This is a genomic window from Sporofaciens sp. St.21A7 (genome assembly GCF_059728535.1).
In genome coordinates this window covers 3,391,907-3,505,749 of record NZ_BAAGFN010000001.1, presented here as the reverse complement: position 1 = coordinate 3,505,749, position 113,843 = coordinate 3,391,907, and the positions used below count along the sequence as shown (strand labels likewise).

Genomic DNA, 113,843 nt, shown 5'->3' with positions numbered 1-113,843 from the left:
TGCATTGAAGATGCCAAATTAAGAAAAAGCTCCATTGAGATGGAAGCCATCACGCTTGACAATGTTTACAAAATCATGCAGAACTTTGGAAAGTTATATGCTATAATGAGTGATGAGGAAAAGAAAAACCTTATCACATACCTCATTAAAGAAATTCAGATATATCCGAATGGAGAATCGAAAATGCCGTTGAAGTCGATAGAGTTTAACTTTCCGATTTATATTGACGGCAAGGAAGTAAGGAAAGTTTTGTGGGAAAGAGGTAATACCATTGAGGGTGTCGTGTTGATGTCAAGGGTTGAAAAGTAGATGTGTGGGATGCAGCGCCGGATGGGAAAATCGTAAAAACTGATGTGTCGATTGCAAAGAACTATCTGAATGATAAGGAAATGTCCTACATGGAGCGAATTGTATCGCTGTATCTTGATTACGCTGAATTGCAGGCAGAGCGCCAAATTCCAATGAGCATGGAGGATTGGGCAAAACATTTCAATGTTGAGAGTACAGGAGTTGAAACTATTTCAAAAATCTGTGAAGGCCTAAATATTTCTTTACCAGAATTCTTTACGTTGGATTGTTTTGAAAAGGAGGATAAAGTAAATGGAAACTAGAATTAAAGATTTCCCGGATGGTTCTTTTTTAGAATATGATAATGGTAAGTTTGATGAGTGGTGCGTGTATATGAATCAGCCTAATGGAACAAGACTCCCACCATTGGATAGAGACTATTTTACACAATTGCAGAGTTTTGGAAGAACATATGGTGTGGCTAGAATATATGAAGATTATGTAAGTGTGTATAATTTAGTAGGAAAAGAAGTAAATAATAACGATTTGAAACATATAACTAATATTGCATAAGCATATGGAAACGATGCTTTAGAACTCGATAAGATTTTTACAATTTTGTATATGGCTATGATAGCAGAAGAGAGAAAGAAATTTACAAAGCTTGGTAAAAGAATCAAATGATTAGGTGTTCATAAACTACTTATTGAAGGTGAAACAGTGAATCAAGCCGCAAACTTCATGAGAGGAATGGGCTGGAGAGAAATTGACGCATTATGTCGTGAAAGGGAATTTTAAAGTGACAAGAGTACCTAACAGATATGGCGGCGGAGCACAGACTAACGCCAGTGGTTTACTATTTGAACAGACTACATCACTAGATGTTGCTCTTGATTCGCCTTATATCCCTGCAAGCGAAACTACTAAATTTACGAATTATACAAAGGATGGTTTCACATATGAAGACCATGTGAGGCTGGCAGAATTATATAAGTGTTTAGTGGCAAAGGAGGTAAAGGTTATGCTTAGCAACAGATAATTTGTGCATTGCAATATTCACGCTTTGTTTGTCTGTAAGGTTTATAGAATATTTTCTGATTGAGACAGATAAAACGGCTATTGGAGAAAATGTACTTCATAAAGTAGTTGGAATTCTATTATTATAAGATACAGAAAGAGAATTTATAAAAGGTGAAACGCTGCATTGTAGTAGGAGGTAATAGATGATGGAACTTATAAAATTGACACATGAAAATATTGAAAAGGAGCACATTTGCTGCGCCATATCGAGCAATAAGGATATTCAGGTCATATCCAAAAAGAAGTGGCTGAAGGATCGTCTGGACGAAGGACTTGTATTCCTAAAAGGCAATGTCCGTGGAAAATGCTTCATAGAGTATATCCCTGCGGAATACGCATGGGCGCCTATCAAGGCAGATGGGTATATGTATATTGACTGCCTGTGGGTATCCGGGCAGTTCAAAGGGCATGGGTACTCGAATCTTCTGTTGGACGCGTGTATAGAGGACAGTAAAGCGAAAGGAAAAAATGGTCTTGTGATTCTGTCCTCCAAAAAGAAAATGGGCTTCCTGTCAGACCCGAAATATATGAGGTATAAGGGATTTCAGACGGTGGATACGGCAGAGCCTTATTTTGAGCTGCTGGCTTTGCCTTTTGAGGAGGGTGCTGTGCTTCCCCGTTTTCGGGATACGGTGGGCGGGCATGAAGGTATGCCGGAAGGATTTGTGTTGTATTACACAAACCAATGCCCCTTTACGGCAAAATACGTACCGATACTGGAGGAGATGGCAAAAGCCAGGAATGCGGTGTTTCAATCCATACATATCCAGACTAGAGAGGGTGCGAGGGAATGCCCATCGCCATTTACAACCTTTTCCCTTTTCTATGACGGTCAGCTTGTGACTCATGAAATCCTGTCGGAGAAGAAATTTGATAAAATTTTAGCGAGTAAGGGACTGTGAAAAAATGGTGAGTTTGATAACGGGAGAATCTAATGAAGGAAGAATGCGGTAGAGAAATTGAATCAGCAGAGGGTGTATCATAGGATGAAAAGGAGACAGTTGATTGAATTAACAAATATGTGTCTTATTTATAGTGATGACAGAATACTTGTACAAGAAAAGCTTGGTACAGGTTATGAGGGCGGATTGTTGTTCCCGGGAGGCCATGTTGAGCCAGGAGAAAGTTTAAGAGACTCCGTTATCAGAGAGATGAAGGAAGAAACCGGATTGGATATCAGCGAACCACAACCATGTGGTTTTAAGGATTGGATACAAGAGGATGGAACAAGATATATTGTACTTCTTTATAAAACAAACAAATTTTCTGGCGAATTAAAATCATCAGAAGAGGGAAAAGTATTTTGGCTTGATAGAAAGGATATAGATAAAGTAAATTTAATCTGGAATATGCGAGAATTATTAGAAATATTTGAAACGGATCATTATTCTGAATTTTTCTTTGAATATAAAGAAGGAACTTATGAACCTGGTAAATTGTTAGGATAAGCTCTGATTTGTTAATCAGAGCTTATCCCGCAATTCTTTCTCTAAAAATTGCATGATATACGGATTGTTTTCCTCACTCAATGTAGGCTGAAACGCCATGTAACGGCATTTTTGATAATGCTCGCCATCCAACGTAAAAGTATATCCCATTACACATTTCGGGTTACAGTCATCGGGATTGATAAGCCGTTTGCAGACGGATGCTTTCTTGATTTCCTTTTTTACCTTATCGGGCAGTGTATCAAGAAAGCTCTGGTATTCTTGGATATGTTCGGGATAAATGCGGAGCTTCATCCCTGTTTTTCGGGATACGAATGCTGCCAAAGTCCTTTTGCTGTTGTTTAACACATAGGACACAACATAGCCGCTTTTTTGCAGTTTTATTTCGCACTTACAGTCGTTTTTTGTCAGATAGTCGTTGATTTGGCTTACAAAACTACGGAAACGTTCATCAACGGTTTCCATAAACATATTAAATTTCTCGTCCATAAGTCCCTCCGTTATCCCTTTTTCTTTGCCACAGGTATCCAGACCTCATATTGTGCGTTCTGTGGGTCTGGATTTAAGTAAACCTCAATATCCGGGGCGTCGGCATATTCATATCCGGAGGTTGGCAGCCACTCTGTTATAATGCGCTGCTCCAATTCCTGTATTGACTGATTGGTACCCGTTCCGGAAAAGATTGCCCAAGTAGATGCGGGCACGGTATATTCTTCAAACTCGGCACTTGTTTTTGTGCTGGAAACGGCAATAAAATATTTCCATTGTTCTTCATCATTGCAGGCGCTTACGCCTAAAAGTCCCATTGGCGGCGTATCCATCATTCCTGCCAATTTTTGTATTGTCCCATTTACAGACGCCTCCTGCCACATCGTTGGCACAACCATAAAATTATTCTCGATTTCCTTATCAAGCGGTGCAGAAACGCCGATAATGCGGAATGCTTCTTTTGTCTCGATTCTATAATTCATTTCTGCCGCTCCCTTTACAGCAATGTTAAACACAATGGGGGAAAAAGATTTCACGGATACGCCCTCAGCCTTAACGGACGATGGGGCTATCCCGTGAAAGGACTGGAACGCCCTGTTAAATGCAGTCGGGGAACGGTAGCCGTACTTTTCTGCAATATCAATAATCCGTTCATCCCCGCCCTGCAAGTCTACCGCCGCCAAGGACATTTTTCTTCTTCGGATATACTCTGCCAGAGTGATACCCGCCATATAAGTAAACATCCTCTGATAGTGATAGGTGGAGCAGCAGGCAATCCGCCCAAGCTGTTCATAGTTAATTTCGCCTGTCAAATGTTCCTCAATATAATTCATGCTTTGGTTTAATCTTTCGATCCATTCCATGAGATACCTCCCTATCCGCACATATCGTGCCCTGTATAAAGTTGTCTTTATCATTATAAGGCTTCTGCTCTCATTCGTCCTCTCTATTCTTGCACAAAAAAGAGAGGCGGCTGTTTAATCATTCGTATCTGTTAAGAATGTGCCATCGATTTGTAGGAGTTTCCCCATGCTGCCATGGCGTCAAGAATCGGGCGCATCGTTTCCCCTAATTCTGAAAGGGAATATTCAACTCTTGGCGGAACCTCTGCATACACAGTGCGGGTGATAAGTCCGTCCGCTTCCATAGACCGCAGGCTGTCCGTCAGAACTTTCTGACTGATACCGTCCAGATTTTTCTGCAATTCATTAAAACGCCATGGCTGTATCTGCAGATTGCGGATGATTAATAACTTCCATTTATTTCCAATGAGCTGAACGGTTGTAGCTACCGGGCATTCAGGCAGCAATTCGGCTTTCGTCTTCATGTCACACCTCCATTATTTCACAAAAGGATAATTACAATTCAATTATATTGTAAGATCCTTTAAATTGCAATGGCAGAAGTTTCAAAGCTGTTAATGCCGGAAAATCTTGTAAATCCCCAAAAGTTACAAAAAAGTAACCTGGGTTATAAAAAACTGCGTACTTGTGAAGGCGGAAGAAATTCTTATAATAAGAATTACAGAGAGCAAAACAGCTCCCTGAATACTTAAATGGAGGTTACTACAATGGCACTTTCTAACTTAACTGGATGGAATGGAAACAATGGGGGTTCCGCATGCGGAGCGGCAGACAAGCCGGCAGAAACTCCGGCAGCATGCGGAGCGGGCGATAAGTAAAACGTTCTAAATTCTTTCCAAAATGTGTTCCTGATGGGAAATATCCCATCGGGAGCATATGAGATTTTTTCGGCGGCAGGCGTTTATTGCCTAAGCCGATTTCATATAAAAAAGGCAAAGCGAGGTATGCGAGATGAAACAATATTTTTCTTTTCAATGGCACATAACGGATGAGTGCGACCAGCGTTGCAAGCACTGCTACATTTTTTCGGGAGATGACTGTAAAAAAATAGATTCCATGGACTGGCGGCAGATGCAGGACACGTTTTATAACTGCCTTGATTTTTGCAAGGTTTACAACCGTTTACCGTATTTCTATATCACAGGAGGCGATCCGATCCTGCATCCGGATTTTTGGAGGCTGTTGAAGTTGCTTCATGCACACAGCGTACCGTTTACCATTCTCGGAAACCCCTTTCACCTAAGCGACCGGATATGCCGTGAACTTAGGGAATACGGTTGTGAGAAATATCAACTGTCTATTGACGGGCTTCGTGAAACTCACGACTGGTTCCGAAAACCCGGCTCCTATGACTGCACCTTGGAAAAGATTGGATGTATTAACCGTGCAGGAATCCGCAGCGTGGTTATGACTACGGTTTCCAAGGCAAACCGCATGGAGGTTCCCGGTATTATCGACACGGTTGTAAAAGCAGGCGTGAATGTATTTGCTTTTTCCCGTTTTGTTCCAAGCGGCGGCGACCTGGACGCAAGTATGACGCCGCAGGAATACCGGGAACTGCTTGAAATATGTGATAAAAAATTCAAAGAATATGAGGCGGAAGGCTGTGAGACTTATTTCAGTAAAAAAGATCACCTATGGACGCTGTATGAATATGAAACGGGAACTTTCAAAATTCCTGAAACGAGAGAGGAGGGAATGATTTACGGCGGCTGCAACTGCGGTAACTGCCATATCACGATTCTTCCTACCGGAGACGTCTTTGCCTGCCGGCGTGTAGCCGACAGCAAGGTGGGCAATGTGTTCAAAGACAGGCTTTCAGATATATGGGTATGTGAAATGGAAGCCTATCGGGACTACAAAAAATTTGAAAAATGTTCAAAGTGCGAGCTGCTGGCGTTCTGCCGCGGCTGTCCAGCCGTCGCAAAGGGAACAAACGGAAATTATTATGCCGCTGACCCGCAATGCTGGAAGGAGGTTGTTTGAAGATGAATGAAACCATGAAGACAATTTTACATCGGCGGGCAATCCGCAGATTTGACGAAAAACAGATAGAAGAGGATGCCTTGCAGGAGATTTTGCAGGCGGGATTGTATGCCCCCAGCGCAGGCGGACGCCAAGGCGTACTCTTTGCTGTCTGCCAGACAAAAGAAGTCAATGAGCGGCTCGGAAAAATTAAGCGGGCTAACACCAATCCCCATATGGCGACGGCGACAAACTATGTGTCCAAGGAACAGCCTAGTACATCATAAATTAAATAACTAGCCAAATATATATATGAGTGTTATAATCAAATTATTTAATATAGGAAGGAATGTTGATTATGGCACACGCAAATATATTAGATATTGAACAGGAAGATTATGAATATCTCCAATCTCTGTGTAGATGCAGAACAATACAGGCTCAGATTGTTGACCGAGCAAAAATATTGATATACAAAACACAAGGTGAGTCAAATGCCGCAATAGCACAGCGCATAGATGTTAACGTGAATACCGTTAAGTTATGCCTTAAAAAGTTTAAAGAAGGCGGTGTTGATCTTGCTTTATATGATAGACCACGTCCTGGTCATCCAATTGAAATTACAGATGATGCTGTGGCATGGATCGTGGATTTGGCCTGCCAACGTCCAGCTGATCTTGGCTATTCCCAGGAACTTTGGACTCTGAAAAACCTGCATCAGCATATTCAGAAAAATGCACAAGAGGTGGGCTTTCCCCGGCTTGCCACGATCACAAAACCTATGGTTCAAAAGATATTGCGCAAGTCGGAAATCAAACCTTTCAAAATCAAGTATTACTGTGAAAAACGTGACCCTGAATTTGAACAGAAAATGCATGATGTACTTTTGGTATATAAGCAAATATCCTTACAGTTTAATGAAGATGGTAGCATAATCGTCCCAGAAGATGGGATTGTTGTCCATACAGTTTCTTGTGATGAAAAACCCGGAATACAGGCGATTGCAACGACCGGGGATGACCTGCGTCCAACAGCGGATACAGGATGTGTTTACCGTGACGCGGAATATAAGCGTTTAGGGACTCTTTCCTTATTGGCAGGAATTGATCTGCTGACTGGGGAAGCAATTCCACTGGTCAGCGAGAGTCATAAAAGTTCAGATTTTATCAATCTGTTGAAGAAACTGGACAATAAATATCCAGAAGGGGATGTGATACGTATCATATGCGATAACCATTCTGCCCACAAGTCCAAGGAGACAAAAAACTATCTTGCAACGTGTCCGGAGGGACGATTTATCTTTGTATTTACGCCCACGCATGGATCATGGTTAAACATGATAGAAAGTTTCTTTAGCAAGATGACAAAGCAGATGTTAAAAGGAATTCGAGTCAAATCAAAGGAGGAACTCGCTGACCGCATATACCTGTATTTTGAAGAGGTCAACAGGGAGCCAGTTGTATACCATTGGACTTATAAAATGGATGAAATAAGTCAGGATGAAGCCGTTAAAGCTGGCATAAAATCAAATGCTAATTAGGCCAGTTATTAATTATTCAATGTACTAGCATCGCAGATGACCCGAATCTGCAGAACGCCTTTTACAATGCGCCCACGGTCATTACCCTGTTTGCTCCGAAAAACTTCCTCTTTTCTCCGGAGGACTGTGCCATTGCCGCCGAAAATATGATGCTGGCGGCTGATTCCCTCGGTATCGTCTCCTGCTATATCGGTCAGGGCTGGAACGCTTTCGCAGACCCTTATGGGCAGGAAATATTAAAGACATGGGAAATCCCTGTGGATTGCTATGCGGTGATGCAGCTTTTGCTAGTACATTGAATAATTAATAACTGGCCTAATTAGCATTTGATTTTATGCCAGCTTTAACGGCTTCATCCTGACTTATTTCATCCATTTTATAAGTCCAATGGTATACAACTGGCTCCCTGTTGACCTCTTCAAAATACAGGTATATGCGGTCAGCGAGTTCCTCCTTTGATTTGACTCGAATTCCTTTTAACATCTGCTTTGTCATCTTGCTAAAGAAACTTTCTATCATGTTTAACCATGATCCATGCGTGGGCGTAAATACAAAGATAAATCGTCCCTCCGGACACGTTGCAAGATAGTTTTTTGTCTCCTTGGACTTGTGGGCAGAATGGTTATCGCATATGATACGTATCACATCCCCTTCTGGATATTTATTGTCCAGTTTCTTCAACAGATTGATAAAATCTGAACTTTTATGACTCTCGCTGACCAGTGGAATTGCTTCCCCAGTCAGCAGATCAATTCCTGCCAATAAGGAAAGAGTCCCTAAACGCTTATATTCCGCGTCACGGTAAACACATCCTGTATCCGCTGTTGGACGCAGGTCATCCCCGGTCGTTGCAATCGCCTGTATTCCGGGTTTTTCATCACAAGAAACTGTATGGACAACAATCCCATCTTCTGGGACGATTATGCTACCATCTTCATTAAACTGTAAGGATATTTGCTTATATACCAAAAGTACATCATGCATTTTCTGTTCAAATTCAGGGTCACGTTTTTCACAGTAATACTTGATTTTGAAAGGTTTGATTTCCGACTTGCGCAATATCTTTTGAACCATAGGTTTTGTGATCGTGGCAAGCCGGGGAAAGCCCACCTCTTGTGCATTTTTCTGAATATGCTGATGCAGGTTTTTCAGAGTCCAAAGTTCCTGGGAATAGCCAAGATCAGCTGGACGTTGGCAGGCCAAATCCACGATCCATGCCACAGCATCATCTGTAATTTCAATTGGATGACCAGGACGTGGTCTATCATATAAAGCAAGATCAACACCGCCTTCTTTAAACTTTTTAAGGCATAACTTAACGGTATTCACGTTAACATCTATGCGCTGTGCTATTGCGGCATTTGACTCACCTTGTGTTTTGTATATCAATATTTTTGCTCGGTCAACAATCTGAGCCTGTATTGTTCTGCATCTACACAGAGATTGGAGATATTCATAATCTTCCTGTTCAATATCTAATATATTTGCGTGTGCCATAATCAACATTCCTTCCTATATTAAATAATTTGATTATAACACTCATATATATATTTGGCTAGTTATTTAATTTATGATGTACTAGGCTATCCCCGTGAGAGTGATCCGCATCCTGCGCCAAAACAAAGAAAAGAAGGGCGCATATTGCGATTTTAGGAGGTATTTTGTTATGGATGCAAAAACTTGTATGGAAAAATTAAAACTTGTAGGCGTTTTATCCTTTGCTACAGTTGACAGCGAGGGGAATCCACAGATTCGATGTATCAGCGCGATTCATTTCGAGAAAGAAAGCTTCTATTTTTTTACAGCCAGAGGAAAAAATTTTTGCCGGGAGCTTCTTGAAAACGGGAAGGTTCAAATACTTTGCTATACCCGTTTTAAGGAAATGATACGGCTGTCTGCAAAAGCTGTACCTGCCCCCGAATCGGAGCAGGAAGAAAAAATTAACAGGATTTTTTCGGAACAGCCCTATTTGGCAAATGTGTATCCAGGCGATACCCGACAAATCGGGATTATTTTTGAAGTGAAAAATGCCGAAATTGAATATTTTCATCTGGGTGTAAATCCCATTTTCCGGGAAAGCTATACGCTTGGGGCAGGGACAATTTCAGAAAAGGGGTATCTTATTACCGATAGCTGTATTGGCTGCGGAAAATGTCAGAAAAGCTGCCCCCAGAGGTGTATCGTACAGGGAAAGCCATATCATATCCAGCAGGAACATTGCCTGCACTGTGGAAGCTGTTATGAAAACTGTCCTGTAAAGGCGGTCAGGAAACGAGGCGGTAATTGAATGAGACAGAGACTGATTATTCTAATGCTTGGGAGCCATCTATTTAAAGCTTGAGAGCCATCTGGATCCAGTGTATTTTAAAGCTTGGGAGCCACCACTATATATTGTGGTCATCCAAATATATTGCTTAAGATAAGATCCCTCTTTTAAGATGTGTTTATGAAAAGTACCCGTACTTTTCAAATACATTTTAAAGGAGGTTTTCTATGTTTAAGAAAACAAAAGTAAGACAGATCCTTGAACTTCTTCACAAGGATCTAAGTGCCAGAGAGATCTCTAAAACTTTGAAGGTCTCTCGTAATTCTGTTGCATTTGTGAAAGAATCTTATGACAAATGTGACAAAGACTGGGATGAAATATGTCTGATGAACGATGACGAGATCTATCACCTTTTTTATCCCCATACCTTCAGGCCAAGAAACAGATTTGCTCCAGTGGACTATTCGTATGTCCACAGTGAATTGAAAAAGGTCGGGGTTACAGAAATGCTGCTATGGGAGGAATACTGTGAAAAGTGTAATGCACAAGGGATTTCCCATTGCTGTTCTGCTACATTCGCAAATGGCTATAAACGCTTTATAGCTGATAAAAATTATACCAGTCATATCGAACACAAACCGGGAGTAACTCTGGAGGTTGACTGGTCAGGTCCTACGATGAGCTACATGGATCCTGACAAACAGGAACAGCAAACGGCATATCTGTTTGTTGCGGCTTTTCCGTACAGCCAGTATACCTATGTAGAGGCTGCCGCTTCTATGAACCAATCAGACTGGCTGTCGTGCAATGTCCACATGCTGGAATTCTTTGGCGGGACACCTGTAAGGATTGTCTGTGACAACCTAAAAACAGGCGTGATCAAACACCCGAAACATGGAGAGGTCGTGCTGAATGATTCCTATTTATCTTTTGCAGAACACTACCAGGTTGCAATTATGCCGGCACAGGTAAAGAAACCCAAACAGAAAGCAAGTGTCGAAGGCGCGGTGGGAAAAATTGCAAGAAAGATCATCGGCATGCTCAGAAATGAAACTTTTCATTCTATAGAAGGGCTTAATTCGGCAATCAGAAAAGTGCTTGACAGGCTAAATGACAAACCCTTCCAAAAGAGAAACGGCAGTAGAAAAACAATTTATGAGCTGGAGGAAAAACCATATCTCAGAACCCTGCCAATGCTTCCCTTTGAGATCTGTGAGTGGTCATATAATCACAAAGTAGGCCCGAATTCCCATATATGGTTTCACAAGGGACAATACTCTGTTCCAAGCAGTTACATAAATAAATACGTTGATGTGCAGTATAACAGTTCTCTTGTTTGTATCTACGCCTCACATCAATTAGTAGCTGAGCATAAACGTATTCCCACAGGCATTCGGAATGCGAAAAGAACAGAGATGTCCCATCTTCCATATCCAATATACACTCCGGATACAATGGAATCAACGCTGAATAAAGCAGAAGCTATTGGCAACAGTACAAGAACCGTGATAGGCAGGTTGTATGACAATGCAAAAGTAAAAGAACAGGCTCTTGTAGATGCAAGAACCGTATTGGATATCGCTGGTGTATATGGTAAAGATATCCTTGAAACAGCTTGCAGCCTTGCACTTAAGGACTTTCATCTGATTACTTACAACACGCTTATGCCTTATGTGAAAAGAGCTGCAAAAAACAGAAAAAATGATCTTACAAAAAAGAACGTAAAAGATCATAAGCAGGGAATCGTAAGAGGTGCGGATTATTATAGAGAGGATGGTAAAAATTTATGAATACAGAGATCAAGAAACAATTATCAGTATTAGAACTCAGTGATTTAGTGGCTGTGATCGAGGCTCAGGAAAAAGAAGTATCTTTTGTTGACCTGACTTACAATGAGAGGCTTTAGCATCTGCTCTCAGCTCTAATAACAGAACGGCAGAACAGACTGATCACCAGGCTGACAAAGAATGCAGATTTAAAGTATCCCAATGCAAGCCTTGAAACTTTAGACTGTGATGCACGAGAGGTCAGTAGGGAGAAAATCGCAAATCTTGCAACCATGGGATTCGTAGGTGCTGCAACAAACCTGATCATTACAGGCCCGACGGGTGCCGGGAAAACCTATCTTGCATGTGTCCTGGGTGTAGAAGCATGTAAACAGACTCTCCGGACGTGTTATATCAGAATGCCGGATATGCTGGGACATTTTCAGGCCCACAAAGATAACCTCAGAGAGCAGGTACGATACCGGAAGAAACTGGGAAACTATAAAGTGCTGATCATAGATGAATGGCTGAACTATAAGATCAATGAGAAAGAGTCAAAATTCATATATGAGTTGGTAGAACAGCGTTGTGGAAATAATCCGACGATCTTTGTCGGGCAATACGAGGTCTGTGACTGGCATGAACGGTTAGGCGGCGGAACCCAGGCCGATTCTATTATGGACCGGATCATACATAACTCTTATTCCATACCGACTACCGAAAATAACCTCAGAAAGCTGTACGATTCTCAAAAAGCCAGAAAACTTATGGAGTCCTTAAACTCATAAAAACGCAGATTTATTTTTGTATGTGGCAGACGATAAATCAACCGTTAGCAGGAAACACTGATGACTCTTTAGATGCCACAACATTTATTCCTTTTATCAGGAGGTTTTTAATGAAAATAAAGTTAGACGAACCGACCATTCCTAATGATATTCGACAAAAAATACGAAATCTACGAGTATTGCTTGATCTGGCAGACAATTTAAGGGATGAAATCCTGGCATGGTATACAGCCGAACTAAAATCTTATGATTTCAGAGCTGATGCACAGCAAGAATTATTTAATCCTGGAACAGGAACCACTGTTGAAGGGATATCAGAACTTGCCATCATGGAGGCACTTTCCGAGCTTCAGATTTTTAATGAAGTAAGAAAGAAAAAATGAGGTGAAATTTATTTGCCATTAATTTGAAGCTGTTATTTTAAGCTTTGTTCAAGTTTTATGCAAAAGATTGTCTCGGTGATTTCGATTAGCAGACAAAGAGAGGGAAGAGCCGGTCATCAAAGGTTCTGTCTTCTTTCGTTCAAAAAGAGAATATGCTGGAAAAATAAGATTTCGAGGAATTTCGTATCAGCATAGCTGGCCAAAGGTCTGCTTTGTTATTTCTTAATTTTATTCAGGAACATTCCAAAATTACTCTGGACAATCCATGATATTTTCAGTACAACTATATCTTGTATCTTATAGATGGCCCCCAAGCATTAAAATCAGGACGGATTTTGGGTGGCTCTCAAGCTTTAAATTGGTGGCTCCCAAGCATTAGAATAATCAGAATACCGAGGCCGCTGTCAAAGAAGTGCTGGAACAGTTCGGGCCGGAGCGTATGCAGGTTATCCTTGCCAATACGGTGCTGAAAAAGGAGCATGACGGGCGTATCTCCCGCGATAACAAAGCCTGGGCGAAAACAATCCCCATGCCGGAGGATGGCGGCGATCCCCGCCACAGTTATGTCCTGGTGGTGGATAAGGTCAACCCCGGCCTGACCGACCTGTTTTTGAAGCAGGCGCGGAAAGTCCTTCAAGCCCCGGAGAAAGGCTCCGTCCTGGAAAAACTTAAACAGGAGCCGCCGGAACGCAAACCCGCCGCCCCTAAGAAACGGGAACCGGAACGATGAGCGCGGCAAAGCGGAAACGGGAGGTGCAGGTGAATTTCCGGGTTTCCCCGGAGGAGCTGGCCCTGATTGAGCAGAAAATGGCCCAGCTTGGAACCGTCAACCGGGAAGCCTATCTGCGGAAAATGGCGCTGGACGGGTATGTGGTAAAGCTGGATTTGCCGGAACTGAAGGAGCTGGTGTCCCTGATGCGCTATTCCAGCAACAACTTAAACCAGCTGACCCGTAAAGTGCATGAAACCGGGCGGGTTTATAACGCTGATTTGGAAGATATATCCCAGCGGCAGGAACAGCTTTGGGAGGGTGTGCAGAAGATACTGGCCCAGCTTTCCAAGCTCTCCTGACCGGATAGTTTGCTCCATCTGCGGAGGGAGGAACGGCGTTCTTCGCCGCGCCTTCCTCCGCTTTTTCTTTTTGACGGTAAACTTGCCGGATGTGCCGGAATCATGGATAATAGCGGCAGAACAGGGTTTTACGAAAGGAGTGGACTGCTATGATGTCATTTGAACAGGTGATAGACATTTTTGGGGACTATCTGGCATTGGATACAGAAATGGAAGTCTGCAAAAGCCGGTATGGGTATATCCGGGTGGAGTTTCATGGGACAGGGGAATTACCCGGCTATTGCAGCGGCATGGTCTGCCATACCCCAAAGGAGCTTTTTGACCTTCTGCTTTCCGATTATGAAAGCTATCTGGAAATCCAGCGGACAAAGGGATGCAGGAATGTGACGGAGGAAGATAAAAACGAAATTGCCGCACTGTGCCAATCCCGTTTGGAGAGGTGGGAAAAAGGAAACGCCAGATAGCTTTGGCGATTTACTTTCGGCATGAAATAGGATATACTGATAAAGGTCATAGCGCAGACAGTCCCGCAAACGGGCGGGTCTTTTCATAGAGGAGTGGATGTATGGAAAATGCCAGACACCGTCTGTTAAATTGGCGTGGTCACATTATTTCAAGTTTTTTACAATCTCTGATGAGAGAAAGCGCAGCTTTTATGAAAAAGACAGCAAGATTTTTGGGGCATTTGTTTTTTTGTGATTGCGTGGTATAATGTCCATAGGCAAGGAGGGAGCAAAATTGAATCACGATTTGCAAATCAATCAAAATGCGGAACAGACCTATCATTCTATCCGCAATTCGATTGTTTCCGCGCAACACCGTTTAAGCGCGGCGGTAAATTCCACAATGGTAATCACCTACTGGGAAATAGGAGAACAAATCTATAAAGCGTGTGGAGAAAATGACCGGGCCGAGTATGGAAAAAAACTTCTGGATTATTTATCTGAACAGCTGACTGTTGAGTTTGGAAAGGGTTTTACCGTCCGTAATCTTCGGGCAATGCGCCAGTTTTATTGCTTGTTTCCGATTCGGCACACACTGTGTGCCGAATTGAGCTGGTCCCATTATCGGCTTTTAATGCGTGTCCAGGATGAACAGGCAAGGACTTTTTATGCAGAAGAATGTGCAAAATCTGCGTGGAGTGTCCGGCAGCTGGAACGGCAGATTAACACCATGTACTACCAGCGCATTTTAGCAAGTCAGGATAAATCGCTTGTGGCAAAAGAAATCCAGACTACCGAGCCAAAACCGGAATATGAAAAAATAATCAAGGACCCTTATGTAATGGAATTTTTGCAGATCCAGCCGGACACTCATGTGTATGAGGGCGAACTGGAGCAAGCCCTGATCGACCATCTTCAGCACTTCCTTTTAGAGCTTGGACGCGGCTTTTCATTTGTGGCGCGCCAAAAACGGTTTACACTGGATGGGCAGGACTTTTTCATCGACCTGGTTTTTTATAATTATATTCTGAAATGCTTTGTCCTCATAGATTTGAAAATGGGCAAGCTGACCCATCAGGATTTGGGCCAGATGCAGATGTATGTGAATTATTACACTCGTGAGATGATGAATGACGGTGATACGCCACCGATTGGCATTGTCCTTTGCGCGGACAAAGGAGATTCCATTGTAAAATACACGCTGCCGGAAGATAACCGCCAGATATTCGCGTCGAAGTATTTTACTTATCTGCCATCCGAAGAAGAACTGAAACGGGAGCTGAACTTGGACAGCTTTTATAAGATGGAAGAATAAATATGGGAACCAGTAATAAAGTCTGCCCCGTCTGCGGCAGAAAAATGAAACAGCAGTTTATCGGCTTACAGCATTGTAAATGCGGGATGAGCTGGAAAAAGGACATCGGATTTTTTGAGCGCACCAGCGATATGATTTTTGCGTTAGAACGCCGGACCATTGGAAAAAAGGTCAGACAGATTCCGGTCATCCGATACAAAAATGGTGAATAAAAGAAACAAGCGGTCTGCATATGCAGGCCGTTTTGTTATGAAGGGAGGATTCCATCATGGCAACCACACGCATCATGCCGCTGCACATTGGCAAAGGCCGCACCGAAAGTCAGGCGGTCAGTGACATTATCGACTATGTATCCAACCCGCAAAAGACAGATAACGGCAGGCTCGTCACCGGCTTTGCGTGTGACAGCCGGGTAGCCGATGCCGAGTTTCTGCTGTCAAAACGGGAGTACATTTCCACCACTGGACGGGTACGCGGTGCGGACGATGTACTTGCCTACCATGTCCGGCAGTCCTTTGTCCCCGGCGAGATTACCCCGGAAGAAGCCAACCGGCTGGGCGTGGAGTTTGCAAAGCGGTTCACCAAGGGCAGTCACGCCTTTGTGGTCTGCACCCATATCGACAAATCCCATATCCATAACCACATCATCTGGAACGCGGTCAATGTGAACTGCGACCGGAAATTCCGAAACTTTTGGGGCAGCACCCGCGCGGTCCGGCGGCTGAATGATACCATCTGCGTTGAGAATGGCTATTCCATTGTAGAGGACCCAAAACCGCATGGAAAAAGCTACAACAAATGGCTGGGGGATCAGGCGAAGCCATCTCACCGGGAACAGCTCCGCGTGATGATTGACCAGGCATTAGAACAGAAACCGGCAGACTTTGACGGGCTGTTAAAGCTGCTTGCGGAAATGGGTTGTGAGGTGTCACGCCGGGGACAGGCAATCCGGCTCAAAGCCCCCGGCTGGAAGAATGTTGCCCGCATGGATGAAAAGCTGGGACAAGGGTACAGCGAAGATGAAATACGGGCGGTCCTTGCCGGAGAAAAGCAGCATACGCCCCGCAGAAAAGACGCGGTTTCAATTCCCACTCCCAAGGTCAATCTTCTGGTGGATATTCAGGCAAAATTGCAGGCCGGAAAAGGCGCTGGCTACGCGCGCTGGGCAAAGGTATTCAATCTGAAACAGATGGCGCAGACAATGAACTATCTCACCGAGCATGGCCTGCTGGAATACGCAGTCTTGGAAGAAAAAGCGGCTGCTGCTACCACCCGCCACAATGAGCTGTCGGCACAGATCAAGGCGGCGGAAACTCGCATGGCGGAGATAGCCGTACTGCGGACCCACATCATCAATTATGTGAAAACCCGCGAGGTCTATGCGGCCTACCGCAAGGCGGGATATTCCAAGAAATTTTTAGCGGAACATGAAGCGGATATTCTGCTCCACAAGGCGGCAAAACAGGCATTTGACGATTTGGGTATCAAGAAGCTGCCCACCGTCAAGAGTTTGCAGGCCGAGTACGCAACATTGTTGGAAGGAAAGAAAAAAGACTATGCCGAGTACCGGCGTTCCCGCGAGGAAATGCGGGAACTGCTGGCCGCGAAAGCCAACGTGGACCGGCTGATGGGATATGGGGAGGAACGCCAGAATGACCGGGAAAAGGAACAGGGGCAGGACCGCTGACGCGCCCGTTTTTTCGTATTTTCTCACCGCCGCAGGCAGGTGAAAAGCGTTCCGCAGGAACGCGCAGCCACAGAATGAAATTCTGTGTTCAAAAGGGGCTTGGGGAATCCCCAACAAGCAGCGCCAGGAGCCGGATGGCTATCCTGGGGCATTGCTTGCCTCTTTTTGCTCGCCTCTTTTTGCTCGGAAATGAAAGGAGCCAGTGAGGAAACAGTCAAATTTCACTCACCGGCTCAATTCGTTTCAAATTTCTCGGATAGTTCTGTTAGCTCTTTTGCGGTCTCCTGTGTGTGGTGCAAGAGGGTTTCACGCATTTCTGACGGGCAGCTGCAATACAGCATTTTCATCTGATTGCTTCCATCATCTTCGGGAGAAACATCTGGGTTGATTAGAGAGTCCAGAGAAATCGGTAGCACCTTTGCCAATGCTTTCAAAATCAAGTAAGATGGATTCATCTTTCCTTTTTCGATGTTGGCAATTTGTTTTACAGATACATGGCTCAGATCAGAAAGTTCCTGCTGTGTCAGGTCTTTTTTCCTTCGGGCTTCCCGCATTTTTTGCCCTAAAGCAGTCAAATCATCAATCGGCATAATCATTCACCTCAAATATATTGTATCGTGCTGATTCACACAAATGAATAACCTTATTATGCCGTTTAATAGGTCTGATTATGCTGATTTTTTGAGAGAGATATTTCTGCATACTAATCCTAAAGCCATCCTGCACCTCCTAACGGGAAAGGAAAAACCGTTGAGGGGTAGGTATTATCCCATGTTCTGATTTTACGGCGGTTTTGAACAAAAATTTTTTTGAAATTTACGAAGGATTTTGTTCTGTCATACGACTACCTTTTCAGAAGCTGATAGTCGGCTTCGGAAAGGAGATGTAAATTTGGACACACAAATTCTTGCCGTAGAACATTTGAATAAATGTTTCGGTCAAGCCGAGATATTGCATGATGTGGATTTTTCAGTTTCAAGAGGTGATGTGTACGGCCTTGTCGGACAGAATGGCGCTGGCAAAACTACACTGTTGCGCTTAATTGCGGGCCTGATGAAACCCACGAAGGGCAATATTCTCTGTTATATGGAAAAGGACTATATCGGCTACATGCCCCAAAGCTGCCGCTTTGATGGGGCACAAACGGTTGCCAGTACCATTCAATTTTTCTCGGCTTTGAGAAATGCTGATATGCAAAACGGTCTGCGGCTGTGCCAAAAGTTGGAGTTGGACACAGCTAAACGAGTTAAGAATCTTTCTCCCGGCCAGCAGAAAAAACTCCAAATGGTGATTACAATGACCGGCGATCCCGATTTTTATATCTTAGATGAACCAACTGCGGGATTAGACCCCAATGCAAGCCACGAAATGAATAAACTGATCCAAGAGCTGCATCAACAAGGGAAAAGCATTTTGATTTCGTCACACATTTTGCAAGATATGGATGATATTTGTACCAATGTTGCTATTATGGAAAGTGGACGACTGATATATGATCGTCAGCTTGAAAGCAGCTACATTATCGAAACCAGTATAGTGCCGGATAAACTGTTTACCCAGTTGGCACAAAAATTCTCTCTTAGCAGCAATCAGGAACGAACTTTGATTCATGCAAAAACAGATCGAGAGGGTGTTGCCGCTCTCATTGGGGCGCTTACTGCAAATTCGGTTTTGGTTTATGAAGCAGTACATTCTAATGTGAAGGATGTGGTTCAGGAACAGTTACACATGAACAATTAGGAGGAGTCGATATGAAGTCTGTTACAAAATTGATATGCCGTGACTTAAGGCGGGCTTTTGGTTTGCGAACATTGGGGATTTGGGTGGTTATGGCACTCTTTACCATCTATTTCTTTTTCTTCTCTAATGGCCGCCGGGAATTGGTAGAGAATAACCGGCTTGAATATATGTCCCTCTTTCTGCCTTTAATTATTTTTGGCGCATGGGCAGTTATGGCGGTATTCTTTGACCTTATATCCGCCGACCGTGAACGGAATGTGCTGGATTGCATTTTGTGTTCTGGAACGACTAAAAAGCATGTTTTCATAGCCAAGATTATTGCCACAGCCATTGTTTCTCTCGCCCTGTCTTTTATCTATCTTGCGCCAATTGCGATCATTGTTACCTGTTTAAGCAGCGCACAAAGGGCAGCAATGATTGGGAAATATCTCTTGCCGCTTTGGGGCTTTATCATGGTATTTGCAGCTTTAGGGCTGATGATTTCCGTGTTTGCCCGATCTTCCAAGGTGGCTATGATTTGGAGTTTGGCAAGCGGGCTTGTGCTTATGCCTCGTTTCTTTGTCCTTATCCCGGAGGGCATTGGAAAAGTGCTGAACCTTTCCACACAAACAGTAGAAAAAATCAGCATGATTTCGCCGGGAATTATGATGGAAGCACTTTCTTCCAAATAACACTTCAAGTTGGACAACAGCCGTAGTTGGATTTACAATAGGTATTGTTGTGTTGTTTGGAATTGCTTATATAGCTTTCAAAAATCAGGATGAATACAATTACGGCGAGTAGGAGGTAATACAATGAAAGTTTTTAAGAATTTTTCTGCTTTCTTATTGATCGCAGCATTGCTTATGATGCTTATGACTGGATGCGGACAACAAAATACAGTAGAGAGTTTCGTTGTGTCGAACTCTCCCTTTGAGGAAAAAGCCGACATTGAGGACGCAACGCAGCCGGAAAAGGTGTTTGAAAATGAACCGGTGTATGCCAGTGTATATTTCATTGAGTCCCCGAAAGGCATGGAATACACAGCAAACTGGTACTTGGATGGCACAGAAATAAAGACAGATGTACAGGAAACCACAACGGACATGGCCGGAGTGATTGTCTACTCTTTAGAGGTAGATCAAGTGGCCGTCGGAACCTTAAAATTTGAAATCACATACAACGATGATATTCTTTGTTCACTGGAACTTATCGTCGAATGAGGTATGAGTATGGCTGGAAACGGAGAGCAGAAGTTTATTTCCATCTACAAGGCTTATGTAGATGAAATATACCAATATATTTTTCTGCGAACTGGCTATGATGTTTCTCTTGCCGAGGATTTAACACAGGACATCTTTCTTGAGGTTTACAAGGGCATAAATGGATTCCGAGGACTTTGTTCGGAAAGAACATGGGTATTTAAGATAGCGAAAAATAGGTTGTTTGACTTTTACAGAAAGCAATATAGTCAGCCGTCCGATACCATCCCCATTGATGGCAATTTGATCGAGCAGATCAGTGATTACAACCAAGACTTAGAAGAATACCTGCAAACGACCTATGAAAGTCAACGTGTTAGAGAATGTCTACGTCAGTTACCGCAGCAATATAAAATTGTTTTGCTTCTCAAATACATCGAAGAAAAGCGTGTAAAAGAGATTGCTCAAATTCTTGATAAATCACCGAAATCCGTAGAAAGTATGTTGCAGCGGGCCAGAGGTGCATTTATCAACCTATATGGAAAGGAGGAAAAGTAATGCCCATCAACCATGATCCTTTGCAAAAGGCATTTGAAACTATTAGGGACGTCGAAGTTCCATCTGAACAGCAGAAAGAAAAAATGCTTCATATCGTGCTTGCCCAAGCCCACCAGAACGAAACTGCTTTGAGAGAAAAAATTGGCAGGTTTGTTTCGCTATATCCGTGGAGGGTTGCATTTGGTATTTCTTCTTTGCAGGCAGTAGCTTTTACTTTGATTTTCGGAACCCGTTACACCAATATATTTCTTAGTTTCTTTGGAGGTTAATAGAACTATGTCGCTTTTTTTTGAAGCCCTCAACAGGCCGGGTAATGCTTATCATAAGCGATATAAAGGCATTGCATGGCTGCTTGTGGCTATAACGATACTGATGGTTACTGTATTGGATTCGGTCTTGCGAAAGGCATCCGATACTAACTTCCAAATCGATGGCCCCCAACTCTTAAAAACTATTGTGTTGGGCGTTGCAAGCTATTTGCTCATTTGTACGGTAATGTGGCTGGTTTGCAAATGCTTTGGCAGTAAAACCAACCTTCAATCTTATATCCAAACATGGGGAATTTCTTTTTTCCCCAATATCATCTGTTCAATCACAGTTGCCATTACAGAAGTATATTTCTATTTGTTTTGGAACAGGCCCCTATGGGGAATGCTATTGAGCATCATTTTTGTGGGTGTTTTGATTTGGAAAATCATCCTCTATGTACTGTTTCTGCGGGAAGTTGCGGGGTTGGTAAAGGCAAGGTTCTTAGGTGCTTTTGTAATAATCACCATCGTGATTGCGGTTATGGCCGCTCTAAATGGTTATGTTGGATTGAAAACGCCTATTCTATAAGAGATAAACTCTATATATGGATTGATTTGTTGAATGGCGGCAAAAGAAAAAAACCATCGTACAGCAGCCCTTTTGACACGTCCATACGACCAGCGGTGACTTTGAACAATCTGCCTACACTAAATGAGGGAGTAGACCGGGGTGTCTTTGGCACATTCATTGAGGCGGCCAAGAGTGGCGTCATTCGGATTGTTGTAATCCCTGTTCCATCTATCCTTGAAGCAATCCTCTTGGCAGTAGGAAGTTTGTATAACATTTGTAGGTTATGCTTGTGGTAAATCAATATAAAACATCTGCCTCCACAGCGGGGAAAGAAAAAAACCGCTGACGGGCAGAGGATTTCGCGCGCTTTCCTGCACAGCTGATTTCTTCGGCGGTTTTGAGTAATCAAGGCCGCCATTTCTTTTTGCTAAAAAGCAGACCCCCAGATGACCCTCAGCAATCAGCAGGGGCGGTATATAGGAGGATACCGCCATGTCTGCAATATTCATTTGTAATAGCTATGATATATATCAATTAAAAAAAGCATAGGCCCTCCTCCGGGATATTATAGTTATCTATCAGTATTATCAATCCATATAAATCAGCATAATCATAGTCTTTTTTTGCGCCAGTTTCTTATTGCGAGAAGCTGGCGTTTCTTATTGTCGATTTTTAGGGAAACCTCCCGATGTGTACCGCTGCCGATCCCCGCCTCCATTCGATTCACCCGTCAACCACGCCTGAATCGAAATGGAGGAAAACTATGGGCTTTCACTATGGATATGAGAAAAGGAAGTTTGATGCAGAATGGACCCGGCTGGAACAGGAATACCGCGCAGCCGGTATGGACGATAGGCAGATCGCGGCGATGAAGGAATATGACTGGACCTGGTTTTGCAGCCAGCGAACCTATCAGAACCGCGTACAGGCCCTTCCCAGCGAACAGTGTGAGGACGAGAGCGAGCAGTCCTGCCTGTTCCGAAAATTTGAATCCCTGTCCTGCACCTGGGACACCGGCGATGTGGATTCCCGGCGGTTTGGCTGGCTGTCCTCCCTGGAGGATGAACTGCTGTACCGGCGGCTCTGCAAATTGCCGGAGGACGATCTGGAACTGCTGACCCTGCTCATTGTGGACGGATACCGGCAGGCCGATGTCGCAAGGCTGTGGAACTGTTCCCGGAGCGCAATCACACAGCGAATAAATAAAATCAAGATTTTTTTGAAAAAGGCTTAACAAATCGCCTTTCCCAATGCCTACACATTGAAGGGACAAGTCCTCTTGCCCCTCATTGCAGCTTGACAACTGAATATACGGCATAACAGGTACATAACCCGTATCGAAGCGGAAAAGGCGCGCCGCCAGGACGGTTGCTTGCAGGAGGTGATGACAGACAGGCAATCCGAGCGATCTACGTCCAGCCTTAAACCCGGAGATGGCGTTCCGGGCGCGATGATGGTACGGGGGCTTAAAGATACTTCCTCACGGCCCGCCAAAGACTTGGGGGGAACCCTGCGGTGCGCGAGAAAAACGGCGCTGCGGAGTTATGACAGCTCTGCCGGGAGCGGCCTGTTATGTCCCCATCGTCAGGGGGCGTGGCAAATATGACGAACCATCCAAACAGAATTTCAGCAGCCGTACCGGACGGTGTTCAGCGGCAACCGCCGCCCTTATCTTTCGATACGGCTGCTTTTTAACCATAGAGTAAAAACAATTTTTGAACGGAGGTGCGTCTTTATGACCAAACAGACAACCCCGACAAGCTCCTACAAAGAGGTGCGGATCGGGAAAACAATTTATCGCGTCACCAGCTTTTTTTCGGGAGAAAAGGACCTGGGAAAGACGCTGGAACAGCTGGCAGTCAGACGCGCCATGTCGGAAGCCATTCCAGCTGCCAGCGGTTCCAGATAACAGAAAGCCTCGCGGCCTGCCGTATCATTGCGCGGCGGTGGATTCTCCGGTAAGATATTCATGCAGGGTAAAACCTGCGGAGCCATTTTGCCGCACGAGGTATGGATTCTGAGATGGTCGGGAGGTAAAAGAAAGATGATGGATACAACATACAACGTGGGCATCTACTGCCGGTTAAGCAACGACGATGAACGTGATGGGGAATCGGTCAGCATTGAGAACCAGAAGCTGCTGCTTCAAAACTATGTCAGGCAGCGCGGCTGGAATGAGGTCGATGTCTATATCGACGACGGATACTCCGGCACGAACTTCAACCGCCCAGGCGTCAGGCGGTTAATCGAGGACGCAAAGGCAAAGCGGATCAATGTGATTCTGGTGAAGGACCTTTCCCGTTTTGGCCGCAACTATATCGAATTTGGGCAATATACAGATTACCTGTTCCCTTCCCTTGGCTGCCGTGGTGTTAGTATATAAGTGTGGACAGGAAAAGTTGAACAATCTATACTATCAAGTGAAAGAGCAAAGGAGATGTTCAACATGGCGAAGAACCAAAAATCTTACACTCCGGAATTTAAACAGCAGATTGTGGATCTGTATAATGCCGGAGGAACCTCGTATCCAAAACTGGAACGTGAATATGGCGTAAATCGGAGTACACTCAGCAACTGGGTAAAACAGCTTTCTCCTATCAATGTGTCCGAGGAGGAAACCGTTACCCTCAAAGAGTATAAGGCTCTCCAGAAAGAGATCCAGCGCCTTAGAATTGAAAATGAAATCTTAAAAAAAGCGACCGCCATATTCGCAAAAGAACAATAGCTGAGATTGTTTCTTTTATTCAGCAAAACTTAGCCCATTATACGGTATCCCAGCTTTGCAGCGCCTTGAAATTCCCAAGGAGTACCTATTACAAAGCTCTGGTTTGTGTACCCTCAAACCGGCAGAAGGAATATAAGGAATTCAGCCAGAAGGTAAAAGACGCTTATGAAGATTCAAAGCAGCGGTATGGGGCAGTTAAAATATGCCGTACGCTCAATGGCAGCGGGACTCCCTGCAGCATAAAACGGGTTCAGCGGCATATGGCAGAGCAAGGGCTTCGCTCTGTTGTAGTAAAGAAATACAACCATCATGCCAATCACGGAACCGTTCCCGATAATAAAGAGAATATTCTGAAGCGTGATTTCGAGACGGAAACCATCAACCAGAAATGGTGTACCGATATTACCTATATCCATGTACAAAAAGAAGGATGGACCTATCTGGCTTCAGTCATGGACTTGTGCAGTCGTAAGATTATCGGATATGCGTATGGAACATCCATGACAGCAGAACTGGCGATAGAAGCTGTTAAGAACGCCTGTCTGAATGTCAGGGAGACAAAGGGGATTATTCTCCACAGTGACTTAGGAAGCCAATATACGAGTCAATCGTTTGAGAGGATCCTGAAGAGCAGGGAGATACTGCATTCATTTAGCCGGAAGGGAAACCCTTATGATAATGCCTGTATCGAATCGTTCCATTCTGTACTGAAAAAAGAAGAAATCTACCTTCATAATTATCAGGATTCGAAAGAGGCCCGAAGGGCAATCTTTGAATACATAGAGGGCTGGTATAACCGTAAGCGGATACACAGTGCTATTGGTTATATGACACCTCAGCAAAAGGAGGATGAGGAATTAAAAAAAGCAGCATAAGCTTTCAACTTTTTTTGTCCAAAGTATTGACATAGGTCCAAGAGCATCAGAAAGACTACGAAAGATTTTTTACTGTCAAGGAGACTCCTAAGCGGGGCAGGAAGGTTGAATACAATCAGGAAGCGATAGATGTCTGCAGAAAGAACAGTGTTGGCTGGCTTGTGCTTGCGACAAATGATGTTAAAGATCCGGTGAAGGCACTTGAAATATATCGGATGAAGGATACAATAGAAAAGCACTTCGATGACTTGAAAAATGACCTTGATATGAAAAGGCTGCGTATCCATTCCTCAGCAGCAATGGACGGGCGGCTGTTTATCCAGTATATTGCCCTGATACTTACTTCTCAGATTAAAAACATCATGAATGAGGCCGGATGGTTCAAGAGCCATAATATGCAGGAAGTGATAGATGAGATGAAATCCTTGCGGGTAGTTTCTGTTGAAGGGAAACGTAAACAGATCTACACAACGACAACAGCTTTTCAGAAAGAAATTATTGAACTCTTTGGGCTTAACATCGGCTAACATATGTATAATTTATATGGGATTTTAGGCGGTATTTATTGGAAGATGGAGAAAGGGAGTTATATGAGAAGCTGCTGAATTTCCCAGTAAAGTCAATGGAGGAGCTTATATTTATCCTGTCGCTACTTCCGGATGAACGTGCAGTATGGGAAAGCGTAAAGGGGAAGTTAAACCTCCTTCTTGGGAAGGAGAGACAGATTTCCGTCTATACCCATACAGAAATCTATGTATGGCTGGTGATACGCTATCATATGAGAATAAAAGGATATCAGAAAAAAGATATTGATGCATTGAAATATCTGCTGCGTCTTCCATTTTCCTATGCGAAAGAGGGGAGCGTGGCGAGAAGGAAGCTTATAGAGGCAGGCTATACGGCGCAGGAAATCATGTTCCTTAGTATGTACCTTTTATATCAGAATTGTGCATTTGATATGCTGAAGAAGGATGGCCTGACAGCAGAACGGATGGCGGTCGAGACGTGTATGCTGTTTCTGGAAGGAAACGGGGAACATCTGGATGTGGTGGGAGCAGTATGGGAAGGATAAGATGGAACAGTACCTTTCGGCCTATCAGGATCTGACCGGAAAAAGCTTTTTCAAGCACTTTTGGAGTAAGGAAGATTATGACCTGTATGATATCTTTTCATGGTTGGCGGAATTGGAACTTTTATGCCCTCTTAGCCTGTTGGAAGAATATCTGTCAGAATGCAGTTCTGGCAGGGAGCAGGCTGATGAAAAGTGGGTGTTTATGGCAAAGTACCTAATCACCTATATGAAAGGTTTGCAGACACCGAAGGCAGTAGAGATGTTGTTTCGTATTGTAGAAGAAATCGGGATTTCTGATAAAGGGCTATTTGGGGTTGAAGATTTGCTGCTTGAGAGTGTCAGGATGGATGCGGGAAGCAGAAGGGGCTATTATGGTTATGATTCCTCTGATTTTTCAGGAGCTGACCTGATCCGTCCGTTTCTCAGTGTCGAAGAACACCGGCAGCTTTTCTGGATCTTAGAACGTCATACTTTTTTGAACTATCCAGACAAGTATACATCGTTTCTAATTGGTGTGCTTTCTAAAAAAGACCATCTGCTTTGGTTTCCGAAAGAAGAAGCGAGAAAGGTATTTCTGGCAATTGCAAAGACAGGCTGCAAAAAAGGGATGGAGAACCTGCGGAAAATATATCTGACAGAGGAAGAGTTGGAAGAACATCAATTAAAGAAGCAGGAAATGGAAAAACGGCATCTTCTGTCAGAGCAAAGGAAGAGAATAGAGGCTATACGGAAAGATTTCAATTGGCGGGTGGCGAAAAGCAGAAGCACAGATACGCAGTTTACCGAATTGTATGATTATGTAGAAAGATATTGCCGTGAAAGAGAAGAGAAAAAAGAAAAATGCTACATAACAAAGAGATACCTGTGCTGCCTGTTCGAGAGAACTCCCTGTATGCTTTTGGAACGGAAGGAAGTGGGAAGTTTGTGTAACCTGCTTAGTTTCCTGTTTCTGAAAAAAGAGCTTACGTTTGCGGAAATGAAAAGAATACTGGGCTGCGTGGAAGTAAAAGAAGAGAGAAAGGAGGCGGCGTAGGATGCAGTTTTGTGAGAATATTTTAAAACATTTAATGTTGCAGCAGGAGATGGGTAAGGCTCATGTACCGGATTCCTTGCTGAAAGATTATGAGGAGGAGGAACTGTTGGAGTTGAGCCAGAACATAAATGAGATGGATGCAGGGAGTCTGGTTGCGGAGCTTGAAGAGGAAGCGGTGGAATATCTGGTGCGGGACCAGGGATTCCTGCCGTGCCTGGTTTTGCTGTCCCAGGCGGAATCGTATGATGCGGGGAGAGCCAGCAGCTTACTAATCGGGGCGAAGGAGCGATTATCAGAGTCTTACGCTTATGATCAGATTGCATCCGTAGTGTCAGACAGTAGGATTGAAGCAGACAGAACCTATATATACTTAAAATATTTTATATCGGAACCACTGACCGAGGAAGAAAAGGATTACTTAATGGCAGGATTAGACGTCCTGGACGGATGCGGTAGGTTTTCTATTGATGATCTGACAGATAAAGAACGCAGGCTTTTGACTGAGCCTATGATATCCAGTGAATTTTTAAGAAAGATGGTTCGGGAACGTGGATTCTTTAAGCGGCTGCTTTGTCCGGGGTACTGTGCGCTTATCAAGAGATTGTCGGAGAATATAGAAAAGCATACATGTCTGGTACAGAAGCAGGAAGCGGAATTATGGGATTATAAGGAAATCATCAGCGCCGGGCTTAGCGAAGTACTGAAGCGGATTCCTTTGGAGGATGCGGGAAACTTTCTGAAGCACTGGCTTGACAATGGAGCATTGGTGTATGATTTGAACCGGTTAAAATATCTTCTTTCAGAGATGCCGCCGGATAAAGAACTGACCTTTATGAAAAACCGGATCTCATATTTAAGCTTCCTTTATGGAAATATTCTGGAGGGAGTGGATATGGTTCGGCTGTCAGGAGAACAGAACAGCCTGCTGGTTTATGGGATTACGCATAAGAAGAAGCATTTCCTGTCTGTGATAAAGGAAAACTTCTGTGATTTTGCTTGCTTTGGCTGGCGGAATCTTCTGATGGACCGGGATACGTATGAGAGGTTCCTGAATATCAACACGCTGAATTCTAAAAATATAAAAGAGTGTGCAAGGCTCTATGCCCTTTCCGATGAAAAAAAGCAGGTTTTAACCTGGGAGCAATATACCTTTGAAGAAATCCGGTTGTTTGCCACAGCAGATATCGGCTATGTAAAATTGTATCACTGTCTGGCAGGCTTGAAAATTGATGACCGTCTGCGGGCAATCCGGGAACTGACAGGGAGAAACTGCCTGCCGGAGAATCTGCCGGAAGAACAGATGGACAAGCTTGGAATGATGCTGAAAGAGAAACCGGTTTCTCGCTGGCTGGCAGCGGAACTGGGGCATGTGGAGCAGATTTCTTATGAACAGGCAGTCCGTCTCTTAAGTGTGTAGGATGAGGTTTGCCGCTTCATTCCGGAGATTCAGACGGGCCATCATGCGGATTTTCTCCTTTACAGCCTGAAAGAGCTGGTACTATGTCAAGAAAAAGTACAAGTTAAAAGTGAACTTTTCTTACAACCTTCCATTTTTTATCCAGCCAATCTTTCCATCTTATTCAATTTCTGTTCATACACATTCTCGTATTCATTTGGTGATAGATATCCACAATGACTGTGGATTCTTACCGTATTATAAAATGTCTCTATGTATTCAAATACCAATTTATAGGCATGTTCATAATTTTTTATTTTAAATCGATTCAGCCATTCTCTTTTGATCAATGCATGAAAGGATTCAATACAGGCATTATCCCATGGATACGCTTTTTTCGAATAACTTCTCTTCATTCCAATGGTTGCCTCTACATACTCCCTGCACACATACTGGATCCCCCGGTCTGTATGCAGAATTAAGGGTTTCTCCACATTCCTCCTTCTTTTTGCCTTTTCTACCGCTTTTACGACATGTTTTGCTTCTAATGTATTACTTAATACCCATGAGATGATCTTTCTCGAGTACAGATCCATAATACTCGTTAAGTATACAAAGCCCTCGTAAGTCCAGATATAAGTGATATCCGAACACCAGACTGCATCCGGTTCTTCCGGATTAAATTTTTCTTTCAGAATATTTCTCAGCCTACTGCTTAGATCCGGTTCGATTGTTGTAACGGTATAAGGTTTCACGTACTGTGCTTTGATCCCCAATTCCCTCATATAATTCCCCACTGTTTTGTCTGCTATTTTTTCTCCTTCCCTGCGCAGACATTCTGCTATTTTGGGGGCTCCATAATTCTGATGGGATTCCTGATAAATCTCAACGATCCTCTCTTTTATCTGCTCCTTTCTCTTCTCCCGGGTGGAAGGGAGGCGGTTTTTCCATGCAAGGTATCCGCTTCTTGAAACACCTAAGATCCTCAGCACACCAGAGACATTCGGCCGGCGTTTCCCCTCTTCCAGAAGCTGCTCTTCATACCGGGCAGTCTCCAGGAAGAGAGCCTCTGTCATTTTCCCAGTATGCCGATTGCTTTTTTTAAGATATCTAAAGCATCTTGTGTATCACGTAGCTCTTTACGCAGGCGTGCAAGTTCCTTTGCATCATCACTCTCAAAATTCCCCCTTCCTCTGGTTGGGACTGTCCCCTCATTTGCATCATATATCTTTCTCCAGTTAGAAAGAGCTGTCTTACTAATCCCCAGATTCTTTGCACACTTAGCAATCCCAAGCTCTGGATGTTCCTTCCAATACCTTACTGCATCATTCTTAAATTCTTCTGTATATTGTGTAGCCATGTTCATTCCTCCATCTGTTCTATTATACTTTCCTGTTGGGAATTTTCCATGTCTAACTTGTACTAATTATATTCTAACACCAAGCTGCATAATCTTCCCGATTTCCGGACGGCAATGGAGCGGATGCCGGAGATTGACGAAAGCTGGATGCGGCTGAATGAGGTTCTGAAGATTGACGAAAGCTTCCTGCATAAAAACCGGGAAGGGTTGATGCGTTTCCTATGTAACGGCGGTGCGGAGATCTTCCGGGCTTTTTTGTCCGGAGACTTAGAAGCGAAAAAAGAAAAAACCAGGCGACTCTGTGTTGCTGAGATTGCCGGGCGGTTCCGGGAAGTGAAATATTATAAAGATGATCTGGAACGGGAAATTGCGCTTCAGGTTCCGGAAGATGTACAGCAGCTTTGGATGAAGAATATGGAAATGAAGAAAAAGCAGATGAGGCTGTGGGAAGAAGACCGTTTGCTGCCGGTCATGCAGATCGGGGAAGTGATCGGGCATACCTGCCTCTCCTACCGGGATGGAGGGTATAAAAGATGCCTGCTGTCTTGTTTTGACGCCAACAAAAAAGTCCTGTATCTTTCTGCGGACGGCACGCTTACGTTCCGGGCAATCATCCGCCTGACAAAAGGGGCATTTTGCAGAATGCCGGGAAAACACCGGGGACTGCAGTTCGCGGACCTTACCAGAGAAGAAACGGAAGTGAAGACAGGGGACAGACGAAAAGAATATCTGACCTTGTTTCTGGAGCGCCCGTATTTTAAAGGGATTTCAGAGGATAAGGAGAAGGAAGCCATCTGTCTGGCCGTGGAGATGCTGAAAAAGAAGGCAAAACAGCTTAAGGCAGAACGGGTTTTGAGCGATTCCTATAAAAAATATGCGTTGGAAGGGAAAGAGTTTATCCGTGCAAAGTATTATATGTATATTTCCGCTTCCAAGAATGGGGAACAGTATCTGGACAGCCTGGGCGGTATGGCCGGTGCAAGTGAGGAAGGAAGCTATGAGGAAGGTTATTTTCTCCTTCCGGAATCCTTTGTAAACCCGGAAGCAGGGAAAGAGAAACAGGAGGATATCAATGGGTGAAGATATAATTTTATGCCAGAGGGAAATCCGGCGCCTGCGGTGTGTGGTAAGGACATATGAAGCACAGTTGCGGGAGATGGAAAGTTATCTGGGGGCAGATGGCAGAAAATCCGCTGTTTGGGGATGAAACAAGACAGGTTGCCAGGGAGATTTTCCGAACCTGGAAGCGGATACTGGAGGAATAAAGAAAGGAGCAGCTTATGCCGAAATTTATGGGGATTGATTTGCTGGACAGCTTAGAGAGAATCATGAAAAAGAATACGCTGAGCTATCAGGGGGATTTTTCGTATGACCGGAAGGAGCTTGAAGAAGTAGCAGCCAAAGCGGATGCGCTGCCTTTAAGGGAGCGGACGTATCTCTGGATGTCCCGCCGCTGCGGTACGTGGTGCCTGAAAGAGCGGCGGGTGTATTTGAAGGAAACTGCAGCGTATAACATCTGGACCTATTATGGTGATGGGAGAAGCGAGCGGATTTTAGCTTATGCCGTAGAAGTGACAGGTTTGGAAGATGGGAAGGTGATCGGAAACTTGTACCCTCTTGATTACCGGGAGCATGTGGAATACGTGAGAAAAGTTTCTGTGCCGGTAGAAAAGGTGAGGGTGGTTTATGAGAAAGGCGAGTATTACCAGGAGGTAGATGATCGGATTCGCAAGGAGGAGCATAAAATCTTTGGCAAATTTCTACACTCCGAGTATGTTCCAAGTGACAGCGCGGCATTGGAAACTGTCTTGTGGCAGGAAGAACAAAAAAGAAGAAATATGCGGTGTGGGAAGATTGAGAACCATATCCGGAATATCCGAAGAATGGCCGCATAGATAATGAGGTGGATTCTTTAAAGGATACAGCAGCCTGTAAAGGCTGTTGTGTCCGCTGTCAGAATGAATCCGGTTATTCTTGTGGATTCTTTTAAGAAGATGTGGTAAGATAAAAACAAGGAGAGATAGATGGATGAAAGTAGAAAATATACTTGCGAAAAATATTACTGCAGCCGGAGACCGGGCCAATTATGATGCGGCTTGTAAACGGCTGCTTGCAAATAAGATTATCCTTGCATGGATTATGAAAAGCTGCCTGGAGGAATTTCAGGATTTTACAGTAGATGAAATTGCTGACAAATATATAGAAGGCAGTCCGCAGATTGCCAGGATAGCAGTAAATCCGGATGAGGAGACCGATTCAAAAGGAGAACAGATTGAAGGCAGTAAAACGGAAGACAGCACGATGAAAGAAGGAACGGTTACCTATGATATCCGTTTTTATGCGTTGGTTCCACAGTCGAAAGAAACCATAAAATTGATTCTTAATGTAGAAGCACAAAACAATTTTTATCCGGGATACCCGATTATCAAGAGGGGGCTTTATTATTGCAGCCGTATGATTTCCTCCCAGTATGGGGTAGAATTTACGGATGGGCATTATGAGAAGATCCGTAAAGCCATAAGTATCTGGATTTGTGCAGACCCGCCGAAGTACCGTGAAAATACGATTACAAGATATACGGTCCGGGAAGAAAATATAGTGGGTAATATAGCGGAAAAAAGAGAGAATTATGATTTAATAACGGCTGTGATTGTATGCCTTGGAAATTCGGGAGACGATAAGTATACAGGGATTTTAAAACTTTTGGATGTTTTGCTTTCGGCAGAAAGGAAACCGGATGAGAAGAAGAGGATCCTGCAGGATGATTTCAATATTAAAATGACAAGGGAGTTAGAAAGTGAGGTGCTCTTAATGTGCAATTTGAGTAAAGGAATAGAAGAAAAAGGGATCAAAGAAGGGATTAAAGAAGGGATTAAAGAAGGAATCCTGTCGTCTATCAAAAACCTGATGGAAAGCATGGATTGGAGTGCAGAGCAGGCAATGACAGCGCTTAAAATCCCGGAATCTGAACAGGTTCAGTATGTCAATGGATTAAAGAAATAAACAGATATCGTTGAAGGAAAATTAGTCGCCAGGTGCGCATAATTGATAAAAAGTCCTATATTATGCACATCCCTAAAAAGGGATGCAGCCTGGAAAAGCAACACGAATGAAAAAAGCATGGCAGTCTGAAAGGGGTTCTTTCTGCACTTTGGGTAACTCATTATTCTCATTTTAATTTGTTAAACCAATTTGGCGGCTTATGGCAAATTTAGAGAATATTCGGTACCCAAAGCACAGAAAGAACCCTGAAAGGATTTCCATGCTTTTTCTGTGTTTAGGAACTGTTAATCAAGCCCTTTTCTCTCTGTCCTGCCTAACAGGTAATCCGTGGAGCAGCCATAATATTCAGCCAGTGCAATCAGGATATCAAGAGGAAGTTTTCTGGTTCCGTTTTCATAATGGGAATAGGCCCTCTGACTGACACCAAGGGCATCTGCCAGTTCTTTCTGTTTGATATCGGAATCTTCCCGTAACCCCTTAATACGCGTAATATCTACCGTAGCCATATTCTTCGTCCTCCTGTAAAGAATTATAGGCAGAACAGATTGGACTACATTGTTTTGGAACAATATAGACTAAAGAAGGAAGATTATTTTTAAAAACTACTGGAAGTTTTCTCCTTCTCTCCGTCATTCAGGCTTCGTACAGTTTCCCAGCAAATTTTTTTGCCAGAAAGAATAAGGGCCTTTTAGGTCATTGGCCGGGATTGGTGAAATAAAAAGCAATACGAAAAATCTGATTGGGGAAGGATGCAGGCATGGCAGCTGTAAAGGATTGCCATGCCTGTTTTATGCAGACGAAGGGGGTGCTTTGCTCTTTCCCTTTGTGCGTCCCAGCAGATAATCCGTGGAACATCCATAAAAATCTGCCAGTGCGACCAGGATATCAAGGGGAATTTTTCTGGTTCCATTTTCATAATGCGAGTATGACCGCTGGCTGAGATTCAGAATCTTCGCCAGCTCTTTTTGGCTCAAATCCTGGTCTTCTCTTAAATCTTTTATATGTCTTACATCAATTCCCAACATTTTATACCTCCATAAGTTTATTATATGCAGAACAAAATGGTCTATGATTTTCAATGTTCTCATGTGTAAGAAAATGATTGGAGGAATCAAGGCAATGAACAATAGGAAACGGCTCATGGAAGCAGCTCTGCTGATTTTAGCGGTGGCAGGTATGATATGCTATGGCACGAAAGGCTCCGAGGAATGGGAAGATAATCATAGGAATTCCGGATGCGGTAAGCAGTATGTCCAGTGATAACTGGCAGTATTTAAAAGTGGTGGCAAATAGTGACCGGATTGAGGATAAGGAAGCCTTTGCCCGCGAGGTAGTCCAGATGTGCCGGGAGAATTCGTTCCATACCATCCGGTTTTCTACAGATATCAATGGTTATCCAAGAGGGCTTACGATTACTGTATATTTAAACCGCAGGGGTGTGGAGAAAAATGAGCCGGTCTGTGAGATTGACTTCCGTACCGAAGAATACAGGGAAGACTGGGATATCAAAAATAATGTGGAGCATTTTCAGCTCTATCTGGATGGGAAGGAATTGATTTTTTATATTAATGAAGATTTAGGATTTTGATGTTCGGACGGAAAATGCTGTGATGTCGGAAATACGGGCAGAAAGTCAGACAGGAATGGAGTAATATAATGGGAAGCCAGTTGCATTTTGAAGAAGGGAATCCTATAATAGAAACTATAAATGGATAGGGAGAAGCACGCAGATGTTTTTTATCATGGGAATTACCCAGGGAAGAAAGGATTTTGACTATAATCAGATGATGGTCTGTGCGCATTGCGGTTCTTATGGAAGATACCAGGTGTACATGACTTACATGTGCTTGTCGCTGTTTTTCATTCCCTGTTTGAAATGGAGCAGACAGTACTATGTACAAAGTACATGCTGCAATACGGTTTATTCTCTTGCGCCGGAGATTGGGAAGCAGGTTGCAGGGGGAGAAAAGATAGAAATCCTGCCGGAACATCTGACACAGGTACAGGCAGGATACAAAAGCAGAGTCAAAAGATGCGTAAACTGTGGATATGAGACGCAGGAAGAGTTTGAATACTGCCCGAAATGTGGAAGGAGATTTTGATTATGGCTATATTAGTGATTTATTTTTCACAGACAGGAACAACCAAAGGGGCCGCTGAGAAGATTGCGGGGTTAAAGAAGGCGGACTTAGTGGAAATTAAGCCCCAAAGACCTTATGAGATGTCTTATGGGAAGACGGTATTGACCTCTATGAAAGAGATCTTTACAAAAGCGCGTCCAACGCTTGCAATGGAGATACCGGACGTACAAAAATATGACCGTATTCTGATTGGGTTCCCGGTCTGGTGCGGGGTCGCGCCAAATGTAGTTCTGACGCTGTTAGATGCCCTGGATTTAAACGGGAAACATGTGGCTGTATTTACCACAAGCGGCGCCACAAAACCGGTGAAACTTGCCGTAAAGCTAAAGAAGATGTATCCGGAGGCCAGATGGCATAAGCCGTTAAATGCAAATGGCATGACAGAGGAAGAAATCTGGAACTGGATGTAAGGCGCATAGGTTCCGGAAGATGCTTGAGCTAAAAAGCAAAGAGAGGGTAAGAAATCATGGTGAAACAGATTGTAAGAGATGTATTCTTTCTGGGGCAGAAATCAGAACCGGCAACAAAGGATGACCTACAGGTAGGAAGAGACCTGCAGGATACCTTACATGCCAACCGTGACCGCTGTGTCGGCATGGCGGCTAATATGATCGGCGTGAAGAAGAATATCATCATTGTAAATATGGGAGCCGTTGACATTGTAATGTTCAATCCGGTGCTGGTTCGGGGAGACGGGCTTTATGAAACAGAGGAAGGCTGCCTGTCCCTTGACGGGGTCCATAAAACAAGCCGTTACCAGGAGATAGAGGTAGAATATTTAGATTTCAACTGGAAAAAGCAGAAGATCAAGCTGAAAGACTGGCCGGCGCAGATTGCGCAGCACGAAATAGACCATCTTTCCGGGAGGGTGATATAGGTATCGTTCGATGATTAAGCCGTGGGGATTTGCGCCGGTTAAGGGGCAACCGGTTAAGTATGAAGATGAGGAAGAAGAAAAGACCTATGCAGAAGCTCCATATTACTCTTATGTTCCGAAAGATACGGAAATGCAGAATTATAAGCATACTTATATTCGTTTTGCAAATCTTCAGGACCATCATGTATTGACCGTAAATATGGGAAAGAAAAGAAATGGATTTAATATCTGCACTAAATGTGGCGGAGCAGAGATAGCTGAACCGCTTCAGACGGGTGATTTTCGCGTCTTCAAGCCTTATTATGACCGCTATCAATGTAGCCATGATAGAATTGAAACAAATATTTATCTTGGATACGAATTTTTGACTGATATGTTTATGCTAGATATTAGATATGATAATCAGAGGTTGGTATCAAATTATGACAATGAGGAAAAGAACATTCTCCGCTCTGCTGCAACGACCTTGCATGAGGCAATTAAAAAGGCAGTGTCTCTTTCATTGGATATTGATTATAATGAAATCAATGGCGGATGGAGAACACGTCTTGAGGAAAACGGTGAAGTACATATTGAGATGTTTTTTTACGACAATCTGACCAGCGGCGCCGGTTATTCTTCACTTATTGGGAAAGATGAAATACTGGATGATGTTCTTTCAAAAACAAGAGAAATCCTAACAGAATGCACCTGTTCAAGGTCATGCAGAAACTGTCTTGACAATTTCTATAATCAGAGAAATCACGATATCTTTGATAGGACGCTGGCGATACAGCTCCTTGAATATGCTCTGGATGGAAAATATCCGGAGGATTACTCAAAAGAAGAGTACAATATATTGATAAAATATCTTGACTAAAACCATATATTGTGTTAAATTATAATTGGATTAGATTTTTGTGCATGAGAGTTCATAAAATGCAGCAGTAAGCATGTATTTGTTCCAGAAAATGACTGGAAGTAAAATTTAAGGCTTTGCCTCATAAATGACAGAAAGACATCAAAGATTCAGGAATGGGTTTTTGGTGTCTTTTTTTGCGTTTTAGGATGATCTTGCAAATAAAAGGGAAGGAGGAGTGTGCTAATCCGAATATAGAACACCAGAAATAGAAAACGAATCGGCGGATAACAGAAAGCGTTACAGTCTGTACAGAAGAAGGGGGGAGCATCTCCTTCTTTTTCTATGTATTGGTATCCGTCGGGATATCAGTATCTGTATGTCCGTGAAAGGAAAGGAGTACATATGGTTGATTTATTTGCTGATGTTCCGGAGGAAATAACCCAGAATACCTTACAGACAATTCGGAGGAATCTTGACCAGGTGGGGTTGTATGGCGGCCATACGCTGCGGAAACATACGGATATCCAGATTCTGGCGTTAAAATCCAGGCTGACGAAGGAAGATATCCGCTATGCAACCTCCTATTGGGATGTGGAAGTGGCAAATGCAGTTGTAAGCGGGATCATGCGGAAGTGTTTTGATTCCAGTATTACCGCATGGCTGAAATACAGCGGCAGCGACTGGATTTCATTGGTTGGACAGTTTCAGGGAAGCATAGGCTATGGTTTCCGTAAAGGTGAGGAAAAGCTGGAAGAAAATTTAAGGAAAGCCTGTCTGGTGCTTATTAAGGATGCAGATGCAGACTGGGGGTTCCGGATTCTGACCAGTTATCCCATGTTTGAAAGACAGGAGAGACAGCGTGGTTAAGAAATTGAAACTGTTTGTTTTAATGGCGGGCAGGTATGACATTGCAAAGGGGGCCAAGATCCATTTCCGTCTGGATCAGGAAAAGAATCTGTATATTGCTTCCTGTGACCAGAAGGATTTTGGGATTGTAAAGTATTTAAAAGACGGAAACAAAAAAGAGCTGCAGATGTTAGGTACGGATTTTGACGGCGTGATACTGCGTACGGATTTCAACCAGTATCTGGCAGAAGTGACGGTAAAACGGGAAGGGAAAGCGGCATGACAAGGAAAAAGGTTTTTCTTTCACATGCGCTGCAGAAAGGTGAAGGATGTTTAAAAACAGGAGAGAAAGAAAAAGAAGCAGGAAGCTTTTGAAGTGGATTGACAGATACAGCGGATACTGGCAGTTAATTTGTACGCCGGGGAATGGACGTATGAACATGGTGGCAGCGAGGAATATCATTCATTGTCTGGCAAGGAACGGGCTGTACGAATATATCTTTGTATTTTTAACTGTCCACCGGGAGGAAGAATTTGTAAAGAACATGTTATCGTTCATCAGTCTGGATCTTTTGCTGGAGGAACTGAAATCGAAAAGCATGGATGAGATTGTCCGTATGCTTGACGAACATCTGCGGTAGGGAATCTCCGGAAACATTTTTAGATAAGGAGTTTTTCTATCGGCAGCCAGAAGACATGCCGGCACGGTCATCCGTAAAGGAGGTGTGCGATGTCGATTTGGAATGAGGACAGCGGCTATTACTGCTTACTGATCGCGATCCTCTGCGACGTGGATGTGACGGAGGCGAAGCTCATCTACAAGTATGGGCCGGGACATCCGGTCAGCAGGAGGATCTTTGGAAAAAAATTAAAGGTGGAAGGCGTGGAAGAGATGGAAAAGGAAGCAATGGGAAGTATGATGTACCGAATGCGGAAAGAGGGCTATACGCTGGAAGAGATTTCCAATGCGTTTGACTGCTATCCGTCTACGGTAAAAAGAAGGATTGAAAGGGCAAAGAGGAAGGAGGCATAGAAAAATGATGGTGCAGGCAAAGCCGCCTAAAGTATGGGAGCAGGAGTTTGCCAGACTGTCCTACGAATGGGAGAAGGTATATGCTTACGGAGATGCTGACAGTATGTGTACGGACGGAGCGATCCTGAATCGGATCCGGCAGGAGCTTATTGAGATGAAGGAAAAGCTGGATGCAATGGGAGGGGGCGGCGTCTCAGCCATCCCGCCGGAAGTACAGAAAGGCTTCATGGCATGTGCAGATGAAATCCGTATGCAGGCACAGTCTGCCGTACAGGAATACCTGGCGCTGGAGGATTACCGGTATATGCAGGCGGTTCTCCCAAAGCTGACACCAAAGCAAAAGCGGGATACCCACATACTGGAAGTTTCCGGGAAAGTGAGGGGCCTTGCGGATGCGCTTGCAGAAGATAATCTGGTAGTGCTGCGGGAATACAGAACTCCCGGCATGTTTTCGGAGATAATTGCGGAAACAGCAAAAAAGCTGCGGGGACTTTCTTTCAAGGCGCTACCAGATTCTGAAACAGAACAGGAAGAAATTCAGGGAAACTGGCAGGTGGAAGGGCAGATGAGTATTTATGACCTGGCAGTTGTATAGAAATCTGAAAGGAGAAAAAGAATGGTAGACCAGAGCATGATTGCGGCGATTTTTAATGATTTTATGTCCCTTTACTTAGGGAGAGAACAGATGGGGATTGAAGAGCTGTGCAAGAGATATGATTATCACCGGATGCTGATGGGGCTTCTCTCCAATATGGATGAAGCGGCAAAGATACCGGTTCCGGTGGTCATGAAAGAATGCTATGAGGTATATAAAAAATACCGGAATAGGGAGATGATGGAGCAGGACTACGAAGACCTGATGGAGGAAACCAGAAAGCTTTCCGATAAGTGGAAATCCAACAAATGGTGTAACCGCATCCTTGTAGAGCTGGTCGGACTTTTAGAAGAGGATGATAAGGAGCGCAGGCGGATTGCTGAGGAGGTAGAACGGGAAATGGAAGAGGAGATGCAGAGACAGGAAAATGCAGCATAACCGGTGGAGAGTCAAAAGGCTCTCCATTTTTGCAGCATGAAGTAGCAATGGGCAGATAGGAAATCTAAGAATGAAAAGGAGAAATAGCCGTGTATGAGAAATTGATAAACAATACGGAAGAATTAAATGCAATGGCAGTACACTTAAGGAATTCCCAAAATTTTTCGGAACTTAAGGTGTTAGCGGCCCAGTGGCTGGTCCCGAAGCAGGATGTGGAAGATTTTATCAAGGGGAAGAGATTTCAGCTTGCAGAGATTCCGCTGTCGGAAAAGGAGTATACTTCTGCGGTGGAAAAGCTTCGGGAAGAGATGTGGCATATGAAGGATCAGCTTTTTACGGATATTGTGGGACACCACCTGATGGAGAAGGCAGAGAAAGGCTTGTTGTTTGGAAGCCAGGTGTTGAAAAAGCAGAAGACTCTGCACAAATGCATGAACTATATCATGGAACAGGCTTATCAGATGGCAGAAAAGGAACATGATAACCGGTTTGGCGGGAAGAACAATCCCAACCGCCGGGCAGATCATGCGCATCAGTCTGTCGGCATGGGAATATCAGAAACGAAGGTTTATCAGTGGGCGGAGGAATATTATGCCCTGGATGACGAAGCGAAGGAGATAAAGGAGCAGAAAGCAGAACGGAAAAAGCGGCTGAATGCTCTTAAGAAAGAAGAACGAAAAAAGAATGCTGATTCATCTGGGAAGATGACTGTAAAAGGTGCATCAGAAGGGAAAGAAGAAAAGTCTGCGGAAAAAGGTGAAGAAAAGCAGAAGCAGGAAGAAGTGCCTGCAACAGAAAAACAGGAGAAAGGAGCGGAGAAACCAACAGAAAAGGCGGTCCAGATATCCTTATTTGATATGATGGCAGATCAGGACAAAGAGAAAAAGGGAGAGGAAGAGAATGAAAGCGTTTAAAGGGTTCCGTAAGGATCTGACCTGCCTTGGCTTTCAATTCAGGGAGAATGGCATAAACCGGACGGAAGAGGCAAACTGCGTACAGAATGGTTTCCATTGTGCGGAGAATCCGCTGGATTGCTTTCATTATTATCCTGACTGGCGCAACTCTGTTTATTATGAGGTGGATGCGGCCGGAGATTTGGATGAGGACGCGGTGGACAGCAAGATATCCTGTACGGAAATGCGGCTAGTCCGCCGTCTTTCACTGGAGCAGATGCTTTTTGAGGCGGCAGTTTACATGGTGGAACATCCGAAACGCCGGTGTAACGCTATGGTAAGCAGGGAAACAGGTACAGCCGGGAATGGCTTTGGGATCGTCCGTGGGAAAAATCCAAAGGCAGCCGGGGGAAAAGGCGAGTTCCTGCTGATCCTGAAGGAAGAACAGGACAGCCCGGAGATTGAAGAGATTGCGTTATTAAAGATTGATGGGAAACGCTATCACCCAGACAAGTATTATGATGCTTATGGGAAATGTTAAGGAGAAGAGGCAGGTATGAAGAAAAAAGAATTAATGACGATTGCTCCTCCAAAACTTACATCATATTTAATGAAGGCCGCAAAAAAAGACGAGCCGGTGAAAACGCAGCACTGGAAAGCGGATAAGAATTATAAATATGGCAGGTATTTACGGGTAAAAGAAGAGAAAGGATATTTGGTTATTTCTGTATTCTTGACCCAGTTTGTAAGGGCAGGAGCGAGGCATCCGTTTTATGTGGTGTACATTGACAAAAGCGCCAATGATTTTATTACGTTTGAGACAGATACCGGAAATTGGAGAAAGTCCATGCTGTATAATCTTGACTGGCCAAGATACACATACGGTTCGGGAACGTATATCAGCAGGAGAGATAAAAAACTGGTTTGCAGATATCTGGGAACGGAAACGGGAGAGTATGAAGAACTGGAACGCTATCAGACCAGGGTGCGGGAGCAGCAGCTGATTGCCCGCCACAGGAAGAAAACGGATGCATGGGATGAAGTCATGAAACAGGTACCGGGAATACCGAAAGACTGGAAACGGTGGCTCCGTAAAAACGTGGTTTCTGAGCATTATATCTTCTACAAATATAAGAAAGGCGGTGCAACGGAAGGGTATTGCACTCATTGCGGTAAGATGGTTCCTATTAAAGATCCAAAATATAATAAGAGCGGAATCTGCAGCAGATGCGGGCAGAAAATCCATTTTAAATCAGTAGATAAATCCAAATCCATCTGGACGAAAACAGAAGCTGCATATTTAATCCAGCGCTGCAGGAAAGGGATTATTTTAAGGCTGTTTGAAGTGGCAATGGTTCTTGGTAAAGGGGATTTCCAAAATCCGGAAATTTGGATTTATGAAACAAAGCGTATATTTTACGATGACCAATTTTGTGAGGAGCCCTATTATTATGGTGATTATAAAAACAGGGGTGCACGTTGGATTGCAGGTGAGAGCGATTGCAGGAGAGTTGGTTTTTACTATTATTATTCCTATTCACCGATATATGGAAAAGTATATCCAAGGACATTGCCTGCTCTGGAGAAGAAAGAGTTAAAGAGGACTGGACTTAGGCAGTGGATTCAAGGAAATACAATCTTAAACCCAAGGGAATATATCAATTCATGGAGAAAGCTCCCGGTATTGGAACAGATCATAAAGGCAGGGCTTCTAAAGCTTGCCGGTGAACTGGTGGAGCATCCGGAAGAATTCGTTTGGAAAGATTCAACCGGAGAACTGGCAAAACGGCTGCGGATTGACAATGCAAAACTGAAACGGCTGCGGAAAATGGATGGGGGGATTCACGTTTTATACTGGCTGCAGCAGGAGAAAAAAGAGGACATCTGCTTACCGGATGAATTGATCGGCTGGTTTATTAAAAAAGGCATATTGCCAAAAGACCTTGCGTTTATTCATGACAGGATGAGCTATGTGCAGATAAAAAACTATCTTGTGCGCCAGAAAGGGAAGCGTGGGGACAGTATCCGTCAGGTTCTGATTACCTGGAAGGATTACCTTTCTATGGCAAAGCGGATCAAAATGAATGTATATGATGCGATAGTGTACCGGGCAAACAAGCTGTATCAGAGGCATAGTGAACTGGTGGAGTATATCCAGAAAAATCAGTTATCGGTAACAGAGGGAGAACTGGAAGAAGAGTATCCGTATATCAACGGCATCCTTCCACGGCTGCAGGAAAAATATGAATACTCGAACAAGACCTATACGATCCTTGCGAGCGGATTAATAACCAGGAGAGCTTTATCCTGTTCTTAAGGAAGACGAAACAGCCGGATCAGCCTTACTATACGTTGGAGGTGGAGCCGGGAGGCGTGATACGCCAGAAACGTACAGAGTACGACCGGCAGAAAAAGGATATTGACAAAGCCTCAGCATTTTTACGGAAGTGGCAGAAAGTAGTCCAGAAAAGGCTCACCGGGGATGATTTTGCGTTGGCAGAAAAGAGCCGGGAGATTCGGATAGAATCCTATGCAGAAATGCGGAAAAAGAAAGTGAAGATCAACGGCGGCCTTTTTGCCGGCCAGTATCTTGCGGATGTTCTGGAAGCGGATCTGATGGAACTGCCGGATACGGGAAAAGAAGCGGCATAGAAGGGAAGACAGTGGAAGGCAGGATTCCTCATGTCGGGCTATCCTGGCATGGGGATAAAGGAAAGAAAGGTTAGGGAATAAATGATATGGTTGAGATGGCAGGGAAGGAGTATCTGCTGAAATTAAGAAAAGAGCGGACTCCTATGAGAGAAGAAATAGTAAGGCTGCTTGCAGAGAATGGGACGCTTTCTTTTCAGGAGATTTATCTTGAGATGGAGGGGCAGTATCACAAGTATTGCCCGTTTCCATATGAGAGAGACCGGATTCTGGAAGGCGTGGTAAAAAATGAGCTTGCAGTTCTGGTGGGTCGAAAAGAACTGGAAGAGATTACGACAGAGACAGGCGCGGGCTATTGCCTTGCCGGAAACGGCAGAAGGCAGAAAGAGACCCACGCCGCATAGAGAAAGAGGGAATTTCATATGAGTAAAAACAGGCTGTTTGAGATGAAGGAGACCTGCAATTTTCTTGACGTGTTCGAGCATTGTTCAGAAGCGCCGGACTCTTTAAGCTCAGGGGAATATCCGGATACCCAGATTGGGCATATCCGTGCATACTGGAATCAGGATGGGTGGAATGGGAGTTATTTTCCTTGCAGAGGTAATCTCTGGACGAAAGCATTTAACTGGGAATCACAGGATATTTTCCGCTGCCTGGTGACACAGTTTGATAATCTGGAACGCTTAAGAAAATTCTGTAAGGAACATCCAGAGTCTTATGTGAGTGAACATGAATACGATTTCTTTATGAATGGGTGTGCGGCGGATTATTGGATCAGGTTCATAACAAGGGAAAATGATTACAATCTGTATCTGAAAGGATTTGCAAAAGACCGGTAGGATATAGGAGGTTTTGAAAAGACAGTGAAGCGTGAAAAGGAGAGGCGGAAAGATAGGTTTCCCCTTTCTTTTTCTTAAAAATGGAAAACGAAGAAAAGAGGAAGACAATATGAAGAATAAAAAGGAATTTTTTGATTACGTAATGAAGAATGTGAAGATGTATCTGCCGCCGTCTTTTGAAGATGCACAGGTATTTATTGAGGTGAAAGAAAAGGAGAATGGGAGAAAGGTTCCGGTTCTTTTGGTTATGCGGCAGGAAGAGACCTCCCTTCCATGCTTCGTTACGACGGAGTTTCCCGTGAGGACGGCAGGAAGATTCTGACAGAGAAGAACGCGACTCCAATGGAGATGAACCTGTTTGAGTCCATGTATGGATTCATGCAGTTTTCTAAGAATCCTGATTTCGACGGCTTAAGAAAGATCATGAAGTACAGCCCGCATATGCATGGGAAATTCATCGATATCCTGGAGGACGGCACAGAGGCGACCATCCCGTACGATAAGATCCTGAAGGTATTGGATGAGGAGAATTATGACGGTTACATTGTATCTGAGTTTGAAGGACAGGTGAAACCAGGACACAGCTCCTTCGATTATGTAAGAAGGCATATCGCGCTTGAGAGGAAGATCCTCGCGGAACTGAATCAATAACAGGAGGGAAATTATGAAGTACAGTTTGATGTCCCTGATGGTGGACACAGAATTAAAATTAATGAAGCCTAATTTCATTCATATGTCCATCCTGAAGGATATGGGCTATGAGGGGAACGATCCTACCATAGATGAAGTATTCGAGTTCCTGAATGCTCACGGCGTGCCGATGAAGAACGGAACCATGACCTTTGAAGATCTGGTAAAGCTTGCCAAAGACTGCGGATACGACGGACTGGACCTGATGAGCTTCCATTTCGAGCTTCCGGGAGCAGAAGCGAAGGAGATTTTGGATAAATATGGAATCGTATTATCCGCCGTCAATCTGATCATACCTTTTGCCAACGCATCCACAGAGGAAAAATACCAGGTGATGCTGTCAAGGGCCAAGGCGACCATCGACCAGACCAGTGAAGCAGGCTGCCGCAATATGCTCCTGATGCCTACCGTTTATGCCCTGGATGAGGGGATTACCATGGAGCAGTCTTTCCATTACCTTACCAGAGGATTGAAGGAGTGCGTGGCATACGGCAAGTCCAGGGGAGTGGTGATCAATACGGAGACACTGGAGACAGCAGGAGTATCCTACTGTACCTGCGGAGAGATGAAGCGTATCTTTGATGAGGTAGAAGACTTGAAATTGACTGGAATGTGCAGTCGGTATTCAAGAGAATTGACCGGAATAAATATGCTTACCGTGTCGTCCTTTTTTTTGGGGACGGCACAAAGCGGGTCAGGCTATGCTCCGGGTTTTCTACGAAAAAAGAGGCAGAAGAAGCCAGGAAGATTACCATAGGCAAACTGGTGAATGGGACGTATATTGTAAATGACAGAGTGAAGGTGAAAGATTTCTTGGAATACTGGCTTGAATATGACATCCGCAAAAGAGTGCAGAGCAGCAATACATATGTTACCTACTCCAATATTGCAAAGAAGCATATCATCCCCTTTCTGGGGAGCAAGAAGCTGACGGAGATAAATAGAGGCGATATTTACAGGCTTTATCAAGACCGGGCAGGATATTCCAAATATATTGCGAGGCTGGTCAAGACGGTCATGAACGTCTCTTTTCAGTATGCGTTAAAGCGAAAACTGCTTTCTGCCAATCCGGCAGAAGGGATAGATTTGCCCAAATCAATGGGAACGAAGCCATATCATACAAGGAATATTGATACGGCAAAAACCTTGAATATGGGGCAGATTTTGAAACTTCTGGAGGCAAGCAAAGAGACCCCGATCCATATGCAGATACTTTTTAATGTACTTATGGGGCTTAGGAGACAGGAAATCAATGCGGTAAAATATTCAGATGTGGATTTCATGAACCGCACATTATCCGTGGAACGGCAGCTTGGAAAGAAATTGAACCGTGAGCCGGACGGAGTGGAGGAAAAGCCTACATCGAAAAGTGAACTGCCTCTCAAAACTTCATCCAGCCGGAGACACGCTAAAGAGATTATCACAATGGATGTGTACGGTGATAATGCCAATATTATCCCGGAAGAAATCCCGGAACTGCTGTCATATATGGAGGAGGTCATGCCGAAGGAATCCGATGATGGCGGTACGGGGAATGTATCGTTGGATACGTTGGCTGATATAGAAGGGCTTTTGTCGGAGAGAAGACAGGAGACTTAAATTTGTCAAAAGAGTCGGTGAAAGGTGTTGTGTGTATTAAGATTAGAGGATATAATAAGTATAGATAAAGGCGGTGGGCAAGTGGCAGTGGAAGAGATACGGCAGGATATAAGGATAGTAGAGCAGATTGTTGATGATATGGATTTATTTGATGATGACTTGATGTCTATGGTCTTTGACGGCAACCATCCGGCAACAGGGCTTCTGTTGAAAATCATCTTAAAACGAGACGATATTACCGTAATAAGCGTTGTGGGACAGAGGGAGTTCCAAAATCCGGTTGTAGGCGGACGTGATATCCGTTTAGATATTTTAGCCAAAGACAGTACGGGAAAATACTACAATATCGAAGTGCAGAAAAGACCGGAAGGCGCACATGTGCGCCGGGCCAGATTTAACAGCAGCATGATGGATTCCCGGATGCTGAAGGCGGGACAGGAATTTTCGGAACTTCGGGATTCGTATATGGTGTTTATTACGCAGACAGATATATTCGGTTATGGGATACCAATCTATACGGTAAACCGTAGATTTGAAGAAATTGACGTCCCGTTTCAGGATGGTTCCCATATTGTATATGTTAATGGCAGCTATAAGGGAGACGACGCAGTCGGCAGACTTATGCATGATTTCGGATGTAAAGAATCGAAAGATATGTATTATCCCGAACTGGCAAAAGGTTTGAAGCATTTCAAAGAAGAAGGAGGACGGAAGATTATGTGTGAAGCGGTTGAAAAATATGGAGATAAGCGGGTATTGGATAAACAGATTGAAATGATAAAAAATTTGATGGAATCTATGAAATGGACTGCGGAACAGGCAATGTCGGCTATGCAGATATCGGATAAAGATAAGAATATTTTGATGAAAAGATTATAGGCCGGATGCAGAAGGATCGGAAAATGACAGGGCGATACTCCAAAAAAGGCTGTGTGAGGAAAATAAAATAGTATGGTTGCGAAGACGAAAAGGAGGGTTCTGGAAAAGCAGAATGCTCCTTATTTCTTCTGATAAAGATTTATATCGGATACGAACTAATGTTTGTTTTTTCTGTAGACAAGAGAGATGGGATGTGATATAATACAATTCGATTTATTTCCGAATCAGTTCATTTGGTTTTACGGTTTCCGTCTAGTACGGAAAATCAATTTGAGTAACCAAAATTCGTCGAGAGGTCATTTTTGGAGAAAACAGAGTATGTGCCCCGACGAATTTCTGCCTAATAGGCGAACTTTTTTACTATAGATTTTGGAGGTGGTTTTTGTGCAAGACGCACAAAGTATCTTTAAATTACACAGCGATTACAAACCGACAGGAGACCAGCCGCAGGCGATTGAATCCTTGGTGAAAGGCTTTAAAGAAGGCAACCAATGCCAGACTTTACTAGGGGTTACGGGTTCCGGTAAGACATTTACCATGGCGAACGTGATACAGCAGTTGGAGAAGCCGACTTTGGTAATAGCGCACAATAAGACTCTTGCTGCACAATTATACGGCGAGTTCAAGGAGTTCTTCCCCGAAAACGCAGTGGAGTATTTTGTGTCCTACTACGATTACTACCAGCCGGAAGCCTACGTTCCTTCCTCCGACACCTACATCGCTAAGGACTCATCCATCAACGATGAGATAGACAAGCTCCGCCATTCCGCCACCGCCGCATTATCCGAGCGGCGTGACGTGATCATCGTAGCCAGCGTATCCTGCATCTACGGCCTTGGTTCCCCGATCGATTACCAGAATATGGTAATCTCCCTGCGTCCGGGAATGACGAAAGACCGAGACGAGGTAATCCGGAAACTCATCGAGATACAGTACGATCGCAACGAGATGGATTTTAAGCGAGGAACTTTTCGTGTCCGGGGAGATGTATTGGAGATCATCCCCGCACTCTATGAGAGCCTTGGATACCGGATTGAATTTTTTGGAGACGAAGTAGACCGTATCACAGAGATTGATATCCTGACTGGGGAGATTAAGAATGAATTGAACCATGTTGCAATTTTCCCGGCGTCCCACTATGTAGTGTCGAAGGAGAGTTTGGACAGGGCGATTCAGGAGATCGAGGCCGAATTAGAGGTACAGGTCAAATATTTTAAGAGCGAGGGAAAGCTATTAGAGGCACAGAGGATTGCCGAACGGACGAATTTTGACATAGAGATGATGCGGGAGACAGGATTCTGTTCCGGAATTGAGAATTACTCGCGGCATCTGACCGGACTTGAGGCAGGTCAGCCTCCTCATACCCTGATTGACTATTTTCCGGATGATTTTATCATGATGATTGACGAATCCCATAAGACTGTGCCGCAGATCGGAGGAATGTACCACGGCGACCAGTCAAGGAAATCAACGCTGGTAGAATATGGATTCCGGCTTCCTTCCGCAAAAGACAACCGACCCTTGAACTTTGAAGAATTTGAAGGTAAGATAGACCAGGTGATGTTTGTCTCAGCCACTCCGGGACCATATGAGGAACAGCATGAACTGCTGCGGGCGGAGCAGGTAATCCGGCCCACCGGACTTTTGGACCCGGAGGTTGAGGTACGTCCTGTGGAAGGCCAGATTGATGATTTGGTAGGTGAAGTGAATAAAGAGATCAGTAAAAAGAATAAAGTATTGATTACGACGCTGACAAAGCGAATGGCAGAAGATCTTACGGATTATATGCGGGAGGTGGGGATACGTGTCCGCTATCTCCACTCAGATATTGATACGTTAGAGCGTACGGAGATTGTCAGGGATATGCGTCTGGATGTCTTCGATGTGTTAGTGGGGATTAACCTGTTAAGGGAAGGCTTAGACATACCTGAAATCACCCTTGTAGCAATCTTGGATGCGGACAAGGAAGGATTCCTGCGTTCAGAGACATCCCTGATTCAGACAATCGGGCGTGCGGCGCGTAATGCAGACGGGCATGTAATTATGTATGCAGATACAATCACGGATTCTATGCGCATTGCGATTGAAGAAACGCAGAGAAGGCGCAAGGTTCAGATGCAGTATAATGAGGAGCATGGGATTACTCCCCAGACAATCAAGAAGAGTGTACGTGACTTGATTGCCGTATCGAAGAAGGTTGCGGCAGAAGAGCTTAGGATGGAAAAGGAACCGGAATCTATGAGCCGTAAAGAATTAGAAAAACTGATTCAGGATCTTACGAAACAGATGAAGAAAGCGGCGGCGGAGCTGAACTTTGAGGCGGCGGCAGAGCTGAGGGATAAACTGGTGGAATTGAAGACAGTATTTAATGAACTATAGTTGCGGCAGCTTGCAGAAAGTAGTTTTCAAACACGCTCTAAGATACATGATTTATACGGAAAATGATATATTTATGCATGATAGGAAGGATAAAAAATGGCAAAGAAAAGGGAGAGCAAACAATTTATCAGAATCAGAGGCGCCAATGAGCACAATTTGAAAAATATCGATCTGGATATTCCGCGGGATGAACTGGTCGTCCTGACCGGACTCAGCGGTTCGGGGAAATCCTCTCTGGCTTTTGATACCATTTACGCAGAGGGGCAGAGAAGATACATGGAGTCATTGTCTTCTTATGCCAGACAGTTTTTGGGACAGATGGAGAAGCCGGATGTTGAGAGTATTGAAGGTTTGTCCCCGGCAATCTCAATCGACCAGAAATCGACGAACCGTAATCCCAGATCTACGGTAGGCACGGTGACGGAGATCTATGACTATTTTCGTTTGCTTTATGCCCGGATCGGAATTCCACACTGTCCTAAGTGTGGAAAAGAGATCAAGAAGCAGACGGTAGATCAGATGGTGGATCAGATTATGGAACTGCCGGAAAGGACGAAAATTCAGTTGTTGGCTCCGGTTGTACGGGGCAGAAAGGGAACCCATGCCAAGCTGTTTGAGCGGGCTAAGAAGAACGGATATGTGCGTGTCCGGGTGGACGGCAATCTTTATGAACTATCAGAGGAGATTGCCTTGGACAAGAATATCAAGCATAATATTGACATTATTGTGGATCGTCTGATGATTAAGGAAGGAATCGAGAAGAGACTAACAGACTCTATTGAGACAGTCCTGGGGTTGGCAGAGGGATTGCTGACTGTGGACGTGATTGATGGAGAGACTTTTAACTTTAGCCAGAGCTTTTCCTGCCCGGACTGCGGGATCAGTATTGAAGAGATTGAACCGCGAAGTTTTTCTTTTAATAATCCGTTTGGAGCATGCCCGGAATGTTTTGGGCTGGGGTATAAGATGGAGTTTGACGAAGATCTGATTATTCCAGATAAGAACCTGAGTATTATGGAGGGCGCAATTACGGTGATGGGATGGCAGTCTTGCAACGATAAGAAGAGCTTTTCCTATGCAATCCTGGATGCTTTGTGCAGAGAGTATCATTTTTCGCTGGATACGCCTTTTAAGGATTACCCAAAAAAGATTCATGATGTGCTGATCCACGGCACGGACGGAAAGGAAGTCAGAGTCTATTACCGGGGACAGCGGGGGGAAGGCGTATATGACGTTGCGTTTGAGGGACTGCTGCGGAATGTGGAACGGCGGTACAAGGAGACCTCTTCGGAATATTCTAAGGCGGAATATGAAGAGTTCATGCGTATAACCCCTTGTCATGAGTGTAAAGGTCAGAGATTAAAGCCGGGGGCTCTTGCCGTTACGGTAGGAGACAGGAATATTGCGGAGCTGACTGGGCTTTCCATTGAGCGTTTACAGGAATTTCTGGATCAGCTTGAGCTGAATAAACAACAAATGCTGATAGGAGGTCAGATTTTAAAGGAAATTCGAGCGCGGATTCAATTTTTGATGGACGTGGGGCTTGACTATCTGACTCTTGCGCGGGCAACAGGAAGCTTGTCAGGAGGAGAGGCACAGCGGATACGGCTTGCGACGCAGATTGGTTCCGGGCTGGTGGGGGTAGCCTATATCCTAGACGAGCCGAGTATCGGACTTCATCAGAGGGATAACGATAAACTTCTGGGGACCTTGAAGCATTTGAGGGATTTGGGCAATTCGGTCATTGTGGTGGAACATGATGAGGATACGATGCTGGAAGCAGACTATATCGTGGATATCGGGCCGGGAGCCGGGGAACATGGCGGTAAAGTCGTGGCACAGGGAAACGCAAAAGAAATCATGCGGAATAAGGCTTCTGTTACCGGCGCATATTTGAGCGGTAAGATTCGTATCCCAGTGCCGCAGGAGCGGTCCAAGCCGTCTGCGTGGTTAAAAGTGGTTGGGGCGCGGGAGAATAATCTAAAGAATATTGATGTTGAGTTCCCCCTTGGGGTCATGACCTGCGTGACAGGTGTATCTGGTTCAGGTAAGAGTTCTCTTGTGAATGAGATTCTTTATAAGCGGCTTGCAAGGGAACTGAACCGTGCGCGGACGATTCCGGGTAAGCATGAAGCAATTGAGGGAATCGACAGGTTAGATAAGGTAATTAATATCGATCAGTCGCCTATCGGACGGACTCCAAGATCGAATCCCGCTACTTATACGGGTGTGTTCGACCTGATCCGGGATTTATTTGCGTCTACGGCGGATGCGAAGGCGCGAGGCTATAAAAAAGGAAGATTCAGTTTCAATGTGAAAGGCGGCCGGTGCGAGGCTTGCAGCGGTGACGGAATCCTGAAGATTGAGATGCATTTCCTCCCAGATGTATATGTGCCGTGCGAAGTCTGTGGCGGTAAGAGGTATAACCGTGAGACATTGGAGGTAAAATATAAGGGAAAAAGCATCTATGACGTTTTGGATATGACTGTGGAGGAGGCGCTGCATTTCTTTGAAAATGTGCCCAGCATCCGTCGAAAGATGGAGACGCTGTATGATGTGGGGCTTTCTTATATCCGTCTGGGACAGCCCTCTACGACGCTGTCGGGAGGAGAGGCGCAGAGAATTAAGCTTGCTACAGAGCTGAGCAAGCGAAGCACAGGCAAGACTATTTATATTCTGGACGAGCCGACAACGGGGCTGCATTTTGCAGACGTCCACAAGCTGACGGAGATTCTGCGCCGCCTGTCGTCAGATGGGAATACGGTAATTGTGATTGAGCATAACCTGGACGTGATAAAGACAGCAGACTATATCATAGATATCGGACCAGAAGGCGGCGATAAGGGCGGAACCGTGATTGCGAAGGGAACCCCGGAGGAAGTGAGTCAGAACCCGGTTTCTTATACTGGAAAGTATATTGCAGCGGCGCTTCAAAGATAGCCTGGGGCTGAATCTGTCGAACGATGGGTGGAATATGACAATCCCATAAGATTCACAAAGATTTAAGGAAAAAGGGGGTTTCCATTTCCTGTAAAGTTGATTATAATGAAACGAGCACGAAAGGGTGCAGTATGAATAAAATCAACGAATGATGATCATATAGAGATGCGTAAGAGTCAATCCAACAAATGATAATCATATAGATAGCATAGGGAAAGGGGAAGAAAGATGTCAGTAGATATCGGAATTGACTTGGGGACTGCCAGCGTCCTGGTCTACGTAAAAGGAAAAGGCGTCATATTGAAGGAGCCGTCTGTGGTTGCCTATGACAGGGATACGAATGCGATAAAAGCCATTGGCGAAGAGGCACGTTTAATGTTAGGGAGGACGCCGGGGAATATCGTTGCAGTCCGTCCGCTTAGACAGGGAGTCATTTCAGATTATACTGTGACAGAGAAGATGATTAAGTACTTTGTGCAGAAGGCACTGGGGAAGCGGACCTTTAAGAAGCCAAGAATCAGTATTTGTGTGCCAAGCGGTGTGACCGAGGTGGAGCGCAAGGCTGTGGAAGAGGCGACCTATGCGGCGGGCGCAAGGGAAGTGAATCTGATCGAAGAGCCTGTGGCAGCGGCGATTGGAGCTGGGATTGATATCTCGAAACCCTGCGGCAATATGATAGTTGACATCGGGGGAGGAACAGCGGATATTGCTGTGATTTCACTGGGAGGGACGGTTGTGAATTCATCGATCAAGATTGCAGGTGATGATTTTGACGAGGCAATTGTCCGCTATATGCGCAAGAAGCATAACCTTCTAATCGGGGAGCGGACGGCGGAGGACATTAAGATTAAGATTGGGACGACCTATCCCTTGATTGAAGATGAAGAGTTAGAAGTGAGAGGGCGCAATCTGGTGACAGGGCTTCCTAAGACAGTGACCGTGACTTCCTTAGAGACAGAAGAAGCGCTCCGCGAACCGACGGGGCAGATTGTAGAAGAAGTAATTAACGTGTTGGAGCGGACGCCGCCGGAGCTGTCGGCAGATATTTTGGATCGTGGAATTATGCTGACCGGGGGCGGCTCCATGCTTAGGGGACTGGAAGAACTGATAGAGGAGAAGACGGGAATCAATACCATGACGGCAGAAGATCCGATGAAGGTGGTGGCGATCGGGACAGGACAGTTTGTGGAATTGGTGAGCGGACGAAGAGAATTTTAATGGACAGTATAAAGGGATATGTGGAACATATTGTGTACCGCAATGAGGAGAATGGATATACCGTATTAAATCTGAATAACGACGACGGAGAAGTGACCTGTGTGGGGAAGTTTCATTATGTCGAGGAAGGAGGGCTTTTGAAGCTTACTGGGGAGTATACAACCCATAAGCTGTATGGTCTTCAGTTCAAGGTGGAGACTTCTGAGGTTTGCGAGCCGGAGGATCTGGTATCGATTGAGCGGTATCTGGGTTCTGGGTCTATTAAAGGCGTCGGGGCTTCACTGGCGGGAAAGATTGTGAAGAAATTTAAAGAGGATACGTTCCGCATCATCGAGGAGGAGCCGGAACGGCTGGCGGAAATCAAGGGGATCAGCGAGCGAAAGGCACGGGAGATTTCGGCGCAGGTGGAAGAAAAGCGGGATATGCGCCAGGCAATGATATTCCTCCAGAAATATGGAATATCTACGACTCTGGCTGCAAAGATTTACCAGCATTACGGGCAGAGTGTGTACCGTGTCATAGAGGAGAACCCTTACCAGATCGCGGACCATGTGCCGGGAGTGGGATTTAAGACGGCAGATGAGATTGCTGCAAAGGTTGGTATTCATGCGGATTCGGATTTCCGTATCCGCAGCGGTATCTTTTATACATTGTTGCAGAGCGTGAATGACGGGCATATTTTTCAGGAGCAAAAGACGCTTCTTAGAAGGACGGACGAGCTGTTGGGGATTGAGCTTTCGGATATTGAAAAATATTTGATGGATCTTGCAATCGAGAAGAAGATTGTGCTCAAGAAGGAAGAAGAAACCATGCGGATTTATCCATCCAGATACTATTATATGGAAATGAACGTGGCAAGGATGCTTCATGATTTGGATGTGGAGTGTAAGATAGAAGAAGGGAAACTTAGGGATCGACTTCTTGTTATTGAGGAGCATGGGAAACTGTACTTGGATGAGATGCAGAGAACTGCCGTGGTGGAAGCGGTAAAGCATGGGGTCATGGTATTGACGGGAGGTCCCGGAACCGGAAAGACAACGACGATCAATGCTATGATTCGCTTTTTCGACAGTGAAGGAATGGATTTTCTGCTGGCAGCGCCAACCGGGCGGGCTGCAAAGCGAATGACAGAAGCGACCGGATACGAGGCACAGACGATTCATAGACTGTTGGAGGTAAATGGAAATCCAGAGGAAGACAGTGTCAGCGGATTTCAGAGAAATGAAGAGAATCCATTGGAGGCGGATGTCATCATTATTGATGAGGTATCCATGGTGGATCTTCCACTCATGTCGGCGCTGCTTCGGGCGATTGTACCTGGCACCAGGCTGGTGTTGGTTGGGGACTGCAGCCAGCTTCCCAGTGTGGGACCGGGAAGCGTACTGAAAGACATTATTGACTCAGAGCGATTTTCTGTAGTTATGCTGACAAAAATTTTCCGTCAGGCAGGAGAAAGTGATATTGTCGTCAATGCCCATAAGATTAATAGAGGCGAGGAAGTGACGCTTGATAACAAGAGCCGGGATTTCTTTTTTTTAAAGCGGCAGGATGCCAATGTGATTATCAGTGTGTTGATTACTTTGATTCAGAAAAAGCTTCCTAAGTACGTGGATGCAAATCCGTATGATATCCAGGTATTAACGCCTATGCGGAAGGGGCTTCTGGGTGTGGAGCGCCTGAATGGGATTCTTCAGGAATACTTAAATCCGCCGGAGAAGGGAAAGACAGAGAAAGAGATCGGAGACCGCTTGTTCCGCGAGGGGGACAAGGTGATGCAGATCAAGAATAATTACCAGTTGGAGTGGGAGATTTCCACGAAGTATGGGATGACCGTTGATAAAGGAATGGGGATTTTTAACGGGGATATGGGAATCATCCGGAAGATTAATACGTATGAGGAGACGGTCACGGTAGAGTACGACGAGCAGCGCAAGGTGAAGTATCCATATGCTTTGCTGGATGAGCTGGAGCTTGCCTATGCGATTACGATACATAAGTCACAGGGGAGTGAATATCCTGCAGTAGTGATTCCGCTGCTGTCAGGACCGAGACAGTTGTATCACAGGAATCTATTGTATACGGCTGTGACAAGAGCAAGGCGGTGTGTGACATTGGTCGGAAGCGACCAGGTATTCCAGGAGATGATCCAGAATACGAATGAGCAGAGGCGTAACACTAGCCTAGCAAAACGAATCCGGGAAATGTAATGAGATATGGAGGATTATTTCAGACACTTAGAGGGAGTGTCGTAAAATGGTTGTGGCCGGAGGTATGTCCATTCTGCGGCAAGGTAAGCAGTCAGGGGATTTGCGCTGGATGCAGGAGGAAGATTGATGATCTGAAAGTCCGGGAACCAAGATGTATGCAGTGTGGAAAGCCAGTTCAGGATACGCGGCGGGAGTACTGCTATGACTGTATGCATATGGAACACAGGTATGATAGGGGCTATGGATTGTGGCTCCATAAGGAACCTGTCAGCACGTCTATTTATCAATTCAAATATCATAATCAAAGGGACTATGGGGTCTGTTATGCAAAGGAATTAATCCGCTGTTATGGTAATATAATAAAAAGCTGGACCCCAGACCTTATGATTCCAATCCCACTTCACAAAAAGCGCAGAAGGCAAAGAGGGTATAATCAGGCGGCAGTTATTTGCCAGGAGCTTGGGAGAATGCTTGGGATACCTGTGGATGAGAAGAGTCTGTACCGCAAGTTTTACACGGACCCGCAGAAAACCCTTAGCCATAAGGAAAGAAGGAAGAACCTGAAACATGCATTTGCACTGAAAAAAGGATTTCGGGTTGTGCCGACGGTCTTATTGATTGACGATATTTACACGACAGGGAATACAATAGATGCGGCAGCGTCGGTTTTGAAGAAGAAAGGAGTCGAAAAAGTCTATTTTTTAACCATAAGTATTGGACAAGGATACTGATATTTGTTATACTAAAAATGATGTTTGGTTGTATAATATAACATTTTGAGGTGATTTATGTTAGATAAGAAAAAATTAGAGCTTATGACTCGTCTCGCCTTCTATGAACAGACGGAGGGAAAGGAAGACTTTAAGATCAGTGAGTATTACCGCAGAGATTATACAGGTCTTCATATGATTTGCTCTTTTTTGTGGGTAACGGTCGGATATGCCTGTGCGGTCGGTATGTTTATGCTGGTGAAGATGGAAGACATCATGGCTAATGTATCGAATGGTTTGATAGTGATGCTGGTGGGGGCGGTTATTCTGGGCTATATTTCTCTGGTCATTGTGTACCTGATTATTACAGCGCATATCTATAATGAAAAGCATAAGGATGCCAGGCAGAGGGTAAAAAAATATAACCATAATCTGACACGGCTGCTGAGGATGTATGAAAAGGAGAACAGATAGATGGACAGTATATATGTACTACGTGGACGATTTGAAGAATTATATGCCAGGAATTCAAAAGTATATGATAAGGTCATCCAGTTCATACTGGCAGTTTCCACATTTATGCTTATTAACCGGAACGTAGGATTCATGAAGGCGGCTGCCTCGCCGATGGCGGCAGTGGCTCTTGCGGTGATTTGTACGTTTCTTCCGCTTGGAGTGACGGTTGTGGCGGCAACTGCGTTGATTTTGCTGCATATGTATTCGGTATCTTTAGGGATACTTGCTGTGACAGCGGTTCTGTTTTTGGTTATGTATATATTTTATCTAAGACTTGCACCCAAAATGGCGTTGGTGGTAGTGATGACGCCTCTTGCATTTTTCCTGCATATTCCCTATGTACTGCCGGTTGCCTGCGGCCTTGCGTCGGCGCCGGGGAGTATGGTAGCCGTTATTTGCGGTACAATGGTATATTATATGATGGAATATGTGAAGAAGGCGGCTGCGAATCTGGATGGTTCTGGTGTGAAGGGAATGTTGTCCCAAGGGACAGATTATCTTAGCAAAGTATTTCAGAATAAAGAGATGTGGGTGATGCTGATTGCATTTGTCATCTGTTTCTTTATTGTTTATTCAATCCGCAGGGCTTCGACGGATCATGCGTGGAAGATTGCAATCATTGTGGGGATTATTGCAAACCTGGTGGTTGTTGTAACAGGGGATATCGTCCTTGGAGTGCATACCTCTTATGGTATGGTAATCGGGGGAAGTGTTGCTTCGCTTGTAATCGGACTGATTTTGGAGGTGTTCTATTTCTCTGTGGATTACTCAAGAAGTGAGAAGCTGCAATTTGAGGATGACGAGTACTATTATTATGTGAAGGCGATTCCGAAACTGTCGGTTGCAAGACCAGAGAAGACGGTTAAGAGAATCAATGAGCGGCAGGAGACGGAGATTATAGATACTGAGACTGTCAGGAAGAAGTCAGGGACTGCGTCCGGGGGAGTCGGAAAGAATGGAAAGAGGCCAATGCCTAAGAAAGGGCAGTCCGTCAAGCGGCATGATATGAGAGAAGTGGATAAGATGCTTCTTACTCAAAGTCTGAGAAAAGACTTGAATATAAGAAAATAGAATGATGTCATTGAAAAAAGGAGGTGAGGGAATGGAACAGCAGATTACCAGGTTTATAGAGAAATATGCATTTACCGATTGGTATTTTCCGGAGGTACGGATTACGGATATTGTGGAAGTGTTGATCCTTACATTTCTGCTCTATCATATTATGGTCTGGATACGAAATACAAAGGCATGGATGTTATTAAAGGGCATTGTTGTGCTTGCTGTATTCATTCTGGTCGCCGCCATTTTCAAGATGCATACCATACTTTATATTGCTAAGAATTCGGTTACGGTTATGGCGACGATTGCAATTGTGGTATTCCAGCCGGAACTGCGCAGGGCATTGGAGAAGCTGGGGGAGAAACAATTTTTGCCATCTATGGTTCCTTTTGAGTCAGGGCGTGAGAAGGCGCGGTTCAGCGCGGAGACTCGTGAGAGCATGATTGACGCTGCTTATGCCATGGGGAAGGTGAAGACAGGTGCGTTGATTGTTGTGGAACAGGCGATCCGTCTTACGGAGTATGAGAGTACCGGAATCCGGATGGATTGTCTGGTGTCAAGCCAGGTCTTGATCAACATTTTTGAACATAATACACCACTGCACGATGGTGCGATTATTGTCCGCGGAGACAGGATTGTCTCGGCTACATGCTATTTGCCGCTGTCGGATAATATGCGAATCAGTAAATCTCTTGGAACTAGACACCGCGCGGCATTGGGGATGAGCGAGGTGAGCGATGCTTTGATTATTGTGGTTTCTGAGGAAACCGGAGCGGTATCGGTGGCTCAGGGAGGATTGCTTTCCAGAAATATCACGGAGAAGGAATTGAGAGAAAAACTGAGCAGTATTCAGGATCGAAGAGTGGAAGCCAACAGGCTGACAGCACTGTGGAAAGGAAGGCGAAAGAATGAGAAGAAGACTGACAGCTAATCTGGGTCTCAAGGTATTAGCCTTTTTTAGCGCAGTTTTTATGTGGCTTGTTGTGGTTAATATCGATGATCCTGTAACAGAAAAGACATATACGGGAATTCCTGTGAGCGTGATTAACGAAGAGGTTGTGACGACGACGAACAGGACATACCAGATTGTGGATAATACGCAGGAGGTTATGGTGACGGTCAGCGCTAACCGTTCTGTTCTGAATAAGATCAGATCGGAGGACATTATAGCAGTTGCCGATATGAAAGAGCTGAGTCTGGGTACACAGATTCCCATTGAGGTGTCCATACCAAGATATAAGTATGAGAAGGTATATACATCGCCGGTAAATCTTCAGGTTAAGATTGAAGATGAGGCAAAGAATAATTTCCCAATTACACCGTCTACGATCGGAACGGTTCGGGAAGGCTATGTACTTGGAGATTTGAAGCCGAATCCGGAGAAGGTGACGCTGCGTGGTCCTAAGTCTGTAATTGACAGTATCAGCAGAGTTGTCGCAGAGGCAAATGTATCTGGGTTGTCAGAGAACGCAGATATAGAAGGAAGGCTGATTTTATATGATGTGAATAATAATGTGATTGACCAGACGCTTCTTGCCAATAATCTTGGTAAAGATGGGGTCAGCGTCCGAGTTACCCTGCATCAGATTAGAAGCGTTCCGGTGAAACCAGATTCTTCTATGATTACGGCAGCAACAGGCTGTAAGGTGAGCAATGTTATGGTAGAGCCTAAGGAAGTCCGTGTGACGGGGGAAGAGGAGGATTTGGATAAGCTGGATGAGATTGAGATACCGGCAGAGGATCTGGCTATTTCCGACTTGACGGAGAGGACGGAGAGGATGGTTGACATATCTTCTTACCTTCCGGAAGGGGTGACGCTGGTGGACGAGAACGCCGGCAGCGTAGTGGTAACGATTCTAATCGAACAGCCGGGTGTAAAGAATTACGAAGTTTCGACAAGTTCTATTACGGTAAATAATCTTGCGGAAGATTTGGAACTCAGTTATGGGTCTGTGGATTTGGAGATTCAGATCAGAGGTCCGGAGGAGATCCTGAAAGTATTTACGGTGGCAAAGAGGGTAAGCATCGACTTGAAGATTTATCAGTCGCCGGGAACTTATCTTGTTCCTGTGACAGTGGAGCTTCCGGATGGCTGTACACTGGTAGACAGTGATGAAGTGGAGATTATATTAGAGAAAAAGACGGAGTATGATCAAGAAGAATAAACGGAGGAGACAATGGTTAAGCAAAGAGTTACGATTACGAACCCAACCGGACTTCATCTAAGACCGGCAGGAATCTTCTGTAATACGGCAAGCAATTTTAAGTGTAAGGTTACATTTGAGTATGATAATACGATTGCCAATGCCAAGAGTGTGCTTAGCGTACTCGGCGCCTGTATCAAGAAGGGTGACGAGATAGAGCTGATCTGTGAGGGTGAGGGAGAAGAAGAGGCGTTAAAAGAGATGGTCGCCGCAATAGAAGGCGGACTTGGAGAGTAAGTATATTGCGGGAAAGAAAACAGGCAGATTGGGAATCATTCTCGATCTGCCTGTTTTTGGGTGCATCCGGCCGATGGATGCACGTTCATTTATTCGCCTAATACGACCATCAGACTCCGGGGACGTACGGTAATCCGATCGCTGTATAGATTATAGGCTTTCTGGCTTTCTTCCCAGGTATCTACAACCACTTTCCAACACATAGAAATTGGAAGTTCCGGCAGGAGCACTTCAACCTCTTCCCAGTAGGCGTTGGATGCAACATAGATGAACTGGGGACCAGAGCTTTTCTCCTGTCCTGTAAACATCACGCCAATGTATCTGTCATACCCTGCAAAATGCTCACACCAGGGGATGACTCCATGGAAGCTGACATCCGGGAATCCGTTTACCCCATTGCTTACATTGGTACGCAGTAACCTATGAGATTTGCGGAAACGTATCATGTACTTGAAGAATTCAAAAATATCCCGATTTTTCTCCAATAATCGCCAGTCCAGCCAAGAAGTGATATTATCCTGGCAATAGGAATTGTTATTGCCGAACTGTGTATTACAGAATTCATCGCCGGCCAGAAACATGGGGATTCCGCGGCTGCACATTAGAATTGCGAAAGCATTGCGGATCATCCGTTTCCGGAGGGCAAGAACATCGGGATTATCGGTATCGCCTTCGGCCCCGCAGTTCCAGCTATGATTGTCGTTAGAACCATCGGTATTGTTCCATCCGTTTTTTTCATTGTGCTTTTCATTGTAGGAGTATAAATCATAAAGTGTAAACCCGTCATGACAGGTGATAAAATTCACGGAAGCATTTCCTCTGGTGTCAATTGCGTAGATGTCGTGGGAGCCGACGAGCCGCAGCGCTGCTGCCTGTGCCATGCCTTCGTCTCCTTTGAGGTATCTTCGCATATCGTCGCGGTATCTTCCGTTCCATTCTGCCCAGCGGTTCCAGGAGGGGAACGTACCCACCTGGTAGAGTCCGTCAGCATCCCATGCCTCGGCAATAAGTTTGACATCTCCAAGGATTGGGTCAAAGGCAAGAGCCTGCAGAAGCGGCGGCTTGTTCATTGGCGAGCCATCTTCGTTACGGCCCAGGATAGATGCAAGGTCGAAACGGAATCCGTTTACCCGGTAAGTGTTTACCCAGTAACGCAGGCAGTCCAGAATCATCTGGCGGACGATGGGATGGTTACAGTTAAGAGAGTTGCCGCATCCGCTGAAATTATAATAATATCCTTCTGGCGTCAGCAAGTAATAAATGTTGTTATCAAATCCTTTAAATGAAAAGAAAGGACCGTGTTCGTTGCCTTCCGCCGTGTGATTGAATACGACGTCCAGGTATACTTCGATTCCGTGCTGGTTGAAGACCTGGATTAGATGTTTCAGCTCATTGCCTTCCCGGTTATGCTCCCGGTAGGAGGAATAACTGGTATTGGGCGCAAAGAAGCTGACAGTGTTATAGCCCCAGTAATTGTAGAGCTTTTCACCGTCTACTTCCCGATAGTCCTGCATCTCATCGAATTCAAAGATGGGCATTAATTCTACGACGTTGACACCTAGTTCCAACAGATGAGGGAGTTTTTCCAGAAGGCCGTCGAAAGTCCCAGGGTGCAGCACGCCGGACGATTCATGTTTGGTAAATCCCCGGACGTGGAGTTCGTATATAATCAAATCCTCCGTAGGAAGCAGAGGCGGCGCAATACTTCCCCAGTCGAAATCGTCTTTTACCACCCGAGCCTTGTAGTGCTGTCCACGGGGAGCAGAGTCGCCCCACTGGCTCTGACCGGAAACGGCACGGGCATATGGATCCAAAAGATATTTATTTTTATTAAAGATCAATCCTTTCTCCGGCTCGTAAGGTCCGTCTACCCGGTAGGCGTACTCAAAGTCCTCTATGTTCAGTTTGAACACGATCATGGAGTAGACGTTGCCGATTCGGTAGTGATTCGGGAATGGAAGGACGGCGAAGGGTTCTTCCGCTGCTCTGTGAAAAAGCAGTAATTCAATCGATGTGGCTCCATGGGAATATACTGTGAAATTAACGCCGCCGGGTATGGCTGTCGCACCGTTGATTTCGTAGAATCCCGGTCGTACTTCAAAACCGCAGATATAGTCCATGGGGACAAGATGGATAGTACGGGGCAGACCGAAATTCGTAGCTTTGTCCGAAGCAGGTTCTTGCGGCGCCATGTGTGTACTGGTGATTGGTTCACTATTGCTCATATCATGCCTCCTTGTATGCTTGTGGGGAACTTAACGACCATCTGCACAAATGGCGCAGAATCAAAGTTCAGTTCCTGTACTTCTACATATCATATATCGGCTGTTTTTTTAGAAATCATTAGGACAGCTTTCTTGTTATAGCATTTGACAAGAAAAAAAGGATGCGGTAGACTATACCTTAGAAAGCAGGTGTGATAGATGAGAAGAAAAAGAATACTCGCTGTGCTATGTGTGATGTTCCTTTTGGCGATTCCAATCTGCATGGCAGGATGCGGCGCCAAGAAGGAGGAAAGTGTGCCAAAGAAGCAGGAGGAGAAGGAAAGCGGAAAGGCAAAGGATATTCAGGAGGAAGAGAAGGAACCAGAGCAGGAAGTCCCGGTAGAGAACAAGATTGCGGCTCCCTCCGTAACCGGGGCGCTCCATGTAGAAGGAACCAAACTCTGCGGCAGCAACGGGGAACCGGTGCAGCTTAGGGGAATCAGTACGCATGGTATGGCGTGGTTTCCAGACTATATCAATGCAGAGTGTTTTGCCCAGCTGCATAATGAATGGAAGGCAAATGTAATGCGCCTGGCCATGTATACGGCTGAATCCGGCGGGTACTGTACGGACGGCGACAAGGAATATTTAAAAGGGCTGATCCGGGACGGAGTGGAATACGCCACACAGCAGGATATGTATGTGATTATTGACTGGCACATTTTATCGGACAATAACCCCAATATCCATCTGGAGGAAGCAAAGGCTTTTTTTGCAGAGATATCTGCGGAATATGCAGATGCAGACAATGTACTGTATGAAATCTGTAATGAGCCCAACGGAGGCACGGCATGGGGCGACATTAAGTCTTATGCTCAGGAGGTCATTCCAGTGATTCGTGCAAATGACGAGGAGGCTGTCATTATCGTAGGGACACCCAACTGGTCCCAGTTCGTGGACCAGGCGGCGGCAGATCCGATCACAGGGTATGAGAATTTGATGTATACCCTTCATTTCTATGCGGCGACCCACAAGGATGATCTGCGGGGTAAGATGGCAGGCGCCATTGACGCAGGGCTGCCGATTTTCGTGACGGAGTACGGAATCTGTGATGCAAGCGGGAACGGAGCCATTGACACGGGACAGGCGAACCAGTGGGTGGATTTGATGGATCAGTATGGGGTCAGCTATGTGGCTTGGAACCTGTCCAATAAGGATGAGAGTTCGGCGATGTTTTTAAGTTCCTGCACCAAGACCAGTGGATTTACGGAAGAGGATTTAAGCGAAACAGGGAAATGGCTGTACCAGATGCTGACGACAAGGCAGGGAGGAGCCGTGGCAGAGCAGTCGGAAAATGAGGCGGTGCAGAAAGAGACGGCGCAGGACGGCTCAAACTCTCCGGAAGACAGCAAAGACGGTCAGACGTTGGTGTGCGGAGACATCGAAGTTTTCATGTACCTGAAAAATAGTTGGGAGGAAGAGGGGAAACCTGTACGCCAGTACGAGCTTACGGTAAAGAATACTTCAGACCAGCAATGTACAAATTGGGCGGTGGATATTCCCTTTGAGGAGAAGATTGTGTTGACAGACGGTTGGAACGGGGATTATTCCGTACAGGACCAGACGGTACATATCACCTCTAAGGAATATAACGGGACAATCCCCGCCGGAGGAGAGATTGGGGACGTCGGTTTTATCGTGAAAACCGGGGACTGAAAAGTCCCCGGGAAGCCGCGGAAACAGGGGGTTAAGGAGCCATTGGAAAGCTGTGGAGATGGGCGTCTGAAGCTTTCTTTGAAAAAAATAGAAAAAATTTGAAAAAACATGTTGACAAAAGCAAATCTATATAGTAATATATGTATTGTCCTGAGGGACACAAAACAAAATAAGCGACAGTGGCTCAGTTGGTAGAGTACGACCTTGCCAAGGTCGGGGTCGCGGGTTCGAACCCCGTCTGTCGCTCTTAGAAAGAATCGGATAAGTGAGTATATCATTTGTCCGATTTTTTTCGGTTGTTTTCTTGTTCAAAAAGTGATATCCTTAACTTAGAGTGAATCTGCAAAAGATATTAGAGTTCAGAAAGGAGAATGCCATATGGGATTTTTAACAGGAAAGACAGCAATTATTACAGGAGGAGGACGTTCGGTCTTGAGTGACGGCAGATGCGGTTCCATCGGCTATGGGATTGCGACTGCATATGCGAAGGAAGGCGCGAACCTTGTAATTACGGGGCGGAACGTCAAGAAGCTTGAGGATGCGAAGGAAGAGCTGGAGCGGTTATACGGGATTAAAGTCCTGGATGTTCAGGCGGATGTTTCGGCAGGGGCTGACAATGAGACGGTAGTCGGCAATGTTGTAAAGCAGGCGATGGATACATTCGGAAGGATTGACGTGCTGATTAATAATGCGCAGGCGTCCGCATCCGGCGTTACGTTGGAAGACCATACCACGGAGCAGTTTGACCTTGCGGTCTATTCCGGGCTATATGCCACCTTCTACTATATGAAGGCGTGCCATCCGCACCTGAAGGAGACGAAGGGGACGGTCATCAATTTTGCTTCCGGCGCAGGCCTGTTCGGTAATTTCGGGCAGTGTGCTTATGCGGCGGCAAAGGAAGGAGTGCGCGGCCTGACCCGTGTTGCGGCGACAGAGTGGGGGAAGGACGGCGTCAATGTGAATATCATCTGTCCGCTTGCATGGACGGCACAGCTTGAGAATTTTGAGAAGGCATATCCGGATGCATTTAAGCAGAATGTGAAGATGCCGCCGGCAGGCCATTACGGAGATGCGGAGCTGGAGATTGGACGTGTCTGCGTACAGCTTGCATCACCGGACTTCAAGTATATGAGCGGTGAGACGATTACTCTGGAAGGCGGTATGGGACAAAGGCCGTAAGACAGGATATGAGTGAGAGAATGAATGAGAGTGGGGTATTGGAAAATCCCCTGGCAGTGGAGAAGATCGGAAAGCTGATTGCTCGGTTTGCCATACCTGCGATTATCAGTATGCTGGTGAGTTCTCTGTACAATATCGTAGACCAGATTTTTATCGGGCAGGGCGTAGGCATGCTTGGCAACGCGGCCACGAATATTGCTTTCCCTGTGTCTATTATCTGTACGGCGACGGCGCTTTTGCTGGGGATCGGCAGCTCCTCGAATTTTAATCTGGAATCGGGAGCGGGAAACAAAGAGAAGGCAAGCAGAATCGTTGGGACCGGTTTGGCAATGCTTGTAATCTGCGGAATTGTGATTGCGGGCGTGGTGCTGTTGTTCCTGGATCCCTTGCTTGAGCTGTTCGGGGTCACTCCGGAGGTTCTGCCTTTTGCTCAGGATTATACGGGAATCACGGCTTTCGGGATTCCCTTTCTGATTCTGACCACAGGCGGAAACCATCTGATTCGTGCGGACAGAAGCCCGACTTACTCTATGGCGTGTATGCTGACAGGGGCGATTATAAATACGGTTCTGGACCCGCTGTTTATTTTTGGTTTCCATCTGGGAATCAAGGGCGCCGCGTGGGCCACCGTAATCGGACAGGTGGTGTCCGGGTTTCTGGTTATTTTATATTTTACCAGATTCCGTAAGATGGAATTGTCTTTGGATATGCTGAGGCCGAGAGGTACATGTCTGAAAGCGATTGCATCGCTTGGGATGGCGGCTTGTATCAATCAGATTGCCATGGCTGTGGTGCAGATTACGATGAATAATACGTTGAGGCATTATGGGGCTTCTTCTGTGTATGGGACGGATATCCCGCTGGCCTGTGTCGGGGTTATTTCCAAAGTCAATATGGTATTTATGGCAATCTGCATCGGGATTTCCCAGGGATGCCAGCCGATTTGGGGATTTAACTATGGGGCAGGAAGATACGGGAGAGTGCGGGAAACATATGTCAAGGCCTTTCGAGTTTCCCTGATTGTTGGAATCCTGTTCTTCTGTTGTTTCCAGCTCTTTCCGCGTCAGCTCGTGGGGATTTTCGGGACAGGAAGTGAAGAATATTTTCAGTTTGCCGAGAGATATTTCCGGATTTTCATGATGTTGACCTTTATCAATGGAATCCAGCCCATGTCTTCCGGGTTCTTTACGTCGATTGGGAAGGCGAAGCTTGGTATTGTGGTGTCGCTGACTAGACAGGTGATTTTTCTGCTTCCGCTGATTGTGATTTTTCCGCTGTTTATGGGAATCGACGGGGTCATGTATGCGGGACCGATTGCGGACGGCGCGGCAGCGTTTGCGGCATTGACGTGCGCAGTCAGGGAGTTAAGGAAGATAAGGCTTCTGGAAGAGGCTGCCGGATAGGGAGTAAAGACGCAGGGGGACGAAGAGATGAAGGAACGGATGCCGATTGGCTTCATGTTCAAGCAGATTAATACAATCTATGAGAAGGATTTTAACCAGCTTCTTAAAACAATCGGAATTACTGCGTCCCAGTGTGCTGTTCTGGATTATCTGTTCCGCAGCAGTGAAGAATCCGTGAACCAGAGAGATATCGAGAAGGCGTTGAGCTTACGGAACCCCACTGTGACAGGTCTGTTAAAGCGTCTGGACGAGAAGGGGTACATCCTTTCTGTGCCCAGTGATCGGGATAAGCGGTGCAACAATATTTACCTGACGGAGAAAGCCTATGATATCCGGAGACGGATGGAGGCGGACCGGAAGAAGATTGATAAGAAGTTTACGATTGGAATGAATAAAAAAGAGAAGGCAGCATTGGAGAAAATGCTGGAAAAGGTATTGTATAACATAGCTGAGCCATAAATGGTTCGGCTATTTTTCTGCATAAATTTGTATCATTGAGAAAATCCTATCAGTTAGATACTTGTTAGGTTGTTTCTTTGTATGATATAATATATGAAAATGATAATTAATATCAAAATAAGGAGAGAATATGCCAGTAGAAGTTGTATCATTTCTGTTCTCTAAAGAAAACCTAAGAAGAGGCCTGCAATTACAGGTTATTTTCCAGTGCGCGCCGTTCTTAAAGGGGATGAAAGCTGCCTGTATGCTGAATGTGGAAACGGGATATTGTAAGGATTTGGAGAATGTCCTTTGGGGGACGGATATAGAATATCGGATTCTGTCGGAGAATAATAGGAAATGTCTGGTTTTTTTGTACCGAAAGAATGAGCTGTCTGCATTTTTGGAGAAGAAGGAGGTCAGGGATTTCCTGCGGCAATACGGGTATGCCTGCCAGAGCCTTGAGATGGCGCTTGGAAGGCTTTCGGCAAGAGTCCAAAGCCATGCTTGCCAGAATCAAAGTTTTCCCCATGAAATCGGGGTGTTTCTGGATTATCCGGTTGAAGATGTGAGATGTTTTATTGAGCAGGGCGGTAAGGGGGAAGTAATGAGCGGGTACTGGAAGGTGTACCGCGACCCCGGAAAAGCGCGGCTTATTTTTCAGGCGTATGATAAGGCAAGGGTGAGCGCTGTGAATGAATATCTTGCCGGACGGACGGTTCGGGAGATTGCAGGTTACAGAGAGAGGAATTGAGGCAAAAAAGAAGAGGAGGCATTTCCTCTTTTTTTTATGTATAAACCGTGGTATAATAAATTGCACCGGTGCGCAGATTTGTGTTGATGTGCAGGACGGTCATCATTTTTTGGAGGTAAACCGATATATGAGTTATGCTGATAGAGTTTTCATTGATATGTGCAAGGATATACTGGAGAACGGCACGGATACCAGCGGGGAGAAGGTACGTCCCAGATGGGAGGACGGAAGCCTTGCATACACCGTCAAGCGTTTCGGGGTGGTGAACCGCTATGACCTGGAAAAAGAGTTCCCGGCGCTTACGCTCCGCCGTACGGCGATTAAGAGCTGTACGGACGAGCTGCTGTGGATCTGGCAGAGGAAGTCCAATAATATCCATGAACTGAACAGCCATATCTGGGACAGCTGGGCAGACGAGGATGGCTCCATCGGCAAGGCATACGGCTACCAGATGGGGGTGAAGCATGCGTATAGGGAGGGGATGTTCGACCAGATTGACAGGGTGATCTATGACCTGAAACATAACCCTTACAGCAGGCGGATCATGACGAATCTTTATGTCCATCAGGATTTGCATGAGATGAGGCTGTACCCTTGTGCATATAGTATGACGTTTAACGTGACAAAGAAGAAGGAAAGTGACCGGCTGGTATTGAACGGGATTTTGAACCAGCGTTCCCAGGATGTGCTGACGGCAAATAACTGGAATGTATGCCAGTATGCAGTATTGATGCATATGCTGGCGCAGGTATGCGGGATGGATACCGGGGAGCTGGTACATGTGATTGCGGATGCCCATATCTATGACCGGCATATTCCGTTAGTAGAGGAGCTGATTGGCAGGGAACCGCTGAAAGCGCCAGAGTTCTGGCTGAACCCGGAGATTCGGGATTTCTATGAATTTACGCCGGAGGATGTAAAACTGAACAATTATGAGACACATGAGCAGATCCGGAATATTCCGGTTGCCGTGTAGTGGATGGAACTATTATATATGGATGAAAAGGAGAGAGAAGAAGATGAAATTAATTGTTGCTGTTGACAAGAATTGGGCGATTGGGAAAGATAACAAGATCATGTGGAGCATTCCGGCGGATATGAAGTTTTTCCGCGAGACAACATTGGGAAATATTATTATTATGGGTAAGAAGACGCTGGAGAGTTTCCCCCAGGGAAAGCCACTGAAAGACCGGGTGAACATTGTGATTACTAGAGATCATGATTATCATGTGGAGGGAGCAATTGTCGTCCATAACATCGACGAGGCGCTGGTAGAGATCGGAAAGCATAAAGGGGAGGCTTATGTGGTCGGCGGCGAGAGCATTTACCGGGCGATGCTCCCCCTGTGCGACGAGGCTCTTGTTACCAAAATCAACCATGCTTATGACGCAGACTCCTATTTCCCGAACCTGGATGAGGACAGGGAGTGGATTATGACGAAAATCAGCGAAGAGCAGACGTGCTTTGATCTTGAGTACTATTTCACGGTGTATGAGCGGATGCCGGGAAAAGGGCTGTAAGCCATGAGGATACTGAGTATTACGGCGCAAAAACCCAACAGTACGGGCAGTGGGATTTATCTGACGGAGCTTGTGAAGGAGTATGGCTGCAAGGGACATGCACAGGCGGTTGTGGCTGGGGTGTACCGGGAGGATACCGTGGAGCTGCCGGAAGGCGTGAGGTTCTATCCTGTATATTTTGAGGAGGGGAAACTGCCTTTCCCGATTGTCGGGATGTCGGATGAGATGCCCTATCGGAGTACCCGGTATTGCGACATGACGCCAAAGATGACGGCGCAGTTTGAGGAGGCTTTTCTAGAGTCGATCACTCAGGCAGTCAGGGAGTTTGGACCGGATTTAATCCTGTGCCATCATCTGTACCTTTTGACCGCTGTTGTGAGGAAGCATTTCCCAGAGTATCGGGTCTATGGGTTCTGCCACAATACGGATTTGCGGCAGATGTGCAAGACGGATTTGGAGAGAGAATTTATCCGGGAGCAGATCCGTAAGCTCGACCGTATTTTTGTGCCACAAAAGGCCCAGCGTGAGGGCGTGCTTGCAGTCTATCAGGCAAAGCCGGAGAAGATCGAGGCGGTGGGGATGGGTTATAACAGCCAGATATTCCACGGCGGGGAAGAGAAAAAGGACGACGGCGTCACAAGGATTGTATTTGCAGGAAAGATTGCAGAGAAGAAGGGCGTAATGAGCCTGATCCGCAGCCTTTCTGTCTTGTATTCCCAAAAGGGCGCGTGCGTGCGTGATGAGCTTCTTGTACAACTTGCAGGGAGTGCAGGGAATCAGGAGGAATATGGGCAGATCCGGCAGATGGCGGAAGAATGCCCTTATGAAGTCCGCTTTCTGGGCAGGCTGTCCCAGCCGGAGCTTGCAAGGGTGTACCGTGAGGGCGATATTTTTGTGCTTCCATCCTTTTTCGACGGGCTGCCGCTTACGGTCATAGAGGCATTGGCGTGCCGGATGCGCGTGGTGATGTCGGATCTTCCGGGAATCCGGGAGTGGCTTCTTGCATCTGCGCCGGGAGGGGATGTCAGGTTTGTAGAGATGCCCCAGATGCAGAACACGGATGAGCCTGTACCGGAAACCCTACCGGCGTTCGAGGAGCGTCTGGCGGACGCGCTGCTTGCGAGTATCCGGACGAAGGAGCAAAAGGCTGCGGATGTGAGCAGGATTTCCTGGGAAGGGATAGCGGCGCAGGTACTTACGGAGTTTCCATAGACGAAAGAGGTTAAAAATATCCAGTTGACAACCATGGGACAGTCAACTATAATAGTGATAATTCATTAAAGTGAACGAGACAAATGCTACGACAAGGAGGAGTACGCAGATACCGGAAGCCAAGAGAGAAGATGGCGGGTGGGAATTCTTCGTGATGGATTTGCGGAAGTAGCCTTTGAGCAGTGAACCGAAAGGGCGTAATAGGGTGTCCAAGTAGACTTCAACGCAGTCCCAGCGTTACAGGGGAGCGGTATCGGAGAGGATTCCTGTATCGGCAGAGTGCAAAGAGAGTTCTCTTTGAATTTAGGTGGTAACACGGATGTAATATTCGCCCTAAGCGACAAGCTTAGGGTGTTTTTTTTCCATACAAAAGGGCACAGCCGTAGTACATGCCCTTAGTGCAGGCTTTTTAGTCAATGATGATACGGGAGGTATATTTATGAAGAAAATCAGCGGTAACAAGTTATTGGTAAAGGCGTTGAAGGAAGAAGGGGTAGACACATTGTTCGGCTATCCGGGCGCATGCACGATTGATATCAGTGACGAGCTGTATAAGCAGGATTATACGAAGGTTATCCTGCCGCGGCAGGAGGTAGCGTTGGTGCATGAGGCGGATGCTTATGCCAGAAGTACCGGGAAAGTGGGCGTGTGCCTTGTGACCAGCGGGCCGGGGGCGACGAATTTGGTGACCGGCCTTGCGACGGCGTACTATGACAGTGTTCCGCTGGTGTGTTTTACCGGCCAGGTGGCAAGGCACCTGATTGGGAATGACGCCTTCCAGGAGGTGGATATTGTGGGGATTACCCGCAGTATCACCAAGTACGGCGTCACGGTGCGCCGCAGGGAAGACCTGGGGCGGATTGTGAAGGAGGCTTTTTATATTGCCAGGTCCGGAAGGCCAGGGCCTGTGCTGATCGATCTTCCGAAAGACGTGATGGGGGAACTGGGAAGCGGGGACTATCCGGAGGAAGTGAATATCCGCGGGTACAGGCCTAATACGCAGGTACATATCGGGCAGCTCAAGAAGGCGATCAAGATGCTTGGCAAGGCGAAGCGCCCGCTGTTTCTTGCAGGGGGTGGGGTCAACATTTCACGCGCCAACCGGGAGTTCACAAAGCTTGTGGAACTTACCAATGTGCCTGTGGTAACGACGGTCATGGGAAGGGGCGCGATTGCTACGGATCACCCGCTGTATGTGGGGAATCTGGGGATGCACGGCGCCTATGCGTGCAACATGGCCGTGGGAGAATGTGACCTGCTGTTTTCCATCGGGACGCGGTTCAATGACCGTATTACGGGGAAGCTCCACTCATTTGCCCCCCATGCGCAGATTGTCCATATTGATATTGACACGGCTGCCATTTCTAAAAACGTGCAGGTGGATGTTCCGATCGTTGCGGATGCCAGGGAAGCAATCACACGGATGCTGGAGTATGTGACGGAGAGTGACACGAAGAAGTGGCTTGACGAGGTTAAGGAATGGAAATGCGAACACCCCATGCAGATGAAGAAGAAGCCGATTATGACGCCTCAGGACGTGATTGATACGATTAACCGTGTGTTTGATGAGGCAATCGTGGTGACGGACGTTGGGCAGCACCAGATGTTCACGGCGCAGTTCATTGAGCTGAATGCGAAGAAGCAGCTATTGATGTCCGGCGGGCTTGGGACCATGGGGTATGGGCTGCCGGGCGCTATCGGGGCGAAGATCGGGAATCCGGATGTGCCTGTGATTTCGATTTCCGGGGACGGAGGCATGCAGATGAATATTCAGGAGCTTGCCACGGCCGTATTGGAGGAACTGCCGATTATCAGCTGTATTTTCAACAATAATAATCTGGGCATGGTGCGCCAGTGGCAGAAATTATTCTACGGAAAACGTTATTCCATGACCTGCTTACGTTCCGGCGCGGCGTGCCGGGGCAGGTGCGGGGAAGTAGAATGTCCCACTTATACGCCTGATTTTGTCAGGCTGGCAGAGAGCTATGGGGCGAAAGGAATCCGGGTGACGAAGAGGGAAGAGATTGAGCCTGCTTTCCGTGAGGCGATGAAAAGTGAAAAGATCCCGTATATCATAGAGTTTGAGATTGACCCGGAGGATCTGGTCTACCCGATGATAAAGCCTGGCGGGACTCTGGAGGACATGATCCTGGACTGTTAGCGCAGAAGCTCTGTCCCGGAGGCGGGACAGACAGGACAAAGGGAGCAGATTTGGCGGTTGGCAGAATAAACAAAAAGGAGACAGGTATATGAACAGTATGAAGAAGCGGTGGATTTCCCTGTATGTGGAGAACCAGGTGGGCGTCCTTTCTAAGATTTCCGGGCTTTTTTCCGGGAAGTCTTACAATCTGGACAGCCTGACGGTGGGGACGACGGAAGACCCCACGGTTTCCAGGATGACGATTGCGACGGTCAGCGACGACGAGACGTTTGAGCAGATCAAGAAGCAGCTGAACCGGCTGGTGGAGGTCATTAAGGTCATTGATTTTACGGATGTGTTCGTCCGTATGAAAGAGATTCTGTATGTCAAAGTGCTAAGATGTACCCCGGAGGATAAGGTGGAGCTGTTCCAGATTGCGGAGACGTTCAAGGCGAAGGTCATCGATTATGGGAAGGACAGCCTGCTTTTGGAGTTCGTGCAGACGGCGACGAAGAATGACGCCGTAATCAAGCTGATGAAGGAAGAGTTCAAGATCATCGAGGTGGTCAGGGGCGGAAGCGTCGGGATTGAATCCATCAGTATGATGGAACGGTAATGTTCTGGTGTATCCTTGAATTTTGAGGCAAGGGGTATTATAATAGATTTTGATAACATTTTGATGAGACAGTAATAGAATAGTAGTGTAAGAACGGAGGACTCGAAAGATGGAGAAGAAGAATATTGACTGGTCAAACCTTGGATTTGGATATATTGAGACGGATCAGAGATACGTTTCCCATTATAAGAATGGGGCGTGGGATGAAGGCGGGCTGACCTCCGATGCGAATGTAGTCATCAATGAATGTGCATGTGTACTCCAATATGCGCAGACTTGTTTTGAAGGGTTAAAGGCTTATACGACCCAGGATGGGCATATCGTGATGTTCCGCCCGGATCTGAATGCAAAGCGCATGGCGGATACGGCGAAGCGGCTTGAGATGGCTGTGTTTCCGGAGGAGCGGTTCTTAGACGCCGTCCACAGGACTGTGGAGGCCAATGCGGCGTATGTTCCGCCCTATGGTTCCGGCGCGACGCTGTATGTGCGGCCTTATCTGTTCGGCTCTAATGCGGTCATTGGCGTAAAACCGGCGGAAGAGTACCAGTTCCGTGTGTTCACCACTCCGGTAGGGCCGTATTTTAAGGGCGGCGCGAAACCGATTACCATCCGGGTATGCGATTTTGACCGGGCTGCTCCCCATGGGACAGGGCATGTGAAGGCAGGGCTTAATTATGCCATGAGCCTCTATGCAATCGTAGACGCCCATAATCAGGGATATGATGAGAATATGTATCTGGATGCGGCTACCAGAACGAAGGTAGAGGAGACCGGAGGAGCCAATTTCCTGTTCGTGACGAAGGACGGCAAGGTGGTAACGCCTAAGTCAGATACGATTCTTCCGTCTATCACGAGACGTTCTTTGATGTATGTTGCCGAGAACTATCTTGGCCTTCAGGTGGAAGAGCGGGAGGTGCCGTTTGAAGAAGTAAAGGAATTTGCAGAATGCGGGCTGTGCGGAACGGCGGCAGTGATCTCTCCGGTAGGCAAAGTGGTAGACCATGGGAAAGAGATTTGTTTCCCCAGTGGAATGGATGCCATGGGACCGGTGACGAAGAAGCTGTATGATACGCTGACCGGAATTCAGATGGGACAGCTTGAAGCTCCAAAAGGATGGATTCATGTAGTCTGCTAATGTTAGATACCGGCTGGCAGATTGTTAGGTGAAATATTTTATGGGGAATAGAGAAATAAAAAGTGGGGCGCGCAGAAGGGCAGCCTTGTTGATTCCGTTTTTGATGATTTTTTGTATCCTGGGCGCCGTGGTGTATTCGGTCGCTCAGAGAATTTCGGAGGAGATGTCTCTGTCTGCGATTAATAACCTGGATGAAAGCCTGGATTTGATTGGAAATACGATAGAGACGATTCTGGGAATAGAGGCGGAGTTTCAGGTCTTGATTGCACAGGAGATGGCGGATTCAAAGAATCCGGAAGATTTTGTCCGTTCTTATGAACGGAACAGCACGATGATCAAGATATCTATTATACTTGCCGGAGAGACGGAAGGTATTTCAAACACGAAAGAGGTGTTCTCGGAGGAAGGGTTGGATTTTTCGGCGGGAAAGACGGTGGATGGCTTGCCGCTTTCCAGTTCTTATATCAATGATATGGGGACTTGGGCGTATACCATGAAATGTCCTATTGTCAGGGAGAATGACGAGATCGGAACGCTCTATATCGAGTATATCTATGATTCTTTTGACGAGGCGCTGCCGAATGATTTTTATCACAGTGAGGCAACACTCTATCTGATGGATGCTGCCAGCCGGAAATTTGTCATGAAGCCCAAGGGCATTGGCGAGAGGGATGCAGGGCATCTTAATCTGGAAGATTTTTACACTGCGAATAAGATTCGTGAGGAGGAGGTCAAGAAGACGGTAGATGAGCATATTACCGAAGGAAGTGATATGATGTTCTACCATAATATCCAGAATCAGGAATCTTTGATTTATATGTGGTCTGTGAATGACGGCGTGGTCTATCTTATTGGATACGTTCCTGTCCAGGCGATACAGCGGGAGGGCGACGCGGTGAACCAGAATATGTTCATCGTGGTCGCGGTGATGCTTGCAGCGTTTGTGGGATGCTGCCTGTTTTATCTATTTAATGAAAGGCAGCAGAGGAAGATGCAAAAGGAACGTGAGGAAGAGCGGGAGATGCATAACAGGCAGCTTACGGAGGCGCTGCAGACTGCGCAGGTTGCGAATAATTCCAAGACCACGTTCCTGTCGAATATGTCTCATGACATCAGGACTCCGATGAATGCGATTCTGGGGTTTGCGACACTTCTTGCCAAGGATGTGGATAATCCGGAGAAGGTGGAGGAATATACCAAGAAGATTACCGCCTCCGGACAGCATCTGTTAAGCCTGATTAATGATGTACTGGATATTTCAAAAATCGAGAGCGGGAAGGTTGCGCTTTCCCTGGGGGAGTTTGCGCTAAAAGACATGATTTCTTCGATTGACGCTATCATACGTCCGGCGGCGAAGGCAAAAGGGCAGAATTTTGACATTGCCGTGACGGGAATCAAGCATGAGCATTTAATCGGTGATGAGACGAGGCTGAACCAGATTTTGATTAACCTTCTCTCGAATGCGGTAAAATATACCCAGGAGGGTGGCAACATCTGTCTGCGTATCATTGGGCTTGCGCAGCATTCCAGCCAGTTTGAGCGTATCAGGATTGAGGTGGAGGATAACGGCTATGGGATGACGCCGGAATTCCTTGAGACGATTTTTGACGCGTTTACAAGGGCGGAGAACAGCACGACGAATAAGGTACAGGGAACCGGCCTTGGCATGGCGATTACAAAGAATATCGTGGAACTGATGGGCGGGATGATAGAGGTCTTTAGCGTAGTGGATATGGGAAGCCTGTTTACTGTGGATCTGGAGCTTCGCATACCGGAGACTGAGGAGGATGAGAAGTTCTGGGAACAGAAGGGCATTACGAGAATCCTTGTAGCAGATGATGAGCCGGATATCGGTGAGACGGTCCGGCTGCTGATGGAAGATACCGGCGTCCATGTTAATGTGGCACATGATGGGGAGGAGGCGCTGCGCATGGTGGCATGCGAAGGCGGGAACGACTATGATATGGTCCTCCTGGATTGGCGGATGCCGGGGATGGACGGGATTGAGACGGCAAGGCGGATGAAAGAGGCCTGCGCCAAAGATGTACCGATCCTCCTGATGACGGCCCATGACTGGGAGGAGCTTGAGGAAGATGCGTTGGAGGCCGGAATTGACGGTTTCCTTGCAAAACCGTTCTTTGTCGCGGTGTTCAAGGAGAAAATCCTTGAGATCATGGGAGAGCGTAACTTGGAGAGTCAGCATTTGGATTCCCTTTCGGAAGGCGGTTTTGGAGGAAGGCATTTCCTTGTGGCGGAGGATAATGAGATCAATGCGGAGATTATTGAGGAGCTTTTGGATATTGAGGAGGCGACCTGTGAGATCGTCGAAAACGGCGAGCGGGCAGTGGAGCGTTTTAGCAGCACAGAGCCGGGAACATATGACGCTATCCTGATGGATATCCAGATGCCTGTGATGAATGGTTATGAGGCGTCGCGGGCAATCCGGTCGCTCAAACGGGAGGATGCGAAGCTGATCCCTATTATTGCCATGACTGCCAATGCATTTGCGGAGGATGTTAAGGACGCTATGGATGCGGGTATGGATGCGCACATAGCGAAGCCTGTGGATATGGGTTTATTGAAGCAGACACTCAGCCTGTATCTTGCTATGAAAGAGAGGAAGTAATGAAGAAATGTTTTAAGAGAGCGTCGTCGGCGCTGCTTGCCGGAGCCTTGGTTATTGCCATGGCTGCATGCGGGGAGAAGAGGAATTCAACGGAAAACCTTGCCAAGAACGATCTGGAAGACGGTAAGTATATCGAGCTGTTCGTTCCTATGGAGCGGTCGAAGCCGGATGCAAAGAACGTCGCAAGGACGGCATTTGACAAGACGATTATTATGGCAGAGGAGAAACTGGACCTGAGAGTGGAGTACAATACTTATACGTCAGAGAACTATCAGGAAAAATCCTATGACGACGTAGGAATTGACCGGATCCGGAACCATATGGACGATCTGTATCTGCTGAATCCGGACGTCCTGCAGAAAACAGGCGAGGAAGGCTTGCTTGAAGATTTGTCCGGGCTTGAATGCGCCAGGAATCTGCGGGAGGTGGTAAAGACGGCGAATACGGTAGACGGGAAGCTGGTGGGGATTCCGCAAGAGGTCGTGGTCTATGGGCTGTTCGTGAATAAGGATATGTTTGATGAATATGGCCTGGAACTTCCGGATACGCCGGATGAGTTCCTTGAGTGCTGCAGGGTGTTCAAGGAAAATGGGATTGAGACGCCGGTGGGAGCGAACCGTTGGTGGCTTGAGACATTCGTGTTTGCACAGGCTTATGCGGATTTGTATAACGGAGGCGATGTTGAGGCAGAGATCGAGGCCCTGAACAGTGGGGAGCGTAAGTATAGTGAGTATATGCGGACCGGATTCGAGTACTTGAAGAAAATGATGGATTTAGGGTACATTGATGCCAAGACAGCGTATACCTATGAGGCGATTGAAGGGGAAGGCCCTGATTTTATGGCGCAGAAGACGCCGATTGTCATGGCGTATTGGGGCGCCGCCAATGCGGACACGGCTTACGGGAAACCGGATTTCAATCTGCGGGTCATCGGATTCCCCAGTGAACGGGGACAGATGCCCGTGATGTCCATGACCGGGATGTCGGTCTGTACCAAGGCGGAGCATAAGAAAGATGCGTTGGATGTGTTGGAGGTGATTCTGTCAGATGAAGCCCTTCAGGTGTATGCGGAGACGAACAAGGTAATTTCCCCGTCTAAGAATGTGGAGGTGGACTGTATCCCGGCGTTGAGGCCGATGAATGACCTGGTGAATGACGGGACGTACGTCCTTGCAAGCAATGCGGGCATGAAGGTGGAGCAGTGGGGGAATACCTGCCTGATCGTGCGCAAACTGATGGAAGGGGCTTCCGTGGATGCATGTATGGCAGAGTTTGACAGGTTACAGGAGGAAGCACTGAAAAATGATAATTGACGAAAGGATGATTACGTACATCCACTCTCTGGAAGGTCCTGAGAATCCTGTGATTGAACAAATTGAACAGGAGGCGTTAGATACGCACGTACCGATTATCCGCAAGGAGACGCAGAGTTTCCTCAAGGTAATCTTAATGATGAAACAGCCGTCCCGAATCCTGGAGATAGGGACGGCTATTGGTTTTTCTGCGATTTTGATGAGCGAGTATCTGCCAGAGGACGCACAGATTACGACGATTGAAAAGTATGAGAAGCGGATTCCGATTGCCCGGGAGAACTTCAGGCGTGCCGGGAGAGAAGGGCAGATCACCTTGATAGAGGGGGACGCCCTTGAAATCATGGGGACTCTTAGCGGGATGTATGATTTTATTTTTATGGACGCTGCCAAGGGGCAGTATATCCGCTATCTGCCGGATGCCGTGCGGCTGCTCTCGGACGGCGGCGTGCTGATGTCGGACAATGTGCTGCAGGACGGAGACGTGATTGAATCGCGGTTTGCCGTGGAGAGACGTAACCGTACGATTCATAGCCGGATGCGGGAGTATCTTTATGAATTGAAGCATCACGGACAGCTTATGACGTCTATCCTGCCCTTGGGGGATGGGATTGCGCTGAGTGTGAAGAAAAGGGGGATATAAGCAGAATGGGACGACAGGGAGATAAATATCTGGAGGGAAAACGCCCGGAATTATTAATTCCGGCAAGCAGCCTGGAGGTATTGAAGACGGCTGTGATATTTGGCGCAGATGCGGTATATATTGGCGGGGAAGCCTTTGGCCTGCGGGCGAAGGCGAAGAATTTTTCCAGAGAAGATATGAAGGCGGGGATTGTATTTGCACATGAGCATGGCGTGAGAGTACATGTGACTGTGAACATCCTTGCCCACAACGATGACCTTGACGGGGTGCGGGATTATCTGTATGAGTTGAAGGAGATGAAGCCGGACGCCCTGATTATTGCGGATCCGGCAATCTTCGATCTGGCCAGGGGAATCTGCCCGGAGATTGACCGGCATATCAGCACCCAGGCGAATAATACCAACTATGGAACTTATCGGTTTTGGTGGAGATTGGGGGCAAAGCGGGTGGTTTCTGCAAGGGAGCTGTCCCTGCGGGAGATAAAAGAAATCAGGGAGCGGATTCCGGAGGAGATGGAGATTGAGAGCTTTATTCACGGGGCAATGTGCATTTCCTATTCCGGAAGATGCCTGCTGAGTAACTATTTTACCGGAAGGGACGCCAATCAGGGGGCTTGTACCCATCCATGCCGGTGGAAGTATTCCATTGTGGAGGAGACCAGGCCGGGAGAATATATGCCGGTATATGAGAACGAGCGGGGGACGTTTATCTTTAATTCCAAGGATTTATGTATGATTGAGCATATTCCGGAGATGATTGACGCGGGGATTGACAGCTTCAAGATTGAGGGGCGTATGAAGACGGCGCTTTATGTCGCGACAGTGGCGCGGACATACCGGAAGGCGATTGATGATTATCTGGAAAGGCCAGGGAAGTACCAGGCGAATATGCCGTGGTACCTGGAGCAGATTTCAAACTGCACTTACCGGCAGTTCACCACAGGGTTCTATTTTGGGAAACCGGATGAGACAAGCCAGATTTATGATAATAATACTTATGTGAAGGAATACACGTATCTTGGGATTATTGGGGATGAGCGGGACGGCATGTACCGGATTGAGCAGAGGAATAAGTTCTCCGTAGGGGAAATGATTGAGATCATGAAGCCGGATGGCAGGAATATTGAGGTACGGGTACGGAGGATTGTGGATGAGGACGGGAATGAAAAGGAAAGCGCACCGCACCCGAAACAGGCGTTGTATGTGGATCTGGGGTGTGAGGCTGACCGGTATGATATCTTGAGGCGGGCGGAAGAATAGATTTCAGTACAGGTTTTAGTGTAGCAATTTTCAGAATATTTTGCTATAATAATAGTAGCAAAATATATGGCAGGAAGGAGTTTTTATTATGTCAAAACGGATCATCGCTATTAATCGAATGTTTGGAAGCAATGGTAGAAAGATAGGAAAGGTTTTGTCTGAGGAGTTGGGAATCCACTGCTATGACAAAGATTTGATACAGATTGCAAGCAAGGAACAGGGGCTGCCCTATGAGGAGCTTCTGAAAGTAGATGAGAAGCGGGCCAGCCAGTGGCGCTATCCGTTGGAGGAACCAGCGCAGATGGAATCCCAGTACCGCTTTTACCCGATGAACGACGTGCTTTTTCAGGCGCAGACGGATATTATCAAGTTTATTGCCAAGAGGGAAGAGTGTATCTTTATCGGGCGTTGTGCCGGCCAGATTTTGGGAGAAGACTGCCTGAAAGTTTTCATCCATGCTCCGTTTGAATATCGGGTGCAGGTAGCTGCCGAGCGTATGGAGATCTCAGAGAGGGATGCGCGTACATATGTAAAAAAAGCCGATAAGGAACGGCGAAGCTTTTATGAGTACTTCACAGATGAAAAGTGGATGGATATGAGTACCTATGATTTCTGTATCGACAGCAGCCGGTTTCCGGAGGCACAGATTGTTGAGATGTTGAAAGTGGCTTATGAGAGCATACCCTAAGGGGAGCTCGTGCTCCATGCCCCTGTCGGGGCGGGCGGACTATCGTCCGATAAGGTGTGCCCTTGAGTATACCTTATTGGACGGAGTCCACCCATCCGAAGGGTATGTATTACGGTGTGCCCTTGGGTATAGTAGTGGTTGGAAACAGAACCACTGAAATATTAGTATCTCAGCTTGATATTCGATAAAGACACATCCGCATCATATCCTTTGGCATGCAGCATATATTCCATCCCATTTTTTGCAAGGTCGATATGGTTTTGGGGTGCGACCATGATTTCCTCGATGGGAAGGTTCCGTGTACTTAGGGGAATCTCAATATAGGGAAGCATAAAACCATCTTTGGGACGAAAGTATACAGTCGTTTCTTTCTGCTTTTTGAAAATAAACCGATATTCCTGTTCTTCTGCAAACCCTTCATGTTTAAAGAACATTGCATAAACTTCTGCCGTTTTCTGGAATTTTCTGCACGCTTTCTGGTAGTTGCTGTCTTTTGGGTCACGGTTTGCAGCTTCTAAGATATCCTCGAGGGGCATCCGCAGTAGATTGGGAAGGGAAGTGCAGATAATTCTGCGGATTAACTGCTTCTGCTGCTTTGTATCGTAGACGACAAGCCCATGATAGGCAATCTCAGCGGCTTCTTCAATTCTTGCGATGATTTCGTTGCTCCGGAAACCGATGTTGTAGCCAGTCTTATTGCCGAACTCGGACCACATGGTAATGCTGTCCCTGCATTTTGAAAATGACAGAACAAAGTATTCCCGGTTCTTTTCTCTTCCGGCATAAATAGAATCTCTCAGAAACATTTCCCTCAATGCCGTCTTGGGGATAGTCTCCCGGCATACTTCTTCTATGATTCCCCGGATATGGGAAAATTCATTGGGGTCATTTAGAAAATCGCTCTTTGTCGCCCAGAAGCAGTTATGATTGATAATGCCGTTGATACCGTTGCTTTTGGTATAGTGATAGAGGATACTGCCTTTTTCTGCGTGTTCCAGTTTTACTTGTCTGCCGGACATGGTGCATCTCTCCTTTCTGATGGCTTCGTATCTGATTTTATCATAAATGGTTACGGGGAAAATAGCAATAGCGGAAAGATGATTGACAAGGAGGAACGGATCATTCATACTACAAGTATTACACGCGTAGTACGTAGTTTATAGAAGGTAATTAGAATTCGTAACGGAAAATCAGATGAATGCCGGGAAATGATATGCCAGCAGGAGAGCAGGATGAGAAAACGGATTGTTATCATAATGATATTATGTTTGGTTTTGATATCAATATTATTGGTATGGTGGATGAAAGGGAGTTCCGAAAGCGAAAGAGAGATTCTGAATTCTGACAGCAGCGGGAGTGAAGCCCTGGATTCCGGCGGTAATGACGGTGAAGGCAGCAGTATAGGAGACATGGATGAGCAGGACTATGGGCTGAAAGTCATGGAGATGGATGGGCAGGAACAAGATGAGACGATTAAAAAGCTGTTTTCATTTATGGAAAGCTGTGAAGAGGTTTACGGAAGGATAGCTGACGCTGCTGGTACAGAGGCAGAAATCAGCAAACATAGTTTTGGCGGAGAGGGAGACGTGGTTGAGGATGCCTTGCATGAGATGATTGAGATTGGTGCGGCCCAGGGACTTTCTGTCACCTGTGGAAGCCGGGACTATAATCTGACGAACTATAGACAGGTAGACGACGCTTTGAGAAACGCTTTGGCAGGGAAGGATGCGGAGACGGAATTTTTTCAGGTAAACTCTGCATTTGTCTTCCGGTACTATCATCTCACATTTGTGGGAGACGAGATGATGGTGACTTCTGCCAGCGCCATGTTTGGTGACAGCATGGAACCTGCGCTCCAGCAGTTAGAGAAGATTCAGGCGTACCGATGGGAGTATACGAAGAAGGGGTGGCTGATTTGGGAGAAGGCATTGTCCAGGAATCAGGAGATGGATATGCATATTTTCAGCAGGGTTTTGCCTCTTGAGGAGCAGTGCAGAGAGATTGCTAAGGAATATGTTGAACCGGTCAGTTATTTCTGCAATAATCTGTTTCTGGTAGACTGGGATATGTCGGGGATGGATAAGATTGAATTTAACGATTTGTTTGAGTTCCTGTATGCAAAGGAAAATGGAAAACGACTGGAAGAAGAGGTGTATGCGGATGGGATTCCCAAAGAAGAGTTTGAATCTGTGATAGGAAAGTATTTTGATATCTCGGTTGAAGAGATGGAGCGTTATGGAAGATATAATGGAGAGACGGGACGATATCCGTGGAGTGCGATTGGAATCCGAAACCGGGTTCAGCAATTGCAGCCTTCATTTCCGGAGGTGGTGCGATGTGTGGAGAATGGGGACGGGACGGTAACGGCGTATGTGGAAGCGGTGTCGGTCGAGGAAGGGTTGGATTGCTACTACGCCCATGAGGTGACGCTTCGCAGGAAGGAGGACGGAAGTTACGTCTATGTGGGCAACCGAGTCAACCGGGAACAGTCTTTCTGTATTCCTGCATATAGGGCGAGACGGGAATTTGAAGGAATGATGGACTATGAATGAGAATAAGATGTGAGGAATGTGGATATGGAATGGGTAGATGGTAAGACGAGATGTCAGTGGGCGAATCCTAAGAATGAGCGGTATATCCGGTATCATGACGAGGAGTGGGGTGTTCCTGTGTATGACGACCATAAATTGTTTGAGATGTTGGTGTTAGAATCCTTTCAGGCAGGGCTATCCTGGGAGTGTGTGCTGAATAAGCAGGAGAATTTCCGGGAAGCGTTCGACTATTTTGATTTGGAAAAGGTCTGTGCTTATGACGAGGAGCGTATGGAGCGTCTCAGGGAGAATCCGGGGATTATCCGGAATAAGCGGAAGATTCAAAGCGCTGTGTCAAATGCGAAGGTTTTCCGCAGTATACAACAAGAGTTTGGAAGTTTTTCAGATTATATCTGGGGGTTTACGGAAGGCAAGGTTGTCTATGAGAAGGGGAAGTCACAGTCGGAGCTTTCGGATGAGGTATCGAAAGATTTGAAGAGAAGGGGCATGAATTTTGTCGGGACGACGATTATTTACGCCTACTTGCAGGCGATCGGAGTGATTTATTCCCATGAGGAGGGGTGCTTTCTGGAGCATTGTGGGTCATGATAAGGTGGGGCTGTTGGAAAATGTTTTCTGGCGTTTTCCGGCGGCTCTTTTTGTTTAAGTGCATTAAGAAACTTTTAAGATTTATGTTGAGTTTCTTTTAAGTGGGATATATTATAGTATCCGTGTAAGGAACATCAGGCGAATATACTGGTTTATCGAGCAGAATGTACCGGACGGGAGATATAAGGAACGGAGGAATGTCTATGGATGCGGAGACGATATTGGTTGTGGATGATAACAGGGAGATTGTGTATTCGATTAGTGAATTGCTGAAATATGAGGGGTATCAGGTGGTTAAGGCATATGACGGCATGGAGGCTCTGGAAGCATTGGAGAGGGAGAAAATAGATCTTATTTTGCTGGATGTGATGATGCCTAAGATGAATGGGCTGTCTGCTTTGATGAAGCTTAGGGAGCGGAGTAAGATTCCTGTGATTATTTTATCGGCGAAGACGGAGGAGAGCGACAAGGTGTCAGGGTTGGTGCTGGGAGCGGATGATTATGTGGAGAAGCCTTACCAGCCGGCGGAGTTGACGGCAAGGGTGAAAGCACATTTGCGGCGTTATCATGCCTGGGGAGCCGAAAAGCCTGAGACGGATGAAGACAGGATTGTCAATGGCGGTCTGGTGCTGGATAAAAAGCAGCGGCTTGTAATCGTGGAGGGGGAGGAGGTTCGGCTGACTGCGACGGAATATAAGATTTTTGAGCTTCTGATGGAGCATCCGGGACAGATTTTCCCGGCGGAGCAGATTTATGAGCTGGTGTGGAAGGAGCGGGCGGATTTTGCCGTGGAGAATACGGTCATGGTGCATATCCGCCATATCCGTGAGAAGGTGGAAATTGATGCTAAGAAACCGAGATATATAAAGGTGGTGTGGGGTATTGGATATAAAATGGAAAAGTTTAATTGAAAAGGGAGCTATTTTTTTGGAGAAAAAGTGGATTTCGGTTCCGGGATTAGTTCTGACAGTTCTCGGAGTGTTTGGTTTCGGAATCCAGGTTGTTTACCGCAGGTCTTATTCCACGGGGACTGTGCTGGGGTTTGGGATATTGCTGAATGTTTGTATGTGGTGTGGGATTTCGCTTCTTCTAAAGCAGTATTTGGAACGGAGGTATCAAGACTGGGACAATGGGCAGAAGCCTGGTATTGAAGAGTGGAGGTCGAGTGAGTCGGATTTCATGAAGCGGCTCTGCAAGATTTTTGCTTTGGCTGGATTAGTGGCAGTCTGGTATCTGTACGGACTTGTGAATGGTATCCGCATGTGGTTTGGCGGCGGGTACTATCACTATAATTATGCGACGGGCTATGTCCTGGTTTTTACGGTCTTGGTACAGTTTTTGGCTGCATGGTGGAGGAGCAGGAAGTTCTGGTACGGGAAATTGGATGATGTGTTCGACCGGATGGACGAGCGTTTACAGATGCGTCTTGCGGAAGCCTTGGAGATTGAACGGAAAAGCCTTGAGAAGGTGTCGCGCAGCGACCAGCTTAGGATTGATTTGATTACGAATGTTTCCCATGATTTGAAGACGCCCCTGACCTCTATGGTTGGTTATATTGAGCTGATTAAGAAGGAAGAATTGAGTGACGTCGTGCGGGATTATGTGGACGTGGTTTCTGCGCGGACAGAGAAGTTAAAGGAGATGATCAACAGTCTGTTCTCTCTGGCTAAAGCCAGCAGCGGGAATGTGGAGCTTAATAAGGAATGGTTAGAGGTAAATCGGCTGATAGAACAGATTTTTGCAGATATGGACGACCGGGTCAAGGGAAGCGGTATTGAGTTTGTGATGCAGCTTACAGGGGAAGATACGAAAGTCTTTTCAGATAATGCGTACTTTTACCGTATCTGTCAGAATTTGATTGAAAATGCGTTGAAGTATTCGGCCCAGGGAACCCGGGTATTTGTGAAGACGTATCAGAAGGACAGGACGGATGGGACGGGTATGGTTCAAGCGGAACTGATGGCTGGGCAGAAGAGTATTTGCATAGAGATTACCAATACAGCGAAGTATTTTATGGATTTCACGAAGGATGATATCGTGGAACGCTTTGCCCGCGGGGATCAAGCAAGGACCAGTGAGGGCAATGGGCTGGGACTGGCGATTGTGAGCGCTTATACGAAGGCATTAGGAGGAGAGTTTGACATCAGAATAGACTGCGACCAGTTTAAGGCTTGTCTGGAATTTGTAATTTGAAGACAGTATAGTTTCTTTTGGTGGAAAAGCACAAAAAGGGAAGAACTCACATAGACTATATCAAATACGCTTAGAGGTGCTTCTCTTGAAATCATTTCCCCAACCCCTCACAGCCGCAGAAGAAAGATATTATATGCAAAAATATACAGAGGGAGATCTTGAAGCGAAACATATCCTGATAGAGCGGAATCTGCGCCTCGTTGCACATATCGTAAAGAAATACCAGGCCTCCCCGGAAGACACGGAGGATCTGTTGTCCATAGGCACCATAGGTCTGATTAAGGCGGTTGTGACGTTTAACCCGGACAAATGCGTCAGGCTAGGCACCTACGCCGCGCGTTGTATTGAGAATGAGATTTTGATGTATATGCGGGCAAAAAAGAAATCGTCAAAGGAGATTTCGTTGTATGAGCCAATCGGAACCGATCGGGAGGGCAACGAAATACAGCTTTTCGATATTATTGAGACGGAAGAAGACGATGCGCACAGGAAGGTGGAATTGAGCGACGATATCAGGCTTTTGTATCACAAGGTGGAATCCGAACTGTCGCCGCGGGAGCGGCTGGTACTGAAAATGCGGTACGGATTATATAACGAAGAAGAATATACCCAACGGGAGATCGCGAAGCAGTTAGGTATCTCCCGTTCTTACGTTTCAAGGATTGAGAAGAGCGCAATTGAGAAATTGCGGGGATATTTTTAAGAGTATACTCCAAGGGCATGCCAGGTGGCATGCCTGTTTCTTAATAAAATCTTTAGAAACGAAAAGAAAGGGACAAGGATATCTTCAGAATATGTTTAGAAATCCATACCGCCATTCTTTAGATTTCAGGAATAAAATAACATTCATAGAAAGAAACAGACAGCTGGTTTGCTGTGCAAACGGGTTTATGACAGAAGGGGGATTTTTATGAAAGTATTGATATTGAGTGGAAGGTTTGGATTTGGCCATGAGATGGCGGCAAATGCCGTCAGAGAAGAATTCAGGAGGCAGGAGCCGGATGCCGAAATCATACAGAAGGATCTTCCGGCTTATTTTGCCCCGCACATCAGTAAGTTGATATACAAAGTGTTCGGGCTTGTTGCCGAGCGTTACCATGGGATTTACAATCTGGTCTATAAGATTTCCGGGAAAATGAATTCCAGGAACAGGCCAAGCAGTCCTATCATCTACCGGAAATTCCGGAAGATGATGGAAGAAATCAGGCCAGACGTGCTTGTGTGTACTCATCCATTCTGTGAGAAGTCGGCTGCCACCTATAAGGCAAAGTCAGGAAGACAGATTCCGCTTGTCACCTGCATTACCGATATCAGTATGCACAAAGAATGGTTCGCAAAACAGGCGGATCTCTATCTGGCGCCTACCGTAGAGGTGAAAAAGAATCTGATCGGCTTTGGGGCATTGCCGGAAAATGTCCTGGTGACGGGAGTGCCGGTACGGCAGCAGTTTCTTAAACCAGAACAGGAAGGGCAGAACCACACTTATAAAGATGGGACAGCCCAAAAGCATGTCCTGGTCATGGGCGGCGGGCTTGGAATCATGCCGAAGCTGGAAGAACTTTTATATATGTTACATGAGACGCCGGGGGTCAAGGCGACCGTAATTACCGGGAAGAACCGGAAGATATATGAGACATGGCAGGGGCGCTTCGACGATATTGAGGTATTGGGGTATGTTGACAATATCGGAAAATATATGCGCAAGGCAGACCTTGTTATCACAAAAGCAGGAGGCATCACGCTGTTCGAGAGTCTGCACAGCAAAGTGCCCATGTTCATTATCCGCCCCTTTCTGGAGCAGGAAACCGTGAATGCGAGATATGCACAGGGAAAAGGCTTCGCCCATGTAATTTGGGATAAAAAAGAAGATTTCACGGCAGAATTGCGGAAGATACTGGAAGACGGGAGAAGATTAGAAGAGATGAAAAGATGTATGGGAACCGCGCATCAGGAGATGATGGATACGGGACTTCCCGAAGCAGTTCGTGAGATAGCGGCCCGGGGAAGAAAAATGAGAAGCTGTCACCATACCAGGGCAGAGCGGAAAGAAGGACAAAACGAACATAAGGAGGAACATGGATATGAAAAAACCGGATACCCAAAATATATTCCGCAAATTAAGCGTGGGCTTGCTTAGTGCAGGGATATTAAGCTATAGCCTGCTCCCCTCAGAGGGAATGAAATATCTCTGGAAACGAAGAAGCCGGAGAAAATGGAAGGATGGCAGGGCAGAGAAACGGTTATTCCTGACGTTTGACGATGGCCCGAGCAGGGAGTATACAGGGCAGCTGTTAGACCTGCTAAAACAGTATGGGATTCTGGCAACTTTCTTCGTGGTCGAAGAATTTGCCGGAAAGAACCCGGAGATGATTGAAAGGATGAAAGAAGAAGGGCATCTGGTGGGAATCCATTCAGTCCGCCATGAAAATGCACTGTACCGCGGGAGGCGGTTTATCCGCAGGGATTTGGAACAGTCGGTGGCATCTATGAAAGAAATGGGATGTAATATCCGATATTACCGCCCGCCATGGGGGCATCTGAATCTCTGGACATTGTATTATTGTAAACGAAGGAATCTAAAATTAACCTTTTGGGATGTAATGGCCCACGACTGGTCGGCAAAGGAGACAGCCGAAACGATTGAAAAGAAACTGCTAAAACGAGTATTCCCGGGAGCCGTTATCTGCCTCCATGACGGCAGGGGTGAGGCGGGAGCGCCGGGACGCACCATAGAGGCTCTGCGCAGTGCATTGCCCATCCTGATAGGGCGGGGATATTCCTTCGGGAGGATGGATGTATATGAGTGGTAAGCAATCTTACGAACAGAGACAAACTTGCGAAGGGAGGATGCATATGGGCGAAAACCTGTCAGTACGGAAGGTTCTTCGATATGGGGCGGTCTTTCTGATATTTGCGGCAGCAGCATGTTTCCTCGTCCTGCGGGGGACGGATATGAGGACCGTATGGGAGGCGCTGGCAGATACATCCATTCCTTTCCTTATTGCGGGAATTCTGTTGGCGGAGGTATTCCACCTGTCAGAAGGCATTAACCTGCGGATTCTGCTAGGCTCTTTCGGTAATTCTGTTACCTTCTGGCAAGGCATGAAATATGCCTATATCGGATTTTTTTTCAGCTCCATCACACCGTCTTCCACAGGCGGGCAGCCGGCGCAGCTCTACGCTATGAAAAAAGACGGTATCGAGATCGCCCACGGGACACTGGCGCTTATTGGAGAACTGGCAAGTTTCCAAATTGCGGTATGTTTCATGGAAATTATGGCAATGGCGGCGATTATACAGGGGAAAGTGTCGCCCTCGGGGGAACTTCTGGTACTGGCAGTCCTTGGATTCCTGCTCAATCTCCTATTTATCACCGGACTTTTGTCGGTGATGTTCTCCCGCCGTCTAAAAGACAGGCTGCTTCGCCTCCTTCATGGGGCAATCGCACGCCTTCCGGTAAAGAATAAGGAAAAATGGCAGGAAAAACTAGAGGAAGCGTTCCGGGACTTTCAGGCTTGTGCAGACCTGATCCGCAGGAAACCGCGGGTGATGGCAAAGGCACTCTTGGTCAGCATATGCCAGGTGATCTGTTGGTTCAGCATCCCCTATATGGTCTGCCTTGCCATGGGGGAAACGGCTGCTTATCCCCAGGTTTTCCTGCTTCAGACGGTGTTGTTCATGACGACTGCGCTGCTTCCATTCCCGGGGGCGGCGGGAATCAGTGAATACGCGTTTGTAAGGCTATTCTCCGGTGTGTTTACAAAGAACCCCATGGCGGCTGCGACACTGGTGAACCGGGGAATTAGCTTCTACTGCTTGCTGGCAATCAGCGGAGCAATGATGGTATTCCTGTGGAAATATAAAGGCACAAGGAAAATGTCGAAATTTGTCTAAGAGATTTTCTTGCAATCTCCCTGTGCGTATATTAATATAAAATTGGACAGCGGAGAGAGGATGAAACATTCCGAACAAGGAGAATCCAAGATTTATTTTTCCGCATTTCATAACAATCCTAATTCTTGCGAGCAATAAGCCAATGGTCAAGATTTTCTTGGCCTTGGCGAGGTCGCGAGAGTCGAATCATACCGTGGCTTTTGGAGCGCGGTACAATCTATTTGGCCGGATCGGCCGGAATATCAAAGATTAAGGAAGAAACGCAGAAGTATCGTATATAGAAAGGAGTTCTGAATGTCATTTAGTACAGTTTTGTCTGCCGCGATTCAGGGGCTTCATGTCGAACTGATTCATGTGGAGGCAGACATCAGCAACGGCCTGCCCATGTTCCATATGGTAGGCTATCTCTCGTCGGAGGTGAAGGAGGCTTCCGAGCGGGTCAGGACGGCAATCCGCAATTCAGGAATCCAGATGCCGGCAAAGAAAATGGTAGTGAACTTAGCGCCTGCAACTGTGAGGAAGAAGGGGGCGTCTTTTGATCTTCCGATAGCGCTGGCGGTTCTTGCTTCCATGGGAAGATTCCCGGGTGAGAGGCTAAAAGATACGCTGGTGGTGGGGGAGCTGGGCCTTGACGGGAGCGTGAAAGAGGTATCGGGGATACTTCCTGTCGTGATGCAGGCGAGGGAAGAAGGGGTCAATAGGTGTATCCTGCCGGGACAGAACGTCCGGGAGGGCGCTTTGGTCAAAGGGATGCAGATTCTCGGCGTAGGGCATCTCTTGGAGGCATGCCGTTACCTGAACGGGGAGCAGGAGATTCCAATCGTTACGGGAGGCAGGAGGGAGGCTTTCCTTGAGGAAAGCAGGGAGGTTTTGGTGGATTTCAGTGACATCCATGGGCAGGAGGCAGTGAAGCGCGCCGCGGAGGTCGCCGTGGCAGGAGGACATAACCTGCTGATGGTAGGGCCTCCGGGAAGCGGCAAGTCCATGATGGCGAAGCGGATTCCGACCATACTGCCGCCGCCGACTCTGGAGGAGAGTATTGAAATCACGGAGATTTACAGTGTCCTTGGTATGGTAGACAAGGAGCATCCGCTGATAACAGGCAGGCCCTTCCGCAGCGTCCACCACACCGTGACGAAGTCCGCGCTGATTGGAGGAGGCATGTTTCCCGTGCCGGGAGAAATCAGCCTTGCCCATGGAGGCGTCCTGTTTCTGGACGAGCTGGCAGAATTCCAGAAACCAGTGCTGGAAGTGTTAAGGCAGCCTTTGGAGGAACGGATGATACGGATTACGAGAAGTCAGGGGAACTTTGTGTTTCCGGCAAATTTCATCCTGATCTGCGCTATGAATCCCTGCCCCTGCGGAAATTATCCGGATTACGGCCGATGTACCTGCACACAGCCACAGATTCAGCAGTATCTTGGAAAAATCAGCCAACCGTTTTTAGACCGTATGGATATCTGCGTGGAGGCTCCCAGAATCCAGTATGAGGAGTTAGCCAGGGAAGAGAGACGGGAAGGCTCGGCCGCAATCCGGGACAGGGTATGCGCCGCAAGGGCAATCCAGCAGAAAAGGTACAAGGAGCGGAAGATTCTGGCCAATTCCATGTTAGAGGTGAGAGAATTAAAGGAGTTCTGCCAACTGGGACGAAAAGAAGAGCTGCTGATGCGCAAGGCTTTCGTATCCCTTGGACTTACGGCAAGGACATACCACAAGATTCTGAAAGTAGCGAGAACCATTGCCGATTTAGACGCGAGCGAAAAAATCCGGGAACATCATCTGAAAGAAGCCATCGGATACCGCACGATGGACAAAAAGTATTGGGGGAGGTGACAAGGATGGAATATGAATACTGGCTTGCGGCAATCCCATATCTGTCAGATTGCAAAAAAAGATTGCTGAGAGAAGAATATAAAGAGGGTAGAGCCGTATATTATATAGAAGAAATGCAGTTGCGGGCTCTTCCGTTCCTTGCGGATAAGGAGGTGGAGGCTCTCCTTCAGGCAAAGAAAGAGAAAAAGGCCTGGAAAGAGTGGGAAAGCCTGAAAAAGCAGAAGATACGGTTCGTCCCGTATTTCTCGGCCGAATATCCTAAGAAGCTTTTGCAGATTCCGGACCCTCCCTACGCATTATATGTGAAAGGGAGTCTCCCGGAAGAAGGCGTTTTAAGCGCGGCAATCGTAGGGGCGAGGAAATGTACGCCGTATGGGGAAGAAATGGCTCTGGATTATGGAAAATATCTGGCGGAGCATGGAATTCAGGTTATCAGCGGGATGGCAAGGGGGATTGACGGCGCAGGACAGAGAGGCGCGCTGAATGGAGGCGGCGTCACCTACGGCGTACTGGGCTGCGGCGTAGACATCTGCTATCCACGGGAGCATATCGGGTTGTATATGGATATCCAACAGAGAGGCGGCGTGATTTCCGAGCAGCTTCCGGGCAAGCCGCCCCTGCCCATGTATTTCCCCATGAGAAACCGTATTATCAGCGGCTTGTCGGATATCGTACTGGTGATGGAGGCAAAGGAGAGAAGCGGCTCTTTGATTACGGCAGACCAGGCTTTAGAACAGGGGAAGGACGTCTATGCACTTCCGGGCCCTGTGACAAGCCAGCTAAGCCAGGGATGCCATTCCCTTATCCGGCAGGGCGCGGGCATCCTGATATCCCCGGAGGATTTGCTTGTGGAACTGGGAATTGCCGGGAAAGACTTGGAACAAAAAACGGACAAAATTGAAAAAACGCTTGAAAATGACGAAAATGTGGTGTATAGTTGTCTCGGTTTCTTCCCAAAGAGTGTCAGCCAGTTAATTGAGGAGACCGGATATGGAGCGCCTGAATTGATGCAGGAGCTAATTTCGTTGGAACTTATGGGCTGTATACGGGAAGTGTCAAAGAATTATTATATCAGAGTCCGCAAAGGAAAGGACTTTTAGTTGTTTATGGAGGAAGCAAGGCTATGGCACGTTATCTTGTAATCGTGGAGTCACCGGCTAAGGTGAAGACAATAAAGAAATTTCTGGGAAGCAGTTACGTGGTGACCGCATCCAACGGGCATGTGAGGGATCTCCCTAAGAGCCAGCTTGGAGTTGATGTGGAGCATGATTATGAGCCGAAATATATTACAATCCGGGGGAAAGGAGATATTCTTGCCGGGCTTCGCAAGGAAGTCAAGAAGGCGGATAAAGTTTATCTGGCAACTGACCCTGACCGTGAGGGGGAAGCGATATCGTGGCATTTGAGCAAGGCGCTGAAGTTAGAGGATAAGAAGACATACCGAATCAGTTTTAATGAGATTACGAAGAATGCAGTGAAAGCGTCTTTAAAGAATGCCAGGGAGATTGACATGGATCTGGTGGACGCACAGCAGGCAAGAAGAATTCTGGACAGAGTCGTGGGATATAAGATCAGTCCTTTGCTGTGGGCGAAGGTAAAGAGAGGGTTAAGCGCCGGGCGTGTTCAGTCCGTGGCGCTTCGTATCATAGCCGACCGAGAAGAGGAAATTAATGCATTCATACCGGAGGAATACTGGACATTGGATGCGAACCTGAAAGTCGAAGGGGAGAGAAAGCCTCTGACGGCAAAATTCTACGGTACGGATAAAAAGAAGATGACGATTCACTCCAAGGAAGAGCTGGATGAAATTCTAAAAGAAATCGACGGGGCAAAGTACACCGTAGAAGATATCAAAAAGAGCGAGAGGACGAAAAAGGCGCCGGTTCCGTTTACCACCAGCACTTTGCAGCAGGAGGCGTCGAAAGCCTTGAATTTTGCTACTTCTAAGACGATGCGTATCGCGCAGCAGCTTTACGAGGGAATTGACATTAAAGGAAACGGAACAGTAGGCCTGATTACTTACCTGCGTACGGATTCCACGAGGATATCGGAGGAAGCAGACGCCAATGTGCGTGAGTATATTGCGGCGAATTACGGGCAGGAATATGCGGCGGCAGGAGAGGCGAAGAGCGGGAACGGGCATAAGAATATTCAGGATGCCCACGAGGCGATCCGTCCCACCGATGTGAGCCGGACGCCCGTCTCGATGAAGGAATCCCTGAGCAGGGATCAGTTCCGGCTGTACCAGCTTATCTGGAAACGGTTCGTAGCAAGCCGGATGCAGCCCGCCAGATACGAGACGACTTCTGTCCGGATTGCGGCAGGCCGGTATCGGTTTACGGTGGCGGCTTCAAAGATTGTCTTTGAAGGTTTCCGTTCGGTGTACACAGAAGCCGGAGAAGAGAAAGAGGAGAATAACGTACTGCTCAAGAGCCTGGATAAGGATTCCCAACTCACGAAGATAGATTTTGAGCCGAAGCAGCATTTTACCCAGCCCCCGGCACACTATACGGAGGCGGCGCTGGTAAAGACTCTGGAGGAATGGGGAATCGGGCGTCCAAGTACCTATGCCCCTACCATCTCTACCATCATAGCAAGGCGCTATGTAGCAAAGGAGAATAAGAACCTGTACCTGACTGAGATTGGGGAAGTGGTCAACAATATTATGAAACAATCCTTCCCAAGTATTGTGGATGTGAACTTTACCGCCAATATGGAGAGCCTTTTAGACAGCGTCGCGGAAGGCAAGGTGAACTGGCGGACAATTATTGAGAATTTCTATCCGGATCTTGAGGAAGCGGTGGAAAAGGCGGAAGAAGAGCAGGAACGGGTGAAGATAGAGGATGAGGTAACAGACGTTATCTGCGACCAGTGCGGGAGGAACATGGTCATCAAGTACGGCCCCCACGGACGTTTCCTTGCCTGTCCGGGATTCCCGGAATGCAGGAACACCAAGCCTTATCTTGAGAAGATCGGAGTTCCATGCCCGGTGTGCGGCAAAGAGGTGGTGCTGCGCAAGACGAAGAAGGGAAGGAAATATTATGGATGTGAAGATAACCCGGAATGTGAATTCATGTCCTGGCAGAAGCCTTCCTTAAAGAAATGCCCCCGCTGCGGCAGCTACATGGTGGAGAAAGGGAACAAGCTTCTCTGCAGTGACGAGAAGTGCGGATATGTGGAAAATAAAGAAAATAGCAAGAATTGAGTAAGAGTTGTAAAAATAATTTGGATATTCATTGAAAAAAAAAGAATTGTATGATAATATTACTTGCAAAGGATGGAGGTATGTCAATGAGTGTACAATTATTAGATAAGACCAGAAAGATCAATAAATTACTGCACAATAATAATTCAAGTAAGGTAGTATTTAATGATATTTGTGAAGTGCTTACTGAAATCTTGGATTCAAATGTGCTGGTAGTGAGCAGGAAGGGAAAGGTACTTGGAGGAAGCAAGTGCGGCAACGTACCGTATATCAAGGAGCTGATCGAGCAGGAGGTGGGCAGGCATATTGATCCTATGCTCAACGAGAGACTGCTGAGCATCCTATCCACCAAGGAGAATGTGAATCTGCAGACGCTTGGATTTTCCGGGAGTGCGGTACAGGGATATCAGGCAATCATCACCCCGATTGATATTGCGGGAGAACGTTTAGGGACTCTGTTCATTTATAAGAAAGAACAGATGTATGAGATTGATGATATCATTTTAAGTGAATATGGAACGACAGTGGTTGGCCTGGAGATGCTCCGCTCCGTCAATGAAGAGAGTGCGGAAGAGACACGGAAGGAACATATCGTGCAGTCAGCAATCAGTACGCTGTCCTATTCGGAACTGGAAGCGATTATCCATATCTTTGAAGAGCTGGATGGTACGGAAGGAATTCTGGTAGCGAGCAAGATTGCAGACAGGGTCGGTATAACCAGATCCGTGATTGTCAACGCCCTTAGGAAGTTCGAGAGCGCGGGAGTGATTGAGTCCCGCTCATCGGGAATGAAGGGGACTTACATTAAGGTCGTGAATGATTTTGTATTTACGGAATTGGAACATATTAAGGCAGAACGTATGAAATAAACATCTGTGTGGTTGGATTAAGAGCCTGGGAAGAGGGCTGATCTAACCGCACATAAATTTATATTAGAGATTGCGGAGGGAGAGCTTACATGTATGAGGGGAGCCGGGCGGATATCAGGATGAACCGCATGGTGCTGAAAGAGGGAAGATTTGACGAGAAAGTACATCATTGTCATATTATCACGTATAAACCGGAAGAGGAGTGCATATACTTGGTAGCAGAGGATACAGAAGTCACTGAATTTTCACTGGATGGGAATTACGAGTGCAGAATCAAGTTATCGGAAGGGGATACGGCGTGTATCGGTTCCATCGTGGAAAGATACTGGAATAAGGCGGGAAGGGTCTTGAAATTTCGGATTAAGAATGGATTTTATAAAAATCTTGTAAACTAAATATAAAGTGTGTTGACAAAGTCGAAAGAGAGTGCTATTTTATTACTAGAGTTTTTTAGCACTCTCTTTTTATGAGTGCTAACAAAAAGATAGATATCATCAAAAGGAGGCATAAATTATGAAGTTAGTACCATTAGGAGACAGAGTTGTATTAAAGCAGCTTATTGCAGAAGAGACCACCAAGTCAGGAATCGTGATTCCTGGACAGTCCAAGGAGAAGCCGCAGCAGGCGGAAGTCATTGCAGTTGGACCTGGCGGAACCGTAGACGGGAAAGAAGTGAAGATGAATGTGTCAGTTGGGCAGCAGGTAATTTATTCCAAATATTCAGGGACGAACGTAGAGGTTGACGATGAAGAATATATCATCGTTAAGCAGGATGACATCCTTGCAATCTGCGAGTAATTTTATAAGGAATGATATCAGTTTGAAGCAGATAGGCGCATGTAATTAAAAAATCAGATAATCATAGATTTAGGAGGCAGACAGACATGGCAAAGGAAATTAAATACGGCGCAGAAGCCAGAAGCGCATTGGAATCAGGAGTGAATCAGCTGGCAGATACAGTAAGGGTAACACTTGGACCTAAGGGACGCAACGTTGTTCTTGATAAGTCTTTCGGCGCACCGTTAATTACCAATGACGGTGTGACAATCGCAAAAGAAATCGAGCTTGAAGATGCATTTGAGAACATGGGCGCACAGCTCATCAAGGAAGTTGCATCTAAGACCAACGATGTTGCCGGCGACGGAACAACGACTGCGACCGTGCTTGCACAGGCTATGGTGCATGAAGGAATGAAGAACTTAGCGGCAGGCGCGAATCCGATTATCCTGCGCAAAGGAATGAAGAAGGCTACGGATACAGCGGTAGAGGCGATTGCGAAGATGTCAAGCAAGCTGAAAGACAAAGACCAGATTGCGAGGGTAGCTGCAATTTCCGCAGGGGATGACGAAGTAGGCGAGATGGTTGCAGACGCAATGGAGAAAGTTTCCAATGACGGCGTTATTACCATTGAAGAGTCTAAGACCATGAAGACAGAGCTTGATCTGGTAGAAGGTATGCAGTTCGACCGCGGATATGTGTCTGCATATATGGCAACAGATATGGATAAGATGGAAGCAGTCTTAGAAGATCCATATATTTTGATTACAGATAAGAAGATTTCTAATATTCAGGACATCCTTCCTCTGTTAGAGCAGATCGTACAGTCAGGCGCTAGATTGCTGATTATTGCCGAGGATGTAGAGGGCGAAGCTCTTACGACCCTGATTGTCAATAAGCTGCGCGGAACATTCAATGTTGCGGCAGTAAAGGCGCCGGGATATGGCGACAGAAGGAAAGAGATGCTCAAAGACATCGCAATCCTCACAGGCGGCCAGGTGGTATCCGACGAGCTTGGCATGGATCTGAAAGAGACGACCATGGATCAGTTGGGACGTGCGAAGTCTGTAAAGGTTCAGAAGGAGAATACCGTTATCGTTGACGGCATGGGTGACAAGAAAGAGATTTCTGACCGCGTAGCACAGATCAAGATGCAGATTGAAGAGACGACATCTGATTTCGATAAAGAGAAACTTCAGGAGAGGCTGGCGAAGCTGGCAGGAGGCGTTGCAGTTATCCGTGTAGGCGCTGCTACCGAGACAGAGATGAAGGAAGCGAAGCTCCGTATGGAAGATGCGCTTGCAGCGACCAGAGCAGCAGTGGAAGAAGGAATTATCGCAGGAGGCGGTTCTGCTTATATCCACGCTGCAAAAGAAGTGGCAAAACTGGCAGAGGATCTTTGCGGAGACGAGAAGACAGGCGCGAATGTGGTATTGAAGGCTCTGGAATCCCCATTATTCCATATTGCGGCCAACGCAGGACTGGAAGGTTCCGTGATTATCAATAAGGTAAAAGAATCTGCTCCTGGCGCGGGATTCGATGTGCTGACAGAGAATTATGTGGATATGGTAGAGTGCGGAATCCTTGATCCGGCTAAGGTTACAAGAAGCGCACTGCAGAATGCGACAAGCGTTGCGTCCACCCTGCTGACGACTGAGTCTGTTGTTGCCAATATCAAAGAAGAGACTCCGGCTATGCCGGCAGGCGCAGGCGGCGGAATGGGCATGATGTAAGAAAGGCGCATTTGACGGCCATTGCGTGAAATTAAGAGGACTTCTCGTAGGAGGGGTTCTCTTTTTCTTTCCTTAATTTATTGGACAAAAGCCCATCCGCCCATTATGGATATTTATTGGACGGTTGCACAGTCCGGTGAGGTATGATACAATACATATTAATCACACTACAGGGGAAGAAATTTACACGCTTGCCCAATAAAGACTACGGAGGAGTAGAGGATGAATGATTTTTATACAGAACAACTGGTAAAAAAGCAGACGGACATGAAGGATATCCTGATTAAGGCGATATTAGTCTCGTTGACGATTGTATCATTTGTAGTGATATTGATGTATCCCATCGGCCTGATTTTGCCAATCCTTATGATTGTCCTGGATGTATTCATGTTTCGCAGGCTCAACGTCGAATATGAATATTTGTTTTTGAACGGGGACTTGGACATCGATAAGATTATGAATAAGTCAAAGAGAAAGAAGCTGTTCAACGCCAACGTGTCCGATATGGAACTGCTTGCGCCGGCTGAGTCGGCAGAACTGAATCAGTACCGGAATGCCCGTACGCTGGATTTTAGTTCCCATACCGGACAGGCGAAAGTGTACGCCCTGGTTCTGTCCGGACAAGGCGAGCTTAGGAAGGTACTCTTTGAACCAAACGAGACGATTGTAGAAGGATTCTATATGTTGGCGCCGAGAAAAGTGATACGATAGAAACTTTGGGAAGAAGTCTGAGAAAAGTCTGAAAAAAGTATGAAAAAGTATAAAAAATCAGTTGACAAATGCTATCATAATTAGTTATGATAGCATTTAAATATATTAAGATACTGTACCTGATGTTACGAATTTTAAGAGAAAGAGAGGAAGAAAAATCATGGGAAAGATAATCGGAGAAGGAATTACATTTGACGACGTCCTGCTAGTGCCGGCATATTCAGAAGTAGTTCCGAACCAGGTGGATTTATCAACGTATTTGACAAAAAGCATCAGACTGAACATACCGATGATGAGCGCGGGGATGGATACGGTCACAGAACACCGGATGGCAATCGCCATGGCCCGTCAGGGGGGAATCGGTATCATCCATAAGAATATGTCCATTGAGGAACAGGCGGAAGAGGTGGACAAGGTAAAGCGTTCTGAGAATGGCGTCATTACAGACCCGTTCTATCTGTCGCCGGACAATACCCTGGAGGATGCCAACAATCTGATGGGAAAGTTCCGAATTTCCGGCGTCCCGGTCACAGAGAACGGCAAGCTGGTAGGTATCATTACTAACCGTGATTTAAAGTTCGAAGAAGATTTCTCTAAGAAGATCAAGGAGTCCATGACTTCCGAAGGTCTGATCACTGCCCATGAAGGGATTACATTAGAGGAAGCGAAGACCATACTTGCGAAGGCAAGGAAGGAGAAGCTTCCAATCGTAGATAAGGATTTCAACTTAAAAGGTCTGATTACAATTAAAGATATTGAAAAGCAGATTAAGTACCCGCTGTCTGCAAAGGATTCACAGGGACGGCTTCTGTGCGGGGCGGCAATCGGGATTACGGCGAACTGTCTGGAGCGCGCCAAGGAATTGGTGGATGCGAAGGTAGATGTGGTGGTAATGGATTCTGCACATGGACATTCTGCGAATGTTATCCGCACGGTGGACATGGTGAAGTCCAAATTCCCGGATCTTCAGGTTATTGCCGGAAACGTAGCCACCGGCGAGGCGGCAAAAGCGCTGATCAAAGCAGGAGTGGACGCCGTGAAGGTGGGAATCGGGCCAGGTTCTATCTGTACCACCCGTATCGTAGCAGGAATCGGCGTTCCGCAGATTACGGCAGTCATGGATTGCTATGAGGCGGCGGATCAGTATGGTATCCCGATTATTGCCGACGGCGGTATCAAGTATTCCGGCGATATGACGAAAGCGATTGCGGCAGGAGCGAATGTCTGTATGATGGGAAGTATTTTCGCAGGATGCGATGAGAGCCCGGGAACTTTCGAGCTGTTTCAGGGAAGAAAGTACAAAGTATACAGGGGGATGGGGTCTATTGCGGCGATGGAGAACGGAAGCAAGGACCGTTATTTCCAGTCTGACGCCAAGAAACTGGTGCCGGAAGGTGTGGAAGGACGCGTAGCGTACAAAGGAACCGTGGAAGACACCGTATTCCAGCTCATGGGAGGATTACGTTCTGGTATGGGTTACTGCGGCGCACATACAATTCAGGAATTGAAGGAGAACGGGAAGTTCGTGAAGATTTCCGCGGCATCCCTGAAAGAGAGCCATCCGCATGATATACATATTACGAAAGAAGCTCCGAATTACAGTGTAGACGAGTAGAATTTGTTTGAAAAGGAAGAGAGAGATTAAAATGAAAAGAGATTTCGGGACGACGGCAAAGGGAGAGCAAGCTTTTTTATATACATTAAAGAACAAGAATGGGATGGAAATTGCAGTTTCAGATTATGGCGCAGTACTGGTGAAAGTCCTGATTCCTGATAAGGCTGGGAACCTTGTGGATGTTGTCCTTGGTTATGACGATGTGAATGGATATGAGGCAGGGACACTGTATTTCGGCGCAACGGTAGGACGTGTGGCAAACCGTATCGGCGGCGGTTCTTTTGAGCTGAATGGGAAGACCTATGTGCTTACGCAGAATGATAACAAGAACACGCTCCATGGCGGGACACCGTATTATGATAAACGGATGTGGATGGTGGAAGAAGCGGACGAAGGCCATGTAAGTCTGGCGCTCCATAGTCCTGACGGCGATCAGGGATTCCCAGGGGCGGTGGATATCCATGTGACCTATACTCTGACCGATGAGAACGAGGTAAAGATTCATTACCATGGGATTCCGGAGGCAGATACGCTTCTGAATCTGACGAATCACAGTTATTTTAACCTTTCCGGGCATGCATCCTTTGATGTTCTTGGGCAGGAAGCCATGATTTGTGCAGATGCGTATACCAGGGCAGATGCGGAGTCGATTCCAACGGGCGAGCTTGTGCCCGTTGACGGGACGCCGATGGATTTTCGGACCATGAAACCAATTGGCAGGGAAATCGGAACAGATTATGAAGCGTTGGTGTTGGGGCAAGGTTACGACCATAACTGGGCGCTTAGAGGAAAAGGGTATCGTCAGGCCGCAGCCATGTATTCGGAGCAGACCGGAATCGAGATGAAGGTGTACACAGATCTTCCGGGGATGCAGTTCTATACCGGTAATTTTATTGAGCGGGAGAACGGAAAAGGTGGGGCCATCTACGGGAAACGTCAGGGAGCTTGCTTTGAGACCCAGTTTTTTCCGGACGCCGTACACAAAGAGCAGTTTGAAGGACCGGTGGTAAAGGCGGGCGAAGCCTACGACACAGTCACGGTCTATCAGTTTTCATGGGAATAACAGAAGGCAGTGATAACGGCATACGAGGCTGTCGGGAAATGTTACAGATAAGCATTTCCCGACAGTCTTTTTACTCTTCATAAATTTCTAAGGAATTTTTTACGAAAATATAAATAGTATATGTTATGATAAGAATAGAATACAAATCGGAGAAAGACATGAAGAAAACGAAGAAAAAAATCCATAGAAAAATGACGAATACTCAGAAGAGTACGTCTGGGCAGATGAGGCATTCCAACCCGAAAAGGCATGGGTCACGGAAGTGGCGGAGAATCCAGCGATATTTTGGGATCGGCTTGATTGTCCTCGTCGTGCTGCTGCTTATCCTGCTGCTCATCAAACTGTTCAAGCCCGAGTGGCTGCCGGGAAGGCATGAAGAGCAGGCGGGGGAAAAGTTCGAGGCAATCGAGCCGGAGATTGACGTGGAACTGCTGACCGTGAACCCCTATTCAAGGCCGGGGCAGCCTACCAGTAAGATTACAGGAATCGTGGTACATTATACGGCGAACCCGGGAGCGTCTGCCATAGATAACCGGAATTATTTTGAAGGGTTGAAGGATACCCATACCACCCAGGCGAGCAGTAATTTCATTATTGGGCTGGAAGGAGAGATTATCCAGTGCGTCCCTACATGGGAGGTTGCGTATGCTTCCAATGAGCGCAATATAGACACCATATCCATTGAGTGCTGTCATCCCGACGAGTCGGGGAAGTTTAATGATGATACCTATCGCTCCATGGTGCAGCTCTGCGCATGGCTGTGCATGAAATTTGAACTGAATGAGGAAAATGTCATCCGCCACCATGATGTAACCGGAAAAATCTGCCCCAAGTATTTTGTGGAAAATGAAGAAGCGTGGAAGAAGTTCAAGAAGGATGTGGGAGCGACACTGGCAGATTTCTGAACGTAAATTTATTGAAGGAGAGAATTTTTTTTAGTATAATAAAATTGTTATATCTTTTGTTATAGCCGGAATAAATGGGATTACATTTTGCAGGAGGTGACGCTGCATGGCAGAAATGAAAAAACTTCCGATTGGAGAAGAGTTTTTTCGGAATGTCAGGACGAAAGGGTTTTATTATGTAGATAAAACAAGATTCATAGCAGACTTGCTGGAATTTAGAGGGAGTGTGAATTTATTTACAAGACCCCGCCGTTTTGGAAAGAGTCTGAATCTGGATATGCTTCGGTCATTTTTTGAAGTTGGGGCAGACCCATCGTTATTTGACGGATTGGAGATTGCAAAGTACACAGAGTTGTGCAGGAAACATATGGGCAAATATCCTGTCATTGCGGTTAGTTTAAAGGATGTCAGCGGGGAGACATATGCGGATGCGCAAAAGATGATGTCCAGAGTTTTGAAAAAAGAAGCTCGCAGACATCAATATCTGTTGGAAAGTGACAGGCTTACGGAGATAGATAAGCATGCGTTAAGAGAATTATATGCTGATTATCTGGAGGAAGACGTGCAGAAGGAAAGTATCCTCCTTCTTTCGGAGATGTTGAGGAAACATTATGGAGCAGGCGTCATTATCCTGATAGACGAGTATGATGTGCCGCTCGACAAGGCATACCAAAACCATTATTATTCTCAGATGATCCAACTGCTCCGAGTTTTGTTCAGTCAGGCGTTCAAAACAAATGAGAACCTCGAATTTGCCGTGATTACTGGATGTCTGCGCATCGCCAGAGAAAGTATTTTTACAGGATTGAATAATTTTAAAGTGAGGACGATCTCTGATAAAGAGTTTGCGGAGTATTTCGGCTTTACCAGCAGTGAAGTGATAAGTATGTTAGAATATTATGGCGTGGAAGAGCGGTTCGGCGATATAAAGGAGTGGTATGATGGATATCGTTTTGGATTGCTGGAAATATATTGTCCATGGGATGTATTGAATCAATGCGATAAATTAAGGGTAAGAAAAGATGCAAGGATGGAATTCCATTGGGAGAACAGCAGCAGTAACTCGATTATTCAGGATATTATAGAAGATGCTACGGAGACTACGAAGGCAGAAATTGAAGCATTGATTTCCGGAGAATCGGTGGAGAAGCTGTTGATTCCAGAATTGACTTATACGGATTTGGGCAATAAGGACAGAAATATCCGTCAGACGTATCTGTGGAGCGTACTTTTTGCTGCCGGATATTTGACGGACGCCGGAGAGGCACAGGGAGAGGTTCACAGGCTGGTAATTCCTAACAAAGAAATTCTTGGAATCTATGAAAAGAAGATTAGTTCCTGGTTTCATGCCAAAGTAACCAGTGATACGGCAAAATGGAAAGAATTCTGCAAAGCGGTCAAAGGCGGAGACGCTGGGCGGATTCAGACTATTTTTAATGAATTTATGGAAGTATCTATCAGTATCAGGGATACATTTGTGAAAAAGGAATTCAAAGAGAATTTCTACCATGGTATGCTGTTAGGTCTTTTGAAGGCAGAAGGGAGCTGGATTGCAAAGTCGAATGCGGAGTCCGGCATAGGGTACACGGACATTCAGATTATGGTTCCCTCTGAGAAGATCGGCTGCGTCATTGAAGTGAAGTATGCCGAACAAGGAAGGTTTGATTCTGCATGCCGTGAAGCAATGAAGCAGATTGAGGACAATGGATATGCAGATGCGATTAGACAGGAGGGGATGCAGACAATCTATAAGTATGGGATTGCCTGTTACCAGAAAACGTGCAGGGTGGTATCTGGCATAGAAGGCAGCAGAGGAGAAGGGGATGAATGATTTTGGAGAAATACGAACAAACGTCCGGCCTGTGTGAAAAGAAAGCGCAGGATGTGTTGACGGAAAGAAAACAGTTTGATTACAACATTGTGCTGATTGGCTTTATGGGGACAGGCAAGTCCACCGTTTCTGACTGCCTGCATTCTATGTTTGGCATGAAGGTTGTGGAGATGGATCAAGTAATTGCAGAGCGGGAGCAGATGAGCATCCCGGATATTTTTGCCGCTTATGGGGAGGAATATTTCCGCGGTTTGGAGACAAGGCTTCTTGTGGAAATGCAATCCAGGAAGAACACGGTGGTTTCCTGCGGCGGCGGCGCGGCATTAAGGGAGCGCAATGTGGCGGAGATGAAGAAGAACGGAAAGGTCGTGCTTCTTACGGCAAGCCCAGAGACAGTCTATGAACGAGTGAAGGACGACGGCGGCAGGCCCTTGCTCGAGGGCAGGAAAGATGTGAAAGGAATTTCGGAACTGATGGAGCAGCGGCGCGCAAAATACGAGGCGGCTGCGGATATCGTAATCAATACGGATAATAAGACGGCGCGGCAAGTGTGTGAGGAGCTTGTACAGCGTTTTATGGAGATGAAAGAGTAGAATGTTTGAGATGTTTTTTCCGGATAAATATGTGGCTTCCACATATGTCATTGATTTTGAAAAGTTATATGAAGAGGGGTACAGAGGGTTGATTTTTGATATCGACAATACGCTGGTGCCTCACGGCGCGCCGGCTGATAAAAGAGCCGTTGCGCTCTTTTCGCGGCTCAAGGGAATCGGATTTCGATGCTGCCTGATTTCCAACAATCAGGAGCCGCGGGTTGAGATGTTCAACCGGGATATTAAGGTGGATTATGTCTATGACGCACATAAGCCTTCCACTAAGAATTATGTGAAAGCCATGGAGATTATGGGGACTGACAGGAGTAATTCCCTGTTTATCGGGGATCAGCTTTTTACGGATGTGTGGGGGGCGAAACGGGCAGGAATCCGCAATATTCTGGTGAAGCCCATCCATCCTAAGGAAGAAATCCAGATTGTGCTGAAGCGTTATTTAGAGCGGATTGTGCTGTATTTCTATAAGAAAAGCCTTCGTTAGAAGCAGGAGGCGAAAAGCCGATATCGGCTTATGGCAAAGTTTGTGTGAAAGTTTGTGTAGAAAAAAGGTTGAAAAAAGCGGCAATCTATTATAGAATGAGAAAAGGCATAAGAATGAAAGTAGAAAGCGCTGATTTGGCGCGGCTAAGGAGGAATTATAGAATGGCTGATGCTTATATTGAGAAGGGTACGACTTACGAGATTGACGGGAAAGTGTTTGAATGTCTGGAATTTTTACATGTAAAACCAGGAAAAGGTTCAGCATTTGTCCGCACGAAATTAAAAGATGTCATCAATGGCGGCGTGGTAGAGCGTACGTTCAACCCATCTAAGGATGTCTTGAAGAAGGCGTTCATTGAGAGGAAAGAAGTGCAGTATTTGTATAATGACGGAGGATTGTACTACTTCATGGATATGGAGACATTTGAACAGACACCGGTAGGGGCGGATGATGTGGGAGACGCACTCAAGTTTGTGAAAGAGAATGAAGTGGTTTCCATGAAGTCTTATCAGGGGAAGGTATTTGCAATCGAGCCTCCGTTTACGGTAGAGCTTCTGATTACGGAGTCTGAGCCGGGCGTGAAGGGGAACACGGCGACGGGCGCAACGAAACCGGCAATCGTTGAGACGGGCGCGCAGGTTATGGTTCCTTTATTTGTTGAGCAGGGAGAGAAGATTAAGATCGATACCCGTACCGGTCAGTATCTTTCCAGAGCTTAATGAATATTTGATTGTCGAAATATGTCATACGAAAAGCCTTGCAATTCCTGCAAGGCTTTTTTATAATAACCTTACCATAATATTTCAATCATTTTTCTGGTTTGTTCAGAGGCAGAGTTCCTGCCGGTTTCCATGAAAAATCTATATGCTGCCGGTATGCCTTGCTGCGCAAAGGTGCAGGATGGGATGCATGAGAAGGTTCTCGGGCATGAGAAACATTTCTGGTATGAGAAACATCTCAGGCGACATGCGGTTTTGTATAAGCGGTCAAGGCGTCAAGAAAGGAGAGGGATGACATATTTTCAGTTTATACACGAAGTAGAGGTTAAAGTCAGGGAGGAAACCGAGGGCAATATATCGGTGTACATACATTCGGCTGTGAAGAATAACGGGACGAGGAGGCACGGGCTGACGCTTGCAGAGAAGGGAATTAATATCTTTCCCACAATCTATCTGGAGGAATACTATCAGCAGTTTAAAAACGGCAGTTCGTTGGAAACTATTGCGGGGGACATTCTGAGGCTGTACGGGGAGGTGCGTTTCAAGCATTGTTTTGAGGGAGGATTCCTCAGGAATTTTCAGAAGATCAGGGGGAAGATTGTCTATCGTCTGGTGAACCGGGAGGCGAACCGGGAATTGCTTGAAGAGACGCCTTATGAAGAATATCTGGATCTTGCCGTGGTCTACTATGTGCTTCTGGAAGTGAATCCTTACGGGATGGCGTCCCTGATGATCCGGCACGAGCATCTAAAGATGTGGGACGTGACACAGGAGGAGATTGCCTGTGAGGCGCGCAGGAATACCCGAAGGCTGCTTCCGTATGAATTTGGGACCATGGGTGCGCTGCTTGAGGAACTGTCTGTCATGAAAGAAGACGATGGAGATGGAAAAGACGATGGAAAAGACATTATGTATGTGCTGAGCAACCGAATCCGCAGCTATGGGGCGGCAGCAATCCTGTATGAAAGCCAGCTTGACGGAATCGGCGCTTATCTGGAGGAGAACTATTATGTGCTTCCTTGCAGCGTACACGAAGTGATTATCGTGCCGGAAAGTGCAGCACCCGGGCGTGAGGCGTTAGATTTCCTTGTGAGGGAAGTCAATGCGACGCAGGTGGATGAAGAGGAGCGCCTTTCCAACCACGCCTATTATTACGACAGGCAGACGAGACGGCTTACTGCCTGAAAATGGGGCGAAAGGTGTCTTTGACGAAAAAAGTAGAGGAATTGTGCAAAATGTTTTGCGAAATGTTTGCATCATTTCCTTTACTTTTTCGGATAAATGTGGTAATATTATTTTTGCAATTTCATATTGTATTACTTTGAAGGATGAAACCCGTCTGTCTTGCCGGAGAGATGGACTTTGGATGTTTGGACAAGCCGAAGCGTTGTGATGTGGGAATGTGTCTTTCAAAGAGAAGATTATGCACCCGTAGCTCAGGGGATAGAGCACCGCCCTCCGGAGGCGGGAGCGGCGGTTCGAATCCGCCCGGGTGTGTATTTTATTTCTATTTTTCAAGTGCAGATGGAGGTAGCCTTATGGAAGGAAGAGACAAGGACTGCCCCAGAAGCCGCAGGAAGTATAAGAAGTTTGCCATACTGGCGTTTCTGGTGATTTCCGTGGCAGCCGTGGGTTCAGTCGGTTCAAGCCTTACCAAAGCGAAAGTCCAAAAAGCACAAAAGACAATTTCCGGCCGTTTGTATACGGAGAACCGAAGAAGTGGGTTTGCAGAGCTGAACCCGCTGAAAAGGGAGGAATATCCAGAGATTTCCGAGGCTGTAAGAGATTATTACAGGCAGCAGGGAGAAGAAGCCGGCTTTGTCGAGTCGTATGATGACATCAGTGTTTATACGAAAGAAGGAAAATATCGGGGTACATATGTGGCGTTTGCCAGATATAATATGAAGATCAGGGATGTCTACACGAAGGTTCCGGGATTAAGTACCATGTATATCGTGGAAGACAGGGAAGGCGGTTTTAAGGTCAGCGTTTCTGTGGAGGATGAGAAGGTGAAGTCCCATATCCAAAAGATTGCGGCCCATGAGGACGTACAGGCTCTCATGGCGGAGACGCAGGATGCATACCGTAAGGCGGTGCAGTCGGACGCTCTGCTTCAGGAGGCATTGGCTGACTTAGAAGATGCTTATAAGAAGGCGGATGCATAGTAACGCTCCTTCGGAAGTTTGATGGGGAGAAGCTGCTTTGTTTGCCGTATCAGAGAAGGTTTTGAGGGTCAGATCCCTGTGGAGTGCAGAGATCTGGCTTTTTTGTTATTGGATGAGAGATACTTGGAAAAGAGGAGGAGAGAAGATGAAGAAAATCATGGATTTGATTGCCGAGGAGCTGGCAGCAGCATTCGAGGCGGCAGGATATGACAGGGAATATGCGAAAGTAACGCTGTCCAACCGTCCGGATTTGTGTGAATATCAGTGTAACGGAGCGATGGCGGGAGCAAAGGCTTACCGGAAGGCTCCGATTATGATTGCAAACGACGTTGCCGCAAGGCTTGGGGACAGCCCGTGCCTTGAGGAGGTCAATGCCGTGAATCCGGGCTTTATCAATATGAAGATAAAGAAAGAATATTTGGCGGATTATTTGAACCAGATGAGTAAGGACGGGGACCTGGGGCTTGAGACGGCGAAAGAGCCTAAGTCTGTGGTCGTGGACTACGGCGGGGCGAATGTGGCGAAGCCGCTTCATGTGGGACATCTCCGTTCTGCAATCATCGGCGAGGGAATCAAGAGGCTTGCCAAAAAGATGGGACACCGTGTGCTGGGGGATATCCATCTGGGCGACTGGGGATACCAGATGGGCCTGATTATCACGGAGCTTAGGGAAAGGCAGCCAGAGCTTCCATATTTTCAGGAGGATTTTGAAGGAGAGTATCCCAAGGAGGCTCCGTTTACCATAGGAGAACTGGAAGAGATTTATCCTAAGGCCAGCGGCAGGGCGAAGGAGGACGAGGATTACCGCAGGGAAGCCCTTGAGGCGACCAGGCTCCTCCAGAACGGGCATAAGGGATACCGGGCGGTATGGAGACATATCATGGATGTGTCTGTGGCAGACCTTGAGAAGAATTATGAGAGCCTGAACGTGCATTTTGATTTGTGGAAGGGAGAGTCGGATGCGCAGGCTTATATCCCGGATATGATTGAGAGATTAAAAGAGGAGGGGTACGCCCATATTGACGAGGGGGCGCTGGTCATTGATGTGCAGTTAGAGTCTGACACGAAGGAAATTCCTCCATGCATGATCCAGAAATCGGACGGCGCGTCCCTCTATGGGACGACGGACCTTGCCACGTTGATTCAGAGGATGGAAGATTACGACCCTGACCAGGTGATCTATCTTGCAGACAAGCGGCAGGATCTCCATTTCCTTCAAGTGTTCCGTGCAGCAAGGAAGACAGGGATTGTTCCGGAGAAGACAAAGCTTTCATTCCTGGGGTTCGGCACCATGAACGGCAAGGACGGCAAGCCGTTTAAGACCAGGGACGGCGGAGTCATGCGCCTTGAGAACCTGATTGCGGAGATTGTGGACGAGATGCGCGGGAAGATTGCCGAGAACCGCACGGTGGCTCCCGAAGAGGCGGAAGCCACGGCAAAGATGGTCGGGATGTCAGCAATCAAGTACGGGGATTTGTCGAATCAGGCGTCTAAGGATTATGTGTTCGACGTGGAGCGGTTCACCTCTTTTGAGGGAAATACGGGACCCTATATTTTGTATACCATTGTGCGGATTAAGTCGATCCTGAATAAATATCAGGCGGATGGCAGGGAACTTTCCGGGCTTTCCATTCAGCCTGCCCATGACGAGAATGAGAAGGCTTTGATGCTGGAAGTTGTGAAATACAATGATGTGATTGCATCGGCGTATGAAGAGCTGGCTCTTCACAAGATTTGTGCATATATTTACGACCTTGCCAATGCATTCAACCGCTTCTACCATGAGACGAAGATTCTTGCGGAGGAGGACGAGGAGAAGCGGAAGGGGTATATCGCTTTACTTTTGCTTACAAAACGTGTCCTGGAGTCTTGTATCGACGTGCTGGGGTTCGAGGCGCCGGAGAGGATGTAGGAGAGGACAGAAAACATGACGGAGAAATTATTCTATCAGGATGGTTACAGGAAGGAATTTCAGGCGAAGGTTCTTTCCTGCGAGAAGGTTAAAGAACAGTATCAAGTGGTACTGGATGGGACTGCGTTTTTCCCGGAAGGGGGAGGGCAGTATGGGGATATCGGATGGCTTGATGAGACAGAGGTCCTGGATACCCGGGAAAAAGGCGGGATCATCTATCATACGGTGGCTTCGCCCCTTGAGGCAGGGACGACGGTAACGGGACGGCTTAATTGGGAGGTTCGTTTCGATAGGATGCAGCAGCATACGGGCGAACACATCATTTCAGGAATTGTCCACAGCCGTTTCGGATATGATAATGTAGGCTTCCATCTGGGCGAGGATTACTGCACGATGGATTTTAACGGATGCATTTCCAAAGAAGAGCTAAGGGAGATTGAGCTTGAGGCGAACCGGGCGGTATTCGCGAACCTGGGGGTGGGGATTACTTATCCCTCCAAGGAGGAGCTTATAGCCATGGAGTACCGGAGCAAGATTGAGATTGAGGGGCAGGTCAGGATTATTACCATCCCGGGGTATGACGTTTGCGCGTGCTGCGCGCCTCATCTTGGCTCTACTGGGGAGATTGGGCTGATTAAGCTGGTTCATATGATGAATTATAAAGGCGGAGAGCGTATTACGATGCTCTGCGGTTTCCGGGCATTGGCAGATTATGACAGGAAAGATGAGAATACGAAGGCGATTTCCGCCCTTCTCAGTGCGAAAGAACGCGAAGTGGCGGATGCGGTGGCCCGTCTGAAAGAAGAGGCGGGCAGCCTCAAAGGAAAGATTGCATCCTTACAGCAGAAGATGCTGGCATACCGGGCGGCTGAGATTCCGGTGGAGGAGGATGTGGCTGCGGTATTTGATTCTGGCCTGTCGGGAAATGCACCGCGGGAGTTGATGAACCTTTTGCTCAATAAGGGAGCGAAGGTCTGCGCTGTTTTTGCGGGAGATGAAGAGAAAGGCTACCGGTATGTGATTGGAAGTAAAGAAACGGATGTGCGCCCGCTGTGCAAGAGGATAAACGATGCTTTTGGCGGCAGGGGCGGCGGCAAGCCGGAGATGGTGCAGGGGTCTCTTTCAGGCAGTGAAGAAGCGATACGGGAAGAATTACATAACGCATTGGATTAAATGATTTTTCATTCAGGGCTGTTTTTATTTAATGATTTTATCACGGTTCTGTCACAGTTTAAACACAATTTGACGGTAAACTACTAATCAGAAAAGCAAAAACGAACCAGAATGAAAGGAGATATCAATATGGATCATCAATATACTTATTACACACCGGGACAGGATTCTAATCCGCAGAACAACTCAGAGCACAGGCCGCCCCACAAGAAGAAAGGCGCGCCTAAGTGGGTGAAGACCGTTTGCTTCGGTCTGGTATTTGGAGTGACGGCAAGCGCCGCATTCCAGACGAGCAACATTGTGGCAGGAAAATTTATGGGCAGCAAGACGGTGGAAGAGAGTACAGGAAAGACGGATAAGACCGAGAATATCGGCAGCGCGAAACTTACCACTTCGTCAAGCGGCGCTACCAGGTCGGATGTGGCGGATATTGCGGCAAATGCAATGCCATCTGTGGTTTCCATTACCAACATGAGCGTCCAGCAGGTACAGAGTTTCTTCGGAGGAATCCAGGAGAGGCAGAGCCAGAGTGCAGGCTCCGGCATTATTATTGGACAGAATGATTCTGAACTGTTGGTAGTGACGAATAACCACGTGGTAGAAGGAAGCGACACACTGACAGTATCGTTTATCGACGAAGAGAGCGTGGAGGCGAATATCAAGGGGACGGACGCCAGCCGGGATTTGGCGGTCGTGGCAGTAGACCTGAGCAAAATCAAGTCGAGCACGAGAGAGAAGATTGCGGTGGCGACATTAGGGGATTCGGATGAGATACAGGTAGGCGAGGAAGCCATTGCTATAGGAAATGCTCTCGGTTACGGCCAGTCTGTCACAAGGGGCATCATTTCCGCTACTGAAAGAAGGATTGAAGGATTCGACAGCAACCTGATTCAGACGGATGCGGCAATCAACCCTGGGAACAGCGGCGGCGCATTGCTGAATTCCAAGGGCGAAGTTATCGGTATCAATACGGCGAAGGCTGCCTATGAGGCGGTGGAAGGGATTGGATATGCGATTCCGGTTTCCGAGGCAAGGGAGACGATTGAAGGGCTGATGAACCGGGAGACCAGGACGAAGGTAGCTGACGAAGAGAGGGGCTATCTGGGTATCTCGGAACCTGTGGACGTTACGCAGGAGACTTCCCAGATGTACCACATGCCGGTAGGCGTGTATATTACGGACGTGATCCGGGGAGGCGGAGCTGAGCGTGCAGGGATTACCAAGGG

The 113,843-nt window shown here is 46.4% G+C and carries 123 protein-coding genes, 2 tRNA genes, 6 pseudogenes and 1 other annotated feature (2 of these 132 running past the window's edge); of the genes and pseudogenes, 119 read left to right on the top strand and 12 right to left on the bottom strand.

Features of this window, described 5'->3' with window-relative positions:
• From AC6I3O_RS17355 to AC6I3O_RS17330, 6 genes and pseudogenes are all read left to right on the top strand, one after another.
• A protein-coding gene (locus AC6I3O_RS17355) for a recombinase family protein (protein ID WP_497851973.1) crosses the window boundary here: on the top strand, window positions 1-309 show its final stretch. Its footprint begins 936 nt before the window's first position; 309 of the gene's 1,245 nt are visible here — the last part of the coding sequence; the start codon falls outside the window, past its left edge; its stop codon occupies window positions 307-309.
• A gap of 5 nt (window positions 310-314) precedes the next feature.
• Window positions 315-494: pseudogene (gene rhuM, locus AC6I3O_RS17350) on the top strand (RhuM family protein); the annotation flags it as partial.
• Window positions 495-600: 106 nt separating this feature from the next.
• Window positions 601-1,086, top strand: a pseudogene (locus tag AC6I3O_RS17345) (DUF7004 family protein).
• Window positions 1,070-1,327, top strand: a complete 258-nt coding sequence (locus AC6I3O_RS17340) for a DNA adenine methylase (protein ID WP_497851972.1) — start codon at window positions 1,070-1,072, stop codon at window positions 1,325-1,327. The pseudogene AC6I3O_RS17345 and the gene AC6I3O_RS17340 overlap by 17 nt, the downstream one beginning before the upstream one ends.
• A gap of 187 nt (window positions 1,328-1,514) precedes the next feature.
• Window positions 1,515-2,270, top strand: a complete 756-nt coding sequence (locus tag AC6I3O_RS17335) for an N-acetyltransferase (RefSeq protein ID WP_497853501.1) — start codon at window positions 1,515-1,517, stop codon at window positions 2,268-2,270.
• A 99-nt stretch (window positions 2,271-2,369) separates the two neighbouring features.
• Window positions 2,370-2,816, top strand: a complete 447-nt coding sequence (locus AC6I3O_RS17330) for an 8-oxo-dGTP diphosphatase (RefSeq protein ID WP_497851971.1) — start codon at window positions 2,370-2,372, stop codon at window positions 2,814-2,816.
• 15 nt (window positions 2,817-2,831) lie between these two features.
• Here the strand turns inward: AC6I3O_RS17330 and AC6I3O_RS17325 are convergent, their stop codons facing one another.
• From AC6I3O_RS17325 to AC6I3O_RS17315, 3 genes are all read right to left on the bottom strand, one after another.
• Entirely contained in the window at window positions 2,832-3,305 is a 474-nt protein-coding gene (locus tag AC6I3O_RS17325; RefSeq protein ID WP_497851970.1) for a hypothetical protein, read from the bottom strand.
• An 11-nt stretch (window positions 3,306-3,316) separates the two neighbouring features.
• Window positions 3,317-4,168, bottom strand: coding sequence for an AraC family transcriptional regulator (locus tag AC6I3O_RS17320; RefSeq protein ID WP_497851969.1), 852 nt, complete (start codon window positions 4,166-4,168; stop codon window positions 3,317-3,319).
• Between the two features lie 131 nt (window positions 4,169-4,299).
• Window positions 4,300-4,632, bottom strand: a complete 333-nt coding sequence (locus AC6I3O_RS17315; RefSeq protein ID WP_497851968.1) for a winged helix-turn-helix transcriptional regulator — start codon at window positions 4,630-4,632, stop codon at window positions 4,300-4,302.
• A gap of 243 nt (window positions 4,633-4,875) precedes the next feature.
• Here AC6I3O_RS17315 and acgA point away from each other — a divergent pair, with 243 nt between their 5' ends.
• The 5 genes from acgA (at window position 4,876) to AC6I3O_RS17290 (ending at window position 7,972) form a co-directional block, all read left to right on the top strand.
• The gene (gene acgA, locus AC6I3O_RS17310; protein ID WP_497851967.1) at window positions 4,876-4,986 is read left to right on the top strand and encodes an ACGX-repeat peptide; all 111 of its coding nucleotides are present in this window, start codon (window positions 4,876-4,878) and stop codon (window positions 4,984-4,986) included.
• Window positions 4,987-5,119: 133 nt separating this feature from the next.
• Window positions 5,120-6,154 carry a radical SAM/SPASM domain protein, ACGX system gene (gene acgM, locus AC6I3O_RS17305; RefSeq protein ID WP_497851966.1) on the top strand — a complete coding sequence of 345 codons (1,035 nt, stop codon included), beginning with the start codon at window positions 5,120-5,122 and terminating at the stop codon, window positions 6,152-6,154.
• Between the two features lie 2 nt (window positions 6,155-6,156).
• Entirely contained in the window at window positions 6,157-6,420 is a 264-nt protein-coding gene (locus tag AC6I3O_RS17300; RefSeq protein WP_497851965.1) for a nitroreductase family protein, read from the top strand.
• A 71-nt stretch (window positions 6,421-6,491) separates the two neighbouring features.
• Window positions 6,492-7,673: an IS630 family transposase gene (locus tag AC6I3O_RS17295; protein WP_304523360.1), complete on the top strand. Its 1,182-nt coding sequence runs from the start codon at window positions 6,492-6,494 to the stop codon at window positions 7,671-7,673.
• An 11-nt stretch (window positions 7,674-7,684) separates the two neighbouring features.
• Window positions 7,685-7,972, top strand: a complete 288-nt coding sequence (locus AC6I3O_RS17290; protein ID WP_497853500.1) for a nitroreductase family protein — start codon at window positions 7,685-7,687, stop codon at window positions 7,970-7,972.
• A gap of 16 nt (window positions 7,973-7,988) precedes the next feature.
• Here the strand turns inward: AC6I3O_RS17290 and AC6I3O_RS17285 are convergent, their stop codons facing one another.
• Window positions 7,989-9,170, bottom strand: coding sequence for an IS630 family transposase (locus AC6I3O_RS17285; protein ID WP_304523360.1), 1,182 nt, complete (start codon window positions 9,168-9,170; stop codon window positions 7,989-7,991).
• A gap of 169 nt (window positions 9,171-9,339) precedes the next feature.
• Between AC6I3O_RS17285 and AC6I3O_RS17280 the strand changes: the two genes are divergently transcribed.
• The 10 genes and pseudogenes from AC6I3O_RS17280 (at window position 9,340) to AC6I3O_RS17235 (ending at window position 17,392) form a co-directional block, all read left to right on the top strand.
• Complete coding sequence (locus AC6I3O_RS17280) at window positions 9,340-9,960, top strand: 4Fe-4S binding protein (protein WP_497851964.1); 621 nt, start codon at window positions 9,340-9,342, stop codon at window positions 9,958-9,960.
• Window positions 9,961-10,166: 206 nt separating this feature from the next.
• Window positions 10,167-11,729, top strand: coding sequence for an IS21 family transposase (gene istA, locus AC6I3O_RS17275; RefSeq protein WP_497851963.1), 1,563 nt, complete (start codon window positions 10,167-10,169; stop codon window positions 11,727-11,729).
• A 119-nt stretch (window positions 11,730-11,848) separates the two neighbouring features.
• The gene (locus AC6I3O_RS17270; RefSeq protein ID WP_289227686.1) at window positions 11,849-12,493 is read left to right on the top strand and encodes an ATP-binding protein; all 645 of its coding nucleotides are present in this window, start codon (window positions 11,849-11,851) and stop codon (window positions 12,491-12,493) included.
• A gap of 110 nt (window positions 12,494-12,603) precedes the next feature.
• Window positions 12,604-12,876, top strand: a complete 273-nt coding sequence (locus AC6I3O_RS17265; RefSeq protein WP_125128212.1) for a hypothetical protein — start codon at window positions 12,604-12,606, stop codon at window positions 12,874-12,876.
• A 403-nt stretch (window positions 12,877-13,279) separates the two neighbouring features.
• A pseudogene (locus AC6I3O_RS17260) lies at window positions 13,280-13,606 on the top strand (DUF3849 domain-containing protein); the annotation flags it as partial.
• Window positions 13,603-13,947, top strand: a complete 345-nt coding sequence (locus tag AC6I3O_RS17255) for a plasmid mobilization protein (RefSeq protein ID WP_497851962.1) — start codon at window positions 13,603-13,605, stop codon at window positions 13,945-13,947. The pseudogene AC6I3O_RS17260 and the gene AC6I3O_RS17255, both read left to right, overlap by 4 nt.
• A gap of 149 nt (window positions 13,948-14,096) precedes the next feature.
• Window positions 14,097-14,411 carry a hypothetical protein gene (locus AC6I3O_RS17250; RefSeq protein ID WP_497851961.1) on the top strand — a complete coding sequence of 105 codons (315 nt, stop codon included), beginning with the start codon at window positions 14,097-14,099 and terminating at the stop codon, window positions 14,409-14,411.
• Between the two features lie 274 nt (window positions 14,412-14,685).
• Window positions 14,686-15,705: a PDDEXK nuclease domain-containing protein gene (locus AC6I3O_RS17245; RefSeq protein ID WP_004054162.1), complete on the top strand. Its 1,020-nt coding sequence runs from the start codon at window positions 14,686-14,688 to the stop codon at window positions 15,703-15,705.
• A 2-nt stretch (window positions 15,706-15,707) separates the two neighbouring features.
• Complete coding sequence (locus tag AC6I3O_RS17240; protein WP_016299138.1) at window positions 15,708-15,917, top strand: hypothetical protein; 210 nt, start codon at window positions 15,708-15,710, stop codon at window positions 15,915-15,917.
• A gap of 56 nt (window positions 15,918-15,973) precedes the next feature.
• Window positions 15,974-17,392: a relaxase/mobilization nuclease domain-containing protein gene (locus AC6I3O_RS17235; protein ID WP_497851960.1), complete on the top strand. Its 1,419-nt coding sequence runs from the start codon at window positions 15,974-15,976 to the stop codon at window positions 17,390-17,392.
• Window positions 17,393-17,625: 233 nt separating this feature from the next.
• On the opposite strand, the gene AC6I3O_RS17230 is transcribed toward AC6I3O_RS17235, so the two are convergent.
• Entirely contained in the window at window positions 17,626-17,982 is a 357-nt protein-coding gene (locus AC6I3O_RS17230) for a helix-turn-helix domain-containing protein (RefSeq protein WP_497851959.1), read from the bottom strand.
• A gap of 301 nt (window positions 17,983-18,283) precedes the next feature.
• On the opposite strand from AC6I3O_RS17230, the gene AC6I3O_RS17225 reads away from it, so the two are divergent.
• From AC6I3O_RS17225 to AC6I3O_RS17200, 6 genes are all read left to right on the top strand, one after another.
• Window positions 18,284-19,132, top strand: a complete 849-nt coding sequence (locus AC6I3O_RS17225; RefSeq protein ID WP_300700923.1) for an ABC transporter ATP-binding protein — start codon at window positions 18,284-18,286, stop codon at window positions 19,130-19,132.
• A gap of 11 nt (window positions 19,133-19,143) precedes the next feature.
• The gene (locus AC6I3O_RS17220; protein ID WP_367181150.1) at window positions 19,144-19,803 is read left to right on the top strand and encodes an ABC transporter permease; all 660 of its coding nucleotides are present in this window, start codon (window positions 19,144-19,146) and stop codon (window positions 19,801-19,803) included.
• A 123-nt stretch (window positions 19,804-19,926) separates the two neighbouring features.
• Complete coding sequence (locus AC6I3O_RS17215; protein ID WP_300700919.1) at window positions 19,927-20,334, top strand: hypothetical protein; 408 nt, start codon at window positions 19,927-19,929, stop codon at window positions 20,332-20,334.
• Between the two features lie 9 nt (window positions 20,335-20,343).
• Entirely contained in the window at window positions 20,344-20,871 is a 528-nt protein-coding gene (locus AC6I3O_RS17210; RefSeq protein ID WP_016284687.1) for an RNA polymerase sigma factor, read from the top strand.
• Window positions 20,871-21,140, top strand: a complete 270-nt coding sequence (locus tag AC6I3O_RS17205) for a hypothetical protein (RefSeq protein ID WP_300700916.1) — start codon at window positions 20,871-20,873, stop codon at window positions 21,138-21,140. Before AC6I3O_RS17210 ends, AC6I3O_RS17205 begins: the two co-directional genes overlap by 1 nt.
• A 7-nt stretch (window positions 21,141-21,147) precedes the next feature.
• On the top strand, window positions 21,148-21,708 hold the full coding sequence (locus tag AC6I3O_RS17200) for a YIP1 family protein (protein ID WP_300700914.1): 561 nt from the start codon (window positions 21,148-21,150) through the stop codon (window positions 21,706-21,708).
• Window positions 21,709-21,971: 263 nt separating this feature from the next.
• Here the strand turns inward: AC6I3O_RS17200 and AC6I3O_RS17195 are convergent, their stop codons facing one another.
• Window positions 21,972-22,199, bottom strand: coding sequence for a hypothetical protein (locus AC6I3O_RS17195; protein WP_157496221.1), 228 nt, complete (start codon window positions 22,197-22,199; stop codon window positions 21,972-21,974).
• 254 nt (window positions 22,200-22,453) lie between these two features.
• Between AC6I3O_RS17195 and AC6I3O_RS17190 the strand changes: the two genes are divergently transcribed.
• From AC6I3O_RS17190 to AC6I3O_RS17145, 10 genes and pseudogenes are all read left to right on the top strand, one after another.
• A complete protein-coding gene (locus AC6I3O_RS17190) occupies window positions 22,454-22,924 on the top strand; it encodes a sigma factor-like helix-turn-helix DNA-binding protein (protein WP_002578907.1) in 471 nt (156 codons plus the stop codon).
• A 150-nt stretch (window positions 22,925-23,074) separates the two neighbouring features.
• Complete coding sequence (locus AC6I3O_RS17185; RefSeq protein ID WP_051184261.1) at window positions 23,075-23,296, top strand: hypothetical protein; 222 nt, start codon at window positions 23,075-23,077, stop codon at window positions 23,294-23,296.
• Window positions 23,297-23,425: 129 nt separating this feature from the next.
• Window positions 23,426-23,599 (top strand): hypothetical protein, encoded by a 174-nt coding sequence (locus AC6I3O_RS17180; protein WP_016284682.1) that lies wholly within the window; start codon window positions 23,426-23,428, stop codon window positions 23,597-23,599.
• A 135-nt stretch (window positions 23,600-23,734) separates the two neighbouring features.
• A pseudogene (locus tag AC6I3O_RS17175) lies at window positions 23,735-24,070 on the top strand (recombinase family protein); the annotation flags it as partial.
• A gap of 66 nt (window positions 24,071-24,136) precedes the next feature.
• The gene (locus tag AC6I3O_RS17170; RefSeq protein WP_304523298.1) at window positions 24,137-24,415 is read left to right on the top strand and encodes a transposase; all 279 of its coding nucleotides are present in this window, start codon (window positions 24,137-24,139) and stop codon (window positions 24,413-24,415) included.
• Window positions 24,397-25,290, top strand: coding sequence for an IS3 family transposase (locus tag AC6I3O_RS17165; protein WP_497853425.1), 894 nt, complete (start codon window positions 24,397-24,399; stop codon window positions 25,288-25,290). Before AC6I3O_RS17170 ends, AC6I3O_RS17165 begins: the two co-directional genes overlap by 19 nt.
• A gap of 35 nt (window positions 25,291-25,325) precedes the next feature.
• Window positions 25,326-25,817 (top strand): annotated as a pseudogene (locus AC6I3O_RS17160) (IS1634 family transposase); the annotation flags it as partial.
• A gap of 38 nt (window positions 25,818-25,855) precedes the next feature.
• Entirely contained in the window at window positions 25,856-26,362 is a 507-nt protein-coding gene (locus AC6I3O_RS17155) for a hypothetical protein (RefSeq protein ID WP_497851958.1), read from the top strand.
• The gene (locus AC6I3O_RS17150; protein ID WP_497851957.1) at window positions 26,334-27,395 is read left to right on the top strand and encodes a hypothetical protein; all 1,062 of its coding nucleotides are present in this window, start codon (window positions 26,334-26,336) and stop codon (window positions 27,393-27,395) included. Before AC6I3O_RS17155 ends, AC6I3O_RS17150 begins: the two co-directional genes overlap by 29 nt.
• A 1-nt stretch (window position 27,396) precedes the next feature.
• The gene (locus AC6I3O_RS17145) at window positions 27,397-28,812 is read left to right on the top strand and encodes a hypothetical protein (RefSeq protein WP_497851956.1); all 1,416 of its coding nucleotides are present in this window, start codon (window positions 27,397-27,399) and stop codon (window positions 28,810-28,812) included.
• Window positions 28,813-28,949: 137 nt separating this feature from the next.
• Here AC6I3O_RS17145 and AC6I3O_RS17140 read toward each other — a convergent pair whose 3' ends face one another.
• On the bottom strand, window positions 28,950-29,867 hold the full coding sequence (locus tag AC6I3O_RS17140; RefSeq protein ID WP_016220921.1) for an IS3 family transposase: 918 nt from the start codon (window positions 29,865-29,867) through the stop codon (window positions 28,950-28,952).
• Window positions 29,864-30,151 carry a transposase gene (locus AC6I3O_RS17135; protein ID WP_016220920.1) on the bottom strand — a complete coding sequence of 96 codons (288 nt, stop codon included), beginning with the start codon at window positions 30,149-30,151 and terminating at the stop codon, window positions 29,864-29,866. Before AC6I3O_RS17135 ends, AC6I3O_RS17140 begins: the two co-directional genes overlap by 4 nt.
• Window positions 30,152-30,274: 123 nt before the next feature.
• On the opposite strand from AC6I3O_RS17135, the gene AC6I3O_RS17130 reads away from it, so the two are divergent.
• From AC6I3O_RS17130 to AC6I3O_RS17115, 4 genes are all read left to right on the top strand, one after another.
• Window positions 30,275-31,231: a hypothetical protein gene (locus AC6I3O_RS17130; protein ID WP_497851955.1), complete on the top strand. Its 957-nt coding sequence runs from the start codon at window positions 30,275-30,277 to the stop codon at window positions 31,229-31,231.
• Window positions 31,224-31,358, top strand: coding sequence for a hypothetical protein (locus AC6I3O_RS17125; RefSeq protein ID WP_497851954.1), 135 nt, complete (start codon window positions 31,224-31,226; stop codon window positions 31,356-31,358). The genes AC6I3O_RS17130 and AC6I3O_RS17125 overlap by 8 nt, the downstream gene beginning before the upstream one ends.
• Before the next feature lie 73 nt (window positions 31,359-31,431).
• A complete protein-coding gene (locus AC6I3O_RS17120) occupies window positions 31,432-32,046 on the top strand; it encodes a hypothetical protein (protein WP_497851953.1) in 615 nt (204 codons plus the stop codon).
• Between the two features lie 133 nt (window positions 32,047-32,179).
• Window positions 32,180-33,154: a nuclease/transposase family protein gene (locus tag AC6I3O_RS17115; protein WP_497851952.1), complete on the top strand. Its 975-nt coding sequence runs from the start codon at window positions 32,180-32,182 to the stop codon at window positions 33,152-33,154.
• 284 nt (window positions 33,155-33,438) lie between these two features.
• On the opposite strand, the gene AC6I3O_RS17110 is transcribed toward AC6I3O_RS17115, so the two are convergent.
• Window positions 33,439-33,660 (bottom strand): helix-turn-helix domain-containing protein, encoded by a 222-nt coding sequence (locus AC6I3O_RS17110; protein ID WP_497851951.1) that lies wholly within the window; start codon window positions 33,658-33,660, stop codon window positions 33,439-33,441.
• A 282-nt stretch (window positions 33,661-33,942) separates the two neighbouring features.
• Window positions 33,943-34,179: a helix-turn-helix domain-containing protein gene (locus AC6I3O_RS17105; protein WP_497851950.1), complete on the bottom strand. Its 237-nt coding sequence runs from the start codon at window positions 34,177-34,179 to the stop codon at window positions 33,943-33,945.
• A 161-nt stretch (window positions 34,180-34,340) separates the two neighbouring features.
• On the opposite strand from AC6I3O_RS17105, the gene AC6I3O_RS17100 reads away from it, so the two are divergent.
• The 32 genes from AC6I3O_RS17100 (at window position 34,341) to AC6I3O_RS16945 (ending at window position 60,944) form a co-directional block, all read left to right on the top strand.
• The gene (locus tag AC6I3O_RS17100) at window positions 34,341-34,742 is read left to right on the top strand and encodes a hypothetical protein (RefSeq protein ID WP_497851949.1); all 402 of its coding nucleotides are present in this window, start codon (window positions 34,341-34,343) and stop codon (window positions 34,740-34,742) included.
• Between the two features lie 142 nt (window positions 34,743-34,884).
• Window positions 34,885-35,256: a zinc ribbon domain-containing protein gene (locus tag AC6I3O_RS17095; protein WP_497851948.1), complete on the top strand. Its 372-nt coding sequence runs from the start codon at window positions 34,885-34,887 to the stop codon at window positions 35,254-35,256.
• A 2-nt stretch (window positions 35,257-35,258) separates the two neighbouring features.
• The gene (locus AC6I3O_RS17090; protein ID WP_497851947.1) at window positions 35,259-35,705 is read left to right on the top strand and encodes a flavodoxin; all 447 of its coding nucleotides are present in this window, start codon (window positions 35,259-35,261) and stop codon (window positions 35,703-35,705) included.
• 56 nt (window positions 35,706-35,761) lie between these two features.
• Entirely contained in the window at window positions 35,762-36,172 is a 411-nt protein-coding gene (locus AC6I3O_RS17085; protein WP_497851946.1) for a peptide deformylase, read from the top strand.
• Window positions 36,173-36,359: 187 nt separating this feature from the next.
• Window positions 36,360-37,031 (top strand): DUF1998 domain-containing protein, encoded by a 672-nt coding sequence (locus tag AC6I3O_RS17080; protein WP_497851945.1) that lies wholly within the window; start codon window positions 36,360-36,362, stop codon window positions 37,029-37,031.
• A gap of 384 nt (window positions 37,032-37,415) precedes the next feature.
• Window positions 37,416-37,880 (top strand): RNase A-like domain-containing protein, encoded by a 465-nt coding sequence (locus AC6I3O_RS17075; protein WP_497851944.1) that lies wholly within the window; start codon window positions 37,416-37,418, stop codon window positions 37,878-37,880.
• Complete coding sequence (locus tag AC6I3O_RS17070) at window positions 37,873-38,142, top strand: hypothetical protein (protein ID WP_497851943.1); 270 nt, start codon at window positions 37,873-37,875, stop codon at window positions 38,140-38,142. The genes AC6I3O_RS17075 and AC6I3O_RS17070 overlap by 8 nt, the downstream gene beginning before the upstream one ends.
• An 88-nt stretch (window positions 38,143-38,230) precedes the next feature.
• On the top strand, window positions 38,231-38,500 hold the full coding sequence (locus AC6I3O_RS17065) for a hypothetical protein (RefSeq protein ID WP_497851942.1): 270 nt from the start codon (window positions 38,231-38,233) through the stop codon (window positions 38,498-38,500).
• Window positions 38,501-38,589: 89 nt separating this feature from the next.
• Window positions 38,590-38,892: an RNA polymerase sigma factor sigma-70 region 4 domain-containing protein gene (locus AC6I3O_RS17060; RefSeq protein ID WP_497851941.1), complete on the top strand. Its 303-nt coding sequence runs from the start codon at window positions 38,590-38,592 to the stop codon at window positions 38,890-38,892.
• Between the two features lie 4 nt (window positions 38,893-38,896).
• Window positions 38,897-39,487, top strand: coding sequence for a hypothetical protein (locus AC6I3O_RS17055; protein WP_497851940.1), 591 nt, complete (start codon window positions 38,897-38,899; stop codon window positions 39,485-39,487).
• A gap of 21 nt (window positions 39,488-39,508) precedes the next feature.
• Window positions 39,509-39,925 (top strand): hypothetical protein, encoded by a 417-nt coding sequence (locus tag AC6I3O_RS17050; RefSeq protein ID WP_497851939.1) that lies wholly within the window; start codon window positions 39,509-39,511, stop codon window positions 39,923-39,925.
• 89 nt (window positions 39,926-40,014) lie between these two features.
• On the top strand, window positions 40,015-40,839 hold the full coding sequence (locus AC6I3O_RS17045) for a Cas9 inhibitor AcrIIA9 family protein (RefSeq protein ID WP_497851938.1): 825 nt from the start codon (window positions 40,015-40,017) through the stop codon (window positions 40,837-40,839).
• On the top strand, window positions 40,826-41,359 hold the full coding sequence (locus tag AC6I3O_RS17040) for a DUF7666 domain-containing protein (RefSeq protein WP_497851937.1): 534 nt from the start codon (window positions 40,826-40,828) through the stop codon (window positions 41,357-41,359). Before AC6I3O_RS17045 ends, AC6I3O_RS17040 begins: the two co-directional genes overlap by 14 nt.
• 15 nt (window positions 41,360-41,374) lie before the next feature.
• Window positions 41,375-43,135, top strand: coding sequence for a PcfJ domain-containing protein (locus AC6I3O_RS17035; protein WP_497851936.1), 1,761 nt, complete (start codon window positions 41,375-41,377; stop codon window positions 43,133-43,135).
• 56 nt (window positions 43,136-43,191) lie between these two features.
• Entirely contained in the window at window positions 43,192-43,470 is a 279-nt protein-coding gene (locus tag AC6I3O_RS17030) for a hypothetical protein (protein ID WP_497851935.1), read from the top strand.
• 86 nt (window positions 43,471-43,556) lie between these two features.
• Window positions 43,557-43,871, top strand: a complete 315-nt coding sequence (locus AC6I3O_RS17025; RefSeq protein ID WP_497851934.1) for a hypothetical protein — start codon at window positions 43,557-43,559, stop codon at window positions 43,869-43,871.
• A gap of 18 nt (window positions 43,872-43,889) precedes the next feature.
• Complete coding sequence (locus AC6I3O_RS17020; protein WP_497851933.1) at window positions 43,890-44,306, top strand: hypothetical protein; 417 nt, start codon at window positions 43,890-43,892, stop codon at window positions 44,304-44,306.
• Between the two features lie 109 nt (window positions 44,307-44,415).
• Entirely contained in the window at window positions 44,416-44,628 is a 213-nt protein-coding gene (locus tag AC6I3O_RS17015; protein ID WP_497851932.1) for a hypothetical protein, read from the top strand.
• Window positions 44,580-44,957, top strand: a complete 378-nt coding sequence (locus AC6I3O_RS17010; RefSeq protein WP_497851931.1) for a hypothetical protein — start codon at window positions 44,580-44,582, stop codon at window positions 44,955-44,957. Before AC6I3O_RS17015 ends, AC6I3O_RS17010 begins: the two co-directional genes overlap by 49 nt.
• Window positions 44,958-44,970: 13 nt before the next feature.
• Window positions 44,971-45,753: a sugar phosphate isomerase/epimerase family protein gene (locus AC6I3O_RS17005; RefSeq protein WP_497851930.1), complete on the top strand. Its 783-nt coding sequence runs from the start codon at window positions 44,971-44,973 to the stop codon at window positions 45,751-45,753.
• 8 nt (window positions 45,754-45,761) lie between these two features.
• Window positions 45,762-46,595, top strand: a complete 834-nt coding sequence (locus tag AC6I3O_RS17000) for a tyrosine-type recombinase/integrase (RefSeq protein ID WP_497851929.1) — start codon at window positions 45,762-45,764, stop codon at window positions 46,593-46,595.
• An 81-nt stretch (window positions 46,596-46,676) separates the two neighbouring features.
• On the top strand, window positions 46,677-47,474 hold the full coding sequence (locus tag AC6I3O_RS16995) for a PD-(D/E)XK nuclease family transposase (protein WP_497851928.1): 798 nt from the start codon (window positions 46,677-46,679) through the stop codon (window positions 47,472-47,474).
• Window positions 47,475-47,858: 384 nt separating this feature from the next.
• Complete coding sequence (gene uvrB, locus AC6I3O_RS16990; RefSeq protein WP_497851927.1) at window positions 47,859-49,853, top strand: excinuclease ABC subunit UvrB; 1,995 nt, start codon at window positions 47,859-47,861, stop codon at window positions 49,851-49,853.
• 96 nt (window positions 49,854-49,949) lie between these two features.
• Complete coding sequence (gene uvrA / locus AC6I3O_RS16985; RefSeq protein WP_497851926.1) at window positions 49,950-52,793, top strand: excinuclease ABC subunit UvrA; 2,844 nt, start codon at window positions 49,950-49,952, stop codon at window positions 52,791-52,793.
• Window positions 52,794-53,021: 228 nt separating this feature from the next.
• A complete protein-coding gene (locus tag AC6I3O_RS16980; RefSeq protein WP_159752044.1) occupies window positions 53,022-54,011 on the top strand; it encodes a rod shape-determining protein in 990 nt (329 codons plus the stop codon).
• Window positions 54,011-56,218 carry an SF1B family DNA helicase RecD2 gene (recD2, locus tag AC6I3O_RS16975; protein WP_497851925.1) on the top strand — a complete coding sequence of 736 codons (2,208 nt, stop codon included), beginning with the start codon at window positions 54,011-54,013 and terminating at the stop codon, window positions 56,216-56,218. Before AC6I3O_RS16980 ends, recD2 begins: the two co-directional genes overlap by 1 nt.
• Entirely contained in the window at window positions 56,218-56,949 is a 732-nt protein-coding gene (locus AC6I3O_RS16970; RefSeq protein ID WP_497851924.1) for a ComF family protein, read from the top strand. The genes recD2 and AC6I3O_RS16970 overlap by 1 nt, the downstream gene beginning before the upstream one ends.
• A gap of 57 nt (window positions 56,950-57,006) precedes the next feature.
• Window positions 57,007-57,402 (top strand): hypothetical protein, encoded by a 396-nt coding sequence (locus tag AC6I3O_RS16965; protein WP_497851923.1) that lies wholly within the window; start codon window positions 57,007-57,009, stop codon window positions 57,400-57,402.
• Window positions 57,403-58,515, top strand: a complete 1,113-nt coding sequence (locus AC6I3O_RS16960; RefSeq protein ID WP_497851922.1) for a hypothetical protein — start codon at window positions 57,403-57,405, stop codon at window positions 58,513-58,515. It abuts the gene before it with no gap.
• 31 nt (window positions 58,516-58,546) lie between these two features.
• Window positions 58,547-59,434, top strand: coding sequence for a diadenylate cyclase CdaA (gene cdaA, locus AC6I3O_RS16955; protein ID WP_497851921.1), 888 nt, complete (start codon window positions 58,547-58,549; stop codon window positions 59,432-59,434).
• Window positions 59,412-60,668, top strand: coding sequence for a CdaR family protein (locus AC6I3O_RS16950; RefSeq protein ID WP_497851920.1), 1,257 nt, complete (start codon window positions 59,412-59,414; stop codon window positions 60,666-60,668). Before cdaA ends, AC6I3O_RS16950 begins: the two co-directional genes overlap by 23 nt.
• Before the next feature lie 12 nt (window positions 60,669-60,680).
• A complete protein-coding gene (locus AC6I3O_RS16945) occupies window positions 60,681-60,944 on the top strand; it encodes an HPr family phosphocarrier protein (RefSeq protein WP_497851919.1) in 264 nt (87 codons plus the stop codon).
• An 89-nt stretch (window positions 60,945-61,033) separates the two neighbouring features.
• On the opposite strand, the gene AC6I3O_RS16940 is transcribed toward AC6I3O_RS16945, so the two are convergent.
• Window positions 61,034-63,136 carry a glycogen debranching protein gene (locus AC6I3O_RS16940; protein WP_497853499.1) on the bottom strand — a complete coding sequence of 701 codons (2,103 nt, stop codon included), beginning with the start codon at window positions 63,134-63,136 and terminating at the stop codon, window positions 61,034-61,036.
• Between the two features lie 231 nt (window positions 63,137-63,367).
• On the opposite strand from AC6I3O_RS16940, the gene AC6I3O_RS16935 reads away from it, so the two are divergent.
• The 17 genes from AC6I3O_RS16935 to AC6I3O_RS16855 all read left to right on the top strand — a co-directional run bounded on the left by AC6I3O_RS16935 (window position 63,368) and on the right by AC6I3O_RS16855 (window position 81,787).
• On the top strand, window positions 63,368-64,864 hold the full coding sequence (locus tag AC6I3O_RS16935) for a cellulase family glycosylhydrolase (RefSeq protein ID WP_497851918.1): 1,497 nt from the start codon (window positions 63,368-63,370) through the stop codon (window positions 64,862-64,864).
• A gap of 173 nt (window positions 64,865-65,037) precedes the next feature.
• Window positions 65,038-65,110 (top strand) — tRNA-Gly (locus AC6I3O_RS16930).
• Between the two features lie 132 nt (window positions 65,111-65,242).
• Complete coding sequence (locus AC6I3O_RS16925; RefSeq protein WP_497851917.1) at window positions 65,243-66,043, top strand: SDR family NAD(P)-dependent oxidoreductase; 801 nt, start codon at window positions 65,243-65,245, stop codon at window positions 66,041-66,043.
• A gap of 20 nt (window positions 66,044-66,063) precedes the next feature.
• Window positions 66,064-67,446 (top strand): MATE family efflux transporter, encoded by a 1,383-nt coding sequence (locus tag AC6I3O_RS16920; protein WP_497853498.1) that lies wholly within the window; start codon window positions 66,064-66,066, stop codon window positions 67,444-67,446.
• 27 nt (window positions 67,447-67,473) lie between these two features.
• On the top strand, window positions 67,474-67,905 hold the full coding sequence (locus tag AC6I3O_RS16915) for a MarR family winged helix-turn-helix transcriptional regulator (RefSeq protein WP_497851916.1): 432 nt from the start codon (window positions 67,474-67,476) through the stop codon (window positions 67,903-67,905).
• 130 nt (window positions 67,906-68,035) lie between these two features.
• Window positions 68,036-68,638 carry a DUF3793 family protein gene (locus tag AC6I3O_RS16910; protein WP_497851915.1) on the top strand — a complete coding sequence of 201 codons (603 nt, stop codon included), beginning with the start codon at window positions 68,036-68,038 and terminating at the stop codon, window positions 68,636-68,638.
• Window positions 68,639-68,765: 127 nt separating this feature from the next.
• The gene (thyA, locus tag AC6I3O_RS16905) at window positions 68,766-69,614 is read left to right on the top strand and encodes a thymidylate synthase (RefSeq protein WP_497851914.1); all 849 of its coding nucleotides are present in this window, start codon (window positions 68,766-68,768) and stop codon (window positions 69,612-69,614) included.
• 43 nt (window positions 69,615-69,657) lie between these two features.
• Window positions 69,658-70,158, top strand: coding sequence for a dihydrofolate reductase (locus AC6I3O_RS16900; protein ID WP_497851913.1), 501 nt, complete (start codon window positions 69,658-69,660; stop codon window positions 70,156-70,158).
• Window positions 70,159-70,161: 3 nt separating this feature from the next.
• Window positions 70,162-71,370, top strand: a complete 1,209-nt coding sequence (locus AC6I3O_RS16895) for a glycosyltransferase family 4 protein (RefSeq protein ID WP_497851912.1) — start codon at window positions 70,162-70,164, stop codon at window positions 71,368-71,370.
• A gap of 79 nt (window positions 71,371-71,449) precedes the next feature.
• Window positions 71,450-71,709, top strand: a binding site (T-box leader).
• A gap of 100 nt (window positions 71,710-71,809) precedes the next feature.
• Window positions 71,810-73,531: a biosynthetic-type acetolactate synthase large subunit gene (gene ilvB / locus AC6I3O_RS16890; protein WP_497851911.1), complete on the top strand. Its 1,722-nt coding sequence runs from the start codon at window positions 71,810-71,812 to the stop codon at window positions 73,529-73,531.
• Between the two features lie 88 nt (window positions 73,532-73,619).
• On the top strand, window positions 73,620-74,126 hold the full coding sequence (gene ilvN, locus AC6I3O_RS16885) for an acetolactate synthase small subunit (RefSeq protein WP_497851910.1): 507 nt from the start codon (window positions 73,620-73,622) through the stop codon (window positions 74,124-74,126).
• A 109-nt stretch (window positions 74,127-74,235) separates the two neighbouring features.
• Complete coding sequence (locus AC6I3O_RS16880) at window positions 74,236-75,261, top strand: branched-chain amino acid aminotransferase (protein ID WP_497851909.1); 1,026 nt, start codon at window positions 74,236-74,238, stop codon at window positions 75,259-75,261.
• A gap of 40 nt (window positions 75,262-75,301) precedes the next feature.
• Window positions 75,302-77,887 (top strand): ATP-binding response regulator, encoded by a 2,586-nt coding sequence (locus AC6I3O_RS16875; RefSeq protein WP_497851908.1) that lies wholly within the window; start codon window positions 75,302-75,304, stop codon window positions 77,885-77,887.
• The gene (locus AC6I3O_RS16870) at window positions 77,887-79,200 is read left to right on the top strand and encodes an ABC transporter substrate-binding protein (RefSeq protein WP_497851907.1); all 1,314 of its coding nucleotides are present in this window, start codon (window positions 77,887-77,889) and stop codon (window positions 79,198-79,200) included. Before AC6I3O_RS16875 ends, AC6I3O_RS16870 begins: the two co-directional genes overlap by 1 nt.
• Window positions 79,190-79,840: an O-methyltransferase gene (locus AC6I3O_RS16865; protein WP_497851906.1), complete on the top strand. Its 651-nt coding sequence runs from the start codon at window positions 79,190-79,192 to the stop codon at window positions 79,838-79,840. Before AC6I3O_RS16870 ends, AC6I3O_RS16865 begins: the two co-directional genes overlap by 11 nt.
• A gap of 5 nt (window positions 79,841-79,845) precedes the next feature.
• On the top strand, window positions 79,846-81,099 hold the full coding sequence (locus AC6I3O_RS16860; RefSeq protein WP_497851905.1) for a peptidase U32 family protein: 1,254 nt from the start codon (window positions 79,846-79,848) through the stop codon (window positions 81,097-81,099).
• A gap of 88 nt (window positions 81,100-81,187) precedes the next feature.
• Complete coding sequence (locus AC6I3O_RS16855; RefSeq protein ID WP_497851904.1) at window positions 81,188-81,787, top strand: cytidylate kinase-like family protein; 600 nt, start codon at window positions 81,188-81,190, stop codon at window positions 81,785-81,787.
• A 161-nt stretch (window positions 81,788-81,948) separates the two neighbouring features.
• On the opposite strand, the gene AC6I3O_RS16850 is transcribed toward AC6I3O_RS16855, so the two are convergent.
• Window positions 81,949-82,806 (bottom strand): DUF2971 domain-containing protein, encoded by an 858-nt coding sequence (locus AC6I3O_RS16850; RefSeq protein ID WP_497851903.1) that lies wholly within the window; start codon window positions 82,804-82,806, stop codon window positions 81,949-81,951.
• Window positions 82,807-83,019: 213 nt separating this feature from the next.
• Here AC6I3O_RS16850 and AC6I3O_RS16845 point away from each other — a divergent pair, with 213 nt between their 5' ends.
• The 29 genes and pseudogenes from AC6I3O_RS16845 to AC6I3O_RS16705 all read left to right on the top strand — a co-directional run.
• Window positions 83,020-84,339 carry a DUF6070 family protein gene (locus AC6I3O_RS16845; RefSeq protein WP_497851902.1) on the top strand — a complete coding sequence of 440 codons (1,320 nt, stop codon included), beginning with the start codon at window positions 83,020-83,022 and terminating at the stop codon, window positions 84,337-84,339.
• Window positions 84,340-84,363: 24 nt separating this feature from the next.
• Complete coding sequence (locus AC6I3O_RS16840) at window positions 84,364-84,927, top strand: DNA-3-methyladenine glycosylase I (protein WP_497853497.1); 564 nt, start codon at window positions 84,364-84,366, stop codon at window positions 84,925-84,927.
• Between the two features lie 203 nt (window positions 84,928-85,130).
• Entirely contained in the window at window positions 85,131-85,838 is a 708-nt protein-coding gene (locus AC6I3O_RS16835; protein WP_497851901.1) for a response regulator transcription factor, read from the top strand.
• Window positions 85,839-85,854: 16 nt separating this feature from the next.
• Window positions 85,855-87,120, top strand: coding sequence for a sensor histidine kinase (locus tag AC6I3O_RS16830; protein ID WP_497851900.1), 1,266 nt, complete (start codon window positions 85,855-85,857; stop codon window positions 87,118-87,120).
• 133 nt (window positions 87,121-87,253) lie between these two features.
• Complete coding sequence (sigK, locus tag AC6I3O_RS16825; protein ID WP_497851899.1) at window positions 87,254-87,823, top strand: RNA polymerase sporulation sigma factor SigK; 570 nt, start codon at window positions 87,254-87,256, stop codon at window positions 87,821-87,823.
• 207 nt (window positions 87,824-88,030) lie between these two features.
• Window positions 88,031-89,257, top strand: a complete 1,227-nt coding sequence (locus AC6I3O_RS16820) for an MGDG synthase family glycosyltransferase (RefSeq protein ID WP_497851898.1) — start codon at window positions 88,031-88,033, stop codon at window positions 89,255-89,257.
• Window positions 89,202-89,930 carry a polysaccharide deacetylase family protein gene (locus AC6I3O_RS16815; RefSeq protein WP_497851897.1) on the top strand — a complete coding sequence of 243 codons (729 nt, stop codon included), beginning with the start codon at window positions 89,202-89,204 and terminating at the stop codon, window positions 89,928-89,930. Before AC6I3O_RS16820 ends, AC6I3O_RS16815 begins: the two co-directional genes overlap by 56 nt.
• A complete protein-coding gene (locus tag AC6I3O_RS16810; RefSeq protein WP_497851896.1) occupies window positions 89,920-91,014 on the top strand; it encodes a lysylphosphatidylglycerol synthase transmembrane domain-containing protein in 1,095 nt (364 codons plus the stop codon). The genes AC6I3O_RS16815 and AC6I3O_RS16810 overlap by 11 nt, the downstream gene beginning before the upstream one ends.
• A gap of 294 nt (window positions 91,015-91,308) precedes the next feature.
• On the top strand, window positions 91,309-92,847 hold the full coding sequence (locus AC6I3O_RS16805) for a YifB family Mg chelatase-like AAA ATPase (protein ID WP_497851895.1): 1,539 nt from the start codon (window positions 91,309-91,311) through the stop codon (window positions 92,845-92,847).
• A 5-nt stretch (window positions 92,848-92,852) separates the two neighbouring features.
• The gene (gene dprA / locus AC6I3O_RS16800; protein WP_497851894.1) at window positions 92,853-93,947 is read left to right on the top strand and encodes a DNA-processing protein DprA; all 1,095 of its coding nucleotides are present in this window, start codon (window positions 92,853-92,855) and stop codon (window positions 93,945-93,947) included.
• A gap of 23 nt (window positions 93,948-93,970) precedes the next feature.
• Window positions 93,971-96,052: a type I DNA topoisomerase gene (gene topA / locus AC6I3O_RS16795; protein WP_497851893.1), complete on the top strand. Its 2,082-nt coding sequence runs from the start codon at window positions 93,971-93,973 to the stop codon at window positions 96,050-96,052.
• Between the two features lie 86 nt (window positions 96,053-96,138).
• The gene (codY, locus tag AC6I3O_RS16790; RefSeq protein WP_497851892.1) at window positions 96,139-96,921 is read left to right on the top strand and encodes a GTP-sensing pleiotropic transcriptional regulator CodY; all 783 of its coding nucleotides are present in this window, start codon (window positions 96,139-96,141) and stop codon (window positions 96,919-96,921) included.
• Between the two features lie 89 nt (window positions 96,922-97,010).
• Window positions 97,011-97,316, top strand: a complete 306-nt coding sequence (locus AC6I3O_RS16785) for a hypothetical protein (protein ID WP_497851891.1) — start codon at window positions 97,011-97,013, stop codon at window positions 97,314-97,316.
• Between the two features lie 118 nt (window positions 97,317-97,434).
• Window positions 97,435-97,719, top strand: a complete 285-nt coding sequence (locus tag AC6I3O_RS16780) for a co-chaperone GroES (protein WP_159752013.1) — start codon at window positions 97,435-97,437, stop codon at window positions 97,717-97,719.
• An 86-nt stretch (window positions 97,720-97,805) separates the two neighbouring features.
• A complete protein-coding gene (groL, locus tag AC6I3O_RS16775; RefSeq protein ID WP_497851890.1) occupies window positions 97,806-99,431 on the top strand; it encodes a chaperonin GroEL in 1,626 nt (541 codons plus the stop codon).
• 222 nt (window positions 99,432-99,653) lie between these two features.
• Window positions 99,654-100,142, top strand: a complete 489-nt coding sequence (locus AC6I3O_RS16770) for a DUF6106 family protein (protein WP_497851889.1) — start codon at window positions 99,654-99,656, stop codon at window positions 100,140-100,142.
• A 160-nt stretch (window positions 100,143-100,302) separates the two neighbouring features.
• On the top strand, window positions 100,303-101,757 hold the full coding sequence (gene guaB / locus AC6I3O_RS16765; protein WP_497851888.1) for an IMP dehydrogenase: 1,455 nt from the start codon (window positions 100,303-100,305) through the stop codon (window positions 101,755-101,757).
• Window positions 101,758-101,788: 31 nt separating this feature from the next.
• On the top strand, window positions 101,789-102,820 hold the full coding sequence (locus AC6I3O_RS16760; protein ID WP_497851887.1) for an aldose epimerase family protein: 1,032 nt from the start codon (window positions 101,789-101,791) through the stop codon (window positions 102,818-102,820).
• Window positions 102,821-102,978: 158 nt separating this feature from the next.
• A complete protein-coding gene (locus AC6I3O_RS16755) occupies window positions 102,979-103,725 on the top strand; it encodes a peptidoglycan recognition protein family protein (RefSeq protein WP_497851886.1) in 747 nt (248 codons plus the stop codon).
• Window positions 103,726-103,831: 106 nt separating this feature from the next.
• Complete coding sequence (locus AC6I3O_RS16750; protein ID WP_497851885.1) at window positions 103,832-105,556, top strand: AAA family ATPase; 1,725 nt, start codon at window positions 103,832-103,834, stop codon at window positions 105,554-105,556.
• A 65-nt stretch (window positions 105,557-105,621) separates the two neighbouring features.
• Window positions 105,622-106,149: pseudogene (locus tag AC6I3O_RS16745) on the top strand (shikimate kinase); the annotation flags it as partial.
• A gap of 1 nt (window position 106,150) precedes the next feature.
• Window positions 106,151-106,648, top strand: a complete 498-nt coding sequence (locus AC6I3O_RS16740) for a YqeG family HAD IIIA-type phosphatase (RefSeq protein WP_497851884.1) — start codon at window positions 106,151-106,153, stop codon at window positions 106,646-106,648.
• Between the two features lie 161 nt (window positions 106,649-106,809).
• A complete protein-coding gene (efp, locus tag AC6I3O_RS16735; protein ID WP_497851883.1) occupies window positions 106,810-107,367 on the top strand; it encodes an elongation factor P in 558 nt (185 codons plus the stop codon).
• A 132-nt stretch (window positions 107,368-107,499) separates the two neighbouring features.
• Entirely contained in the window at window positions 107,500-108,552 is a 1,053-nt protein-coding gene (locus AC6I3O_RS16730; protein ID WP_497851882.1) for a DUF5688 family protein, read from the top strand.
• 240 nt (window positions 108,553-108,792) lie between these two features.
• A tRNA-Arg gene (locus AC6I3O_RS16725) sits at window positions 108,793-108,864 on the top strand.
• A 41-nt stretch (window positions 108,865-108,905) separates the two neighbouring features.
• Window positions 108,906-109,532, top strand: a complete 627-nt coding sequence (locus tag AC6I3O_RS16720) for a hypothetical protein (protein ID WP_497851881.1) — start codon at window positions 108,906-108,908, stop codon at window positions 109,530-109,532.
• Window positions 109,533-109,677: 145 nt separating this feature from the next.
• Entirely contained in the window at window positions 109,678-111,444 is a 1,767-nt protein-coding gene (gene argS / locus AC6I3O_RS16715) for an arginine--tRNA ligase (RefSeq protein WP_497851880.1), read from the top strand.
• A gap of 15 nt (window positions 111,445-111,459) precedes the next feature.
• Entirely contained in the window at window positions 111,460-112,617 is a 1,158-nt protein-coding gene (locus tag AC6I3O_RS16710; RefSeq protein ID WP_497851879.1) for an alanyl-tRNA editing protein, read from the top strand.
• A gap of 129 nt (window positions 112,618-112,746) precedes the next feature.
• On the top strand, window positions 112,747-113,843 hold the 5' portion of the coding sequence (locus AC6I3O_RS16705) for a S1C family serine protease (protein WP_497851878.1). 175 nt of this gene lie beyond the right edge of the window; only the first 1,097 of its 1,272 coding nucleotides appear in the window; it begins with the start codon at window positions 112,747-112,749; its stop codon lies beyond the right edge, outside the window.

Bases quoted from the DNA above. Each gene is read 5' to 3' on its own strand.
- AC6I3O_RS17010 (WP_497851931.1), top strand. From the start codon at position 44,580: ATGCTTCGTTACGACGGAGTTTCCCGTGAGGACGGCAGGAAGATTCTG.
- dprA (WP_497851894.1), top strand. From the start codon at position 92,853: ATGGAATATGAATACTGGCTTGCGGCAATCCCATATCTGTCAGATTGC.
- AC6I3O_RS17295 (WP_304523360.1), top strand. From the start codon at position 6,492: ATGGCACACGCAAATATATTAGATATTGAACAGGAAGATTATGAATAT.
- AC6I3O_RS16865 (WP_497851906.1), top strand. From the start codon at position 79,190: ATGATAATTGACGAAAGGATGATTACGTACATCCACTCTCTGGAAGGT.
- AC6I3O_RS17320 (WP_497851969.1), bottom strand. From the start codon at position 4,168: ATGGAATGGATCGAAAGATTAAACCAAAGCATGAATTATATTGAGGAA.
- AC6I3O_RS16925 (WP_497851917.1), top strand. From the start codon at position 65,243: ATGGGATTTTTAACAGGAAAGACAGCAATTATTACAGGAGGAGGACGT.
- AC6I3O_RS16920 (WP_497853498.1), top strand. From the start codon at position 66,064: ATGAATGAGAGTGGGGTATTGGAAAATCCCCTGGCAGTGGAGAAGATC.
- AC6I3O_RS17280 (WP_497851964.1), top strand. From the start codon at position 9,340: ATGGATGCAAAAACTTGTATGGAAAAATTAAAACTTGTAGGCGTTTTA.
- AC6I3O_RS17135 (WP_016220920.1), bottom strand. From the start codon at position 30,151: ATGGCTACACAATATACAGAAGAATTTAAGAATGATGCAGTAAGGTAT.
- AC6I3O_RS17100 (WP_497851949.1), top strand. From the start codon at position 34,341: ATGGCACGAAAGGCTCCGAGGAATGGGAAGATAATCATAGGAATTCCG.
- AC6I3O_RS16900 (WP_497851913.1), top strand. From the start codon at position 69,658: ATGAAATTAATTGTTGCTGTTGACAAGAATTGGGCGATTGGGAAAGAT.
- AC6I3O_RS16860 (WP_497851905.1), top strand. From the start codon at position 79,846: ATGGGACGACAGGGAGATAAATATCTGGAGGGAAAACGCCCGGAATTA.
- AC6I3O_RS17220 (WP_367181150.1), top strand. From the start codon at position 19,144: ATGAAGTCTGTTACAAAATTGATATGCCGTGACTTAAGGCGGGCTTTT.
- AC6I3O_RS17285 (WP_304523360.1), bottom strand. From the start codon at position 9,170: ATGGCACACGCAAATATATTAGATATTGAACAGGAAGATTATGAATAT.
- AC6I3O_RS16845 (WP_497851902.1), top strand. From the start codon at position 83,020: ATGAGAAAACGGATTGTTATCATAATGATATTATGTTTGGTTTTGATA.
- topA (WP_497851893.1), top strand. From the start codon at position 93,971: ATGGCACGTTATCTTGTAATCGTGGAGTCACCGGCTAAGGTGAAGACA.
- AC6I3O_RS16940 (WP_497853499.1), bottom strand. From the start codon at position 63,136: ATGGCGCCGCAAGAACCTGCTTCGGACAAAGCTACGAATTTCGGTCTG.
- AC6I3O_RS17255 (WP_497851962.1), top strand. From the start codon at position 13,603: ATGAGCGCGGCAAAGCGGAAACGGGAGGTGCAGGTGAATTTCCGGGTT.
- AC6I3O_RS17060 (WP_497851941.1), top strand. From the start codon at position 38,590: ATGTCGATTTGGAATGAGGACAGCGGCTATTACTGCTTACTGATCGCG.
- AC6I3O_RS17210 (WP_016284687.1), top strand. From the start codon at position 20,344: ATGGCTGGAAACGGAGAGCAGAAGTTTATTTCCATCTACAAGGCTTAT.
- AC6I3O_RS16710 (WP_497851879.1), top strand. From the start codon at position 111,460: ATGACGGAGAAATTATTCTATCAGGATGGTTACAGGAAGGAATTTCAG.
- AC6I3O_RS17055 (WP_497851940.1), top strand. From the start codon at position 38,897: ATGATGGTGCAGGCAAAGCCGCCTAAAGTATGGGAGCAGGAGTTTGCC.
- AC6I3O_RS17300 (WP_497851965.1), top strand. From the start codon at position 6,157: ATGAATGAAACCATGAAGACAATTTTACATCGGCGGGCAATCCGCAGA.
- AC6I3O_RS16750 (WP_497851885.1), top strand. From the start codon at position 103,832: ATGGCAGAAATGAAAAAACTTCCGATTGGAGAAGAGTTTTTTCGGAAT.
- AC6I3O_RS16915 (WP_497851916.1), top strand. From the start codon at position 67,474: ATGAAGGAACGGATGCCGATTGGCTTCATGTTCAAGCAGATTAATACA.
- AC6I3O_RS16945 (WP_497851919.1), top strand. From the start codon at position 60,681: ATGGTTAAGCAAAGAGTTACGATTACGAACCCAACCGGACTTCATCTA.
- AC6I3O_RS16840 (WP_497853497.1), top strand. From the start codon at position 84,364: ATGGAATGGGTAGATGGTAAGACGAGATGTCAGTGGGCGAATCCTAAG.
- acgM (WP_497851966.1), top strand. From the start codon at position 5,120: ATGAAACAATATTTTTCTTTTCAATGGCACATAACGGATGAGTGCGAC.
- AC6I3O_RS17025 (WP_497851934.1), top strand. From the start codon at position 43,557: ATGGTTGAGATGGCAGGGAAGGAGTATCTGCTGAAATTAAGAAAAGAG.
- AC6I3O_RS16720 (WP_497851881.1), top strand. From the start codon at position 108,906: ATGGAAGGAAGAGACAAGGACTGCCCCAGAAGCCGCAGGAAGTATAAG.
- acgA (WP_497851967.1), top strand. From the start codon at position 4,876: ATGGCACTTTCTAACTTAACTGGATGGAATGGAAACAATGGGGGTTCC.
- AC6I3O_RS17205 (WP_300700916.1), top strand. From the start codon at position 20,871: ATGCCCATCAACCATGATCCTTTGCAAAAGGCATTTGAAACTATTAGG.
- AC6I3O_RS16960 (WP_497851922.1), top strand. From the start codon at position 57,403: ATGGACAGTATATATGTACTACGTGGACGATTTGAAGAATTATATGCC.
- AC6I3O_RS16880 (WP_497851909.1), top strand. From the start codon at position 74,236: ATGGAGAAGAAGAATATTGACTGGTCAAACCTTGGATTTGGATATATT.
- recD2 (WP_497851925.1), top strand. From the start codon at position 54,011: ATGGACAGTATAAAGGGATATGTGGAACATATTGTGTACCGCAATGAG.
- AC6I3O_RS17090 (WP_497851947.1), top strand. From the start codon at position 35,259: ATGGCTATATTAGTGATTTATTTTTCACAGACAGGAACAACCAAAGGG.
- AC6I3O_RS16770 (WP_497851889.1), top strand. From the start codon at position 99,654: ATGAATGATTTTTATACAGAACAACTGGTAAAAAAGCAGACGGACATG.
- AC6I3O_RS17020 (WP_497851933.1), top strand. From the start codon at position 43,890: ATGAGTAAAAACAGGCTGTTTGAGATGAAGGAGACCTGCAATTTTCTT.
- AC6I3O_RS17235 (WP_497851960.1), top strand. From the start codon at position 15,974: ATGGCAACCACACGCATCATGCCGCTGCACATTGGCAAAGGCCGCACC.
- groL (WP_497851890.1), top strand. From the start codon at position 97,806: ATGGCAAAGGAAATTAAATACGGCGCAGAAGCCAGAAGCGCATTGGAA.
- AC6I3O_RS17125 (WP_497851954.1), top strand. From the start codon at position 31,224: ATGGGTGAAGATATAATTTTATGCCAGAGGGAAATCCGGCGCCTGCGG.
- AC6I3O_RS17140 (WP_016220921.1), bottom strand. From the start codon at position 29,867: ATGACAGAGGCTCTCTTCCTGGAGACTGCCCGGTATGAAGAGCAGCTT.
- AC6I3O_RS16980 (WP_159752044.1), top strand. From the start codon at position 53,022: ATGTCAGTAGATATCGGAATTGACTTGGGGACTGCCAGCGTCCTGGTC.
- istA (WP_497851963.1), top strand. From the start codon at position 10,167: ATGTTTAAGAAAACAAAAGTAAGACAGATCCTTGAACTTCTTCACAAG.
- AC6I3O_RS17265 (WP_125128212.1), top strand. From the start codon at position 12,604: ATGAAAATAAAGTTAGACGAACCGACCATTCCTAATGATATTCGACAA.
- AC6I3O_RS16805 (WP_497851895.1), top strand. From the start codon at position 91,309: ATGTCATTTAGTACAGTTTTGTCTGCCGCGATTCAGGGGCTTCATGTC.
- ilvB (WP_497851911.1), top strand. From the start codon at position 71,810: ATGAAGAAAATCAGCGGTAACAAGTTATTGGTAAAGGCGTTGAAGGAA.
- AC6I3O_RS17035 (WP_497851936.1), top strand. From the start codon at position 41,375: ATGAAGAAAAAAGAATTAATGACGATTGCTCCTCCAAAACTTACATCA.
- AC6I3O_RS16970 (WP_497851924.1), top strand. From the start codon at position 56,218: ATGAGATATGGAGGATTATTTCAGACACTTAGAGGGAGTGTCGTAAAA.
- AC6I3O_RS17240 (WP_016299138.1), top strand. From the start codon at position 15,708: ATGGGAACCAGTAATAAAGTCTGCCCCGTCTGCGGCAGAAAAATGAAA.
- AC6I3O_RS16730 (WP_497851882.1), top strand. From the start codon at position 107,500: ATGAAAAATCTATATGCTGCCGGTATGCCTTGCTGCGCAAAGGTGCAG.
- AC6I3O_RS17105 (WP_497851950.1), bottom strand. From the start codon at position 34,179: ATGTTGGGAATTGATGTAAGACATATAAAAGATTTAAGAGAAGACCAG.
- AC6I3O_RS16895 (WP_497851912.1), top strand. From the start codon at position 70,162: ATGAGGATACTGAGTATTACGGCGCAAAAACCCAACAGTACGGGCAGT.
- AC6I3O_RS16855 (WP_497851904.1), top strand. From the start codon at position 81,188: ATGTCAAAACGGATCATCGCTATTAATCGAATGTTTGGAAGCAATGGT.
- AC6I3O_RS17315 (WP_497851968.1), bottom strand. From the start codon at position 4,632: ATGAAGACGAAAGCCGAATTGCTGCCTGAATGCCCGGTAGCTACAACC.
- AC6I3O_RS17110 (WP_497851951.1), bottom strand. From the start codon at position 33,660: ATGGCTACGGTAGATATTACGCGTATTAAGGGGTTACGGGAAGATTCC.
- AC6I3O_RS16835 (WP_497851901.1), top strand. From the start codon at position 85,131: ATGGATGCGGAGACGATATTGGTTGTGGATGATAACAGGGAGATTGTG.
- AC6I3O_RS17150 (WP_497851957.1), top strand. From the start codon at position 26,334: ATGTGGTGGGAGCAGTATGGGAAGGATAAGATGGAACAGTACCTTTCG.
- AC6I3O_RS17115 (WP_497851952.1), top strand. From the start codon at position 32,180: ATGAAAGTAGAAAATATACTTGCGAAAAATATTACTGCAGCCGGAGAC.
- AC6I3O_RS17195 (WP_157496221.1), bottom strand. From the start codon at position 22,199: ATGAATATTGCAGACATGGCGGTATCCTCCTATATACCGCCCCTGCTG.
- cdaA (WP_497851921.1), top strand. From the start codon at position 58,547: ATGGAACAGCAGATTACCAGGTTTATAGAGAAATATGCATTTACCGAT.
- AC6I3O_RS17190 (WP_002578907.1), top strand. From the start codon at position 22,454: ATGGGCTTTCACTATGGATATGAGAAAAGGAAGTTTGATGCAGAATGG.
- AC6I3O_RS16820 (WP_497851898.1), top strand. From the start codon at position 88,031: ATGAAAGTATTGATATTGAGTGGAAGGTTTGGATTTGGCCATGAGATG.
- AC6I3O_RS16760 (WP_497851887.1), top strand. From the start codon at position 101,789: ATGAAAAGAGATTTCGGGACGACGGCAAAGGGAGAGCAAGCTTTTTTA.
- AC6I3O_RS16815 (WP_497851897.1), top strand. From the start codon at position 89,202: ATGAAAAAACCGGATACCCAAAATATATTCCGCAAATTAAGCGTGGGC.
- AC6I3O_RS16740 (WP_497851884.1), top strand. From the start codon at position 106,151: ATGTTTGAGATGTTTTTTCCGGATAAATATGTGGCTTCCACATATGTC.
- codY (WP_497851892.1), top strand. From the start codon at position 96,139: ATGAGTGTACAATTATTAGATAAGACCAGAAAGATCAATAAATTACTG.
- AC6I3O_RS16965 (WP_497851923.1), top strand. From the start codon at position 57,007: ATGTTAGATAAGAAAAAATTAGAGCTTATGACTCGTCTCGCCTTCTAT.
- ilvN (WP_497851910.1), top strand. From the start codon at position 73,620: ATGAACAGTATGAAGAAGCGGTGGATTTCCCTGTATGTGGAGAACCAG.
- AC6I3O_RS16755 (WP_497851886.1), top strand. From the start codon at position 102,979: ATGAAGAAAACGAAGAAAAAAATCCATAGAAAAATGACGAATACTCAG.
- AC6I3O_RS16935 (WP_497851918.1), top strand. From the start codon at position 63,368: ATGAGAAGAAAAAGAATACTCGCTGTGCTATGTGTGATGTTCCTTTTG.
- AC6I3O_RS17230 (WP_497851959.1), bottom strand. From the start codon at position 17,982: ATGCCGATTGATGATTTGACTGCTTTAGGGCAAAAAATGCGGGAAGCC.
- AC6I3O_RS17040 (WP_497851937.1), top strand. From the start codon at position 40,826: ATGAAAGCGTTTAAAGGGTTCCGTAAGGATCTGACCTGCCTTGGCTTT.
- thyA (WP_497851914.1), top strand. From the start codon at position 68,766: ATGAGTTATGCTGATAGAGTTTTCATTGATATGTGCAAGGATATACTG.
- AC6I3O_RS17250 (WP_497851961.1), top strand. From the start codon at position 14,097: ATGATGTCATTTGAACAGGTGATAGACATTTTTGGGGACTATCTGGCA.
- AC6I3O_RS16910 (WP_497851915.1), top strand. From the start codon at position 68,036: ATGCCAGTAGAAGTTGTATCATTTCTGTTCTCTAAAGAAAACCTAAGA.
- argS (WP_497851880.1), top strand. From the start codon at position 109,678: ATGAAGAAAATCATGGATTTGATTGCCGAGGAGCTGGCAGCAGCATTC.
- AC6I3O_RS17130 (WP_497851955.1), top strand. From the start codon at position 30,275: ATGCCGGAGATTGACGAAAGCTGGATGCGGCTGAATGAGGTTCTGAAG.
- AC6I3O_RS16950 (WP_497851920.1), top strand. From the start codon at position 59,412: ATGAGAAGAAGACTGACAGCTAATCTGGGTCTCAAGGTATTAGCCTTT.
- AC6I3O_RS17335 (WP_497853501.1), top strand. From the start codon at position 1,515: ATGGAACTTATAAAATTGACACATGAAAATATTGAAAAGGAGCACATT.
- AC6I3O_RS16850 (WP_497851903.1), bottom strand. From the start codon at position 82,806: ATGTCCGGCAGACAAGTAAAACTGGAACACGCAGAAAAAGGCAGTATC.
- AC6I3O_RS17215 (WP_300700919.1), top strand. From the start codon at position 19,927: ATGAAAGTTTTTAAGAATTTTTCTGCTTTCTTATTGATCGCAGCATTG.
- AC6I3O_RS17005 (WP_497851930.1), top strand. From the start codon at position 44,971: ATGAAGTACAGTTTGATGTCCCTGATGGTGGACACAGAATTAAAATTA.
- efp (WP_497851883.1), top strand. From the start codon at position 106,810: ATGGCTGATGCTTATATTGAGAAGGGTACGACTTACGAGATTGACGGG.
- AC6I3O_RS17085 (WP_497851946.1), top strand. From the start codon at position 35,762: ATGGTGAAACAGATTGTAAGAGATGTATTCTTTCTGGGGCAGAAATCA.
- AC6I3O_RS17185 (WP_051184261.1), top strand. From the start codon at position 23,075: ATGACAGACAGGCAATCCGAGCGATCTACGTCCAGCCTTAAACCCGGA.
- sigK (WP_497851899.1), top strand. From the start codon at position 87,254: ATGCAAAAATATACAGAGGGAGATCTTGAAGCGAAACATATCCTGATA.
- AC6I3O_RS16810 (WP_497851896.1), top strand. From the start codon at position 89,920: ATGAGTGGTAAGCAATCTTACGAACAGAGACAAACTTGCGAAGGGAGG.
- AC6I3O_RS17095 (WP_497851948.1), top strand. From the start codon at position 34,885: ATGTTTTTTATCATGGGAATTACCCAGGGAAGAAAGGATTTTGACTAT.
- AC6I3O_RS17050 (WP_497851939.1), top strand. From the start codon at position 39,509: ATGGTAGACCAGAGCATGATTGCGGCGATTTTTAATGATTTTATGTCC.
- uvrA (WP_497851926.1), top strand. From the start codon at position 49,950: ATGGCAAAGAAAAGGGAGAGCAAACAATTTATCAGAATCAGAGGCGCC.
- AC6I3O_RS17015 (WP_497851932.1), top strand. From the start codon at position 44,416: ATGAAGAATAAAAAGGAATTTTTTGATTACGTAATGAAGAATGTGAAG.
- AC6I3O_RS17180 (WP_016284682.1), top strand. From the start codon at position 23,426: ATGACCAAACAGACAACCCCGACAAGCTCCTACAAAGAGGTGCGGATC.
- AC6I3O_RS16875 (WP_497851908.1), top strand. From the start codon at position 75,302: ATGGGGAATAGAGAAATAAAAAGTGGGGCGCGCAGAAGGGCAGCCTTG.
- AC6I3O_RS17120 (WP_497851953.1), top strand. From the start codon at position 31,432: ATGCCGAAATTTATGGGGATTGATTTGCTGGACAGCTTAGAGAGAATC.
- AC6I3O_RS17200 (WP_300700914.1), top strand. From the start codon at position 21,148: ATGTCGCTTTTTTTTGAAGCCCTCAACAGGCCGGGTAATGCTTATCAT.
- guaB (WP_497851888.1), top strand. From the start codon at position 100,303: ATGGGAAAGATAATCGGAGAAGGAATTACATTTGACGACGTCCTGCTA.
- AC6I3O_RS17325 (WP_497851970.1), bottom strand. From the start codon at position 3,305: ATGGACGAGAAATTTAATATGTTTATGGAAACCGTTGATGAACGTTTC.
- AC6I3O_RS16780 (WP_159752013.1), top strand. From the start codon at position 97,435: ATGAAGTTAGTACCATTAGGAGACAGAGTTGTATTAAAGCAGCTTATT.
- AC6I3O_RS17075 (WP_497851944.1), top strand. From the start codon at position 37,416: ATGGTTGATTTATTTGCTGATGTTCCGGAGGAAATAACCCAGAATACC.
- AC6I3O_RS17170 (WP_304523298.1), top strand. From the start codon at position 24,137: ATGGCGAAGAACCAAAAATCTTACACTCCGGAATTTAAACAGCAGATT.
- AC6I3O_RS17145 (WP_497851956.1), top strand. From the start codon at position 27,397: ATGCAGTTTTGTGAGAATATTTTAAAACATTTAATGTTGCAGCAGGAG.
- AC6I3O_RS16870 (WP_497851907.1), top strand. From the start codon at position 77,887: ATGAAGAAATGTTTTAAGAGAGCGTCGTCGGCGCTGCTTGCCGGAGCC.
- AC6I3O_RS16785 (WP_497851891.1), top strand. From the start codon at position 97,011: ATGTATGAGGGGAGCCGGGCGGATATCAGGATGAACCGCATGGTGCTG.